This is a genomic window from Streptomyces sp. LE64 (assembly GCF_052606915.1).
Genome location: NZ_CP199708.1, coordinates 3,482,501 through 3,594,170 on the forward strand (window position 1 = coordinate 3,482,501; position 111,670 = coordinate 3,594,170).

Below are 111,670 nucleotides of genomic sequence, written 5' to 3' on the forward strand. Positions count from 1 at the left end.
GGGGAGTCGTCAACCAGGCTTTGATCCGGGGGTTTCCGAATGGGGAAACCCGGCAGTCGTCATGGGCTGTCACCCTTGCCTGAACACATAGGGCATGTGGAGGGAACGCGGGGAAGTGAAACATCTCAGTACCCGCAGGAAGAGAAAACAACCGTGATTCCGGGAGTAGTGGCGAGCGAAACTGGATGAGGCTAAACCTTAGGCGTGTGAGACCCGGCAGGGGTTGCGTCTGGGGGGTTGTGGGAGTGTGCTTGATCAGTCTGCCGGCTGGTCGGTGAGTCAGAAATCGTTGATGTAGGCGAAGGGCATGCGAAAGGCCCGGCGTAGAGGGTAAGACCCCCGTAGTCGAAACGTCAGCGACTTGCTTGTGCATTTCCCAAGTAGCACGGGGCCCGAGAAATCCCGTGTGAATCTGGCGGGACCACCCGCTAAGCCTAAATATTCCCTGGTGACCGATAGCGGATAGTACCGTGAGGGAATGGTGAAAAGTACCCCGGGAGGGGAGTGAAATAGTACCTGAAACCGTGTGCCTACAAGCCGTGGGAGCGTCGCACAAGGAAGCTTGCTTTTTTGTGTCGTGACTGCGTGCCTTTTGAAGAATGAGCCTGCGAGTTTGCGGTGTGTTGCGAGGTTAACCCGTGTGGGGAAGCCGTAGCGAAAGCGAGTCCGAATAGGGCGTTTGAGTAGCATGCCCAAGACCCGAAGCGGAGTGATCTAGCCATGGGCAGGTTGAAGCGGCTGTAAGAGGTCGTGGAGGACCGAACCCACCAGGGTTGAAAACCTGGGGGATGACCTGTGGTTAGGGGTGAAAGGCCAATCAAACTCCGTGATAGCTGGTTCTCCCCGAAATGCATTTAGGTGCAGCGTCGTGTGTTTCTTGCCGGAGGTAGAGCACTGGATAGGCGATGGGCCCTACCGGGTTACTGACCTTAGCCAAACTCCGAATGCCGGTAAGTGAGAGCGCGGCAGTGAGACTGTGGGGGATAAGCTCCATGGTCGAGAGGGAAACAGCCCAGAGCATCGACTAAGGCCCCTAAGCGTACGCTAAGTGGGAAAGGATGTGGAGTCGCAGAGACAACCAGGAGGTTGGCTTAGAAGCAGCCACCCTTGAAAGAGTGCGTAATAGCTCACTGGTCTAGTGATTCCGCGCCGACAATGTAGCGGGGCTCAAGCGTACCGCCGAAGTCGTGTCATTGCAGTATGTACTCCTAACGGGGACTGTGATGGGTAGGGGAGCGTCGTGTGCCGGGTGAAGCTGCACTGGAAGGTAGTGGTGGACGGTTCACGAGTGAGAATGCAGGCATGAGTAGCGATACACACGTGGGAAACGTGTGCGCCGATTGACTAAGGGTTCCTGGGTCAAGCTGATCTGCCCAGGGTAAGTCGGGACCTAAGGCGAGGCCGACAGGCGTAGTCGATGGATAACCGGTTGATATTCCGGTACCCGCTGTAGAGCGTCAAACATTGAATCAGGCGATGCTAAGCCCGTGAAGCCGTTCCGGACCCTTCGGGGAATGGAAAGTGGTGGAGCCGGTGACCCGGACTTGTAGTAGGTGAGTGATGGGGTGACGCAGGAAGGTAGTCCATCCCGGGCGGTGGTTGTCCCGGGGTAAGGGTGTAGGACGTCAGGTAGGTAAATCCGCCTGGCAATAGTCTGAGACCTGATGCCGAGCCGATTGTGGTGAAGTGGATGATCCTATGCTGTCGAGAAAAGCCTCTAGCGAGTTTTATGGCGGCCCGTACCCTAAACCGACTCAGGTGGTCAGGTAGAGAATACCGAGGCGTTCGGGTGAACTATGGTTAAGGAACTCGGCAAAATGCCCCCGTAACTTCGGGAGAAGGGGGGCCATTCCTGGTGATGGGCTTTGCGCCTTGAGCTGGGGGTGGCCGCAGAGACCAGCGAGAAGCGACTGTTTACTAAAAACACAGGTCCGTGCGAAGCCGTAAGGCGATGTATACGGACTGACGCCTGCCCGGTGCTGGAACGTTAAGGGGACCGGTTAGCTGCATTTCGGTGTGGCGAAGCTGAGAACTTAAGCGCCAGTAAACGGCGGTGGTAACTATAACCATCCTAAGGTAGCGAAATTCCTTGTCGGGTAAGTTCCGACCTGCACGAATGGCGTAACGACTTCTCGACTGTCTCAACCATAGGCCCGGTGAAATTGCACTACGAGTAAAGATGCTCGTTTCGCGCAGCAGGACGGAAAGACCCCGGGACCTTTACTACAGTTTGATATTGGTGTTCGGTTCGGCTTGTGTAGGATAGGTGGGAGACTGTGAAGCGGCCACGCCAGTGGTTGTGGAGTCGTTGTTGAAATACCACTCTGGTCGTGCTGGATGTCTAACCTGGGTCCGTGATCCGGATCAGGGACAGTGTCTGATGGGTAGTTTAACTGGGGCGGTTGCCTCCTAAAGAGTAACGGAGGCGCCCAAAGGTTCCCTCAGCCTGGTTGGTAATCAGGTGTTGAGTGTAAGTGCACAAGGGAGCTTGACTGTGAGACCGACGGGTCGAGCAGGGACGAAAGTCGGGACTAGTGATCCGGCGGTGGCTTGTGGAAGCGCCGTCGCTCAACGGATAAAAGGTACCCCGGGGATAACAGGCTGATCTTCCCCAAGAGTCCATATCGACGGGATGGTTTGGCACCTCGATGTCGGCTCGTCGCATCCTGGGGCTGGAGTCGGTCCCAAGGGTTGGGCTGTTCGCCCATTAAAGCGGTACGCGAGCTGGGTTTAGAACGTCGTGAGACAGTTCGGTCCCTATCCGCTGCGCGCGTCGGAGTCTTGAGAAGGGCTGTCCCTAGTACGAGAGGACCGGGACGGACGAACCTCTGGTGTGCCAGTTGTTCTGCCAAGGGCATGGCTGGTTGGCTACGTTCGGGAGGGATAACCGCTGAAAGCATCTAAGCGGGAAGCCTGCTTCGAGATGAGGGCTCCCACCCACTTGATGGGGTAAGGCTCCCAGTAGACGACTGGGTTGATAGGCCAGATATGGAAGCCGGGTGACCGGTGGAGTTGACTGGTACTAATAGGCCGAGGGCTTGTCCTCAGTTGCTCGCGTCCACTGTGTTGGTTCTGAAACCACGAACTTCCAACACGTATCCCGCTGTTGGTGGGTGTGTGTCTGGTGTGTGTTTCGTAGTGTTTCGGTGGTTATAGCGTGAGGGAAACGCCCGGTTACATTCCGAACCCGGAAGCTAAGCCTTTCAGCGCCGATGGTACTGCAGGGGGGACCCTGTGGGAGAGTAGGACGCCGCCGAACTAAATGTGATATGAGTCGTGTGTCCCGGGAGGGTTTCCTCCTGGGACACACGACTTTTTGCGTTTCTGCACCCCTTTCCTGAGGAAGTTCCTCAGGAAAGGGGTGCACGAGTTTCGTGTCGTAGAGGAACGCCCCGGACAGGGCGTTGGCGAAGGCCGCGGGCGTGGTGGCGAGCAGCGCGGCGAACGGGTGTCCGCGGCGCCAGAACAGGGGCACCGTCAGACAGGCGGTCACGGCCAGCAGCAGCCAGCCGGGCTGTCGGGGGTCCAACGCCGTGGTGCGCCAACCGCCGCTGCTGTAGTCGACGTGGGCCGCCACGAACCAGCCGGCGGTCACCAGACCGTCCCACAGGTACGGGCGCCGGACGTCGTGGGCGTGGACGAACTGCTGGGCGCGGCCCAGGAGCCGGGCGTGCGGCGGGGCGTCGGCGGCGTCGGGCGGAGGTGTCGGGCGCACCGGACCATCGTCGTACGGGGCCCGCCCGGGCACGTCGGCCCCGGGGACGGGAACGGCGGGCCCGTCGTCGTACCGCGGTACCACGGGCGGGCGGGGTGCGGCGGGGCCCGTGCGGTTCAGATCGGGATCTCCTCGTGGGGCCAGCGGGCGCGGGCCTGTTCGCGGGAGCGCAGCAGGGCCAGGGGCAACAACCCCCGTTCGGCGCCGGCGCCGAGCAGCGCCGGTAGCTGGGGGAGGGGCGCGACGGCGGCCACGTCGTCGAGGACCAGGACGAGTGGTGGGTCGAGCCGACCGGAGGATGACCGTTCGGCCATGCGCCGGCCGCGCTCGACCACGCTGGAGGCCAGAGCCGTGAGGAGGGGCATGGCTCCGGGACGGGGCTTGGGATCTTCGATCGCCTCGCCCACCAGGTAGAGCGTGCCCCCTTCGGCGAGGAAGGAATCCAGTGCGAGGCCATCGGTTCGATGGGGGGTGCACGCCTCCCGCACGTGCACGGTGGAGAGGGCGGCCAGGGCGCGGGCCGTCAACCCTTGGGCCGCGTCCCGGCGTTCCGGGTGGGCGGTCAGGGCGGCTTCGAGTTCGCCGGCGCTGCCGGAGGCGGCCTTGGGATGGGTGCGCAGGGCGCGCACCGCCTCCTGGACCTGGCTGCCCTGGGCCCAGCGGTGGACGTGGCGGAGCGGGCGGCCGTCGACGGCCGCGGCGTGCAGGAAGCAGCGCAGCAGGGTCTCGGCTGTGTCGGCGACCGCGGTGTCCAGCTTGGCGGCCGGGCGGACCGGGGCCAACAGCGCCGTGCTGCGCAGGGCCGCGGTCTCGCGGTCCTCGCAGCCGCCCAGCGGTGACCAGTGCAGTCGGGAGGGGGTGTCGCACAGGTGCAGCGGATCGTAGAGGAGGACGGGTCCCAGCTTGGCGCGGGCGTCCTTGGTCTCCGCCCACAGCGGCGGGTGCGAGGTGACGACGAGGACCGGGCCCTCGGCGTCCCGGACGGCCTGGAGGGCGACCGGGTGCCGGGTGGCCGGCGGGCCCAGCACGACGTGACCGCGCGGAGCCGGCACGGGGCGGGGCGCGGGCTCCGCGGCGGGCGGCGGCTGCGCCGCGGGGGCGGCGTGCGCCGGCGCGCTCGGGGCCTCCTCCCCGGATGGCGGGGCGGTGTCCCGGGACGCGTTCTCGTACCGGTGCGGGAGAGGCTCCGGCCGGTGGTGGTCGCGCGGGGCGTGGCGGGCGTGCTTGCGGGCGCGGGCGCGTTCGGCTCGGGTGAGCCCGGTGCGCAGGCGGGCGACCGCGCCCATGACGAGGACCCCGACGAGGACCAGCACGGCGAGTTGGAGGGCGAACAGGGTCCAGAACAGGCCGTGGCCGGAGAGCTGGTCGGCGGGGGTGGCCGGCCAGGCGCCCGACAGGTCACCGGGACGGGTGATCAGGTGGCGCAGGGCGGTGGGGGTGTGGTCGAAGGTGACCCCGACGGGCCAGGAGCCCCGGGCCAGACGGCCGGCGAGCCCGGTGGCGGACCAGACTAGGAAGGTCGCGCCGAGCAGCGCGGCGAGGCCGCCCACCAGCAGCGAGTCGGGCACGCCGCGTCCGCCCCGCGGGGCGGGCCGGCCCCCGGGGATGTGCCCCGGCATCAGGGCGTCGTCCGGTGGTGCATCGCTCTTCCGTTCGTCCTTCCGTCCGTCACCGCGTTCTCCGTGCGCGGCGGGTCCGGGTCGGTGCGCCGCCCGGGGACGGCGCGTGCCGGGTCATGCGACCGTCGATTGGGAGGCGTCCCCCCACTGCTGCTCCACGAAGGAGGCGGCGCGCTCCTCCGCTTCGAGTTCCGCCGCGTGCAGCGCCTCGTCGAGGGCGGTGGAGGACTCCGTCATGGCGCGGTCGGTGAAGACCAGGGGGCGTTCGGCCTCGGTGACCAGGTGCTTGACGACCTGGACGTTGCCGTTGACGTCCCAGACGGCGATGCCGGGGGTCAGGGTGGGGATGATCTCCACGGCCCAGCGCGGCAGGCCCAGGACGCGCCCGGTGGCGCGGGCCTCGTCGGCCTTCTGGGCGTAGATGGTGCGGGTGGAGGCCATCTTGAGGATGGCGGCGGCCTCCTTCGCGGCGGCCCCGTCGACCACGTCGGACAGGTGGTGGACGACGGCGACGAACGAGAGGCCGAGCCGCCGGCCGAACTTCAGCAGGCGTTGGAAGAGCTGTGCCACGAAGGGGCTGTTGATGATGTGCCAGGCTTCCTCGACCAGGAAGATGCGCTTCTTGCGGTCGGGGCGGATCCAGGTGTGCTCCAGCCAGACGCCGACGATGGCCATGAGGATGGGCATGGCGATCGAGTTGCGGTCGATGTGGGACAGGTCGAAGACGATCAACGGGGCGTCGAGGTCGATGCCGACCGTGGTGGGGCCGTCGAACATGCCCCGCAGGTCGCCGTCGACCAGCCGGTCCAGGACGAGGGCCACGTCCAGGCCCCAGGCGCGGACGTCGTCTATGGCGACGTTCATCGTCTCGGCCGACTCCGGTTCGGGGTGGCGGAGCTGCTCCACGATGTCGGTGAGGACGGGTTGCCGGTCCACGATGGTCTCGTTGACGTAGGCGTGGGCGACCTTGAGGGCGAAGCCCGACCGTTCGTCGAGGCCGCGGCCCATCGCCACCTCGATGATGGTGCGCAGCAGGGCCAGCTGCCCGGTGGTGGTGATCGACGGGTCCAGCGGGTTGAGACGGATGCCCATGTCCAGGGCGGCCGTCGGGTCGAGCCGGATGGGCGTTATCCCCAACTGCTGGGCGACCAGGTTCCACTCGCCGACCCCGTCCTCGCCCTGTGCGTCGAGGACGACGACCTGGCGGTCCCGGAACCGGAGCTGGCGCAGCACGTACGTCTTCTCCAGCGCGGACTTGCCGTTGCCGGACTCGCCGAGGACCAGCCAGTGGGGGGCCGGCAGCTGCTGGCCGTAGAGCTGGAAGGGGTCGTAGATGTACCCCTTGCCGGAGTAGACCTCGCGGCCGATGATCACGCCGGAGTCGCCGAGACCGGGGGCGGCGGTCGGCAGGTAGACGGCCTGGGCCTGGCCCGTGGAGGTGCGCACGGGTGGTCGGGTCGTCTCCACCTTCCCGAAGAGGAAGGCCGTGAACGCGTCCGTCAGGATGGACAGCGGGTCCCGCATCAGCTCATCAGCTCCCGTCCACGCACATCACCCTGTCCCCGCTCTCCGATCGTCCTCGGTGCGTCCGGTTCCCGTTCGTCGGGCCGCCGCGGGTGTGCGACGGTCCGTTCGCCGACCTGGTTCATGTTCGTTGGGCCTGGTTCTCTCCTGGACCCGGTCCACGTGCACGGCCTGGTCGTTCCGTGGTGTGCCCCGCCGCGCCGGCGGTGGCACCCTCCCGGGGCGTCGCGGCTACTTCCGGATGCCGGTGGCGAACGGGAGGGTGTTGACGAAGGCGCGGTGGTGTTCGCGGTCGCACCACTCCAGCTTGAGGTACGACTTGCCCGCGGAGGCGCGGATGGTGCGCTTGTCGCGGGCGAGCGCCTCGGGGGAGCGGGCCGACACGGTGATGTAGCCGACGAGGTTCACCCCGGCGGCGCCCGAGGCCAGGTCCTCGCCCCGCTGGTCGAGCCGGGAGTGCGCGGCCATGTCGCGGGGGTCGACGGTGCGGTTCATCTTGGCGGCGCGGCTCGCCTCGGCCTCGTCGTTGGTCTTCTCGGTGAGCATCCGTTCGATGGCGATCTCGGTGGGTTCGAGGTCCATGGTGACGGCGACGGTGCGGATGACGTCCGGGGTGTGGACGAGGAGGGGAGCGAGGAAGTTCACGCCGACCGGGGTCATCGGCCACTCCTTCACCCAGGCGGTGGCGTGGCACCAGGGGTCGCGGGTGCTGGACTCGCGGGTCTTGGCCTGGAGGTAGGTGGGCTCGACGGCGTCGAGTTCGGCCGGCCAGGCGTTGCGCTTGGACATGGCCTGGATGTGGTCGATGGGGTGGTCCGGGTCGTACATGGAGTGCACCAGGGACGCCAGGCGGCTCTGGCCGAGCGGCTGGCGCAGCCGGATGTCGGCCTCCTGGAGCCGGGAGCAGATGTCGGCGAGTTCGCGGGCCATGACGATGGCGAGGCCGGCGTCCCGGCTCAGCCGCCGGCCGCCCGGTCCCCGGGCCGCCCGGGCCATGGCGGCGGCCTCGGCGCCGAGTTCGCGGCTGTGGTGCATGCAGGCCACCAGGTAGGCGCGGTGCTGCTCGCTGCTGGTGGACACCATGGACTGGAGCTGGTCGTAGGAGTCCTGGAGCCAGCCGGGCGCGTGGTGGTCGCCGCGCTGGGCGACGTCCTTGGCGTGGGCGTCGGGGTCGGCGGGCAGGGTGCGGGCCAGCATCTGGATGCGGGTGACGAAGCCGTCGCCGTTGGCCACGTGCTTGAGGAGGGTGCCGAAGCGGTCGACCAGCGCCTCCTGGTCCTCGGAGTCGCGCAGGCCGACGCCGGGGCCCTCGATCTCGATGGCGGCGGTGATGGTCTTGCGGTCGGCGTGCAGCAGCACGGCGATCTCGTCGGGGCCGAAGGGGGCGGAGAGCCAGGTGATCCGGCCGATGCCGGGCGGCGGCCCGATCTCCACCTCGCGCCCGTCGAGGCCGACGCCCGCCTCGACGGCGCCCGAGCGGTAGGTGGTGCCGCGCTTGAGCTGCCGCTTGTAGCTGCGGTTGATCTCGAACCACTTGTAGAAGGTGCGCCGCTTGTAGGGGACGTACACGGCGGCGAGCGCGAGCAGCGGGAAGCCGACGAGCAGCACGATCCGCAGCGAGAGGACGGGGACCAGGAGTCCGCACATCATGCCGAGGAACGCCCCGGCGATGATGAGTCCGATCTCGCCGCTCTCGCGGTTGCGGCCGACGACGGCGTTGGGCCGGGCGCGGCCGATGAGGTAGGTCCGGCGGGGCGTGCTCGGATGGGACAGCGATTCGGTCGTCAACGCCCATCACCTCCCGTGCGGTTGGTGCTGGTGTGCGGGCTGTTCATGGGGCTGGAGCGGGGTGCGGGGGCGGCCGGCGGGGCCTGGCCGCCGCTGCCGCGGGTGCTGTGGGCGGCGACGCCGCCGCTGACCGGGTTGGCGGGGCGGGCCCCGGCCTGGCCCTGGCCGCCGCCGGTGTTGTCGGCGCGACTGCTGTGGGTCTTGATGCCCTGCGAGACCAGGGCGGCGGGAGAGCTGATGACGGCGGCGGCCCGGTTCTCGGCGCCCCGTTGCAGCCGGTTGTTGCGGGAGTTGGCGAGTTCGTCGCCGAAGCCGGGGACGAAGCGGTAGATCATGGCGCTGGCGAAGATGGCCAACAGGATGATCGCCAGCCCGGAGACGACGGCGGAGAACGCGTCGGGCCCGTCGTCGGAGGCGGAGAGCGCACCGGCGAGCCCCAGGACGATCACGATGATCGGTTTGATCAGGATGACCGCGATCATGATGCCGGCCCAGCGGCGCACGTGGCCCCAGAGGTTCTTGTCGACGAGCCCGGCGTAGACCACGGTGCCCAGGAGGGCGCCCACGTAGAGCAGGGCGGCGCGGATCACGAGCTCCAGCCAGAGCACGCCGGCGGCCAGGATCGACACCAGGGAGACGACGATCAGCATGATCGGTCCGCCGCCGATGTCGTTGCCCTTGGTGAGTGCCTCGGAGAACGAGCCGAAGAAGACGTCCGTCTGCCCGCCGGTGCTCTTGGCGAGGACCTCGGTGACCCCGTCGGTGGCGGAGACCACGGTGTGCAGGATCAGCGGGGTGAACGCGGAGGCGATGACCGTCAGCCACAGGAAGCCGACCGCCTCGGACAGCGCGGTGCCGAGCGGCACGCCGCGAACCGCCCGCTTGGCGACGGCCAGCAGCCACAGCAGCAGGGTGAGCACGGTGGAGGCGGCGAAGACGACGGCGTACTGCTTGAGGAAGGCCGGGTTGGTGTAGTCGACCTCGGCGGTCTCCTTGACCGCCTTGGACAACTGGTCGATCGTCCAGGCCGCCGCGTCGGCGCACCCCTCGGCCAGGGCCTTCAGGGGGTCGAGGGTGCTGGAGAGGGGGTTGTCGCCGCCGTTGCTGCCGCTGCCGTTGCGTTCGCCGCTCTCGCAGCGTTCCCGGACGGGTCCGCTGAGCAGGCCGCAGCCGTTGTCGCGCTCCGAGGGGGACGGTGAGGGCGAGGGCGTGGGTTCCGCCGCCGCCCGGGGGGCGAGGAACAACAGGGCCGCCTGCACGGTGGCCAGCGTCCCGGCCGTGCGGAGGAACCGGTGGCCGGCCCGGGGGGACCGGTGGGTGTTCGACGGCACAGCTGATCGGTTACCGCGCATAGGTGAACCCTCCGTACCCCTCGACTGCCTCGGCCATGTCCTCCGCGGTGGACGCCCGGTTGTCACCGGGAACCGGTGTCGGGCCCTCCCGCTGGGAGTGGGCGGCGATCTTCCAGTCGCCGTCCGTCCACTCCAGGTCCAGGGTGATGGTGAACCAGCTGTTGACCACGGGTCTCGTGGAGTTCTCCCCGGCGAGTCCGAGGAGCCCGCTGCACCACACCTCCACCGTGGCCCGGTCGTTCCCGGTGTCGGTCGCCTTGGTGCCGATCGGGGTGGTGCGGGACACGAAGGTGTATCCCTCGGGCGCGGTCCCGTCGTCGTTGAGGCCGACGGCCTGGTGGAACGTGGGGGAGTACGCCTTGGTCAGCTCGGCCTCGAAACGGGCCACTGTGGACGGGACGAAGATGGTGCGCAGCACCTGGGAGCGCCGCTCCTTGTCGAACATCTCCGCCGACCCCAGCGCCACCGCGAAGTTCGCGGCGGCGGACTGTGCGCCCTGGGCGTCGCGGGCGTGCCCGGTGGCGATGCCGTGGTTCTTGCCGTCCACGGGGCGGGTGCCGGTGGCGGCGGTCGGTGCGGTGTCCGGACGGTCGGCCTCCGGCCGGCCGGAGGGGGCCTCGTCACCGCCCCGGTTGGCGAAGGCGATCGCGGCGAGCAGCAGGACGACGATCCCGACCACGGCGACGGTGGAGCGGGCGGAGGACCGGCCCGGGCGGCGGGGCCCCTCGCCGCGGTCGGGCAACCGGGTGCGGGTCTGGCCGCTGCCGCCCGCGCCGGGGGCGCCGTACGTCTCGTCGTCCGGGCTCATGGTGCGGCAGCCCCCTCCGGGTGGTGGTCGGCGCCGGCGCCACCGCGTCCGGGCGCGGCGGCCGGGGCCGCGGCGGGGCGTGCCGGGGGCCGCGCGGACGGGGTGTGGTGACGTGGCATCAGGGGACGCGACCTCGGGGTGGGTGCGGCGGACGGACGGTCGGGGCGGCCGGAGCGCGCCCGGTGGACGTCCGGTCGGGGCGCACGGGCTGCCGGGCGCGCGGCCACGAGGGGGTGGCCGCGCGGGCAGCCGGCTAGACGGCCATGCCGTACACGATGGTGAAGAGGGTGCCGAGCGAACCGATGATGAACACCCCGGTCAGGCCGGCGACGATGAGTCCCTTGCCCTGCTCGGCGCTGAAGGTGTCGCGCAGTGCCGTGGCGCCGATGCGCTGCTTGGCGGCGCCCCAGATCGCGATGCCCAGGCACAGCAGGATGGCCGCGGCCATCACCACCTGGATCATCACCCTGGCTTCGTTGCCCAAGCTCCCGAAGGGGCCCCAGTCGGGGGCGATCCCGCCGATGATCGTGGTGATATCGCCCTTTTCGGCTGCCATAAGCATGTAACTCACCGCCCCTGTATGGGTAGTTCCCGGCCCCTGCGAGCGCGCAGGGGTCACGCTCATTCTCGCTGACGAATCCGGCTCAGCATGTCGACTTGGCGTCTTTCGCTGGCTGGTTTCGCACAAATTATTGTTCACCGTCGCACGCGGGGACGTGAAGCGGTACACAACGGACCGTCACGTCACTCTGTGTATCACGCGGTGTCACCTCGGGCAACGAGGGCCTTGCGCAACCTCACATGCCCGTGGTCGTTAGGCCCTGTTCTCCTTCGTACCGCGCCCCGCACCTCCCGCACCCGCCGCTCACCGGGTCACCGGGGTGCGTCGGGCGGGCCTCCGGATGCGTGCAAGGGCGCATCGGGGCGTCGCGCACTCCCCCGTTGCGCTCCTGCCGGGGACCCGCGCCCCGCCTACACTGAGCCGCGGCGGACTGGCCGGCACTGAGGAGGGGTTGACGGTGCGTAGGGCACGCGGGGCCTGGGTCCTCGCCGGCGCGGTCGTCAGCGGCGGCATGGGATTCGTGATGCTGCTGGTCATCGGCACCTACCTGGTGGCCGGGAACCTCGCCGGCGGCCGGGCCGGCGGAGCGGTGGGGCTGGCCAAGGGCGCGGTGCCGGCCGCCTACCAGCCGTTGGTGGAGAAGTGGGGCGACCTCTGCCCGGCCATCAACCCGGCGCTGCTCGCCGCCCAGCTGTACCAGGAGTCCGGGTTCAACCCGCGGGCGCAGAGCCCCGCGGCGGCCCAGGGCATCGCCCAGTTCATCCCCGGCACCTGGGCGTCCCACGGGCTCGACGGGGACGGCGACGGGGACCGGGACGTGTGGGACCCGGCCGATGCGATCCCCTCGGCGGCCTCCTACGACTGCAGTCTCGCGAAGTACGTCGAGGACGTGCCGGGCGACCCCACGAAGAACATGCTCGCCGCCTACAACGCCGGCCCCTACGCCGTCATCAAGTACGGCGGGGTGCCCCCGTACCGCGAGACCCAGAACTACGTGAAGATCATCACCAGTCTGGAGGAGAGCTTCGCCCGCCCGGTCGGCCGGGTGGACCCCTCCCGGCAGGCGGCCGGCGCGATCCACTACGCACAGGAGAAGCTCGGCACCGAGTACCTGTGGGGCGGCACGGGCACGGCCGCGCAGGGCGGCCGGTTCGACTGCTCGGGGCTGACCCAGGCCGCGTACCGCAGCGTCGACATCGAGCTGCCCCGGGTCGCCAACGACCAGTACAACGCCGGACCGCACCCCTCCCGGGACGAACTGCTCCCCGGTGACCTGGTGTTCTTCTCCGACGACCTCACCAACTCGCGGGCCATCCGGCACGTGGGGATCTACGTGGGAGGCGGGTTCATGATCGACGCGCCGAGGACCGGTGCCGTGATCCGGTTCAGCCCCATCGACACCAAGGACTACTTCGGGGCGACCCGGGTGACCCAGGACGGCGCGGAGGCCCTGCCCACCCACGCGCCCTCGACGTGAGCCGGCCCGGTCCCGCCGCCGGCGGGCGCTCCGCGCGCCCGGCCCGCGGCCCCGTGCCGGGGCGGTGCCGACGACGTGTGATGATGAAGATCCGCACGCGTCGCGTGGCCGGAACCCCTGTCCGCTGCCCGCTCCTGAGCTGCGATGACGAATCTCTCTTGGGTAACGTCTCAGTGATCTTTCGGTTGAGGGCGGAACGCGCCCCGGGGGGTCGTGCGTTCCTCGGGTACGGCCCCCGTCGGGCCGCCGAGGGCGTCGGAGCGGGCGACCGTTCCCCGCCCCGGGGCCGGGGGTCCACCCGCCGGGCAACCGGCGGACGCCCCTCGCGGAGCGGGGGGTCGGGAGGCGCACAGCCGGGTGCGCCCGTAGGAGCGAGGCACGACGAAGGGGCCGCGGCACGATGGCTGGACTCGACGAATCCGGGTCGAACCCCGATGTCAGTCTGCTCTACGAGATCAACGGCCTGGCCAAGGACGCCCCCACCTGGTTCGACCACACCATGGAGTACGTGGGCGAGTACGGGCTGATGCTCGGGCTGGTCTTCCTCGGGGTGTGGACCTGGTGGAAGCTGCGGGCCCGCGCCGGCTCGCTGGAGGAGGCGGCGCAGTCGGCCGCCGCCGTCATCTGGGTGCCGCTGGCCGCCGCGCTCGCGGTGATCGTCAACATCCCGATCCGCGGCTTCGTGGAGCGCCCCAGACCCTTCCTCGACCACGAGGGCCTGGAGGTGCTGATCCAGGGCAAGACCGACTACTCCTTCGTCAGCGACCACTCCACCCTCGCCATGGCCATGGCGGTCGGCATCTTCCTCGCCCACCGCAAGTACGGCTGGATCGCCATCGCCATGGCCTTCCTCGCCGGGGTGTCCCGCATCTACATGGGCGTCCACTACCCCACCGACGTGATCGGCGGCTTCGCCCTCGGCACCGCCGTCGCCCTGCTGCTGGCCCCGCTGGCCGCCCTGTTGCTCACGCCCCTCACCCGGGCGATCGGCCGCTCCCGGCACGGCTCCTGGCTGATCCGGACCCGCTCCACCCCCGACGTCGCCCGGGACCCCTACGGCCGCGGCTCCCGCACCGAGGAACGCGACCTGGCCGCCTGAGGGCGTCCCGTCCCGGCACCGCACGCGCTGTGGGCCACCCCGGAGGAAGGGGGTGGCCCACAGCGCGTTCCGGGGTCCGGGGCGTTCAGGGCGCGGCGGGGTCCGCGGCGTGTTCCTCGGCGTCCGAGCGGGCCCGGCTGCGGGCCCGGCGGGCGGCGCCCCGCCAGCCGCAGCTACAGCGGGCGCTCAGGAAGCGACCGTGCTCCACGGTGGTGGTGCGGTGCTCCGTGACGACGGCGGGGGGATCGGCGAACTCCAGCTCTCGGGCCACGGGTCCACGGTAGCGGGCGGCGGCACCGGGGGAAGGGGGATGCGTGACGGGTGCCGGAGCGGTTCGTTAGGGGGGACAACACGACGCGGGGCCCTGACTCGCATCGACTCGACAACTACTCCACATCCCTGGGGGTCGGCGATGGTGGTGCGGCAGCAGTACGCGGGCGGCGGCGCGCTGGCCCTGGCCGTCGTCCTGGCCGGGCTGCTGGCCGGGTGCGCGGGGGGCGGTGCCCTCGGGACACCGGTCGACGCGGTTCCCGTGCCCCTCGTGCCGGACGCCCCCGCGGACGCGGTGCACCGGGCCGCCGCACGGCTGGTGCGGGCGGGGACCGCCCGGACCCGCACCGCGATGGACATGGCGACCGGCGGCACCCGGGTCACCATCCGGGGCGAGGGGGTCTACGACTTCGCCCGGCGGCTCGGCGAACTGCGGGTGGTGCTGCCGCAGGACCCCACCGGCGCCTCCCGGCAGCAGCCCATCGTCGAACTCCTCGCCCCCGGGGCGCTGTACATGAAGAACCGGGGCGCCGGGGTGCCCGCCGACAAGTGGGTGCGCGTGGACACCGGGTCCGTCGCGGACGGGAACCTGGTCACCGGCGGTGCCACCGATCCGCTCGCCGCCGCGGAGCTGCTGCGCGGCGCGCGCGGGGTGCGGTACGTGGGCGGGGCCCGGCTCGACGGGGTCCCGGTGCGGCACTACCGGGGGACCACGGACCTGGTGCGGGCGGCGGCGGTGGCCTCCGGGGAGACCCGGCGGGTGCTCGCCGCCGCCGCCCGGGGCTTCTCCACCAGCGAGGTCCCCTTCGACGCCTACCTGGACGAGCAGGGGCTGGTGCGCAAGTTGCGGCACCGGTTCAGCTTCGTCAACGAACGCCACGCCCGGGCGGTGGCCGTGGCCTCGACGGTGGTGCTGTCCGGCTTCGGCGCACCGGTGGACGTGCGCCTGCCGGACGCCGCGGACATCTATGCGGGCAAGATCGCGGAGGGCGCGTGACGACGGCGGCGGACGGAGCCGCCGGGCGGGCGGCCGCGCCTGTGCGCGAGGGGCGCGCACGGCGCGCGAGCCGTGACGGGGCGCGAAGGGACGCACAGGGGCGTAGTCGTCCGGGTGGGGCGGAAATGGTCCGTCCGTGCCATGCGCGGTGCGTAGCGACTGCCTACGCTAGGAAGCCGGTGGCGGCCAGGAAGAGGTGGTGTGGGTGGCTCCGTCCGGTGGCACGGCAGTGCAGGACCATGTCGCCCTCGCGGAGATCGAGCTGTGCGGCGAGTTGATCATCGCGGCCAGCGCCACGGGCGAGGAGCGCTTGAGCGCCGCCCGGATCGACGAGGTGCTGCGGGTGCGGGTCCCCGCCCCGGAGGCGGACCCGACGGCCCCGGCGCGGGCCGGGGTCGGCTGGGCGTACTGGTGAACGTGCGGCGGTCGCGCGGGTGACCGCGGGCCGGGCTCCTGGGCACGGACCCGGGGCCACCCGCGCCGGCGGTCAGGTGCGGAGCATCCGCGCGATCGCCTTCGTCGCCTCCTCGACCTTGTCGTCGATCTCGGCGCCGCCCTTGAGGGCCGCGTCGGCGACACAGTGCCGCAGGTGCTCTTCGAGCAGTTGCAGGGCGAAGGACTGGAGGGCCTTCGTGGACGCGGAGACCTGCGTGAGTATGTCGATGCAGTAGGTGTCCTCGTCCACCATCCGCTGGAGCCCGCGGATCTGGCCCTCGATCCGGCGCAGCCGCTTGAGGTGCTCGCTCTTCTGCTTGTGGTAGCCGTGGATGCCCAGGTCGTGGTCGGTGATCACTTCGGTGGTGCCCTCGGTCGCCGCCGCACCGGGCCCGGAGCAGCAGCCGCCCGCCGCCTTCGGCGCCCCCGTCGTCGCGTCGGTCTCGGTGCTCGTCATGGCGTCGTCCTCCGTATGGTCGCCGTGCGGGACGGCCTACCCTCGTTCTATACCCCTGGTGGGTATATGGTATCGAACTTTTCCCAGTACGGGAGGGTTGTCCGGACCCGGTGCCAGGCCGCACTGTGGATGAGCGACACTGGTGGAACGCCGGTTAGCCGTGACGGGATGATGCGCCTAGCATCAGCCTGACCGAAACCCCGCATCCCGAGGACCCCACGTGCGTTTTCGTCTGACCCCCAGGGAGACGAGCTTCTACGACATGTTCGCCGCATCCGCGGACAACATCGTCACGGGCTCGAAGCTCCTGATGGAACTGCTCGGGGCCGACGCGTCGGACCGTGCGGAGATCGCGGAACGGATGCGGGCGGCCGAGCACGCGGGGGACGATGCCACGCACGCCATCTTCCACCAGCTGAACTCTTCGTTCATCACGCCGTTCGACCGCGAGGACATCTACTCCCTCGCGTCCTCCCTCGACGACATCATGGACTTCATGGAGGAGGCTGTCGACCTGGTCGTCCTGTACCAGGTCGAGAAGCTCCCCAAGGGCGTCGAGCAGCAGATCGAGGTGTTGGCGCGGGCCGCCGAGCTGACCGCCGAGGCCATGCCGCACCTGCGCACCATGGAACGGCTCACCGAGTACTGGATCGAGGTCAACCGCCTGGAGAACCAGGCCGACCAGATCCACCGCAAGCTCCTCGCGCACCTGTTCAACGGCAAGTACGACGCGATGGAGGTGCTCAAGCTGAAGCAGATCGTCGACGTGCTGGAAGAGGCCGCCGACGCCTTCGAGCACGTGGCCAACACGGTGGAGACCATCGCCGTCAAGGAGTCCTGACCTCCGTGGACACCTTCGCGCTGGTCGTGACCGTCGGCGTCGCGCTCTTCTTCACCTACACCAACGGCTTCCACGACTCGGCCAACGCCGTCGCGACCTCCGTGTCCACCCGGGCGCTCACCCCCAAGGCCGCCATCGCCATGGCCGCGGTGATGAACCTGCTCGGCGCCTTCCTCGGCAGCGGGGTGGCCAAGACGGTCAGCGAGGGGCTCATCGCGACGCCGGAGGGCAGCAAGGGGATGGCCATCCTCTTCGCCGCGCTGGTCGGCGCCATCCTGTGGAACCTGGTCACCTGGTACCTGGGGCTGCCCTCGTCCTCCTCGCACGCCCTCTTCGGCGGCATGGTCGGCGCGGCGCTCGCGGGCGGCACGGACGTCATCTGGTCCGGGGTCCTCGACAAGATCATTATTCCGATGTTCGTGTCCCCGCTGGTCGGTCTGGTCGTCGGATACCTGGTGATGTGCGCGATCCTGTGGATGTTCCGCCGGGCCAACCCGCACAAGGCCAAGCGGCACTTCCGCATCGCACAGACCGTCTCCGCCGCCGGCATGGCCCTCGGACACGGCCTCCAGGACGCCCAGAAGACCATGGGCATCGTGGTGATGGCCCTGGTCATCGCCGATGTCCAGGACTCCGGCGACGACATTCCGATCTGGGTCAAGCTGGCCTGCGCGGTCATGCTCTCGCTCGGCACCTACGCCGGCGGCTGGCGGATCATGCGCACCCTCGGGCGGAAGATCATCGAACTCGACCCCCCGCAGGGCTTCGCGGCGGAGACCACCGGGGCGTCCATCATGTTCGGCACCGCCTTCCTGTTCCACGCGCCGATCTCCACCACCCATGTGATCACCTCGGCGATCATGGGCGTGGGTGCCACCAAGCGGATCAACGCGGTGCGCTGGGGGGTCGCCAAGAACATCGTGATCGGCTGGTTCATCACCATGCCCGCGGCGGCGCTGAGCGCGGCGCTGAGCCTGTGGATCGTGCAGCTCGCCTTCAGCTGACCCGCCCGGCCCCGGGTGCAGCGGCCCTAGAACGCCGCCCGCACCGCCCCCACCTCGGCCTCGCCGCCCAGCAGCGGCGCCCGGCCGATCCGTTCCAGCACCTCCCCGTGCAGACCCAGCAGGTGCAGGGCCCGCGCCAGGACCGGTCCCGAGGCCCGGACGCCGCCGTCCTCGATCTTGAACGCCAGGGCGCGGCCGTCGGGCAGCGCCACCGCCTGCACCGCCTCCGCCCCCATCTTCGCCAGCACCCCCGGCACCTCCCGCATCAGCCAGGTGTCCGGCCGCCGGGTGCCCGCCACGTACTCCGGGTGGGCGCGCATCGCCTCGGCCACCCGGCGCTCCGGCGAGCCCTCGGGCGCCCGGACGAACGCGCGGAAGGCCCGCGCCAGCCCGGTGAGGGAGAGCGCGAACAGCGGTGCCCCGCAGCCGTCGACGCCGGTCGCGGCGACCCGTTCCCCGGCGGCCGCCTCGACCGCCTCCCGGGCCAGCACCTGGAGCGGATGGGCCGGGTCGAGGTAGCCGTCCAGCGGCCAGCCGTTGCGCAGACAGGCGGCCAGCATCGCCGCGTGCTTGCCCGAGCAGTTCATGGTGATCCGCTCCCGCACGCCCCCCGCGGCCAGGTACGCCTCCGCCTCGGCGGTGTCCAGGGGCAGGTCGGCCGGGCACTGCAAGCGGTCCTCGGTGAGTCCGTGGGAGGCCAGCAGGGCGCGCACCAGCTCCAGGTGGAACGGTTCGCCGGAGTGACTGGCGGCGGCCAGCGCGAGTTGCCGCCCGGCGAGCGGGACCCCCGCCCGCAGCACCGCCGCGGCCTGCATCGGCTTGTTCGCGGAACGGGGGAACACCGGGGCGTCGACGTCTCCCCACGCCCGTTCCACCGTGCCGTCCGCGCCCAGGACGACGAGGTGCCCGCGGTGCCGGCTCTCCACGAACCCCGAACGGACGACCTCGGCGAGCACCGGCGGCTCGGGCGCGGACGGGTGCGGGGTGCGGGGCGTGCGGGGCTCGGGCATGGCGGGTGGCCTCCGGGGGGCGCTCGACGCTTCGGTCGCCCGGGATCACCGGGCGACCGCCTCAGCCGAGCAGGTCGTCTACGTGTGCTTCGCCCTCACGGTACCTGCGGGTGATCTCCGCTCCGCAGCCGTCCGCGATCCGTTGCAGCGACTGCCGTCGCCCCGACACCTGCTGTTCGTACCGCACCAGCCGCCCGCGGGCGTCCCGGAGCTCCTGGTCGGTGCGGGCGGCCAGGTCGGACAGCTCCACCTCGCCCAGCATGTCGGCGGCGAGCCGCCGGTACTCCTCCCCGTGCGGGGGGCCCAGGGTCACGTGCCGGGCCGAGGAGCGCTGCCGGGCCGGCTGGTCGGCGAGGATCTCGGACAGCCGGTCCACCACCGGTGCCTCGGGGCCGGCCCGCCGCGCCAACTCCGCGCACAGGATGTCGATGCGGCCGTGGAGCAGCCGCCGCACGTAGCTCAGATCGGCCTCGTCGCGTTGGGCGTCCCGGCGCAGCCCGCGCAGTTCGGGCAGGGTCAGCGCGGCCAGGTCCGGTACCGGCAGCCGCTCGAACAGCGGGGCCGCGGCGGTGCGCTGCACCGGTGGTCGGGTGCCCGCCCGGGCCCCGCCCTTCACGGCGGAACGGGTCCGCGGGCTCGTCCGGGTCAGTGACACGGGCACGGGCTGCTGCCGCCCGGTACTCGGTGTGCTCATCGCTCGTTACCGTCCCCTCGACCGGTGCGGCCTACCGCTGGGAGCATCGTGCCACCCCGAGTGGGCGCTATGTGACCGAGTGCCCCCGATCGGCCCCGGATGGGGGGTTCGGGAGCATGCGGGTGCCTCCGGACGGGCGTGGGAACACGCGGCGGCGTGGCGGGGGCACGGACGGGGGCACGGGCGTCCCCGGGCGGTGGGCGGGGAGGGATGATGGCGGGATGCGAGCAGTGGTGCAGCGGGTGGACGGGGCGGCCGTCGTGGTCGGGGACGAGACGGTCGGGGAGATCGCCGGGGAGGGGCTGTGCGTCCTGGTGGGGGTGACCCACCAGGACACCCCGGAGCACGCGGCCCGCCTGGCCCGCAAGCTGTGGACGCTGCGCGTCCTGGCCGGGGAACGCTCCTGCTCGGACACCGGCGCCCCGCTGTTGGTGATCAGCCAGTTCACGCTCTACGGGGACGCCCGCAAGGGCCGCCGGCCCACCTGGAACGCGGCGGCGCCCGGCGAGGTGGCCGAACCGCTGGTGGACGAGGTGGTGGAGCAGTTGCGCCGGTTGGGCGCCGAGGTGGCCACCGGCCGCTTCGGGGCGTCGATGCGGGTGTCCCTGACGAACGACGGGCCGTTCACCGTGCTGCTGGAGGTCTGACGCCCCGGCGGGCTCAGGGCTCGACGACGGTCTCCTGCGCGGCGGAGGTCCCGTCCGCGAGGAGGTCCGCGTCCACCGGCACGTTCCGCTTGACCAGCGCCAACGCGACCGGGCCCAGCTCGTGGTGGCGGACCGAGGTGGTCAGGAAGCCGACGGCGCGGCCCTCCGGCCCGTCCGCGGCGAGCCGCAGCTCGGTGCCCCGGGGCGGCAGGTGCACCTCGCTGCCGTCGAGGTGGAGGAAGACCAGCCGGCGCGGCGGCTTGCCGAGGTTCTGCACCCGGGCGACCGTCTCCTGCCCCCGGTAGCAGCCCTTCTGGAGGTGCACGGCGGTGCCGATCCACCCCAGCTCGTGCGGGATGGTCCGGTGGTCGGTCTCGAAGCCGACCCGCGGCCGGTGCCCCTCGACGCGCAGCGCCTCGTGGGCGAGGAGCCCCGCGGGGGGGCCGTAGGGTCCGTCGGGGGCGAGCCCGGCCAGCTCGGCGCGGGGCAGGAACAGGTCCCGCCCGTGCGGTGCCTCGCGGACGGTCACGCCCTCGGGGACGGTGGCGATGGAGCCGGCGGGCAGGTGCACCACGGCGAACTCGTCGGTGCGGTCGGCCACCTCGACCCGGTAGAAGAACTTCATCGACTCCAGGTAGGCGAGCAGCGCCCCCTGGGTGCCGGGCTCGACGTGCGCCCACACCGTGGTGCCGTCGTCGACGAGGTACAGCGCGTGCTCGATGTGCCCGTTGGCGGAGAGCACCAGCGCCTCGGTCGCCCGGTGCGGTGGCAGGTCGCTGACGTGCTGGGTGACCAGCAGGTGCAGCCAGCTCAGCCGGTCCTCACCGGTGACGGTGAGCACGCCGCGGTGCGAGAGGTCCACGAATCCGGTGCCCTCGGCCAGGGCGCGCTGTTCGAGGTACAGCTCGCCGTAGTGGCCCGCGACGCCTTCGTCCACCCCCTCGGCGGGGACGGCACCGGGCAGCGACAGCAGAGGGCTCTTCATATCCACTCAGGGTACGACCCGGCGCGGGCGCCGTTCATTCCCCGGCCCCGGTCCCGGCCGGCTCGTCGGCGCCCGCACCGGTGTCCCGGGGGGCGCGGCGACAGGCGCCGCAGCGGCCGAAGATCGCGAAGTGCTTCAGGTCGGTGTCGAAGTCGAAGGCGTCCCGCAGCTCGGCGGTGAACCCGTCCGCGACGGAGACGTCCGCCTCGATCACGCCCGAACAGTCCCGGCACACCAGGTGCAGGTGGTGGTGCCGGTCGGCGAGGTGGTACGAGGGCGCCCCGTGGCCCAGGTGGGCGTGGCTGACCAGCCCCAGCTCCTCCAGGAGCTCCAGGGTCCGGTACACGGTGGAGATGTTCACCCCGGACGCCGTACGACGCACCTCGCAGAGGATGTCGTCGGGCGTCCCGTGCTCCAGCGCGTCCACGGCCTCCAGTACCAGCTGCCGCTGCGGCGTCAGCCGGTAGCCGCGCCGGCGCAGGTCGGCCTTCCAGTCGGTGCTCACCACCCGACCAGTGTAGGCAGGAGGGGGCCGGGCCGGGGCGGGGCGACGGATTCCTGCCGTTCCGTGACCGGCCGGGCCGCCGAACGCCGGAAGCCCCCGGCGCGCGTGGGTGCGTCGCGCCGGGGGCCTCGGGGTCGGGCGGGGGTGCGGCCTAGCGGAAGAAGGCGATGCCGTCGTCGGGGAGGTCGCCGAGGTCCTTCGCCCAGTTGGCGACGTCTTCGGGGGTGACGACCTTCTTCAGGTGCGCCGACATGTAGGGGCGCAGCGGGACCTCGGGCGTCTGCTTCTCGCCGACCCACATCAGGTCGCTCTTGACGTAGCCGTACAGCCGCTTGCCGCCGGTGTAGGGGCCGGAGGCTCCGGTGCGCGCCACGGCGTCGGTGACCAGGTCGATCTGCGGCTTCTTGTCGGCCAGCTCGCCGTACCAGACCTCGACGACGCCGTCGTCGCGGACCATGGTCACCTCGACCTTCCGGTCCGCGTCGATGCGCCAGAAGCCGGACTCGGTCTCCAACGGCTTCACCTTGTTGCCGTCGTGGTCGAGGATCCAGGTGCGCGAGTGGTACTCCAGGAAGTCCCGTCCGTCGTGACCGAAGGTGACCTCCTGTCCGAAGTTGGCCTTCTCGGCCCCGGGGAAGTCGGTGACGCCCGCGCCCGCCCAGTTCCCGAGGAGGAAGGCGAGCGGGACGAGGTCCTTGTGCAGGTCGGACGGGATCTCGATCATGAGCGGGAATTCCTAGGTGATCAGCGCTGGCCCTGGTACAGCTTCTTCACGGTGAGCCCCGCGAAGGCGAGGACGCCGACGCAGACGAGGGCGAGAAGAACTTCGAAAAAGATGACCACGGGGTGCTCCTCGATGGGCGGTCGGGCGGTACCGGCGGTACCGGGCCGGGCCCCAGTTTAGTGGGCGGGGGCCCGGCCCTCGCGGTGAGGTCAGCCGAGTAGCTGACTCTGGAGCGTGACGGTCTGGAGGAACGGGACGTCAGGGACCCCGCCCGCGCGGGACTGGACCACCAGTCCGACGAGGTCACCGGCCTCCAGGAAGGCGAGGCGGGTGTGTTCGCGGCCGTGGGGCGCGACCTCCGTGAAGAGGTGTGCGGGGACGTTCTTCACCTGGGCCGCTTTGGGGTAGTCCTGGTCCCACTGCATGGTGGTGACGCCCCGGAGTGGGTGATGGGGACCGGTGTTGCGCCAGCCGTGTTCGAGCCGCCAGGACTCGGCCGCGCCCGCGCTGCGGAACCGCAGCAGGTAAACGTGGGTGCGGGTGCCGTCCGGTGTGGTCCAGCCCCGGGCGGCGATCCGGCGTACCGCGTAGTCGGCGAGGTGTCGTGGTACGGCGTCGCGGGCTTCGGAGCGGGCGAAGAGACGGGCGAAGTCACCGGGGGACACCCAGCCGTCGCGGCTGCGCAGGGTCGGGTCGGGCGCCGAGCCCCGGGGCGCCGGCAGCAGCAGCTTCCGCAGGGCCGCGTGGTGGACGGCGGCCGGGTTGGTTTCCGCGAACGGCCCGGGAGCGCCCTCGGGCAGGGCGGGTCGCCGGATCGTCGGGTACTCCCACCGGCCGTCGGCCGCGGTCGCCAGCCCGGGCAGGTCGGTGCGGTCGGCCCCGAGGAGGGCGAAGCCGCTCCCGGTGGCCGCGGCGGCGAACACCAGGGCCGCCGCCGCCCAGCGGATCAGTGCCGCCCGGCGCTCCCGGGCGGGCGGCCGGTCGTCCTCGGCGGGGACCGCGGTGGTGTCGTCCGCGATCTCGTGGTCGATCGTCATGCGGGCTCCCCCCGTCGGGCGAGGCGGTCGAATTGTTCCCCGAGGAGGGCGAGGTGGAGCTGTTCCACGGGGGCTGCGTACACATCGGCGGTCATCAGCACGTCGCCGACCGGGGCCAGGCACTCCAACTGCTCCACCCGGTTTCGGTCCGGCCCCCGGTCCGGGAGTTCAGGGAGCGACGGGACCCGGTAGCAGCGGATGCCGGGGCGCCCTTCGGGGGTCGGTCCGGGGCGGAGGTCCTTCCGGGCGTCGAGCTGCTCGCCGACGGCCCGGGCCGTGGCGCGGGCGTGCTGTTCGCTCCGCATGCGCATCAGCACCGTCGTGACGACGGTGCCCTGCCCGCCGTGTTCGCGGGCGTAGCTCCGCACAGCCATGGCACGGGGGCCGCCGTGGGCGAAGGCCCGTCCCAGGTCCTCCCGGGAGAGGCCCGAGCCCCCCGCCGTCTCGACGAATCGTTTCTTCAGATCGCTGTCACTGAATTCGCCGTCGTAGTCCCAACCGAGGGCGTCGGGACCGGGTCCGTAGCTGTGGTCGTAATCGTCGTACGGCACGAGGAGTTCGGCGAGTTCGCCGGGGCGCTCGCCGGGTTCCTGGCGGCTCTCCGCGAACGACCAGACGGGCGTGGGCGGGGTGCGCTCGGCAGCGGCCACCACCGTGCCGGTGACTCCGACCACGGCCACGGTCGTGCAGGTCAGGGCGAGGGCGACGAGCCGTCGGGGGCGTCGGCGTCCCGCTGCCGGGTCGGTGCCGTTCACAGTCGTGCCACCTGTCGTCGCGCCAGTTCCGTGATCTCCCGGACGGGGAGCGGGGTGCTGCTCGTCACCACGATGTGCAGGGCCACGTCACCGCGCCATGCGTGGGCCTCGCTGGCGTACACCGGTGGGCCTCCGCCCGGTTCGGGCTCGGTGGCCGCGTGCACGGTGCCGTTGGCCGACCCGGGCAGCGGCGTTCCGACGGTCCCCGTCGCCTGCTCCGTCTCGAAGCGGGCGAAGCCCGTGATCCGGGGCAGCTCGTACCCCGGGCCCTTGTGGTACTGGTCGAGTCGGATGTGGACGGTGCGGTCGTCGAGGTGCCAACTGGTCGCGGCCGACCTGCGGAAGTCGAACCGGACCAGTTCGTCGAGCCGTTCGGCGGGCACGCCGTAGCGGGCCACGTGCTCTTCGAGGGGCAGCCAGCCCCGCTCGGACAAGGTGGGCACGGCCCCCCGCGGCACGGGCAGCAGCAGCTTGCGCAGGTCGCCGTCGGCGCGGTCGGGCGGGTCGGTCGGGGCGTCGGCGCCGGTGGCCGCGGCCGGGACGACCGGCTGGGAGAGCGGGGCGAGCGGGGTGGGGGCGCGGTCGGCCTGGACCAGGTAGCCGACGCAGGTGCCGGCGAGGAGGCCGAGCGCCGCCGCGGTGGCGAGGAGCGGCAGGGCGGTCCTGCCGCGGCGGCGGTCGGGCGGGCCGGAGGGCTCCTCGTCGGGTCTCGGGGGTTCCACGGGGGTGTCTCCTGAAGATCGGTTCGGTGCCAGGGAGACGGCCGGGACCCGTACATGGTTGTGGGGTGCACGATTACGATTCGGGGCATGGCGAAGAAGCTCGTGATCAAGGTGACGGCGGGGGCGGACGCACCCGAACGGTGCTCGCAGGCGTTCACGGTGGCGGCGGTGGCCGTGGCCAGCGGGGTGGAGGTCTCGCTGTGGCTGACCGGGGAGTCGGCGTGGTTCGCGCTGCCCGGCCGGGCCGCCGAGTTCGAGTTGCCGCACGCGGCGCCGCTGCCCGAGCTGATCGAGGGGGTGCTGGCCGGGGGCACGGTCACCCTGTGCACCCAGTGCGCGGCGCGCCGGGACATCACCCAGGACGACGTGCTGGACGGGGTCCGGATCGCGGGGGCGCAGGTGTTCGTGCAGGAGGCGGTGGCGGACGGGGCGCAGGCGCTGGTGTACTGACCGTGTACGGGGGCGGGCTCAGCGCTTGCCGTCGAGCTCGTCCCACCAGTCGTCGGACTTGGGGTCACCGGACGGTGCGTCCCACCAACGGTCTTCGGGGCCGCGGCGGTTGGCGATCACGGCGGCCACCGGCGGGATCACCATGGCGACCAGGCACATGACGACGGCCGCGGGAACCGACCACAGGCGCACCACCGACCAGGCCAGGACGAAGAGCACCACGCACGTGCCCATCATGGCGAAGTACACATGCCGCCTGCGTGCGTACATGCTTCCAGCGTACGTCCGGGGGTCCTGCCCGGCCCGGCCGCGACGCGAAAGCCCGGAGGGCCGTACCCAGGTCCAGTGGCGTCCAACCCCCTGGGGTACGGCCCTCCGGGCCGCTTTCGCGTCGCGCGTCGTCAGAGGGCGATCGCGACCTCGGCGAGGCCGCCGGTCTGGGCGACGACCGTGCGGTCCGCGGTGGCGCCGGGGACCAGGGCGCGGAGGGTCCACGTGCCCTCGGCGGCGTAGAAGCGGAACTGACCGGTGGCCGAGGTGGGGACCTCGGCGGTGAACTCGCCGGTCGAGTCGAGCAGGCGGACGTACCCGGTGACGGGCTCGCCGTCGCGGGTCACCTGGCCCTGGATGGTGGTCTCACCGGGCTTGATCGTCGAGGCGTCGGGGCCGCCGACCTTAGCTCCACACATGTTTGCGTCTCCTGATTGGCCGTGGGGCGGGGTTACTTGGCGGGGCCGAGCTCGATCGGCACGCCGACGAGGGAGCCGTACTCGGTCCACGAGCCGTCGTAGTTCTTGACGTTGGTCACGCCGAGCAGCTCGTGCAGCACGAACCAGGTCAGGGCGGAACGCTCACCGATGCGGCAGTACGCGATGGTGTCCTTGCTGAGGTCCACCTGCTCGTCCTCGTACAGGGCCTTCAGCTCGTCGTCCGACTTGAAGGTGCCGTCGTCGTTGGCGTTCTTCGACCACGGGATGCTGCGGGCGCTCGGCACGTGGCCGGGGCGCTGCGACTGCTCCTGGGGGAGGTGGGCCGGGGCGAGCAGCTTGCCCGAGAACTCGTCGGGGGAGCGCACGTCGACCAGGTTCTGCACGCCGATCGCGGCGACCACGTCGTCGCGGAAGGCACGGATCGAGCTGTCCTGGGCCTTGGCCTGGTACGAGGTGGCCGGGCGCTGCGGGACCTCGGCGACCAGGTCGCGTGCGTCGAGCTCCCACTTCTTGCGGCCGCCGTCGAGCAGCTTGACGGAGTCGTGGCCGTACAGCTTGAAGTACCAGTAGGCGTACGAGGCGAACCAGTTGTTGTTGCCGCCGTAGAGGACGACGGTGTCGTCGTTGGCGATGCCGCGCTCGGAGAGCAGCTTCTCGAAGCCGGCCTGGTCGACGAAGTCGCGGCGGACCGGGTCCTGGAGGTCCTGCTGCCAGTCGATCTTGATGGCGTTCTTGATGTGGTTCGTGTCGTACGCCGAGGCGTCTTCGTCGACCTCGACGATGACGACCTTCGGGTTGTCGAGGTTGGCCTCGACCCAGTCGGCGTCGACCAGGACGTCGCTGCGGCTCATGTTCGTTCTCCTCCGGGGCAGTTGCGGCGGGGCTCACGTGAAGTACGGGCGGCGTGCGGTGCGGTGCCCGGTGGTCCGGGCGGTGCGGGGCGCGCGGCCCGGTGGAACAGGCCGCCTGGGGCGGCCTCGGGAAGCGGGGCGGCGCGGTTCGTCGGGGTCGATGACCGGGGGCCGCGGGTCCGCTCAGACAGCGCGACAGAGCATGGCGGCGACGCGGCACAGGTCGACTGCCCGCCGCTTCGTCAGATCCGCCCGTCCCCGGTGACGGAGACCGCTCGCATAGCACTGCATGAGGACGATCGTAGGTAGCCGCGGCCGACCGTGTCACCGATGTTTCACATGTCGAGACGGGATCATCCGGATTATGGGATGAGCGTGCCCTCGCGGGCCGTCCCGGCGGAGCCCGGTCCGGCTTCCGGGGGGAGCGCATCTGCGGTACGGACTTCGCCGTCTCGCACTGTGGACTCCAGGGGTGGAGTGCCCCGTACGGGCTCCGCAACAGCGCCTACCCGACGAGGCGGACGTTCGAACCCTTCAGGAGGAGGTCCACCCCGTCCTCGGCGGCCTCGACCGCGTCCAGCTCCACCCCGGCGGGCAGATCGCTGATCCGCTGGCGGAAGTCGGTGACCTTGCGGATCGTCTCCTCCGGGATCGGGATGCCGACGTTCGGCAGCTTGTCGGCCTGCACCGCGATCTCGCCGTTGCGCACGACCAGGGAGGCGTTGACGGGCGGGAGCTTGGACTTCACGCCCCCGGCGGTCAGCTCCACGTGCACCGCGACCTTGCCGTCGCCCCCGTCGGACAACTGCACGACCTGCGCGGTCACGCCCGGGATCGGCTCCACCGGCTCGACCTGCGCGGCCTTGAGGAGTTCGGGGTAGGAGACGAGCGCCGTGCCGCTGGCCCGGCCGGCGGTCGCGGAGGCGAAGTCACCGGTGAACTCGACGTCCGACATGGTCGCGGTCAGCTTCTCGATCCGGACCGGCGTGGCGCCCCGCCCGCTGCCGGTGCCCGCATTGGCGTCGTAGTCGTCGATCGTCACCTCCACCTCGTCCAGGGTGCCGCCGGCGAGCTGGGTGAGGAACGGGAAGCCGTTGATCGAGACCTCGGGGGTGCTGGTCAGCCCCTCGCTGGAGCGCACCCGCGCCGCCGCCTCGTCCTCGGCGAGGTACACGGCCACCCGGTCGGCGGCGACGAACAGGCCGCCCAGGACGACGGCGATGATCAGGAGTATTCGCAGAGCGCGCATGACCGGTGGTTTCCCCCCACGGCATCGGACGGCATCGGACGTGGGGCCTCTCGTTCGGGTCCTGCCGGGCTCGCGGGGGCTCCCTGATCCAGCCAGATCCGAACGAAAGACCCTGGACCGCGAGCCTAACCCCGTCCACAGGCTGTGGACGGGGGAGGCGGCGGTAGTCGAACGGGCTTGTGACACACGGCGTCCGGCCGGCCCGGGGGCGGCGGCTCAGCCGAGCGCGTTCCCCAGGAACTGCACCACCGGGGCCGCCGCTGCCAGCGGCAGCGCCACTCCCGCGGTCAGGTGGACGAACCGCGACGGGTAGTCGTAGCTGGCCGCCCGGTGCCCGATCAGGGCCGCGGCCCCGGCGGCGAGCCCGAGCAGGGCGCCGTCCCCGCCGCCCAGGTCCGTCAGCCCGCCGGCGAGCAATCCGCCGCCGGCCGCGGCCACCAGCGCGGCGACCACCGACGCCGGGGTGGGCAGCGGCAGTGCCCGCACCAGGACCGCCCCGGCCACGGCCAGCGCGCCGACGACCGCCGCGTCCGAGGCCGCGGCCAGGTGTCCGGCGGCCACCACCGCGAGCGCGGCCGACACCACCTGCACCATCAGCCCGTACAACCGCTCGTCGGCGTGTGCCCGGCTGCGCAGGGTCAGCACCACCGACAACAGCACCCACACCCCGAGGGTGCCGAGCACCGCGGTGGTCGCGTGCCCGCGCCCCGCCGCGAGCAGGGTCACGTCGGCGACCAGCCCGCCCAGGAAGGCCAGGGCGATGCCCTGCCGGGCGGGCCACATGCCGTTGAGCCGGAACCAGCCCGCCGCGGTCACCGCCTGGAGCAGGGCCACCGGGACGAACAGGGCGTACTCGTGCACGGCTGCCGCGCCGGCGAGCAGCAGGGCGAGCACCGCGGTGAGCGCCGCGGGCTGGAGCCCCGGCTCCAGGATCTGCGGCCGGCCCTCCGCCCGGGCGCGCTCGGCGGCGGTCGCGTACTGCGGCTCCGCGGGCGGCGCGGCCGGGTCGGCGGCACCGTGCGCAGGCCCGCCGGTCGTTCCTCCGGTGGCCGTCCCGCCGGTCGTTCCGTTCGTCGTCCCGTTCGCCGCCCCGGGCGGGACCGCGGTCGGGGCGGGCTGCGGGGCGTGGGTGCCGCGGCCGTAGGTCTGCGGCGGGCCGTACGCCGGGGCGGGCGCGGCGGGGGCGACCGCCGGGGCGGGAGCCGGGGCCGCCGCCTGGATTGGGGGTTGGAGCTGGGTCTCCCAGGTCGGTGCCTGCCACTGCTGGGTCTGCGGGCCCTCGTCCCGCGGCGGCTCCGCGAAGCCCGGGTGGCCCGTGCCCGGGTGACCCGCGCCGGTGGTGTGGTCCGGGGGGCCCGGGTGTCCGGCGTACCCGGGGTGGTTCACCTGGCCCGGGTGGTGCTGGTGGGCGTGCGGGGCCCCGTACTGCTGGGCGGGCTGCTGATACTCCGGGTACTGCTGGTGCGCCTGGTGCTGGGCGTACGGGTCGGGGTGCTGCTGCGGCGCCCCCGGGTACGGCGCGTGCTGCTGGTGCTGGGGGTGCTGCTGCGGGGGCTCGGGGTGCGCGGGGTACTGCGGCGCGTGGTGACCCTCGGGCCCGGGGTGCTCCCGGTACGGCGGGTGGCCGTGGGAGGGGTCGGGGTGGTGGGGTTGCTGGGGCGGGAACGGGCGGCGGTCTGACTGGTCAGGCATCGTGCTGGGGTCACCCTCCTGCGAACGGCGGGAGCACCTCGACCGTGCCGCCCTCGGTCAGTCGGACCGTCTCGTGCCCCCGGGCGCCGACGGATTCGCCGTCGACGAGGAAGGAACTGCGGTCCAGCACCCGTACCAACTCCCCGGGGTGGCGCTGCCGGGCGCCGGCCAGTGCCTCGGCCAGGTTCCCGGCGTCGAACGGTTCCTCCGCCACCCCGGCGGCGGCCTTCGCCGCGGCCCAGTAGCGGATCGTCCCCCTCGCCATGTCTTCTCGCCCTCCGGAGTCCTGTTCGTACAGGTCGTACCCGCCCCATCATGCCGTGCCGGAGGGCTCCTTCCGCTCCCCGGGAGCGCCCCGGCGCGGGTGCTCGCGCCGGGGCGGCCGGGCCGCGGGCGGGCGCGCCGGCCGGCGCGGGGCCGTGAGCAGCGGCACACCACGACCTCCGTCGGCGCCGCCCGGGCGGCGGACGGGTGGGCTATTCTGCTGGGGAAGGACTCGGGCGATGCAGCCTCCGAGTCCTTTTGCGCTTTCCGGGGCGTTGTATACGACTCCGGAACCGGCCGGTGCAGCGGTGCGGCGACGACGCGGCGCGGCGGCACCGGGTCCGGCCGGCGGTGGCACCGCAGACCACCGTCGGAGCCGTGGACGCAGGACGAGTACCAGTCCGAAGCAGTGCCGTGAACGTCCTCGCGGGGACCGAGGAGGAACCGACGTTATGGGCGAGCGAACCGCACAGGAAGAACGAGCGACCCGGGCGGGTGGGGCGCGATGAGTTCCCTGCTGCTCCTGACCAACGCCCTCCAACCGTCCGCGGAGGTCCTGCCGGCGCTGGGCCTGCTGCTGCACAACGTCCGGGTGGCCCCCGCCGAGGGGCCGGCCCTGGTCGACACCCCCGGGGCCGACGTGATCCTGGTGGACGGGCGCCGCGACCTGCCGCAGGTGCGCAGCCTGTGCCAGTTGCTGCGCTCCACCGGTCCCGGCTGTCCGCTGCTGCTGGTGGTCACCGAGGGCGGGCTCGCCGCCGTCACCGCGGACTGGGGGGTGGACGACGTCCTCCTCGACACCGCGGGGCCCGCCGAGGTCGAGGCCCGGCTGCGGCTGGCCCTGGGCCGTCAACAGGGCGGGATCGACGACTCCCCGATGGAGATCCGCAACGGCGACCTCTCGGTGGACGAGGCGACCTACAGCGCCAAGCTCAAGGGGCGGGTGCTGGACCTCACCTTCAAGGAGTTCGAGCTGCTGAAGTACCTGGCGCAGCACCCCGGGCGGGTGTTCACCCGGGCGCAGCTCCTCCAGGAGGTGTGGGGGTACGACTACTTCGGGGGCACCCGGACCGTCGACGTCCACGTGCGGCGGCTGCGCGCCAAGCTGGGGCCCGAGCACGAGTCCCTGATCGGGACCGTCCGGAACGTCGGGTACCGCTTCGTCATCCCGGAGAAGCCCGAACGCCACGAGGGCCGCGACAAGCAGGAGAAGCAGGACGAGCGCGGCGGCGGGACCCGGGGCGGCACGGGCCGGGCGGCCCCGGCGGTCGGTGCCGCGGGCCGTCGGGCGCAGGGGTGACGCCCCGCCCGGCGGTGCGGGTCACCGTCGGGTTGCCCTCGGATAACCGGGGGGTCCCAGAGGGCGGACGGACCTGCTCAAACGGGGCTCTCTCCGCGTAGACTCCGCGCGTGGCCAAGGTGACTCGGGACGATGTGGCGCGACTGGCGGGTACGTCGACCGCGGTCGTCAGCTATGTGATCAACAACGGACCCCGGCCGGTCGCCCCGGCCACCCGGGAACGGGTGCTCGCCGCGATCAAGGAGCTCGGGTACCGCCCGGACCGGGTCGCCCAGGCGATGGCCTCGCGGCGCACGGACCTGATAGGCATGATCGTCCCGGACGCCCGGCAGCCCTTCTTCGCCGAGATGACCCACGCCGTGGAGCAGGCCGCCGCGGAGCGCGGCAAGATGGTCCTCGTCGGCAACTCCGACTACCTCGACGAACGCGAGGTGCACTACCTGCGCGCGTTCCTCGGAATGCGCGTCTCCGGTCTGATCCTGGTCAGCCAGGGCCCCAGCGAGACCGCCGCCGCCGAGATCGACGCCTGGGACGCCCGGGTGGTGCTGCTGCACCGCAGGCCCGAGGCGATCGAGGACGTGGCGGTGGTGATCGACGACGTCGGCGGCGCCCAACTCGTCACCCGGCACCTGTTGGAGCACGGCCACCCGTACGTCGCCTGCCTCGGCGGTGTGGAGGAGACCCCGGTCGTGGGCGACCCGGTCACCGACCACGTCGAGGGGTGGCGCCGGGCCATGGCGGAGGCCGGCCGCTCCATCGAGGGACGGCTCTTCGAGGCCCCCTACAACCGCTACGACGCCTACCGGGTCGCCCTCGACCTGCTGGCCGGCCCCGACCGGCCGCCGGCGATCGTCTGCGCCACCGACGACCAGGCCATCGGGGTGCTGCGGGCCGCGCGGGAGCTGCGCATCGACGTCCCCGGCGAACTGGCCGTCGCCGGGTTCGACGACGTGAAGGAGGCCGCGCTCACCGACCCGCCGCTGACCACCGTCGCCTCCGACCGCCCCGCGATGGCCCGCGCCGCGGTGGACCTGGTCCTCGACGACGCGCTGCGGGTGCCGGGCTCCCGGCGGGAACGACTCAAGCTCTTCCCGTCCCGCCTGGTCGTCCGGCGGTCCTGCGGCTGCCACTGAGCCGCCGGCCCCGCGCCCGCGGGCCCGCTCAGGACTCCGCGCGGTACATCAGGTCCGTCTCGTGGACGGTGAAGCCCAGGCGCTCGTACACCTTCACCGCGGCGGTGTTGTCGGCGTCGACGTAGAGCATCGCGGTCGGCGTCCCGGTGCGCGCCAGGTGGCGCAGCCCGACGGTGGTGAGCGCCTTGCCGAGGCCGCCGCCCTGCGCGTCGGGCGCCACGCCCACCACGTACACCTCGCCGAGGCTCTCCTCGGCATGGACCTTCGTCCAGTGGAAGCCGACGAGTTCGCCCGCGCGCTCGGCGAGGAAGAAGCCGGCCGGGTCGAACCAGGGTTCGGCCTTGCGGGCGTCCAGGTCGCGGGAGGTCAGCGAGCCCTGCTCGGGGTGGTGGGCGAAGGCGGCGGCGTTGACCGCGAGCCAGGCCGCGTCGTCCTGCCCGGGGACGAAGGTCCGCACCGTGACGCCCTCGGGCCACACCGGCTCCGGTAGGTCCAGGTCGGTCAACGGGCGCCGCATCTGGCGCAGTTCGCGGAACAGGCTGAGGCCCAGGACCTGGGCGAGGTGGCGGGCGGCGGCGTGGCCGCCGTGCGCCCAGACCCGCAGCCGCTTGCCGGAGGCGGCGAGCAGGGCGGTGCCCAGGGCCCGCCCGTGGCCCCGGCCGCGGTGCTCGGGGTGCACCAGCAGCTCGGCGGCGGGGGCCTCGACCGGGTCGGTGTCCTCCAACTGCGCGTAGCCGACGAGGGCCTCGCCCACGAGCAGCAGCAGATGGCTCACCCCGTCCCGGGCGCCGCCCCGCAACTGGAGCCGGCCCTGCTCGGACACGGCGGGCTGGCCGTCCTCCCGCGCGGCCCGCGCGATCAGCTCCAGCACGGCGTCCGCCTGCTCGGCGGTGAGCGCGGTCAAGGTCTCGATCCGCCGGAGCGGCCCTCCCACGGGAACAGTCTCACTCGTCATGCCCTCGACCCTACGTCCCGGGCCGGGGAAGGGGTCGGGACCCGGCGGGCGGGGCGGGGGAGGAGTGCCGTCGGGGGCGGTCGGGTCGCCCGGTGTCGCCGCCGGCGGCAACGACCGCCTCCCGCAACCACTCCGTGACCCTCACCCCCTGTTGCGCTACGCGCGTTGACCCTAGAGTTCCCCCGACGTGTCACCGACATCCCGCACCCACCCAGGGGGGCCCGTGCGAACCCAGCCGATCCATTCCAGGCGCACCATCCGCATCCTCGCCGCGGTGGCCGCCGCAGCCACCGCCGGCGCGCTGACCGCGGCCCTTCCCGCCGCCGCCGACTCCGGTCGGGGCGAGAGCGACGACCACCGGGGGCAGGGCCACGGCAGCTCCTCCCGCACCGTCGACGTCCAGTTGCTGTCCTTCAACGACCTGCACGGTCACCTGGAGCCCCCGTCCGGGTCCTCCGGGAGGGTGACGGAGCGTCAGCAGGACGGGACCACCAAGCAGGTCGACGCCGGTGGCGTCGAGTACCTGGCCACCGCCCTGCGCACGGCCCGGAAGGGTCACCCGTACTCGGTGACGACCGCGGCGGGCGACCTGATCGGCGGCAGCCCGATGCTCTCCGGGCTGTTCCACGACGAGCCCACCGTCGAGGCGCTGAACGAGCTGGACCTCGACGTCGCGGGCGTCGGCAACCACGAGTTCGACGAGGGGCTGACGGAACTCCAGCGCATCCAGCGCGGCGGCTGCCACCCCACCGCCGGGTGCTTCGAGCCCAAGCGGAAGTTCGAGGGCGCCGACTTCCCGTACCTCGCGGCGAACGTGACGTACGAGAAGAACGGCCGCCCGGTCCTGCCGCCCTACTGGGTGTGGAAGGAGAAGGGCGTCAAGATCGGGTTCATCGGGCTCACCCTGGAGGGCACCCCGGACGTCGTCTCGGCGGACGGCATCAAGGGCCTGAAGTTCCACGACGAGGTCGAGACCATCAACAAGTACACCAAGGCGCTGGAGCGCCAGGGCGTGAAGTCGATCGTCGCGGTGATCCACGAGGGCGGCTACCCGGCCTCCACCTCGTACAACTACGACTGCGACTCGCCGGGGGCGGGCGACGGCATCTCCGGCCCGATCGTGGACATCGCCAAGGCCGTCTCCCCGCAGGTGGACGCGCTGGTGACGGGCCACACCCACCAGCCGTACGCCTGCTCCATCCCGGACCCCTCGGGCAAGCCGCGCACGGTGACCTCGGCGGCCTCCTTCGGACGGCTCTACACCGAGACCACGCTCACCTACGACCGGCGCACCAAGGACATCGTGCGCACCAGCGTGAAGTCGGCCAACCACGTGGTGCGGCGGGACCGGCCGAAGGCCCCCGACATGACGCGGCTGATCGACCGGTGGAACAAGCTGGCCGCCCCGATCGCCAACCGCCCCGTCGGCCACATCTCGGGCGACCTGCCGGGCCGCGGTTCGACGGCGCTCGAAACCCCGCTCGGCGACCTGATCGCGGACGCCCAGCTCGCCCAGGGCAAGTCCCTGGACCCGAAGGCCGTGGTGGCGCTGATGAACCCGGGCGGCATCCGTTCGGACCTCACGTACGCGGCGAGCGGCGCCGAGGGCGACGGGGTCGTCACCTACGGCGAGGCGTTCACGGTGCAGCCGTTCGGCAACACGGTGAACCTGGTCGACCTGACCGGCGCCCAGCTGGTCACCGCGCTGAAGCAGCAGGTCAGCGGCTCCAACACGGCCTCGCCCCGCATCCTCCAGGTGTCCGCGGGCCTCACCTACACGCTGGACCTGACGAAGGCCGGCGCGGACCGCGTCCCCGCCGACTCGATCCGCTTGAACGGGGCCCCGCTGGACCCGAACGCCACCTACCGGGTGGTGCTGAACAACTTCCTCACCGGCGGCGGCGACGGCTTCACGGAGCTGGGCAAGGGCCGGAACATGCTGGTCGGCGGTGACGACCTGAAGGCCCTGACCGACTACTTCGCGGCCAACTCCTCGGCCACCGCCCCGCTGGCCCCGCCGGCGGCCGACCGCATCACCGTGGTGAAGTAACCGCAGGTCACTCCCGGGAGGGGGTGGCGCGGGACAGGCCCAGCCTGTTCCGTGCCACCCCCTTTCCGCAGGTCAGCCCTCGCCGGTGAGTCCCTGCGGGGGCGGGGTGGGGGCGCCCGGCAGCCGGACGGTGACCAGGGTGCCGCCGCCGTCCGCGCGGCACAGGCGCACGGCGCCGCCGGACTGCTCGACGGTGCGGGCCACGATCGACAGCCCCAGTCCGGAGCCGGGCAGCGAGCGGGCGGACGGGGAGCGCCAGAACCGGTCGAAGACGTACGGGAGGTCCTCGGCCTCGATGCCCGGTCCGTGGTCCCGGACCGAGAGCTCGCCCGCGCGCAGGACCACCGTGATCTCCCCGGCGGGCGGCGAGAACTTCACCGCGTTGTCCAGGACGTTGACGACCGCCCGTTCCAGGGCGGCCGGCTCCCCGCGCACGTACCAGGGAGTGAGGTCGGAGGTGATCGTCAGCTCCGGGCCGCGCAACCGGGCCCGGCGCAGGGCCAGTTCGACCAGGTCGTGCAGGGCGAGCACCTGGACGCGGCGTCCGCCGTCCGGGCGGGACAGTTCCTGGAGGTCGCCGATGAGCGCCGCGAGTTCCGTCATCTGGGCCTTCACCGAGGCGAGCAGCGCCGCCCGGTCGGCCGGGGGCAGGGCGCGGCCGGTCTCCTCGCTGCGGGCGAGCAGTTCGATGTTGGTGCGCAGCGAGGTCAGCGGGGTGCGCAGTTCGTGGCCCGCGTCGGCGATGAGCTGTTGCTGGAGTTCCCGGGAGGAGGCGAGGGCGGCGGTCATCGCGTTGAACGACCGGGACAGCCGGGCGATCTCGTCGTCGCCCTCCACCGGGATGCGCACCGTCAGGTCCTCGGTGCGGGCCACGTGCTCCACGGTCCGGGTGAGCTGGTCGACCGGGCGCAGCCCGGTGCGGGCCACCAGGGTTCCGGTGACGCCGGAGACGATGACCCCGACCGCGGCGGTGAGGAACAGGACGAGGGTGAGGTGGGAGAGGGTGTCGTCGATCTCGGAGAGCGGGCGGGCGATGGTCGCCGCGTAGGGCTCGCCAGGGATCCGGTAGGTGAGGACGCGGTACTCGCGGCCTTCGGAGTCGCTGACGGTGTGGAAGACCTGGCTCAGGGCGCCCTGGGCGACCTCCCGGTCCGAGGCGGTCGCGGAGAGCGGGGACTCGCCGAAGATCAGGCAGGTGGAGCCGTCCACGTAGACGATCTGGAGGACCGCCCCCGGCCAACTGGGCCCGGTCCCCGGCGGGTACGGGGAGCACCGGTTGGTGGGCTGGCTCTGCACCAGGTTCGCCATGTCCACCGTGTTGCGCACGGACTGGGCCGCGGGCCGGTTGGCGACCAGCGACTTCTCCATGGAGACGATGAGCGTGCTGCGCACCACGAACCAACTGGCGACCGCGACGGCGGCGACGGCCAGCGCCACCGTGGCGGCGACCAGCAGCGCGAGGCGGGAGCGCAGCGGGAGCCGGCGCAGTCGTCCCGCCGCGCGCGGGCGCGCGCCGTCCCCCGCGCCGGCGGGTGGGGTCGGGGGCGGTGCTGGGTGGTCCGCGCTCACGCGGTGCCTTCCGGGCCGTGGGACCGCAGGACGTACCCCACGCCGCGCACGGTGTGCACCAGCCGGGGCTCCCCGGCCGCCTCGGTCTTGCGACGCAGGTACATCACGTACACGTCGAGGGAGTTGGAGGTCGGCTCGAAGTCGAAGCCCCACACGGCCTTGAGGATCTGTTCGCGGGTGAGGACCTGGCGCGGGTGGGTGAGGAACATCTCCAGCAGGGTGAACTCGGTGCGGGTGAGCACCACCGCCCGCCCGCCCCGGGTGACCTCGCGGGTGGCGAGGTCCATGCGCAGGTCGCCGAAGGAGAGGACGTCGTCCTGCGGGGCCTGTCCGGTGGCGGTGGCGTAGGAACTGCGCCGCAGCAGGGCCCGGACGCGGGCGAAGAGTTCGTCCAGCTCGAAGGGTTTCACGAGGTAGTCGTCGGCGCCCGCGTCGAGTCCGGTGACCCGGTCGCCGACGGTGTCGCGCGCGGTCAGCATCAGGATCGGCACCAGGTTGCCGGCGGCCCGGATGCGGCGGGCCGCGGTCAGGCCGTCCATGCGCGGCATCTGGACGTCCAGGACGATCAGGTGGGGCCGGGTCGCCGCCACCCGGTCCAGGGCGTCCGCCCCGTCGACGGCGACCTCCGTCGCGTACCCCTCGAAGACGAGGCTGCGCTGGAGGGCTTCGCGTACGGCTGGGTCGTCGTCGACGATCAGGACGCGCTGCGGCTCGCCTTCGGGGGCGGGGTTCATCGGTGCGGCTCCGGGAGGGTGCGGGGTCGGGGTTCGGGTGGCGCTCGCTGCGGGGCGGGGTCCGTGGCTCACGGTACGGGGCGGGTCAGCCCTTCGTCCCGGCGCGCAGGGCAGGCAGGTCGTCCTTCACCGTGCCGATCGGGACGGCGAAGCCGAGGCCCACGCTGCCGGCCGCGCCGCCGCTGGCGGCGCTCGCGCTGTACATCGCCGAGTTGATGCCGATGACCCGCCCGTTCATGTCGATCAGCGCGCCGCCGGAGTTGCCGGGGTTGAGGGAGGCGTCGGTCTGGATCGCCTTGTAGGTGGTGGTGGCGGTGCCGGTGTCCCCGTTGAACTCCTGGCCGCCGAACTCGAACGGCCAGTTGCCGCCGGGCTGCCGGGGCCGGTCCTGGTCGCTGCCGACGGTGACGTCCCGGTTGAGGGCGGAGACGATGCCGCTGGTCACGGTCCCGGTGAGGCCCTCGGGCGAGCCGATCGCGACGACTTCCTGGCCGACCTCGACCCGGTCGGAGTCGCCGAGGGCGGCGGCCTTGAGCCCGGCGGCGTCGCGGAGCTTGATCAGGGCGAGGTCCTTCCTGCTGTCGGTGCCGATGACGTCGGCGGTGTGCTGCTCGCCGTCGCTGGTCTTCACCTGGACGGCGGAGGCGCCGGAGACCACGTGGTTGTTGGTGACGATCTCGCCGTCCGAGGTGATGATCACGCCCGAGCCGGTGGAGCCGCCCGAGCCGGTGGACGCCTTGATCTCGACGGTGCTGGGGGTGACGGCCGCGGCCACGCCGGCGACGGTGCCCTTGTCGCCGGAGGCGACCGGGCTGGCCGGGACGGAGGGGGAGGCGGTCTGCCGCTCGGTCAGTTCCTGGATGCCGAAGGCCGTGCCGCCGCCCACGGCCGCGGCGACGATGGCGACGGCGGCGAGCAGGGCGATCGGCCGCCTGGCCCGCCGCTCGCGGCCCGTTCCGGCGGGCACCGTGGCGACCGGGGCGGGGGCGCCGCCCTCCTGGACGGTGCCGTAGGGGGCGCCGCCGGGGGGCTCGGGCGGCCGGGCCGGGTACGGGGCCTGCGGGTGCCCGGGGTGCCCGGGGTGCCCGGGGTGCTCGTGGGCGGCGGGGGCCCCGTACCCGCTGTCGGGCGGGACGTAGGAGGGGGCGTGCGGGTGCTCGTGGGAGGCCGGGGGCGTGGGCGCCGGGTGGGCGGCGCCGCCCGGGTGGACGTGGTACCGCTGCTCGTCGTCGCGCTGGGGGTGACCGCCGTCGCGGCGGGGGCTCTCGGTCATGTCCATGAGCGTGTCGACGGTGCATGAGAGCGGTCTGAGGACGAGCTGAGAAGCCCGACAGAACCGCGTATGCCCGATATAAAGGCGCCGCGCGCAGGTGCGTGAGGCGTCGGGGTGAAGCTCATCGGCCGAGCGTTCGTGCAGGTCAGGCGGGTGGTCGGAGGTTCGGCTTGACGCGGGTGAGATCTTGCAACACCCTTTCACTACTCAATTAGTGAAAGGGTGGTTGTCCCGAGTGGTCGAGTACCGGATCGACCGGCGCAGCGGCGTCGCCACCTACGTCCAGATCGTCCAGCAGACCAAACAGGCGCTCCGCCTCGGACTCCTGGAGCCGGGCGACCGGCTGCCCACGGCCCGCGAGGTGGTCGCCGCCACCGCCATCAACCCCAACACCGTGCTCAAGGCGTACCGGGAGCTGGAACGGGAGGGTCTGGTCGAGGCGCGGCGCGGGCTCGGCACCTTCGTGCGCCGCACGCTCGGCGCCGGCGCCACCGACACGCCCCTACGCGCCGAACTCGACGCCTGGGCGCGGCGCGCCCGCGCCGCCGGGCTCGACCGGGAGGACGCCGCGGCCCTGTTCGCCGCGGTGCTGGACGCGCACTTCGTCGCCGGCGAGGGGCCGACGACGCCACCATCGACCGGGCCGTCCGACCAGGCACGGCCGCACGAGGGGGACACCGCATGACCGAGACCGCCATCGAGGCGGCCGACCTCGGCAAACGCTACGGCGGACGCCGGGCCCGCACCGCCGGGGCCGCCACCGGTTGGGCCCTACGGAACTGCACCTTCCGGCTGCCCGCGGGGCGGGTGTGCGCCGTCGTCGGGCCCAACGGCGCCGGCAAGTCGACCCTGCTCACGCTCGCCGCCGGGCTCGGCCACCCCACCGAGGGCGCCCTGAGTGTGCTGGGTGCCACCCCGGCCGCCGCCCGCCCCCGCATCGCCTACGTCGCCCAGGAGAAGCCGCTGTACCCGCGGCTGACCGTGGACGAGACGCTGCGCCTGGGGGCCGAGCTGAACCCGGGCCGCTGGGACGGGCCGCTCGCCCGCCGCGTGATCGGGGAAGGCGCCCTGCCGTCCGGGGCCCGCGTCCGGTCCCTCTCCGGCGGCCAGCGCACCCGGGTCGCCCTGGCCCTGGCCCTCGCCACCAGCCCCGACCTGCTGCTCCTGGACGAGCCGATGGCCGACCTCGACCCGCTCGCCCGCCACCAGCTCATGGGCACCCTGCTGGCCGAGGCCACCGAGCACGGCACCACCGTGGTGATGTCCTCGCACATCCTGGGCGAGCTGGCCACCGCCTGCGACTTCCTCCTCCTCGTCAGCGAGGGCCGCGTCCGGCTCGGCGGCGGCATCGACGACCTGGTCGCCGCGCACGTCCACGTCACCGGCCGCGGCGCGGCCGGGGAACTGGCCGCCCACACCGTCGTGGAGTCCCGGGCCACCGGCCGCGGCACCAGCGCCCTGATCCGCCCCGACGGCCCCCTCCCACCCGGCTGGGAGCCGACGGAACCCACCCTGGAGGACGTCCTCCTCGCCCATCTGCGGTCCCCGGACGCCCCCGCCCTGCTCACCCCGGACGCCCGCACCCGCACGGAGGTGGCCGCGTGAGCGCCGCCGACACCGCCGCCCCGCCCCGCCCGGCGGGCACCGGCCCCGCCACCCCCGCCCCGCCCGCCGGCACCGGCTTCCGCGCCTCGCTGCGCGTCGCCCACCTGGTCCACCGCGGCACCGTCCGCACCACCGGCATCCTGCTGCTGCTCGCCTCCGCGGTCGTCCTCGGGCTGTACCTGTGGCAGCGGCTGGCGCCGGACCGGGAACGGTGCCGGGGCTTCTACCGGGACGGGTTCGCCCCGGACCAGCTCGACGAATACCGGGCCTGCTGGGAGGCGACCTTCGGTTACCAAGAAGCCTCGTCCTGGTACAACCTGCTCGGCGGTGACCCGGGCCTCTGGTTCTTCGTCCCGGTGCTGTTGGCCGCGGTCCTCGCCGCCGGCCCGCTGGTCGCCCGGGAACTGGAGTCCGGCACCTTCCGGCTGGCCTGGACCCAGGCCGAGACCCCGCGCCGCTGGCTGACCGGCCGGCTCGCCCTGTTCGCCGCGGTGGCCGTGGTGACGGGCGCGGTGCTGGTGGGCCTCTTCCGGTTCGCCCGGACGACCGGTGAACAGTGGCCGGCGCCGTGGGACAGAGTGGGCACCTTCCACGCGATCGGCCCCGTCATGGTCGCCTACCTGCTGCTGGCCCTCGCGGTCGGCGTGCTGGCCGGGCTGCTGCTGCGTCGGGTGCTGCCGGCCATGGCCCTCGCCGCGCTCGCCACCGGGGCGCTCCTCGCCTTGTTCCACCGGGTCCGCATGGACCTGTGGCCCACCAAGAGCGCCGAGTGGCAGTTCGGACAGCCGTGGGCCGCACCGCGGGACGCGTCCTGGACCGAACGGGGGCTGCTCACCTCCGCCGGGGAGCGCATGCCGCAGCCGGGCAACCTGTGCACGCGCGACTGGGACGAGCGCCATGCGTGCCTGCGCGAGAACGGATACGTCGGCCAGTGGGTCGAGTACCACCCGGCGTCCCACCTCTGGCCGCTCCAGCTGGTCGAGACGGCCCTGGTGCTCGGCGTCACCGCGGTGCTCGTCCTGCTCGCCCTCCGGGCCCTGCGCCGACTCGCACTCTGAGGCCGCGCGGCCGCGGAACCACCGGCGCACCGGCCGCACGGCCGGGCCCCGGCACGGGGGGCGGGCCGTGCGGGGCGGCACCCGCACGGCCCGCACCGGAAAGGCCCTGACCAGGCCGAGGCCCCCGGGCCCGCCCGGTGACCCGTTTTCCCCTCGGGAAGCGGGTCACGGGCGGCACCCGGGGGCCGCTCCGTACGTTCCCGTCATGTCCTCGTAACCGGGCATTCAGATGCTCTTGTCAGGCTCGCGGAATGCAGCCCGCCGTACCCGCACCGCAAGTGAACGGGAGGCCCGTTCGAATTCCCACCTGCTCCGACGCGCCGCGCGGACCGGTGAGGCGGAACAATGGGGACATGAGTCAGCCAGACGCCCAGGCACAGGTCCAGCACGCCCAGCCCTCCGTGGGGTCGATCGCGGCGCACCGTCCGCACACCGTTTCCGCGGCCGTTTCCGATCTGGAACCGGACATCGACTCCGACCTCGACGACTACGAGGACGACGACGCGGAAGGCGCCCGGCTCCCCCAGGGCAGGTTCCTCGACCGGGAACGCAGCTGGCTCGCCTTCAACGAGCGCGTGCTCGAACTCGCCGAGGACCCCCACACGCCGCTGCTGGAGCGTGCCAACTTCCTCGCGATCTTCGCCAGCAACCTGGACGAGTTCTTCATGGTCCGGGTCGCCGGTCTGAAGCGCCGCATCGCCACCGGGGTCGCCACCCGGTCCGCCTCCGGCCTCCAGCCGCGCGAGGTGCTGGACATGATCTGGGCCCGCTCCCGCGAGCTGATGGCCCGTCATGCCGCCTGCTACCAGGAGGACGTGGCGCCCGCCCTCGCCGAACAGGACATCCACCTGGTCCGCTGGGGCGAGCTGACCGACAAGGAGCAGGCCCGCCTGTTCACCCTGTTCCGGCACCAGATCTTCCCGGTGCTCACGCCGCTGGCGGTCGACCCGGCGCACCCCTTCCCGTACATCTCGGGCCTCTCGCTGAACCTCGCGGTCGTGGTCCGCAACCCGGTCAGCGGCCACCGCCACTTCGCCCGGGTGAAGGTGCCGCCGCTGCTCTCCCGCTTCCTGGAGGCATCGCCCTCGCGGTACGTGCCGATCGAGGACGTCATCGCCGCGCACCTGGAGGAACTCTTCCCGGGCATGGAGGTGCTGGAGCACCACATGTTCCGGCTCACCCGCAACGAGGACCTGGAGGTCGAGGAGGACGACGCGGAGAACCTCCTCCAGGCCCTGGAGAAGGAACTGATGCGGCGCCGCTTCGGCCCCCCGGTGCGGTTGGAGGTCGAGGAGTCCATCGACCGCTACGTCCTCGACCTGCTGGTGCGCGAGCTGAAGATCAGCGAGGCCGAGGTGTACCCGCTGCCCGGCCCGCTGGACCTCACCGGCCTCTTCGGCATCTCCTCGCTTGACCGGCCCGAACTCAAGTACCCCAAGTTCATCGCCGGCACCCACCGCGACCTCTCCGAGGCGGAGACCGCCTCCGCGCCCGACATCTTCGCCGCGCTGCGGGAACGGGACGTGCTGCTGCACCACCCCTACGACAGCTTCTCCACCTCGGTTCAGGCGTTCCTGGAGCAGGCCGCCGCCGACCCCGGCGTCCTCGCCATCAAGCAGACGCTGTACCGCACCTCCGGCGACTCCCCGATCGTCGACGCGCTGATAGACGCGGCCGAGTCCGGCAAGCAGGTGCTCGTCCTGGTGGAGATCAAGGCCCGCTTCGACGAGCAGGCCAACATCAAGTGGGCCCGCAAGCTGGAGGAGGCCGGCTGTCACGTCGTGTACGGGCTGGTGGGGCTGAAGACCCACTGCAAGCTGTCCCTGGTGGTCCGCCAGGAGGGCGACACGCTCCGCCGCTACTCGCACGTCGGCACCGGCAACTACCACCCCAAGACGGCCCGCCTCTACGAGGACCTCGGCGTGCTCACCGCCGACTCCCAGGTCGGCGCCGACCTGTCCGACCTGTTCAACCGGCTCTCCGGGTACTCCCGCCGGGAGACCTACCGCCGGCTGCTGGTCGCCCCCAAGTCGCTCCGCGACGGCCTGGTCTCCCGCGTCAACAAGGAGGTCCAGCATCACCGTTCCGGGCGACCCGCCTACGTCCGCATCAAGGTCAACTCGATGGTGGACGAAGCCCTGATCGACGCCTGCTACCGGGCGTCCCAGGCGGGCGTGCCGGTCGACATCTGGGTGCGCGGCATCTGCGCCGTGCGCCCCGGCGTGCCGGGTCTCTCCGAGAACATCCGGGTACGGTCGGTACTCGGCCGCTTCCTGGAGCACTCGCGGGTCTTCGCCTTCGGCAACGGGGGAGAGCCCGAGGTGTGGCTGGGCAGCGCCGACATGATGCACCGCAACCTCGACCGTCGCATCGAAGCGCTGATCCGGGTCACCGACCCCGCGCACCGGGCCTCCCTGAACCGGCTGCTGGAGACCGGGATGTCCGACGCCACCAGCTCCTGGCACCTGGGGCCGGACGGCGAGTGGACCCGGCACGCCACCGATGCGGACGGCCAACCGCTGCGGAACGTCCAGGAGATGCTCATCGACGCCCGGAGGCGCAGGCGTGGCACACCGAAACCCTGACCTCGCGGTGCAGCCCTCGGCGGGGGACGTCCTCGCGGCCCATCTCCGGGGCCGCGCGACGGACTTCCTCCGCTCGCTGAGGCTGCACCGCGAGGCCGGTGCCGGGGCGGGCGGGACCACCGCCCCGGCCCGGGCGGCAGCGGTGCACCTGCGCCGCTCCGCCCGCCGCATCGGCGGCACCCTGCACACCTTCCGCCCGCTGCTGGACCACGACTGGTCCGACGAGCTGCGCACCGAACTCGCCTGGCTCTCCGGCACCCTGGCCTGCGAGCACGCCCACGGCGACCGCCTGGAACGGCTGCTCGGCGCCCTGGCCCGGCTCTCCGGCGAGGCTGCCGTCCCGGCCGCGGCCCCCGGCGCCGCGGCCGCCCGGACCGTCGCCGGCGCCCGGCGGGCCACCCGCACTGCCGCGGCGACCGTCCCGCCCCCGGCCTCCGCCGCCGACCCGACCAGGGGCCTCGCCCTCGGCGCCGCCCGGGCCGCCGCGCTGCTGGAACGCCAACTCACCCTGGCCCGGACCCGCGCCCACTCGGCCGGCCTGGACGCCTTCGGCTCCGCCCGCTTCCACGCCCTCGCTGACAACGTTGCCGTCCTCGCCAGCGACGTGCCCCTCACCCCGGCCGCCCGCGTCCCCGTCGACCTGTTGCACCCGCTCGCCGCCGAGGCCGAGGCCCGGCTGCTGGACGCTGTCCGGGCGCTCCCGCTGCTCACCGCGGGCCATCCGTACAACGCGCAGGGCCTCGCCGCCGCCCCCTCGCCCCGCGCCCAGGACGATCCCTGGCACCGGGTCCGGCAGTTGCTGCGGCTGCACCGCTACGCTCGCGAGGTGCTGGCCCGACAGGACGGCGCGGGCCACCCGGCCGAGGACACCCGGCTGCTGCACGCCGGCGAGGCCCTGGACCGGCACCGGGACGCGTCCGAGGCCGCCGAGGCCGCGGCGACGGCGGCGGGCACCCCGAGGATCGCCCCGGCCACCGCCTACGTCCTCGGCGTGCTCCACGCCGACCAGCGCCACGAAGTGGAGGCGGCCCGCTACGCGTTCCAGCGGGCCTGGACCCGGGAGGTGACCGGAGGATGAGCGGCGACCCCACGGACCGCACGGTCCGCGCGGCCGGCTGCGTGCTGTGGCGGCGGGCCCCGGGCGGGGACGGCATCGAACTGTGCCTCGTCCACCGCCCCCGCTACGACGACTACAGCCACCCCAAGGGCAAGCTGAAGCGCGGTGAGGACCCCCTGACCGGCGCGCTGCGCGAGGTCGCCGAGGAGACCGGCCACACCTGTCTGCCCGGCGTGGTGCTGCCCACGGTCCGCTACGAGGTGGCAGGCCGCCCCAAGGAGGTCCACTACTGGGCGGCCGAGGCCACGGACGGCGAGTTCGTCCCCAACGACGAGGTCGACCACCTGCTGTGGCTCGCCCCCGACGCGGCCCGCGCCCGTCTCACCCACGCCCACGACCGCACCCTGGTCGACGCCCTGTTGGCCGCCCGGCGCCCCGTCTGATCCCCCGGGCGGACGCGACCCCCGCCGGTCGTACCGTCCGACTAGGCGACGGTCACCCCGGCGTCGCACCCCCGCACCTCCGAGGGGCAACACCCCTACCCCACAAGGGCCTTGGCGGCCCGACCGGGCGGGTTCGACCCGCCCGGTCATCGGCTACGGAGCGTGGGCGATGACCGGTATGGCGGCCCGTGCGTAACCTCCGGAAGCAGGAAGGAGTTTCCAAACCGCCCGAAAAGCACTGGAGTTGAACATATGACTGAAAGGTCGGGTGCACCCGCGGACGGTTTGGAGTGGTTCGGCCGCGAGATCTCCGAAGCGCTCCTCCACAAGGGGGTGACCCCCCAGGAACTCGCCGACGCGACGGGGTACGAAGTGCCCTACGTGCTGAAGGTCAGCAGTGGCACCGCACTGCCCTCGACGGCCTTCGCGAAGGGCTGCGACCGCTACTTCGGCACCTCCGGCTGGTTCACCCGCCTCCTGAACCGGCTCAACGAACGCGGCCACCCCGGCTGGTTCGTCCCGTACCTGAAGCTGGAACGGGAAGCCGCCCGCATCGAGGACTACAGCAACACCTTCGTCATGGGCATGCTGCAAGTGCCCAGCTACGCCGAAGCCGCCTTCCGCGCCTCGCATCCGCGCGAGAGCGACGACCAGATCCGGGCCAGGGTCGACGCCCGGATGCGCCGCCGCGAAGTGATGGACACCACCACGCCCCCGCTGCTGTGGATCATCCTGCACGAGTCCGTGCTCTGCACGGTGGTCGGCAGCCGCGCCATCATGACCAGCCAACTCCGCCACCTGGTCCGTCAGGCGGCCAGCCCCCACATCACCCTCCAGGTGCTCCGGTTCGCCGCCGGCGCCCCGGCCTCCTCCGCCGCCTTCACCTTGCTGAAGCCGAACGACGGGCCCACCGTCGTGTACTCGGAAGCACGGGAACTGGGTCACGTGAACGATTCGGCAGCGGCCGTGGGCAACGCCCGCACCGCCTACGAACGCCTCCGCGCCTCCGCCCTCTCGCCCGACCTGTCGGTGTCCTTCATCCGCGAGATCGCCGAGGAGCACTCCCGGTGACCACGCCGGTGCCCGGAGCGGTGCGCGGCACCGACCCGACCTGGGTCAAGAGCAGTCACAGCGGCGGCGAGGGCGGCCAGTGCCTGGAGTGGGCGCCGGGGCCCGCCCCCGGTCTGGTCCGCCTCCGTGACGGCAAGGCGCCGGCCGGCCCCCACCTCGTCCTCCCCGCGCGGGCGTTCGCCGGACTGGTGGCCTGGGTCGGAACGTACGGCCCCGCCGAACGTTCCGACACGCCACGGATGGTGATACAAGGGTCGCGTTGAGTGACGGGATCGATCGGGACCCCGCCCCCACCACGCGACCGTAGGACGACGATGAACCCACGCATCCACCGGCCGGGCCCCGCCCGCCGCGCCCTGACCGCACTGATCGGCCTGCTCGCCGCGCTCATGGCCTGGAGCGCCCTGCCGGCAACCACCGCGAGCGCCCAGGAGGGCCGGCTGAAGGGCTGGGGCGCCAACGACAACTACCAGCTCGGCGGCACCCTCACCGGCGCCAAGTACAAGCCGGTGACCATCCCCGGAGCCACCGGCAGCGACATCGACGCCCTCGCCGCCGGCTACTACCACAGCCTCTCCCTCCTCTCCAACGGCACCGTCGAGAGCTGGGGCCGCAACGCCGAGGGGCAGTTGGGCATCGGCAACACCGCCGCCCAGGAACAGGCGTCCACCGTCACGGGCCTGCGCGGCGTCGTCGCCGTCGCGGCCGGCAACTACCACAGCCTGGCCCTGCTCTCCGACGGCACGGTCCGCGCCTGGGGCCGCAACTCCGAAGGCCAACTCGGCGACAACAGCACCGCCCAGCGCAACAACCCGGTGACCGTCTCCGGCCTCACCAACGTCGAGGCCATCGCCGCCGGCGCCCTGCACAGCGTCGCCGTCCTCGCCGACGGCACCGTCAAGACCTGGGGCTACAACGCCAACGGCCAACTGGGCGACGGCTCCACCACCAACCGCACCACCCCCGTCACCGTCAGCGGCATCACCAACGCCCGCAGCGCGGCCGGCGGCAGCGCCCACACCCTCGCCCGCCGCGCCGACGGCACGGTCTGGGCCTGGGGCCGCGGCTCCGAGGGCCAGCTCGGCGACAACGCCAGCACCCAGCGGCTCACCCCGGTGAAGGTCGACGACATCACCACCGCCCGTGAGATCAGCGCCGGCGTCTACCACAGCGTCGCCCGCCTCGCCGACGGCACCGTCAAGACCTGGGGCTACAACGTCCAGGGCCAGCAGGGCGACGGCACCACCACCAACCGCCCCGCCCCCATCACCCTCGACGGCGCCACCAACATCCGCGCCGTCTCCGCGGGCGGATACCACACCCTGGTCCTCGACCGGGACGGCAAGGTCAGCACCGTCGGCTACAACAACAACGGCCAGCTCGGCGACGGCAGCGCCACCAACCGCACCGCCCTGACCACCCCGGTCAACAGCCTCAGCAGCGTCTCCCTGATCGCGGCCGGCGGAGAGTTCAGCCTCGCGGGCTGACGCCCGTCCCCCGCAGCCCCCGGTGGACGGCGTGCTTCCGTTCCGTCCACCGGGGGCTTCATGCCGTGCGGCGCCCGCGGCTGTGGGCGATGCGGAGGGTGTCGTGGAGGGCTTCGGCGTGACGGGCGAGGAGGAAGCGGAGTTCGGGGTTGGTGAGCCGGGGTTCGTCGAGCAGGGCGTGGGTGTGGGCGAGGAGGTCCTCGGCCATGGTGAGTTGGGTGGCCTCGACGCCGTCGGCGAGCCGGGTGAGGTAACCGCCGCCGTCCTCGTGTTCGGTGTCGGGGGCGAGGTAGCAGGGTTTGCCCTCCGGGGACGACCAGGGAAGGAGACGCGGCCCGGCGGAGGCGGCGGGGGAGTGGGGCCGGCCACCGAACCGGAAGCGGTCCGCCCGGGTCACCGGATCCGCGACGGTGACCACACGGGCGGGTTCCGCCTCCCATTCCCGTCCGCCGCCGAGCGGGCGCAGCAGCCACCGTCCGCCGACCTCGCCCATGTAGGTGCCCAGGGTGTCCCGTTGGGCGTCCCGGACGAAGGCGCCGGGCTCCGGCGGGGGTGGGTTGGTCATGTGGCTTCTCCTTTGAAGCAGATGGGTGCACTGATGACCCGATCCGTCGTTAGTGTGACGGTGAGTCACGAGAAGACCACAGCCGTGAGATTGCGGGCGAGTTCCGATGCGTGATGTGCATGCACGCATGCGGAGGGCGCATGTCGGGGTTGCGCGACGGGTGCAGTGAGGAAGTAGGTAGACGTGAACTGGTCAGGCCGGGCGGTCCGGGAGGCAGCGCGTCGTGGTGACTACGGGCGCGTGATTCAGCTGGTGCGGAGGGATGCCCGGGTATCGCAGAGACAACTGGGAGACTTCTGCGGACTGTCGCAGTCGGCAGTCTCGCGCATTGAGCAGAGAGGATCGGGCGCGTACGACATGAAGACCCTTGCCAGGGTCGCCGAGTATCTGTCCATTCCGCCTTCACTGGTTGGTCTGGCGGAAACTGGATCTCGGCCTTCGCCGCCGACGGAGGACCGCGAGTCGTTGGGTTCTCGATCGCGTCTGGCTGCTGTGCATGAAGATGCGACGGTTTCAGAACTGCATGGCTCGCTTCCCCGGATCTCCGGCGCTGGGCCTGACCAAGCCCATGTGCTGAGTATCGCAACCCATTCCTTTCGGAAGGTGGAGGCCACCGTGGCGGCGTCCCAGCTGTTGGACGCGGTTCAAGGGCACATGCGATTGGTGCGTGCTGTTACAGCACAGGAAACCGACCGTGAAGGTCGAGCCCGGATGGCGGCGGTGGGTAGCGAAGTGGCCAGCTTTGCTGGGTGGCTCTGCTGGGACATGTCGGACCAAGGGTCTGCTCGGAGTTGGTACGGAGCTGCGATCAAGGCCGCGAAGCGCTCCCATCGTCCGCTCTTGACCGCATACCAGCAAGGGAGCCTTGCTCAATTCGAGGTGGAGTTGGGAAACGTGGCCCAAGGGCTCCAACTCATCAGCGCGGCCCGTGAACAACTCAGCGGCGACTACCCGGCGATTTCGGCCGCCTGGCTCTCGTCCTTGGAAGCCGTGGCCCATGCCACGGCAGGGAACTCGCGTGAGGCGGACCGTGCTCTCCTGGACAGCGAGATTCGGACAAGGGAAGTCTCTCGGGACGAGATGCCGCCTTGGCCCTGGATCTTCACTTTCGATCAACGTAAGGTCGCTGCCGCAAGGGTAACCTGTGGTGCTCGGTTGGCACGTGCCCGATGGGTCGAGGAATCCTTGGACGATGCGCGGGCCGCTCTGACCGCTGGTCATCAGAAGCAACGCGCATTGCTGGGTTTGGACGTGGCGAGCGGCTATCTGAGTTCGGGGCAGCTTGACAGCGCGTTCGCGCTTGCCCTCCGTTCCCTCGACGTCGGTGTCAGGCTTCGCTCCGGTCGTATCGTTGAGCGCGCCAGAGCGTTTCGCCGCGCCTACGCGTCTACATCGCCCCCGTCAGTGGTGCGTGAATTCGATGCGCAATTGCATGACGTGTACCTGTAGCACTCTGATTGCCATCATCGGAAGGAAAATCACATGCGAGTGGGTATCACTGGACACCGCGGACTGTCGAGTGTGGTCGAGGTGCAGACGCGAGCCCTTCTGGCCGAGGCCGTCGCGTTGTACGAGCCTGGTGAACTCGTCGCTGTGAGCTGCATCGCGGATGGTCCTGACACCTGGTTCGCGCTGGCAGTGCTCGAACGCGGTGGCGGGCTCGAAGTGGTGCTGCCTGCACAGGATTACAGGGCCGATCTGCCCGAGTGGCACCACAGCACGTATGACGAGCTCCTGAGGAGGGCTGCCGCCGTGCACCGCACCGGGCTCGTCGCATCCGGCTCGCACGCGCACATGGCCGGTGGCGAGCTGTTGGCCGAATCGGTCGAGGTGCTGATCGCTGTCTGGGACGGTCAGCCGGCACGCGGCCTCGGCGGGACCGCGGATGTGGTGGCCCATGCCGAGCGCAACGGGGTGCCGGTGAGGGTGCTCTGGCCTGAAGGGGCCGTGCGGGACTGACGAGCTGAAAAGGAGGGAGAAGAGCGACATGGTTCCCACCCGCAGGGGGGTCGTCAACGCGAGCCTGTTCAGCGTCGCGCTCACGATCCCCGGTTGGCCGGACGTGGTGGGCAGGATGGAGCGGGTGCGTCAGGAGACGGCCCCCCGGGTCGGCATGCCGGACGTGGACATGGTGATCTCCATGACGGAACAACTGTCCGAACTGGACGACAGGTTCGGGGGTCGTCACGCCCGTCCGATGGCGGCTGCGTTCCTGGTCAACACGGTCGTCCCCTTCCTGCGGGCCCAGGCACCCGACGCCGTGCGGAAGGCGATGATGTCCGCCGCCTCGGACCTCTGCTACCTCACCGGGTACATGGCCGTGGACGAAAGCCTGGAGGGGCTCGGCCAGCGGTACTACCTGAAGGCCCTGGAACTGGCCGGGGCCTCGGAGGACCACCTGACGTACTGCACGACCTTGCGCGGGATGAGCGTGCAGGCCGTGGAACTGGGTCACAGCGCCACGTCTTTGCGCCTTGCCGACGCCGCCGCGTCCGCATCCCCTCAGGCCGGGCCGCGGATGCGGGCCTTCCTCGCGGGACAACAGGCCCACGCCGCCGCGCAGTCCGGTGACGTCAGCAAGGCGATGACACATCTACGGGAGGCTGAGCGGGCCATGGACAAGGCGGAGTCCAGGGAGAAGGCGTTCGGTTCCTACGACCCGGCGGCGTTGTACTACCACATCAGCCATGTTCGTCATGAGCTCGGCGACCTGCCGGGTGCCATCAGCGCGATGGAGGAGTCCGACCGGCTCACGTACACGGTCTACCGGCGTTCCCGCGTCAAGGAACGGGCCACGCTGGGAGAGTTCCAGATGCAGCACGGCCACCTGGAAGCCGCGTGCGTCACCTGGAACAAGGTGCTGGACGAGTTGCCCCTGGTGCAGAGCGGTCGGGTGGACCGCAGGGTCACCCGCATGTTCGGAATGATCAAGCCGCATCTCGGCAACCGGTACGCCCGGGCGCTCTACGAACGGGCCCGTACGGAGACGCCGGCGGCCCTGCACGCGTGAGGGCGCTTCTGCCCGAAGGGGGCAGACGGCACGCGAGGAACCGGCCCCGGACCAAGCGCGGTACGTTCGTTGTTCGGGCGAACGTGTGCCATGCGTTCACCGCACCCGTGGTTGAGGTTCCGGTGGAGACACCGGAGCACGTTCTCAGGGAGGTTGTCCGTGCTCTTGGACGGTGAGGAGTGGCGTAGGTTCTTCGACGCCTTCGGGCGCGAGGCGTGGCGGTTCGAGGCACAGCCCGCCTACACCATGCCCAAGGAGCAGGAGAACGTCGCCCGCTTCCTACGGGGCGAGGGCAAGCCCGAGGACCACAATGCTCGCTGGCACGAGCGGGTACGCGGGTACGTCGGGTCCGGCAAGCGCATCGGTCGGGTGCGCATCGTGCGCCGGCCGCTCACCGACTACCAGCGGTACCAGTTCGCGTGGGGCATCCCCGGCAACGTCGCGGCCGGGGAGGACATCCGCGTCCTGGACGTGACGCGGGAGGACTACGGGTTGCCGCTCTCCGGGCGTGACTGGTGGATGTTCGACGAGGTCCGCATCGCCCACCTGAACTTCCGGCCGGACGGTACCCAGATCAATCGCGAGGAGTACGAGGGGGACCCCGCCCCCTATCAGGAGTGGAAGCGGATCGCCCTGGAGAACTCCGTCCCCTTCGGGGAGTACGTGAAGGCCCTGGACGCCTGATCCCGGGCAACCGACCGGTCGGAGATCGACCCGACCGAACGCCCCGCCGGGCCGGTCGAGTCGACCCGTGCCACCGGGGCTGAGCCCCCCGGAGCTTTGTCGGTTGCACCGGTGATCTTCCGCTGCGTACTGTCCCGGGGAATCGGGCAGCCGTTCGTGTTGCCCCCGATCGGAACTCCGCGTGCGGACGGACGGCACCCCTGACCGGGGAGACCGTCGCGGCGGCCGGCACAGGACGCGGGGCGGGCCGGGACAGTTGCCCCACCGCCGTCCGCACGGCGTGCCCCGCCGGGCCGCGGAGCCAGAGAGTTGAGTGAGCACATGCAGCAACCCACGTTCGTCCTGGTGCACGGAGCGTTCGCGAACTCCTTCTCCTTCGCGCCGCTGCAAGCCGAACTCGGGCTGCTCGGGCACCGTTCCGTCGCCGTGGACCTGCCCGGGCACGGCTTCGGGGCGACCTACACCCGGGCCTACCAGGCACCGCAGGACCTTGCCGGGCTCGCCACCGCGCCCGGGGCGATCAAGGGCGTGACCCTCGCCGACAACGCCGCCCACCTCATAGGAGTGTTGGAACGGGCCAAGGAGAACGGCCCGGTGATCCTGGTCTCGCACAGCCGGGGCGGGGTCACCGCCACGGCCGCGGCCAACGCGCGGCCCGACCTGATCGACCGGCTCGTCTACGTCGCGGCCTGGTGCCCGGTCGAGCTGGACGTGAACGACTACTACGCCGAGCCGGAGATGGCCTCGGTCGACCTGGCCTCGGTGGGCGCGGTCGTGGCGGGCGACCCGGCCGAACTGGGGCTGCTGCGCGTCAACTTCCGCACCGCCGACCCGGACGCCCTCGCCGGGCTGAAGGCGGCCTTCCTCGCCGACGGCACCGACGAGGAGTTCCTGACCTTCCTCAACACCTTCCAGCCGGACGAGAACCTCGACGTCGGCACCTCCGCCGACCGGGCGCAGGCGGCCGCCTGGGGGCGCGTCCCGAAGACCTTCGTCCGGCTGGCCGACGACGCCAGCCTGCCGCTCGCGGCCCAGGACCGGCTGATCCGGGAGGGCGACGCGCTGACCCCGGAGAACCCGTACGACGTCCGCACCCTCTCCGGCAGCCACCTGAAGTGGCTGGTGGACCCGGCGCCGGCGGCCCGGGTGCTCGGCGAACTCGCCGCGCTCACGGCTCCGTCGGCCTGACGGACGGGATCGTGGACGCGGGTCGCACGAGGGGCGACGGGCGGCAGGCGCTGGCCGACGCCCTGGACGAGGAGGCGCGGCGGCACCTGCTGCCGCCCGCCGCGGTGGACGCGATCGGGGTGTGGCTCGCCGGCCCCGGCGCCCGCTACGCGGCCGAGGGCGTGGGCGCGCACGCGGTGGCGTACGTGCCGGCGCACTGGTCCGGTGCGGAGCCCTGGCCCCGGGGTTTCGCCGGCCGGGAGCAGACCGGGACCGTACGGGTCAGCCGGGCGCGGGTCACCGAGGCGGTGCGGGACGCCGTGGGCCGCGGGGCCTGGGCCGAGGCGCTGGTGGCCTCGTACGTGTGGGGCCAGGGCAGGACGGGCTACGGGCCGCACCGGCTGGAGGCGGTCCTGGCCGAGCCGGGGGCGGAGGAGGCGCTGGGCGCGGCGGTGGCGGAGCTGCGGGAGCGGGGTGCCGTGGCGGCGTACCGCGGGCTGCGAGGAACGGTCCGGGGCCTGGGGCCGGCGTTCTTCACCAAGTTCCTGTACTTCCTGGACCTGGCGGAGCCCGCCCCGGTCGGGCCGCGGGCGCTGGTCCTGGACCAGCGGGTGGCCCGGGTGGTGCGGGCCTGGGCGCAGCGGGTCGGGGCCGCGGCGGGGGTGGCCTCCGCCGCGGGGACGGCCGCGTGGACCTGGTCGGACGGGGGGTGGACCGCCCATCGGTACGCGGTCTACCTGGAGTTGATGTCCGCGGCCCGGGCCCAGCTCGCCGATGCGGGCGTCGGCGCCCCCGCGGCCGGCGTGGACCTGGTGGAGCTGGCCTTCTTCCAGGGTGTCTGGGATCCGCTGCTCGGGACGGAGGGCCCTGGGCGCCGCGCTTGAGGTGGTGCCGCACCGGGCAGGAAGCGGCCAGTCGAGAGCGCGCGGGGGCTGACCGGGATGTGGTTGACCGGCGAGGGACGCTTCGTGATCTGGTGGCTGCTGGCCTACGCGGCGGTCAACCTCGTGCTGGGGTGCTGGACGGCGGTCCGGGGGCGGCCCGACCGGGCGGTCATCCGGCGCGTGATGCGGGAGGGCATCGGGCCGACGGAGGCCGCCTGGCGTGCGACGCACCGGTGGGACGGCCCTTCGGCCGCGGCGAGGACGGCCGCGTACCTCCTGGTGGACACGGGGGCGGTCGGGGTCTCGCCGGCGGGGGTCCGCGGGAGCCCGGATCGGCGAAGCACTGGACCACGCGGACTTCGCTCCCTACCGGAGCCTCCTCGCCGAGCGCGTGCCGAGGGTGCGGCGGCAGGCGGAGTCCTGCCGCACGGGGGCGTCCGCGCCTATCCGTGGACGGGCCGCCCGGCGCCCAGCGGCACCAGGTCATGGGGCGCCGCCCGCCACTGCTCCCCGGTGGCCGGGCAGCGCAGCGCCCAGTGGCCGTCCGCCGGGCCGAGGAACTCGCCGGGGCGGCTGCGGTCGGTGTCGAAGAGGAGCGCGCCGCGCGGCGGCGGGATCAGGGCGGTGCCGTTCGCGGCCTCGTGCAGGCCGTGGCGACGGGCGCGTGCGGCGACCGTGCGGCGGGTCGTCATGGGGGAGTCCCTGGGCGAGGAGCGTCGAGGAGCGGCGTGTGCGCGGACGGCGCCGACGGCATGACCTTGGGTGAGTTCGTCGGTGCGGTGGGTGAGTTCGCGGTGGTCGGAGTCCTTCCGTACCCGCGCGGGTACCTGCTCACGCGTGCCGGGCGGAGCCGGTGGGGGAGGGCGCGCCGTACCGGGGGCGGTGGAACGGGAGGGTCCGCGGCGGCGGAAACCGGGAGCCGGGGCGGATACCGGCATGTGGTCGGTCCTTTCCGGACAGGAGTCATTGCCCTCGCGCGTAGCAGCGCGTGATCGGCGCTCGGGCGGGTTGCGCGCCCCGTGCGGGCTTCTGTGCATCGATCCGTTCACCCGAACGGAGGGGGAGCCGGACGCGCGCGCACCCCGTTCGGCGGCACCATCGGCGGGGACGCGCACCGTACGACGTGGCAGTTCGGTCCCCGGCCGGCCCCGCCGGGGTGCCACGGGCGCGGCCCGGCGCCGTCTTCCGGCCGGTCGCCGGGCCGGGTCGGACACTCCGCGTGAGCGGGTCGTGACCTCACCGCACCGACCGCGCGGGTTCACCGACCGTTCACCTGTGGCCGTGGGTGGCTTCACCTGCCCTGCCTAATTTCGGCCGTACCAGGTGCGAAAACCGGGGCCACTTCCGGCAACCGCACCGGGTGCACGTGTACGACCCGGACACCCTCCGGGCCGCCCCGGTACCGCCGAACGGTGCCGTCACGGGGAGGCCCGACCGACACCCGCACGCCGCCGAACAGCACCCCGGGCGGCTCCTGGAAGGAACTCCCGAACAGTGAAGCTTCAGCGCAAGAACCGGCTGCGCGCCCTCTCCCTCGGCGCGGTCGCCGTCTCCGGCGCCCTGGCCCTCACGGCGTGCGGCTCCGACGAGACGGGCGCCGGTGCGAGCGGCGCCACCGGGGGGACGCAGAGCGCCGCCACCGGTTCCATCGCCTGCGACGACGCCCGGGGCGAGATCCTCGCCGCGGGATCCTCCGCGCAGAAGAACGCGATCGACGTCTGGGTGAAGAACTACCAGGCGGCCTGCAAGGACGTCCGGATCAACTACAACCCCAAGGGGTCCGGCGCCGGCATCACCAACTTCCTCCAGGGCCAGACCGCGTTCGCCGGTTCCGACTCCGCGCTCAAGCCGGAGGAGATCGCCGAGTCCGCGAAGGTCTGCAAGGACAGCCAGGCCATCGACCTGCCGATGGTCGGCGGGCCGATCGCGGTCGGCTTCAACGTCCCCGGCGTGGACACCCTGGTCCTGGACGCCGCCACCCTGGCGAAGATCTTCGACGACCAGATCAAGACCTGGGACGACGAGGCCATCAAGAAGCTGAACCCGGGCGTCGACCTCCCGGACACCAAGGTCCAGGCGTTCCACCGGTCCGACGAGTCCGGCACCACCGACAACTTCACCCAGTACCTGAAGGCCGCCGCCCCCGAGGCGTGGAAGTACGAGGGCGGCAAGGCGTGGCAGGCCAAGGGCGGCCAGTCCGCGCAGGGCTCCTCCGGGGTGGCCCAGCAGGTCAAGGAGACCGCGGGCGCCATCTCCTACTTCGAGCTCTCGTACGCCAAGGGCGGCATCAAGACCGTCGACATCAAGACGGACGCCACCGAGCCGGTCAAGGCGACCACGGAGAACGCCTCCAAGGCCATCGCCGCGGCGAAGGTCGTCGGCAAGGGCAAGGACCTCGCCCTGGAGCTGGACTACAAGCCGACCGCCGAGGGTGCCTACCCGATCACCCTGGTCACCTACGAGATCCTCTGCGAGAAGGGCAACGACCCCGAGACGCTGCCGGCCGTCAAGTCCTTCTTCACCTACATCGCCAGCGAGGACGGCCAGAGCCTGCTGTCCGACGCCGGCTACGCCCCGCTGCCCACCGAGATCGCCACCAAGGTCCGCGAGACCATCGCGTCGCTCAGCTGAACCGAGCCGAACCGACCTGCCTGAAGCGTGCGGGCGGACGCCCCGCCTCCCCGCTCCCGCCGCCGGCCCGACCCCCTTCCGGGTGGGCGGCGGGGAGCACGGGCCCCCGCCCGCACCCGTCCGGTGCACCGCCGCCCGGAGCCGCACTCCCCGTACGGCTCCGCAGACCGGAGAACTCCCATGGACATTGCTACGAAGGACCACCCAGACAACCCGCCCCCGCCCGCCCCGTCGACCGCCGCGGTCGACGGGGGACGGGCCGCGCGGGGCGCCACCCGCCCGGGTGACCGGATCTTCCTCGGTCTGACCCGTGGTTCGGGCATCCTGCTGCTGGCGGTCATGGCCGCCATCGCGGGCTTCCTGACCTACCGGGCCGCGCTGGTGCTCACCAAGAACGAGGGCAACTTCTTCACCACGTTCGAGTGGAACACCGGGGTCAACCCGCCGGTGTTCGGCATCGCCGTGCTCGCCTTCGGCACCGTCGTCTCCGCGCTGATCGCCATGGTCATCGCGGTGCCGATCGCCGTGGGCATCGCCCTGTTCATCACCCACTACGCGCCGCGCCGGCTCAGCGGCCCCGTCGCGTACGTGATCGACCTGCTCGCCGCGGTGCCCTCGATCGTCTACGGCCTCTGGGGCGCGCTGGTGCTCGTCCCGCATCTGACCGGGCTGTTCGGCTGGCTGGACACCTACTTCGGCTGGACCGGCGTCTTCGAGTGGCAGGGCGGCGCCCCGCGCTCGATGCTGACCGTAGGCATTCTGTTGGCCATCATGATCCTGCCGATCGTGACCAACGTGTCGCGCGAGGTGTTCAAGCAGGTTCCGAAGATGCACGAAGAGGCCGCGCTCGCCCTCGGCGCCACCCGCTGGGAGGTCATCCGGATGGCGGTCCTGCCGTTCGGGCGCTCCGGCGTGATCTCCGCGTCGATGCTGGGCCTGGGCCGTGCGCTCGGCGAGACCATGGCGGTCGCCACCGTCCTGTCGCCGACCTTCGACATCAACGCCAGCCTGCTCGACCCGGGCGGCGGCACCTTCGCCCAGAACATCGCCAGCAAGTTCGGCGAGGCCAACACCGTCGGGCAGGACGCGCTGATCGCCTCCGGCCTGGTGCTGTTCGTCATCACCCTGCTGGTCAACGGTGCGGCCCGGGGCATCATCGCCCGCCGCAAGGAGTACTCGGGGGCCAACGGATGAACCAGTCGACCACCACCCGGCGTCCCGAGCGCCCGGCCCCCTCCCGGATTCAGGGCGCGAGCCTGCCGCGGTGGACCCCGTGGGCGCTCGCCGGGGCCTCCGTCGCCCTCTCGGTGGGCATCGGCCTCCTGTTCGACCTGCACAGCCGGGTGCAGTGGGGCCTGATCGCCGCGCTGCTGTTCGTGCTGCTGAGCTACGTCGTGGCGGCCCGGGTCGAGGGCCGGCGCCAGGCCCGCGACCGGGTCGCGACCAGCATCGTGTGGGTCGCGTTCCTGATGGCCGTGATCCCGTTGGCGTCCCTCATCTGGGAGACCGTCAAGCGGGGCGTGAAGGTCCTCGACGGCTACTTCCTCAGCCACTCCATGGGCGTGGTCGCCGACACCGAAAGCGGCGGCGGCATCTACCACGCCCTGATCGGCACCCTGGAACAGGTCGGCATCGCCACCGTGATCGCCGTGCCGGTGGGCGTGCTCACCGCGATCTACCTGGTCGAGTACGGCCGGGGCAAACTGGCCGCGGCCGTCACCTTCTTCGTCGACGTGATGACGGGCATCCCGTCGATCGTCGCGGGCCTGTTCGTGCTCAGCTTCTGGATCCTCATCCTCGACCTGGGCCCGTCCGGCTTCGCCGGCGCGCTGGCCCTGGCCATCCTGATGATGCCGGTCGTGGTCCGCTCCACCGAGGAGATGCTCAAGCTCGTCCCCAACGAGCTGCGCGAGGCGTCCCTCGCGCTGGGCGTGCCGAAGTGGCGGACCATCCTCAAGGTGGTGCTGCCGACCTCCATCGGCGGCATCACCACCGGGGTGATGCTCGCGGTCGCGCGCATCACCGGGGAGACGGCACCCGTGCTGCTCCTGGTGTGGGGCACCAACTTCATCAACAACAACCCCTTCGAAGGGGCGCAGGCGTCGCTGCCGCTGTACATCTACCAGCAGTACGCGAACAGCGCGGGCTCGGGCGCGGCGTACGACCGCGCCTGGGCCGCGGCGCTCACCCTGATCGCCTTCGTCATGATCCTGAACCTGGTGGCCCGCGGCATCGCCCGCTGGAAGGCACCGAAGACCGGTCGCTGACGCGTCCCGACGAAAGAAAGCGTGATTCCCATGGCCAAGCGGATCGACGTCAGCGGCCTCACCGCGTACTACGGTTCCCACAAGGCGATCGAGGACATCTCGATGTCCGTCGAGCCGAAGAGCGTGACGGCGTTCATCGGCCCCTCGGGCTGCGGCAAGTCGACCTTCCTGCGCACCCTCAACCGCATGCACGAGGTCACCTCCGGCGGCCGGGTCGAGGGCAAGGTGCTCCTGGACGGCGAGGACCTGTACGGCAACGGGGTCGACCCGGTCGCGGTGCGGCGCACGGTCGGCATGGTGTTCCAGCGGCCCAACCCGTTCCCCACCATGTCGATCTTCGACAACGTGGCGGCGGGCCTCAAGCTCAACGGCTCGTACAAGAAGTCCGAGTTGGACGACGTGGTCGAGAAGTCGCTGAAGGGCGCCAACCTCTGGAACGAGGTGAAGGACCGGCTGAACAAGCCCGGTTCGGGGCTCTCCGGCGGTCAGCAGCAGCGGCTGTGCATCGCCCGGGCCATCGCCGTCGAACCGGACGTGCTGTTGATGGACGAGCCGTGCTCGGCGCTCGACCCGATCTCCACCCTCGCCATCGAGGACCTGATCGGGGAGCTGAAGGAGCGGTTCACCATCGTCATCGTCACCCACAACATGCAGCAGGCCGCCCGGGTCTCCGACCGGACCGCGTTCTTCAACCTGGCCGCGGTCGGCCAGCCCGGCCGGCTCATCGAGATCGACGACACCGAGCGGATCTTCGCCAACCCGGCGGTGCAGGCCACCGAGGACTACATCTCCGGCCGCTTCGGCTGAGCCCTCGCCCCGGCCGCCCGAGCGGCGGCCGACCGTCTCCCCCCGTCCGCACCCGGTGCTCCGGTGGACGGGGGACCCTCCCCGCGGTGCTGCATGGCGGTGCCGCCGCGGGGACCCGGGCCCGCCCCCGCCCCCGGGGGCGGGCCCTCGCCGTGCGCGGAAACACGGACGACAGACGGGCCGCCGCCCCCCTAGCGTGGGGGGCATGGGTGTACAGCGAACCGACCTCGACGTGCGTCCCCTTGGGGACGGAGAACTGCCGGACTGGATCCGGGCGATGCGCACCGGATTCCTCCGGACGCCCACCCCCACCCCGAGGGAGGTGGAGATCCGTTCCGGGGCCCCGGGCCGGCTGTACGGGGCCTTCGACGCGGGCCGCTGCGTCGCCACCTACCGCTCCTTCGACCAGCGGGTGACGGCGGTCGGCGGCGCCCCCGTGGCCGCGAACGCGGTCAGCAACGTCACCGTCAGCCCCACACACCGCCGCCGCGGACTGCTGACCCGGATGATCGACGCCGACCTGCGCGCCGCCCGGGACCGCGGCGACCTGGTCGCCACGTTGATCGCCGCCGAGTACCGCATCTACGGCCGCTACGGCTTCGGGCCCGCCGCCGGCGCCACCGAGTGGGAGATCGACGTGGCCCGCACCGGGCTGGACCCCCGCCGCCCGGTCCCCGAGGAGCCGGGCGCCCGGCTCGACCTGGTCGACCCGGACGGGGTCCGTGCCCTGGGCCCCGCCCTGTACGAGCGGGTGCACCGGGGCCAGCCGGGCGCGGTGGACCGGGACGCGCGCTGGTGGCAGCGGGCCACCGGGTTGTTCGCCACCGGGGACGAGCCGTGGAAGGAGCCCTTCTGCGTGGTGCACCGGTCGACGGACGGCACCGTGGACGGGCTGCTCGTGTACCGCACCGACGAGAAGTGGGGCGAGGGCAAGCGGCCCCTGAACACCGCCGCCGTCGAGGAGTTGTCGGCCGCGACCCCGGCCGCGGAACGCGCCCTGTGGCGGTACCTGTGCGCCGTCGACTGGATCGCCACCGTGCGCACCGGCCCGCGCGCCCCCGACTCGCTGGTGGCCGACCTGTTCCCGGACGCCCGCGCGGCCCGGGTCACCACCGCCGCGGACTGGCTGTGGGTGCGACTGCTGGACGTGCCCGGGGCGTTGACCGCCCGGAGCTACGAGGCCGCCGGCTCGGTGGTGATCGAGGTGGTGGACGAGCCCCTCGCCGCCGGCGGCCCCTCGGGCGGCCGGTTCCGGCTGGACGCCGGCCCGCAGGGCAGCAGTTGCACGCCCACCACCGGCTCCGCCGAACTCGTCCTGCCGCTCGGTGCGTTGGCCCGGCTGTGGCTGGGCGACGCCTCGGTGCGGCGACTGGTGGACCTGGGCCTGGTGGAGGAGGAGCGTCCGGGCGCCGCCGCCCGCGCCGACGCCCTGTTCCGCACCGGCCGGCGGCCCTGGTGCCCGGACCTCTTCTGAGGCGGGTGGCGCCGGGCCCGCCGCCCGCGCGGGGTGGCAAGCTCGTCGGCATGAGCGAGGGTGAGATGGGGCTCCGGGAGCGCAAGCGGCTGCTGACCTACCGGACGGTGTCCGACACGGCGATCGCGCTGTTCCTGGAGCGGGGGTTCGACGAGGTGTCGGTGGTCGAGGTGGCGGCGGCGGCCGGGATCTCCAAGCCGACGCTGTTCCGGTACTTCCCGGCCAAGGAGGACCTGGTCCTGCACCGGTTGGCCGACCACGAGGGCGAGGCGGCCCGGGCGGTGGTCGCCGGCCGGGCCGCGGGCCGCGCCCCGCTGGTGGCCCTGCACCGGGACGTCCGGGACGGTCTGGACCGCCGCGAGCCGGTGACCGGGCTCAACGACGAGCCGGCGGTGCTGGCCTTCCACGGGCTGCTGTACGGGACGCCGGCCCTGGTCGCCCGGTTGTCCGGCCATCTGGAGCGGGCCGAGGAGCACCTGGCGCGGGCGCTGGCCCCGGGCGTCCCGGCGGACCGGCCGGTGCCGGTGGCGGCGCGGTTGGCCGCGGCGCAGGTGATCGCGGTGCGGCGGGTGTTGGCCCTGGAGAACCGGCGCCGGATCGTGGCGGGGGCGCGTGCGGCGGAGGTGGCGCAGGGGGCGCACGCCCGGGCGGACGCGGCGTTCGCGGACCTGTGCGCCGGGTTGCCGCGGTACGCGCGGGTCGAGCGAGGCGAGGTAACCGAGTAAAGAATGTAACTCGGTTAAGTTTTTGGGCTAGGGTCGCCCCATGTCGCCCTCCCCCGCCCCGGAGCCCCGTCCCGTCGAGCCCGCGACCGACCCCGCGACCGCCGCGCTGCGCGCGGAACGCGCCCACCACGACCGCTGCCGGGCCGCCGTGGACGCCATGACCGCCGATGCCGCACGGCAGGTCGTCACCGGGGCGGACGTCTCCGCCTCCGGAGCCGACGCCGAGGTCCTCGGCCGGGCGCTGCGCACCCGGGCCCGCGCCTTCGCCGAACTCCCGCCGGGCCCCCTCTTCTTCGGCCGCGTCGACTTCGCCGCCGGGCCCCCGGGCGACGGCCGGTCGGACCCCGACCACGCCGGGCAGCGCTACCACATCGGCCGGATGCGGATCACCGAGGAGCCCACCGCCCCGCCCCTGGTGGTCGACTGGCGGGCACCGGTCGCCCGGGCCTTCTACCAGGCCGCCCCGCACGACCCGCACGGCCTCGCCGTCCGCCGCCGGTTCGGCTGGGCCCCGGGCGGCGAGGGCGCCGCCGAGGACCTCACCGGGTACGAGGACGAGACCTTCGACGCACCGGGGGACGGCGCCCGGCCCGACCCCGGCGCCCCGGCGCCGGACGGCCTGCTCGCCGCCGAGATCCGCCGTCCCCGCACCGGGCCCATGCGCGACATCGCCGCCACCATCCAGCCCGACCAGGACGACCTGGTCCGCGCGGACCTCACCGAATCGCTCTGCGTCCAGGGCGCCCCCGGCACCGGGAAGACCGCGGTCGGCCTGCACCGGGCCGCGTACCTGCTCTACACCCACCCCCGGCGACTGCACCGCTCCGGGCTGCTGGTCCTCGGCCCCGGCCCCGCCTTCCTGCGGTACATCGCCCGGGTGCTGCCCTCCCTCGGCGAGGACGGCGTCCGCCGGTCCACGGTGGCGGAGCTCCTCGCCCGGCAGCCGGTGCGCGCCCACGACGCCCCGGACGCCGCCCGCGTCAAGCACGACCCCCGGATGGCCGAGGTGCTCCGCCGCGCCCTGTACGCACGGGTGCGCCCCGGGGCCGTCACGGACGCCGGTCTCACCGTCCCGGACGGCGCCCACCGCTGGCGACTGCCCGCCGCCGACCTCCGGGAGTTGGTCGCCGCCGTCCGCGCCGAGCGGCCCCCGTACGCCACCGGCCGCGCCCGGGTCGCGGCCCGGGTCGCCGCCCGGCTGCGGGAGGGGGCCGAACGCGGTGCGGGCCCGCGCGGCGAGGGATGGCTGCGCCGCACCGAGCGGTCCCGCCCCGTCACGGCCCTGCTGGACGCGGTGTGGCCCCGGGTGACGCCCGAGGAGGTCCTGGCCGAGCTGCTCGCCGATTCCGCCGCCCTGGACCGGGCTGCCGAAGGGTTGCTCGACCCGGCCGAACGGGCGGTGCTGCGCTGGGACCCGGCACGGACCCCGCGCTCGTGCCGGTCGGCGCGGTGGACGACGGCCGACCTGGTGCTGCTGGACGAACTCGCCGGACTCATCGCCCCGCCCGACGGATACGGGCACATCGTGGTGGACGAGGCGCAGGACCTCTCCCCGATGGAGTGCCGGGCGATCGCCCGCCGCGTCCCGCACGGCGCGCTGACCGTCCTGGGCGACCTGGCCCAGGCCACCACCCCGTGGGCGCCCCGCTCCTGGTCCGAACTCCTGGGCCACCTGGGGCGGCCCGGGGCCCGCCGGGCGGCCCTGAGCGCCGGGTTCCGGCTGCCGGCACCGGTGGCCGAGCTGGCGAACCGGCTGCTGGCCGGACTGGACGTCGAGGTGCCGCTGATCCGCTCGCTGCGCCACGACGGCGAGGTGACGATCCGTCAGGTGACGGACACCGTCGCGGCCGCGGTGTCGGCGGCCCAGGCCGCCCGGGCCGCCGACACCGGCTCGCTCGCGGTGATCGCGGCGGACGCGGAGGTGCCCCGGCTGCGCGCCGCGCTGACGGCGGCCGGGCTCGACCCCCGCGATCCGACGGACCCCGGTGCGGACGGCCCGCTGACGCTGCTGCCCGCCACCGTGGCCAAGGGGCTGGAGTTCGACCACGTCGTCCTCGTCGAACCCGCCGCCGTGCAGGAGGCGGAGCCGCGCGGGGCGCACCGGCTGTACGTGGTGCTGACCCGGGCGGTCACCCGGTTGGAGATCCTCCACCGCCGCCCGCTGCCGTTCGGGTGAGCCGCCCCGGCCGCACCCCGGAACCCGGAGCCGGACTCAGAGGTTGATCATGTGCCCGGCGAGTCCGTGCACGGCCTCCTTGACCGCCTCGCCGAGCGTCGGGTGGGCGTGCACGTTCCGCGCGACCTCGTGCACCGTGAGGTCCCACTGCTGGGCCAACGTCAACTCGGGGAGCAACTCGGTGACGTCGGGGCCGATCAGGTGACCGCCGATCAGCTCCCCGTGGGTGGCGTCGCTGATCAGCTTCACGAAGCCCGCGGTGTCGCCGAGCCCGTGCGACTTGCCGTTCGCGGTGAACGGGAACTTCGCCACCTTCACGTCGTAGCCCAGATCCCGGGCCTGCGCCTCGGTGTAGCCGAAGCTCGCGATCTGCGGCTGGCAGTAGGTGGCCCGCGGGATCATCGCGTAGTCGAGCTCCATCGTCTCGGCGTCGGCGAGGGTCTCCGCGGCGATGACGCCCATCGACTCGGCCGCGTGCGCCAGCATCAGCTTCGCGGTGACGTCCCCGATCGCGAAGATGTGCGGCACGGAGGTGCGGCAGCGACCGTCCACGTCGATCGCCCCGCGCTCGGTGACCCGCACCCCGGCCGCCTCCAGGCCGTACCCGGTGACGTTGGGCTGGAAGCCGATCGCCTGGAGCACCTTGTCGGCGGTCAGCACCTGCTGCGCCCCGTCCTTGCCGGTCACCGTCACCCGCACCTGCGGCCCGGACTCGTCGATGGAGTCCACCCGGGTCGAGGTCAGCACGTCGATGCCGAGCTTGCGGTAGCGGCGGGCCAGCTCCGTGGAGACCTCCACGTCCTCCAGGGGGGCGATCCGGTCGAGGAACTCGACGACCGTCACCTTCACCCCGTAGTTGTGCAGCACGTAAGCGAACTCCACGCCGATCGCGCCCGCCCCGGCGATCACCACGGACTGCGGCAGGTCCTCGGCGAGGATCTGCTCCTCGTAGGTGACGACCCGTTCGGTGCGCCGGGTGCCGGGCAGCAGCTTCGGGGTGGCGCCGGTGGCGATGATGCAGTGCTCGAAGGCGACGGTGCGGGTGCTGCCGTCGGCGGCGGCCACCCGCAGGGTGTGTGCGTCGACGAAGGTGCCCCGGCCGTCGATCTCGGTGATCGCGTTCTTCTTCATCAGGTAGTGGACGCCCTTGACCCGGCCGTCCGCGACCCGTCGACTGCGGCGGAACGCCTCCCCGTAGTCGAAGGACACCGTGCCCTCCACCCGGATGCCGAAGGTCTTGGCCTCGTGGGTGAAGATGTGCGCCAGCTCCGCGTTGCGCAGCAGGGCCTTGGTGGGGATGCAGCCGACGTTCAGACAGACGCCGCCCCAGTACTTCTCCTCGACGACCGCCACCTTCTTGCCCAGCTGGGCGGCGCGTACGGCGGCGACGTACCCGCCCGGTCCCGCGCCCAGGACGACGACGTCGAAGCGGTCTACATCCGTGGTCATGCGTCTGCTCCCTGCCCTCTGGTGGGGGTGTACCCCTCGATGGTGCCACCCGGGCGGACTCCCGCGGAGCGGGGCCGTCCGGTCGGGCGGCGCCCGGGCCGGGCCTCCCCGGCGTCCGGTCGGGGGGAACCTCCGCCGGTCAGCCGGTGACGTCGAGCGCGGTCCCGTACAGCCGCTCGACCCGCAGTCGCAGCACCACCCGCCGCTCGGCGACGGCGGTCGCGAGGAAGGCCGCCTCCTCCGCCGGGTCCTCGAAGCCCGGGGTGAGGGCGAGCAGCTCCCGCCCGACCGGGTCGCCCGGCACCGCGGTCGGCTCGGACACCTCGACGGTGCCCTCCGCCACCGCGAACGACCACACGTCGGGCCCCGGCACGTGCAGCGCCGCCCGCGGACTCCTGCGCAGCAGCCGGGTCTTGAGCCGCTCGACGGTGCTGGACACCCGGACGGTGCGCTCGTCCGGGTCCCACCCGTACAGCACCGTCGACAGGTGCGGGTGCCCGGTGGAGCGGACCGCGGCGAGCGTCCCGAACCGCCCCGCGGCCAGCAGCGCGGCGAGCGCGCCTGCGTCCAGCACCCGGGGCGGCGGGCCGGACCGCTCCCCGGTCGCGGGGGCGTCTCCGGTCGCGGGGGCGGTGCGGTCGTGGGCTGCGGCGGACATGTCGGACCTCCTGGTGGGGACGGTGCGGGGCGTGACGACATGAACGACCGTAGCAGATGGTTTTGTTGCAGACTATTTGTTTCGGTCTCCCCGGGGGTGGGGTTTCAGTGGGACCGGCGGGCCCGCCGGGCCGGGCGGGGCGCGGCGACCGGGGTGGCCAGCGGGCCCCCGGCGAGGAGGTCCAGGGCGCGCAGCAGCGCCTCGCGGTCCTCGCCGGGCAGCGCGGCCAGCACCTCCCGGTGGACCCGGTCGGCGATCTCCTGGCTGCGTCCGGCCGCCGCCGCGCCGGCCTCGGTGACCGCGACGATCCGGGCCCGCCGGTCCGTCCGGGCGGGGCGGCGCTCGGCGAGGCCGGCCGCTTCCAGGGCGTCGACCGTGACCACCATCGTGGTCTTGTCCATGCCGCCGAGTTCGGCGAGTTGGATCTGGGTGCGCTCCGCCTCCAGGGCGTGCACCAGGACGCAGTGCATCCGGGCGGTGAGTCCGACCTCGGCCAGCGCGGCGGCCATCCGGGTGCGCAGTACGTGACCGGTGTGGTCGAGGAGGAACGAGAGGTCGGGCGCGGTGCGCCGCGGGGCCGGGTGGGTCATGGGCGCCAGGGTAACCACATCCGTCCGGCACGGGACGATCCCGTGGCGGATCGTCCCGTACCCTCTCCGCCGGTCAGCGGTCAGCGGGCGGCGTCGGCGATCAGCTTCAGGGCCAGGGCCCGGGTGGCCACGTCGGCCTTCTCGGGGCTGCCGGAGTCGAAGGGGGGCTCGGGGTCGTACTCCACCGCCAGTTGGACCGCCCGGGCCACCTGCTCGCCGGAGAGCGTGGCGGCCAGGTGCAGGGCCATGTCGATGCCGGCGGAGACCCCGGCCGCGGTGATGACCTTGCCGGCCGTCACGAACCGGCCCGGTGCGTACACCGCGCCGACCTCCTTCAGGTAGTCGCGGGAGGCCCAGTACGTGGTGGCGGGCAGCCCGCGCAGCAGGCCGGCCGCGCCGAGGATCAGCGATCCGGTGCAGACGGAGGTCGTCCACCGGCTGTGCCGGTGCACCCCGCGGATCCACTCCAGGACGCGGGCGTCCCGCATGGTCGCGACGGTCCCGCGTTCGCCCCCGCCGGGCACCACCAGCACGTCGGCGCGCGGCAGTTCGCGCAGTGACCGTTCAGCGACCAGGCCGAGCTGCCCGGTGTCGGTGCGCACCGGCCCGCGCCGTGCGGCCACCGTCGTCACCCGGACGCCCGGGAGTCGGCACAGCGTCTCGTAGGGCCCGACCGCGTCCAGCGCGGTGAACCCGTCGTACAGCAGCACCGCCACGTCGAGGGACTCCCGCGGCGGGGGAGCGGCGGCGGATTCGGCCCGGGCCGCGGTGGCCGTGGCGGTGGAGGCGAGTCCGGTGGTCAGGGTCACGGCGGCGGCGGTGCGCAGCACCCCGCGTCGGCCCCGTGCGGGCGGGTGGTTCATGGGCGGCTCCTCGCTGTCGTCCGGTCGTCCCAGTGGTCGGGGCGGGGCGGCCGGAGGTTCCCGGGCGCACGGGGAGGGCCCGGGTGGTGGGCTCCCCCCTGTGGGGCCCACCACCCGGGCTCGTCGGGTGCCCTCAGCGCTTGGTGGTGCCGTTGAACAGCGAGCGCGACCAGAAGTAGCCGATCATGGCCACGCCGACGCACCAGGCGAGGGAGATCCAGCCGCTGTTGCCGATCGCGCTGCCGGTCAGCAGCCCGCGCAGGGTCTCGGTCATCGGGGTGAAGGGCTGGTGCTCGGCGAACCAGCGCAGCCCCGGGGACATCGACTCGGCCGGCGCGAACGCGGAGCCGAGGAAGGGCAGGAACTGGACCAGCAGCGGCTTGTTGCTCGCGGACTCCACGGTCTTGGAGATCAGGCCCAGCGCCGCCGACAGCCAGGTGATCGCGAAGGCGATGCCCGAGACCAGACCGGCCGCGGCGAGCCACTCCAGCGCGCTCGCGTCGGACCGGAAGCCGAGGGCGAGGGCGACGCCCACCACCAGCACCAGGCTCACCAGCGTCTGGATCATGCTGCCGAGGACGTGGCCCGTCATGAACGAGGAGCGGACGATGTTCATGGTGCGGAAGCGGTTGATGATGCCCTCGGTCATGTCGGAGCAGACCGCGATCGAGGTCGACATCGAGCCGGACGCCACCCCCATGATGAGGATGCCGGGGGTCAGGTAGTCGAGGTAGGCGTCCCGGCCGCCCATGCTGCTGCCCATCGACTCGCCGAAGGCGTATACGAAAAGGAGGAGCATGGAGATCGGCATCATGGCGCTGCCGAACGAGACCGCCGGGTAGCGGACGGCGTGCTTGAGGTTGCGCCGCAGCATCGTCGTCGAGTCCTGCACGGTGTGGGCGAGGGTGCTCATCGCTGGGTCTCCTTGACGTGCAGGGGGGCGGCGGCGGTGCCCTGGCCGGTCAGGGCGAGGAAGACGTCGTCCAGGTCGGGGGTGTGCACGGAGAGGTCGGCCGCCCGGACGTCGGCGGCGTCGAGCCGGTCGATCAGGGCGCGCAGGGCGTCCAGGCCGCCGTCGCCCGCGATGCGCAGGGCGAGTTCCTCGTCGTCCCGGGCCGCCCCGGCGAAGGCCGAAGCGGCCCGCTCGTACGCGGCGGGCTCGCTGAACCGCAGCCGGACGTGGCTGCCGGGGATGCGTCCCTTGAGCTCGTCGGCGGTGCCCTCGGCGACGATCCGGCCGCCGTCGAGCACGGCGATCCGGTCGGCCAACTGGTCCGCCTCCTCCAGGTACTGGGTGGTGAGGAAGACCGTGGTGCCGCCCGCGACCAGCGAGCGCACCGTGTCCCACATGGTGCGACGGCTACGGGGGTCGAGTCCGGTGGTCGGCTCGTCCAGGAAGATCACCCGGGGGTCGCCGACCAGGGTCATGGCGAGGTCCAGTCGGCGCCGCATGCCGCCGGAGAAGGTCGCCGCCCGCTGGTGGGCGACGTCCGCGATGTCGAAGCGTCGGAGCAACTCCCGCGTGCGGGCGCGCCCTTCGCGCTTGCCCAGCCGCAGCAGGTCGGCCATGAGGAGCAGATTCTCCTCGGCGGTCAGCAGGTCGTCCAGGGCGGCGAACTGTCCGGTGACGCCGATCGCGGAGCGCACCCCCGCCGGCGCGGTGGCGATGTCGTGGCCGGCGACCTGGGCCCGTCCGCCGTCCGCGGCGACGAGGGTGGAGAGGATCTGCACGGTGGTGGTCTTGCCGGCGCCGTTGGGGCCGAGCAGCGCGAACACGGAACCGGCCGGGATGTGCAGGTCGATGCCGTCGAGCACGGTCTTGTCGCCGTAGGACTTGCGCAGGCCGAGGGCGGAGACCGCGGCGGGTGCCGGTGCGCGCTCCGTACGTCTTGTTGTGGGCATGACAGAAGAAGGCATGGGGCCCTCCCGTTCGGGGCTGGGGTGACGGAGGGAGACGGAGCCGGTGAGGGGGTGTCCGGGGGTCAGGCCCGGGCGCGCCGCACCTCGATGTTGCCGAAGCGGGTCCGGGCGCGGACCTCGACGGTGTCCTCGCTCTTGCCGGGCCCCTCGGAGCCGGTGAGCGCGTTGTGCACCTGCCCCATCTCGGAGCTGACGTCCAGCCAGGCGGCGGTGCCCTCGCTGACGCCGACCGCGATGGAGCCGAAGGCGGTCTCCAGCCGCACCTGTCCACTGGTGACCGCGTCGACCCGCAGGGCGCCGTGCGCGGTGGTGGCGGCCACCGACCCCCCGGCGTGACCGATGACGATGTCCCCGTTGGCGCCGCGCACCCGCAGCTCGCCGAGCGCGGTGCCGACGGTGGTGCTGCCGTGCGAGTTCTTCAGCACGGCGTCCCCTTCGATGGTGCCGACGTGCAGCCGGCCGGAGCTGGTGGAGATCTCGGCGGCGCCCGTCACCCGGTCGATGTCGATCTCGCCGTGCGCGGCGGCCAGTCGCAGCCGACCGGTCGTGTCGAGGCGGACGTCACCGGTGGAGGTCTTCACGCGCACCTCGCCGAGTCGCCCCTCGCCGACCACCCGGGTCCAGGAGCCGGTCGCGTGCACGGCGGAGCCGGCGGGCAGCTCGACCGTCACGTCCACGGTGCCGATGCGGCCGAGCATGCCGGCCTTGGGCGTGCGGACGGTCAGTTCGCCGTCCTCGAAGGTGACCGCGGTCTGCCCGGCCGTCCGCACGTCCCGGTCCTTCTGCGGGTCGCGGGGCCGCACCTCGACGACGGTGTCGAGGCGGTCGCCCGCGGCGAACCGGACGGAACCGCCCTCCACGTGCGCGGTGACGGAGATCGGCTGGGGGGTGTCGAAAGAAGGCATGGCGGTACCGTCCTCGTGGGTCTCGGGATCGTCCCTCGCGGGACGCACTGGGGTGAACGGGACGTGCAGGGAAAGCAGGGGTACGGGGGGCGCGGTCAGCGCACCCAGCCCGTGAAGCTCTGACCGACGGCGCGGGACGTCTCCACCGTGCGCGGCTGCGCGCTGCCGACCGCCGCAGACACGGCCCGCACCAACCACGCGTTGACCGACAGGCCCTCGCGGCTTGCGGCCTCCTCGGCGCGCGCCTTGAGGTGCGCCGGCAGGCGCAGGTTGACCCGGGCGGTGCCGCCCTCCTCGCCGCCGGCGGGTGCCGCGAGCGGTTCCACGGGCGGCGCGGCGTCCGCGGCACCGCTGTCGGCGGGCGGCGGGGTCACCACGAAGTCGGGGTCCACCCCGCGCAGTCGGACGTCGACCGAGCCGGGCGCCAGTTCGCGGGTGATCTCGTCCATCGCGGCGGAGAGCACGTTGAGCATGACCAGACGGGTCGCCGACTCCAGCGGGGCGGTGAGCCGCTCGGCCAGCTCGCGGGCGTCCTCCCCGCCGGCCTCGGCGGCCACGGCGAGTTCGCGTCGCAGGGTGTCGACATACGGTGTGAGGTCCATGACGCAATAGTGGCATCACGATGGCGCATGCGCAAGCCTGAGTGGTGCCATAGTGGCTTTGACGGTGGCGCCATGGGGTTTGAGCTGCGGAAATGTTCAGAGAATCGAGCCGGTTTCGATGCTCGACGGGCGCTCGCAGAGTGCAATGGGTGCAGGTTTGGCGCTGAAATGGCACCGATTGGCGCTGAATAGCGCCAATCGGTGCCAGGTGGTGCCAGGTGATGCCAAGCCAGGCCGGGCCCGGCCTCAGCCGGCGGTTCCACCGGCCTCCCGAGCGGCCCGCTCGACCCGCTCGCGGTGGCGCCGCCACCAGGTCGCGTCGCCCTCCGCCATGCTGGCGTTGCCCTCGTTCATGCCCACCGCGCCGTCGATCAGCTCACGGAGGATGTCGGCGTGGCCGGCGTGCCGGTGGGTGTCGGCGATGACGCGCACCACCGCGTGGTGCAGGGTCACCTCGTCCCGTCCGGCCGGCCACCACGGCACCCGGCCGACCGCGTCCAGGGGCAGGGCCTCGATCGTCGCGTCGGCGTGCGCCCACGCCCGGTGGTACAGCGCCACCAACTCCTCGCGGGTCTCCTCCGCGGTGGCCCACATGTCCGCGTTGGGCTCGGCTTCCTCCGTCACCCACGGCTGCGGTTCCCCGGACGGCCGGCCGAAGGTGTCGCCCAGGTAGCCCAGTTCCACCCCGGCCGCGTGCTTCACCAGCCCCAGCAGATTGGTGCCGGTCGGGGTCAGGGGTCGGCGGACGTCGTACTCCGGGAGCCCGTCGAGCTTCCACAGCAGGGCGTCACGGGCGGACTGGAGGTAGAAGCGCAGATCGGCCTTGGCGTCAGGGATGGTCATGGCGGTCATTCTGCGGGCCGGTGCGGTGCCGGGGCACGGGAATTGCCCACCGGAGCGGGTCCGTCCCCGGCGGGGGACGGACCGCACGGCCTCACCGGTCGGTGGAGGCCCCCACGGTGCTCTGCTCGTCCGGGGCGGGCGGCGGCACCGTGGCGTCGGCCCGGCGCCCCCGCTCGCCCGGCCACCACACCCGGTCGCCCAGCAGCGAGGTGACCGCCGGCACCAGCAACAGCGCCATGACGAACGCGGTCAGCAGGATGCCGAAGGCCACCGCGAAGCCCATCTGCTGCAACATGGTGCTCTCGGCCAACAACAGCACCCCGAACGTACCGGCCAGGATGATCGCGGCGGCACCGATGGTGGGCGCGGACCGGGCCACCGCACGGTGCACGGCCTCCCGCGGGTCGACGCCGCTGCGGGTCTCCTCCCGCAACCGGGCCACCATCAGGATGTTGTAGTCGGTGCCGATCGCCACCACGAACAGGTAGACGATCACCGGCAGGGTGAACAGCAGTCCGCTCTCGCCCTTGAGGTCCTGGAACAGCCACACGGTCGAGCCCAGGGTGGCCCCGAAGCCGAGCGCCACCGCGAGCATCAGGAACCAGGGGGCGACGGCGCTGCGCAGCAGCAACCCCAGGATGACCATGATGGCCAGGCCGGCGGCGGGGAAGACCAGTGAGTAGTCCCGGTTCACCGCGGCCTGGATGTCCGCCAACACCCCGGTGGGGCCGCCGACCAGTGCCCTGGTGCCCTCGGGCGCCGCCGCGTGGGCGGTGTCCCGCAGCTGCCCGCCGACCAGTTCGATGGCCTGCTCGCTGGTGGGCGGGTGGGTGAGCACCACCGCGATCTGGGCGACGTCGCCCGACGCGTTGGTCACCGCGGGCGCCACCTGGCCCACCCCCTCGACCCCGCGCAGCTCCTCCGCGTAGGCGGTGAGCGCCCCCGTCGACAGGGTGCCGCCGTCCTCCTCCTCGACCAGCACCCACACCGGGTCGGTCTGGCCGGCCGCGAAGCCGCGCTGCATCTCCTTCGAGGCGCGCACCGACTCCAGGTCGTCGGGCAGCGAACTCCCGCTGTCGAAGACCGGGTTGAAGGAGAGCACGCCCAGCGCCAGGGCGGCGAGCACGGCACCCGAGGCGGCGGCGACCGTCCCCGGGCGGCGGGCGATCACCGTACCGGTGCGGTCCGCCAACTCGTTGCGCGGCGCGGTGCGCCACGCCTTCGACGGCCAGAACGCCCGGGTGCCGAGCAGCGAGAAGACGGCCGGGACCAGGGTGAGCGCGGCGACCAGGGTCACCGCGACGGAGATGGCCAGCGCGGGGCCCATGGCCCGCAGCATGCCCAGGCTGGACAGCAGCAGCGCGAGGAAGGCGACGATCACCGCACCGGCGGCCGAGGCGACGGTCTCACCGACCCGGGCCACCGCCTCCTCCATCGCGGCCTTCGGCTCCTGCCCGGCGCGCAACTGCTCCCGCCAGCGGAACACCAGGAAGAGGATGTAGTCGGTGCCGACCCCGAACAGCACCACGATGAGGATCGAGCTGACGGAGGAGTCCGCGGTGAGGCCGACCAGTTCGGCGGCGGTGGCGATCAATCCGCTGGCCACCACGAAGACCACGGAGATGATCAGCACCGGCAGCAGGGCGATCAACGGACTGCGGAAGATCACCAGCAGCAGGATCACGATGAGGGCCAGCGTCGCCATGGTGATCATGGCGTCGGTGTCGCCGGAGGACTCCTGGGTGTCCAGGGCGCTGGCCGCCGCCCCGGTGAGCCCCACGTGCAGGTCGGTGCCGGCGACCAAGGGCCCGACCCGTTCCCGCAGCTCCTTGACGGCGTCGAGCAGCTCCGGGTCCTGGTGGTCGTCCACCGTCGACACGATGCTGGCCAGGGCGATCTTCCCGTTGGGGGAGACGGCCTGCGGGCTGGTCTTCACGCTCTCGATCAGCTCCACCCCCGCCCGGTCGAGCCCGTCCGTCACCCGCACCACGTCGGCCTTGTCCCCGGCGGTCAGCACGCCGCCGTCCTCGCGCCGGAACACGGCGGTGGCGGCGGGTCGTTCCTGTTGCGGGAAGGACCGCTCCTGGAGGTCGGCCACCTGCAGGGACTCGTAGTGGCCCGGAAGGAAGTCGGCCTGGTCGGCGCTGGACTTGAACTGGGGGGCGAACACGGTCAGGGCGACCGCGGCGACCAGCCAACCGAGGATGGTCAGCCACGGGTGCCTGACGGAGGACCGCCCGATCCCTGCGAACATGGAGCTCCTTCGGTACGTCTCGTCTCTTCTCTGCGGACCCGGCCGGCGGGCGGGCCGACGTCGTGCCCGGCCCGCTCCTCCTCCGGGTCGGCTGGTGCGTCGGGCCGTCGCAAGGCGCCGGGCGTCGGACACCTGTGACGAGGCTGTCAGGAAAAGACGATCCGTAAACGGGGGCACGGAACGCGCACGCCGTTTCGCGCCCCCGCCGCGCGCGAGCGCGGGTGAACGAGCGCCTCCGCCGGGCCTCCCACCAGCGAGGACGTGACCCCCGCCCGGCCCCGGGGCCCCGACTCGGGCAGATGTGCGGGGGGTGACGCGTCACGGATTCGGCTGAGTACCGCCCCGTTCCCGGCCGGTTCGGGCCGCGGCCGCCGGACGGGCCGGGGGCCGCGGGGGAGGTCGTCGGGACGCCGAGCCGGTGCCCGCCGCGCCGGTGGCGGCGGACCGGGTGCCCGGCTTGTCGCCGTGCGGTGCGGAACACCCCCTTCCGGGCGGACCCGTGGACGTCCACCCGATCGGCGGTCGGCCGGACGTGCTCGCTGACGCGGGCGCCGTCGCGCACGCTGCCGAGGCGCGCCGGCGGTCCGCTCAGCCCGTACCGGCGAGCTCCGCGAGGACCGCCCGCAGCCGGGCCCGGCACTCGGCGACGAACGCGGGCAGCACGTCCCAGTAGTACGGGATGCCGCTGACGCCGACCGCGACGGCCCAGGCGCGGGCCCGGGCCCAGGTGACGTCGTCCAACTCCAGGGCTTCCCGGTACGCCAGCCGGGCGGCCGGCGGCAGGTCCCACAGGGCGGCGTGTTCGGCGTCGGGGAAGCCGACCGACAGCCCCCCGAAGTCGATCACTGCGTGCAGTCCGCCGTCCCGGACCAGCAGGTTGCTCGGCTTCAGATCGCCGTGCAGCCACCCGTGGGGGCCGTCGGGCCCGGGCAGGGCCAGACCCGCCCGCCACACCTCCTCCAACGCGTCCACGTCCAACTCCGCACCCACCAGGCGGCGGCAGTCCGCCAGGCATCCGCCGACCCACTCGTCGCACGGCCGCGGGGAGCCCCCGCGGTACCAGTCGAGGCCCTCCGCCCGGACGGCGCCCATGAGGTCGGTCCGGTGCAACTCCCTCACGAAGGCGGCGAGTTCCGTCCCGAACGCGGCCCAGTCCCGCACCGTTCCCGGCCCCGCCACCTCGCCGTCGATCCAGCGGTGCACCGACCAGGCCAGTGGGAAGGCGTCCGTGGGCGTCCCGGCGTGGACGACCGCGGGAACCGGGAGGGGCAGCAGGGGCGCCAACCGGGGCAGCCACTCCTGCTCCTTGCGCACGGCCCGCGCGTTCCCGGCGGTCCGGGGGACCCGCACCAGCAACTCGTCCCCCAGGCGGTACATCGTGTTGTCGGTGCCCGCGCCGGCCGGTGACAGCGGCAGCCCGGCCCACTGCGGCAACTGGTCCGCCACCAGGGACCGCACCAGCGACTCGTCGACGGGGATCTCGTGCGGGTGGAGGACCATGCGGGTCAGTCTCCCCGGCGACGGAACGGGACGCGAACGACTTACCACGCGTCTGGTCGGCGCCCTGGTGATGATGCACGGGGACGACGACGGCCTGCGCGTCCCGCCCCGGCTGGCCCCCGTCCAAGTGGTCGTCCTCGCCGTCAAGGACGACGGGACGGTCCTGCCCAGGGTGCGGGAGATCGCCGCAGGACTGACCGCGGCCGGCGTCCGCACCGAGGTCGACGACCGCACCGACGTCCCGTTCGGCCGCCGCGCGGTCGACTGGGAACTCAAGGGGGTCCCGGTCCGCGTCGAGGTCGGACCGCGCGACCTGGCGAACGACACCGCCGTGCTGGTGCGCCGCATCCCGGGCAGCAAGGCGCCCACCCCGATCGGCGCCCTCCCCGGGATCCTGCCCGGGGTGTTGGAGGACGACCAGGCGCTGCTGCTCGCACAGGCCCGCGGACGGCGGACGGCACGCACCGTCGAGGTCAGCACGGTGGAGGAGGCCGCCGAGGCGGCGGCCACCGGCTGGGCCCGCGTCCCGTGGGCCGCCCTGGGGCCGGAGGGCGAGGCGCGCCTCGCCGAACGCGGGCTGACCGTGCGCTGTCTGGTCGCCGCGGACGGTTCGGTGCCCGAGCACGACGACCAGCCGGGCAACGCGGCCGTCGTGGCCCGGGCCTACTGACCCGCCGCCGAGCGGTCGTCGGCGGCCTCCCCGGACGGTCCCGCCCGGTCGACCTCACCGGTGCGGGACGCCGGGCGGGGCAGCCGGGGCCGCGGCGGGAAGGCGGTCCCGCCCCTACCGCCGGGGCTCCGGCTGCGGGAGGTCCACGACATCGGCGACGACGCAGCTGACGTTGTCGGGTCCGCCCGCGCCGTTGGCGAGGGCGATCAGTTCGCGGACCGCCCGCTCGGGTTCGTCGACGTCGGAGAGCACCCGGCGGACCTCTTCGGCCGACACCACGGTCGACAGGCCGTCGGAGCAGAGCAGGTACCGGTCCCCCCGCCGGGCGTCGTGCAGACGCAGGTCGGGGGTGGCGTCGGCGCCCCGGCCCAGGGCGCGGGCCAACAGGGACCGCTGGGGATGGGTGGCGGCCTCCTCCGGGGCGAGGCGGCCCTCGTCGACCATCGCCTGCACCACGGTGTGGTCGTGGGTGATCTGGAACAGCTCTCCGTCGCGCAGGAGGTGGACGCGGGAGTCGCCGATGTGGACGAGGGCCAGTCGTGATCCGGTCCAGAGCATCGCGGTGAGCGTGGTGCCGGCGTCCTCCGGGGCCGCGCCGGCGACGCCGTGCACCGCGTGCTCGGCCCGCTCCACGGCGTCGTGGAGCAGGTTGAGGAGGTCGTCCGTCGGGAGGTCCTCGGCCTCCAGGGGCTTGAGCGCGTCGACGGCCACCATGCTGGCCAGGGCCCCGCGGCTGCCGTAGCCGTCGGCGACGGCGAGCAGCCGGGGACCGGCGTGGGCGGTGTCCTGGTTGCTCCCGCGCACCCGGCCGGTGTCGGACCGGGCGGCGTAGCGGATTCCGAGGGACGGGTCGGGCGGGGACATGGCGGGGTCCTTCCGGGACAGGTGGTCGACGAGGAAGGCGGCCAGATCACGCCGTGCGGCGGTGTCCGCTTCGACCCGGGCCCAGAACGCGCGCACCTCCCGGGCCGCCGCCTCCGCCTCCAGCGTGCGGACGTGCCGGATGCGGGCCAGCGGCATGCCCAGCCGCCGGAGCCAGGCGACCAGTCGGGCCTGGTCCACCTGTTCCGGTGCGTAGTGGCGGTAGCCGGTGACCGGGTCGACCCGAGCCGGGGTCAGCAGACCGAGCTCGTCGTAGAGGCGCAGTGCCTTCGGCGACAGCCGGGACGCCTTCGCGAACGCCCCGATGGTCAACAACCCCATGCCCGTCCCTCCTCGCGCCGAGCACCTCGCCCGGCCTCACCGATGCTCGGGGCTCCCCCGGGGTGAAGGTCAACCGGGCGGTGCTCGGCCGGGCAGATCGCTCCGGTCGGGCGGCGGGGTCGCCTCCTTGACCCCGAGCCAGGGGAGAGCCGGCGATGATCCCGGTGGCCGGCGCGACCGGGAACGTGGGAAGCGCTCGCCGTGGCACCCACCGGCGGATGGAACGAGGCGGAACACCGGCGCCGATCCGTTCGGGCCCGTCCGCCCCGGACGCCCCCGGCACACTCCTGCTAGCGAATTGCTTGCAATTGTTAGCGCTACGGTGCACGGTAGGGGCATGGCATCGCTCAACGTCGGCAACCTCGGGGAGTACCTGCGCGAGCAGCGGCGCGGCGCGCGGCTCTCGCTGCGCCAGCTCGCCGAGGCCGCCGGAGTCTCCAATCCGTACCTCAGCCAGATCGAGCGCGGGCTGCGCAAGCCCTCCGCGGAGGTGCTTCAGCAGGTCGCCAAGGCGCTGCGTATCTCCGCGGAGACCCTGTACGTCCGGGCCGGGATCCTCGACGAGCGGGAGCGGAGCGAGCTGGAGACGCGGGCCGTCCTCCTCGGCGATCCCTCCCTCACCGAGCAGCAGAAGCAGGTGCTGCTCCAGATCTACGAGTCGTTCCGCAAGGAGAACGGCACCGACGGCCCGCCGGTCGCGTCCGCGGCACCCACGACGGCGGACGGTGCGACACCAGGGTCGGAGCCGGAGCCGGAGCCGGAGCCCGGGGGGATCGGGGAGGACGAGCGGGACCGCCGACCCGACTGAGGCGCTGCCACCGGCCGACCGAGTCCCGGCCGGCCGATCGACCCGACGCACGATGTGATCCGAAGTGATCCAGGAGGACCGCTGACCATGGCCATCACCGACGAACTGCGCAAGACCCTCTCCGACCCGACCCCCCTCTACTTCGCCGCCGGCACCGCTGACCTGGCGTTCCAGCAGGCCAAGAAGGTGCCCGGCCTCGTGGAGCAGCTCCGCGCCGAGGCGCCCGGCCGCATCGAGGCGGTGCGCAACGCCGACCCGAAGGCGGTGCAGGACAAGGCTGCTGCGCGGGCCCGGGAGGTCCAGGAGACCGTCCAGGTCAAGATGAACGAGTTCCTCACCGCTCTGGACGGGGACTTCAAGAAGCTCGGAGACTCGGCGCAGGACCTCGCCCTGCGGGGGGTCGGGGTCGCCGCCGAGTACGCCGTCAAGGCCAGGGAGACGTACGAGAAGGTCGCCGAGCACGGCGAGCGCACCGTGCGGACCTGGCGCGGTGAGCCCGTCGACGAGGACCTCGCCCCGGTCCGGGCCGTGGCGCCGGCCCCGGAGCCGACGCCCGCGCGCCCCGACGTGACCGACGAGGCGCCCGTGACCGATGAGGTGTCCGGGACGGAGGGGGCGGACGGGGTCGCACCGAAGGCCCGTCGTGCCCGACCGGCGTCGACGACCGCCGCGTCGACGGCCCGCACCGTGCCGGCGCAGGAGTCCCCCCTGGGGGAGGCCCCCGCGGCGGCGCCGAAGAAGCCCGCGGCCAGGAAGGCGCCCGCCCGCAAGCCGGCGGCCAAGAAGGACACTCCGCCCGCCGCCGAGTGACGGCCCGGCGCGGCGAGGGACGGGAACGACCCGCGTGCCCGTCCCGTCGAGCGGGTACGGTGGCGGCGTAGGACGAATCGACACGGGTGGTGGAAGCTGTGCTGCGAGCAGGATTCAACGACGTGCTCGGCTGGCTCTTCGTGGCCATCACGGTCATGTCCGTGGTGGCCCTGGTGATGGCGGCCTTCGCCCGCGAGGACGCCTACCGAGCGGCTGACAAGCAGAACAAGATGTTCTGGCTGATCATCCTGGGGGTCACGGTGGCCGTGAACCTGTTGATTCCCATGCTGTTCCTCCAGGTCATCGGGTTGATCGCGACGATCGTCTTCTTCGTGGACGTGCGTCCCGCGCTGCGCGGGGTCACCGGCGGTGGCCGCCGGGGCGGCAGCAGCAGCGACGGCCCGTACGGTCCCTACAACGGCGGCCGGTAGCGCCGCCGTCGCGGGTTGCGCGCCGCGTGCGCCGTCCCGTGCCGGACCGATCCGACCCGACCGTGCCCGGTCACACCTGGTGTGACCGGGCACGGGGCGTTCTCCGGCGGGTGTCGTTCCCGGCGTCCGGCTAGTGTCCGGGCTCCCGGTCCAGGAGGACCACCGCCACGTCGTCGGTGAGGTCCCCGCCGTTGAGCGTGCGGGCCTCGTTCACGGTCGCTTCCAGCAGTTCCTCGCCGTGCCGGCCGGCGGCGAGCTGGCGGCGGACCAGTTCCACCATGCCGTCCTGGCCGAGCCGCTGGTTGCCCTCGCCCACCCGGCCCTCGATCAGGCCGTCCGTGTAGAGCATCAGGCTCCACGTCCCGCCCAGTTCCACCTGCCGCCTGGGCCAGCGGGCCTGCGGCAGCAGTCCGAGTGCGGGGCCGCCGCTCTCGTACGGGAGCAGTTCCGCGAGCCGGCCGGGTCGGACCACCAGGGGCGTCGGGTGGCCGGCGAGGGACAGCCCCGCCCGCCGTCCGTCCGGGGCGATGTCGACCGTGCAGAGCGTCGCGAAGATCTCCTCGTCGGACCGTTCGTGCTCCAGGACCTGCTGGAGGGTGGAGAGGAGTTCGTCCCCGCACAACCCGGCCAGGGTCAGTGCCCGCCAGGCGATGCGCAGTTCGACGCCGAGGGCCGCCTCGTCCGGTCCGTGCCCGCAGACGTCGCCGATCATCGCGTGCACCGTGCCGTCCGGCATGCGCACCACGTCGTAGAAGTCGCCGCCGAGCAGGGCGCGGGAGCGGCCGGGGAGGTAGCTGGCCGCGAAACTCAGCCGGGCGCCGTCCAGCAGCGGTTTGGGGAGCAGTCCGCGTTCCAGCCGGGCGTTCTCCTGGGCCCGTAGCCGGGACTCGGTCAGCTTCTGCTGTGCGGCGTCGGCCCGCTTGCGTTCCACCGCGTACCGGATCGCGCGGCTGAGCAGTCGGGCGTCGAGTTCGTCGCGGAACAGGTAGTCCTGGGCGCCGACCCGCACCGCCTCGGCTCCGCGTTCGGCGTCTCCGGAGGTGGTCAGGGCGAGGACGGCGTGCCCGGGGGCCAGGCGCAGTACGTGCTTGAGCGAGGCGAGTTCATCGGCTTCGCCGGTTCCGTCGGCCTTGGGGGTTTGGGTGTTCTCGGGCCGGTTCGTCCGGTCGGTGGCGGGGCGGGCTTCGCCCGCCGCCGGGGTGCGTGACCGCGCGCCGGGCGGGAGGGTCAGGGCGAGGTCCAACAGGATGCAGTGGACGTCGTCGGTGAGCAGGCGCTCGGCTTCGGTGAGGTTGCGGGCGGTGCGGATGCGTATGGGCTTGCCGGCGGCGTCCAGGAGGTCCGGGATGCCCAGGGAACCCGCGGGGTCGTCCTCGATCACCAGCAGGCTCAGGCCGCTGCCGGGCGTGGCGGCGGACCCCGCCCGGTCGGTGGCCGTCGGGGCCTGTGCGGGGGCGTCCGACGTCAGGACGGGCGCTGCGGCGCTGTGGGCCGGATCGTTCTCGACTGCTGGTATCGCTCGTGGCCGCGGTACGGGTGCGGGCATCGTCTTGATTCCTTCCCTCCCCCCGAGGGCGCGCGACGGGGCGTCGAACGACGCACCGCCAGACCGGGACCATAGCGGTATGCGGCGGTGCGGGGGAACGAGGTGCCCCGAGCTGCCGGGCAATCGGCTCGTGTCATATGCCGCATCCCCTCCCGCAATTGGACAGTCGAGCGCCATGGGGGTGTCTGTACGGGATGACGAACGTCACGCCGTGCGGGTTGAGCGACGGCCCCCGTGCGTGCCGTAGGTCACGTGCCCCGAGGTGGGCGCGTCGGTGCGTCCCGGGGTTCAGCCGCCCGGCCTGACCACGCCCAGTATCGGCATGGAACCCGCGCCCGCCACGGTGACCGTGCGACCCGGCCGCGGGGCGTGGATGATCGATCCCTTCCCCGTGTACAGCCCGACGTGGCTGGCGTCGGCGTGGTAGATGATCAGGTCGCCCGGCCGTAGCTCCGCCTCGGACACCCGGCGCAGGGTGCGCCACTGCTCCTGCGAGGTGCGGGGGACGGTGACCCCGGCCGCCGCCCACGCCTGCTGGGTGAGGCCGGAGCAGTCGAAGGAGCGCGGGCCCTCGGCACCCCACTCGTAGGGGAGGCCGAGCTGTTCGGTGGCGTAGGCGATGGCCGCCGCGGCCTGGTCACCCGGTCGGGCGCCGCCGTCCTCGGGGGCCCGGGAGCCGAGCCAGGCCTCCTGGGCGTCCCGCTGGCTGCCCTCCTCCAACTCGCGGAGACGGGCTCGTTCCTCGGCGGCGAGGGACTCCTCCAACTCCTCGGCTGCGGCGAGCTTGCGCCGTATCTCCTTGCGCGCGGCGTCCTTCTCGGCGCGGGCCTCCGTCAGCTCCTCCTGGTGGGAGACGGCGTTCGCGGCGTGGGTCCGCAGGGTCTCCTGGGTGCGGCCGAGCCGGGTGATCAGCGTGTGCAGGGCGCGTTGGCCGGTCATGGTCCGCTCGACCCCGTCCAGGAAGTTCGCCGGGTCGTCGCTCAGCGTCAGCCGTATCCCGGGCGGCAACCCGCCGCTGCGGTAGTGGGCCCGGGCGGCGGCGCCGGCCCGGTCCTTGAGCCGCTCCAGCCGCCGTTGTCCGAGCTCGATCCGCTCGTGGAGGTCGGCGATGGTCGCCGCCTGGGTGGTGACGACCTGCTCGGCCGCATTGAAGGCGTCGGTGGCCCGCGCCGCCTCGCGGTAGAGCCCGTCGAGCCGTAGGCGCACGTCTTCCAGGCGTGCGACGTCCGCCGGCGCGCCGTCCCCCGCGGTGGCACCGCCGCGGGCACCGTTGTCGTCCACGGCACCCGGCGACGGGGGAGGCGGCGCGGGCGCCGCCACGGCGGTGCCGGGTGCCGACAGCAGGAGCCCGAGACAGACCGCCACCGCCGGCCCGGCCCCTCGCGCCCGCGGTGCCGTCCGGGCCCGTCGTATCGACCGGTCGCGCCGGCTCGCCGCTGCCGAACGCCTCGACCGCCACCACCGGGCCGCCCCGGTCCACCGCCCGGGTCGCCCCACCCGTGTCCGCCGCACCACCTGCACTGTTCGTCCCCTCCCTGTGCCCCGCGCTGTCGCTCGCCGCCCCGGGACCGTCACCTGGTCGTCCCGCCGGCCCGGCGCTTCCCTCCCCGTCCCTCCGTCCCCTCCGTCCGCCATCTCCCCTTCCGCCGCCCCGTCCGTCGCCTCAGCGCCGCCCGTCCGCCCGGCTGCCCGCCGCCCCTCGCAACCGGTCCGCGGTCCCGGCCGGTCCGCTCCGAATGACGACCGGACGCCGGTGTTCGTTCCCGTTCGAGGCCGGTCGCACGGATGTTCACCCGCAGGTGTGAGAGCCGCTTCACCGGCTGACGGAACCGGCGGCGGGGTCGCGGCGCACCGCCCTCCCGCACCCGGTGCCACGGGCGCCCCGGCAGTCCCACCCGCTCAGCCGACCGGGGCCAACGCCTCCCACGCCATGGTCACTTCGCCCTGTCGCCACCGCACCGGGCGGTCCAGCACCGGCCAGCCTCCCGCCCTCAGCTCCCCGACCGCCCGCATCCACCGCTGCCGGGCGCCGTACGAGGCGTAGGGCGCGGCGCTCGCCCACGCCCGGTCGAAGTCACGGAGGAACGCGTGCACGGGCTCACCCGGCACATTGCGGTGGATCAACGCCTTCGGCAGCCGTTCCGCGAGGTCCGAGGGGCGCTCCAGGGTGGCGAGCCGGGCTGCGAAGGTCACCGTGCGGGGGCCTTCCGGGCCCAGCGCGACCCAGACGTGCCGGCGTCCGACCTCGTCGCAGGTGCCCTCCACCAACAGGCCCTCCGGGGCGAGCCGGGCGCACAGCCGTCGCCACACCGCGGCCACCTCGGACTCGTCGTACTGGCGCAACACGTTCGCCGCCCGGATCAACACCGGACGGCCCGGCAACGGCACCTCGAAACCGCCGTGCCGGAACGCGAGTCCCTCGCACGCGTACGGCGCCGCCGCGGCCACCCGGGCCGGATCGATCTCCACCCCGACCACCCGCGCGCGGGGCGCGACGGTGCGCAGCCGGTGGAGCAGCTCCACCGCGGTCCAGGGGGCGGCGCCGTAACCGAGGTCCACGGCCACGGGGTCGTCGGCGCGGCGCAGCACGGGGGCGTGGACGGCGGCGATCCAGCGGTCCATGCGGCGCAGTCGGTTCGGGTTGGTGGTCCCGCGGGTCACCGACCCCACGGGGCGAGACGACATGCCCACGAGGGTAACCATCCCGCTGCGCCGCGCGTGTAATCACCGTACGGGCCGTCACGGAGCGTATGTGACGGCCTCTGACCTGCATGGTTGATGAGCGCAACGTAATAGTTGTGCAAAATGGGAAGGGAACGACACCGTATGGCGTTGCAGCGCTGCGGAGGGTTGGCCGCGACCCTCCGGGGGTTCCTCGTACACCTCGCACCCCTTTTGGGGGCGGGGCGTCACGCGCGGCCGGAGGGAAAACGGACCGCGGGCCCTTGGGCCCGCACCGGCAAGGGAGCCGGGCGGCGCCGCCCCCGCAGGACGACCGGAAGCAGCCACGAGGAGGACCGCTTCGTGAGCCACTACGTCAGCAGGCTCGGGCGACGATCCACCGCTTCCCCTCCCCGTTCCCCCTCCCGGCTGAGACTGCCGGGCACCCTCCGCCGCCCGCGCCGCATCGCCATGCTCAGCGTGCACACCTCCCCCCTGCACCAGCCGGGCACCGGCGACGCCGGCGGCATGAACGTCTACATCGTGGAGTTGGCCAGGCGACTCGCCGAGCTGAACATCGAGGTGGAGGTGTTCACCCGCGCCACCACCGGCGGACTGCCGCCCACCGTGGAGCTGGCCCCCGGCGTCCTGGTGCGCCACGTCGACGCGGGCCCCTACGAAGGGCTCGCCAAGGAGGACCTACCCGCCCAGTTGTGCGCGTTCACCCACGGCACCATGCAGGCCTGGGCGCGGCACCGCCCCGGCCACTACGACCTGGTCCACTCGCACTACTGGCTCTCCGGTCACGTCGGCTGGCTCGCCGCCGAGCGCTGGGGCGTCCCCCTGGTGCACGCCATGCACACCATGGCCAAGGTCAAGAACGCGGCCCTCGCCGAGGGCGACACCCCCGAACCGGCCGCCCGGGTCATCGGCGAGACCCAGATCGTGGGCGCCGCCGACCGGCTCATCGCCAACACCGCAGAGGAGGCCGACGACCTCGTCGGCCACTACGAGGCCCACCCCGACAAGGTCGCCGTGGTCCACCCCGGCGTCAACCTGGAACGCTTCCGCCCGGCCGACGGACGGCTCGCCGCCCGCGCCCGCCTCGGACTGCCGCCGGACGCCCTGGTCCCGCTCTTCGCGGGCCGCATCCAGCCGCTGAAGGCACCCGACGTGCTGCTCCACGCCGTCGCCGTCCTCCTGGCCGAGCGCCCCGGGCTCCGCAGCCGCCTGGTCGTCCCCGTGGTCGGCGGCCCCAGCGGCTCCGGGCTGGCGAAACCGGAGGGCCTCCAGAAGCTGGCCGCCCGCCTGGGCATAGCCGACGTCGTGCGCTTCCGGCCGCCGGTGCGCCAGGAGGAGTTGGCCGACTGGTTCCGGGCCGCCTCGGTCCTGGTGATGCCCTCGCACAGCGAGTCGTTCGGCTTGGTGGCGATCGAGGCGCAAGCCGCCGGCACCCCGGTGCTCGCCGCCCGGGTCGGGGGGCTGCCGGTCGCGGTGCAGGACGGGGTCACCGGCCATCTGATACCCGGTCACGACCCGGTGGCCTACGCGCGCGTACTCGGTGCCTACGCCGAGGACCCGGCCATGTCGTTCCGGATGGGCGCGGCGGCGGCCCGCCACGCCGAGTCCTTCGGCTGGGGCGCGGCGGCAGCGGCCACGGCCGACGTGTACACGGCAGCCCTGCACGAGTACCGCCGCGGCCCGGCCAAGGTCCACGGTTGAGCGGGAGCGCGCAGGTGCTCCCGGCGCCTCCGCCGGGAGCCGGTCCCGTAGGCTCACCGCATGGCTGACGCGGCGGCGATCATCGAGCGGGCACTGACCGAGGCGGACGTCGAGTGGGAGAGCCCGGAGACGGGCACCTACGTGGCGAAGCTGCCCGGTACCCGCAAGCTCTTCACGACCGTGTCCCTGGTCGTCGGCGAGCACACGCTGTCCCTGCACGCCTTCGTGGTGCGCCGCCCCGACGAGAACGCCGAGCAGGTCCACCGCTGGATCCTGGAACGGAACCTCAGGTTGTTCGGGGTCGCGTTCGCCCTCGACCACCTGGGGGACGTGTACCTGGTCGGGCGGTTGCCGCTGGCCGCGGTCAGCTCCGAGGAGGTCGACCGGATCCTCGGGTCCGTCCTCGAAGTCGCGGACGGTTCCTTCAACACCCTGCTGGAACTCGGCTTCGCCACCTCGATCCGCCGCGAGTACGCCTGGCGGGTGTCCCGCGGCGAGTCCACCCGCAACCTGGACGCCTTCACCCACCTCACCCGCGACGCCGCGCCCGACACCCCGTCACCGGAGACGAGCCGCTGACCGTACGGCCGGTGGTGCGGCCCCGGCGCCGGCCGCACCACGGAACGACAGGAGGTACGCACCGCAGACGACGGCCCGCCGTCCTACTCCCCGGCCGAGGCGATCCGCCGGGCGATCTCCCCGGCCCGCTCGGTGTCCTTCGTCCGGGTGTCGAGGAGGATGGCGACCACCAGGTCGCGCCCACCGGCCCGGGCCGACACCAGGGACCAACTGGCTGACGCGGAGGGAACCCAGGCGTCGACCGAGTCCCCCACCACCGACCGCAGTTGGTCCGCGGTCCGCCGGTCGATCGCCCGCCCCGCGGGACGGTCCGCCGTCCGGCCGGCGATCAGACGGGGGTGGAGCCCGTTGCCCCCGTTGCCGATCACGGCCATCATCTGCGCCAGGTGCAGCGGGCTGACCTTGATCCCGGAGAGTCCGTTGGCGGCGTCCGAGGACCCCGTCGACCACCCGCCCCCTCCGGCCACCCGTACCGGCAGGAGCCCGTCACCCCCGTTGGAGGCGAACCCGAACGCCTCGCCCGCGAAACCCAGGGCCTCCGGCCCCAGGTCGGACGCGAGGCGGGCGAAGACATTGGCGCAGTCCTGCCGCCACGCATCCCGCAGCGTGGTGTCCACGCACCGGTCCGGGTCGCCGCCGATCCGCTTCTTGCTGTCCGGGACGACGTACACCGCCGGGGCCCGCACGGGGGAGTCCACCGAGTCGAGCACGCCCTTCTCCAAGGCGGCCGTGGCCACGACGAGGTGGGCGGCGGCACCGGGGTTCCGGACGTCCCGCAGGGCCCGGTTGAAGAGGGGCAGGGCCTTCTCGTCGTTCACCCGCTGCCATGCCTGCGCGTCGTCGCGCGAGTTGCCGCTGAAGGCCGCGGGGTCGAAGCCCGGGGCGCTCACCAGGGCGACGAGGTCGCCCGTCCCGGCGTCCAGGGCGATCGCGGCTCCGTGCCGCCCCCGCAGCCCCTCGAAGGCCGCGCGCCGGACCTCGGGGTCGATGGTCGTCGCCACGTCCCGGCCCGCCTCGATGTCGGCCTTCATCGCCCCCTCAAGGCCGCCCGCACCGAAGCCGGTCGACCGGTAGCCCGTGACGGACCCGTACAACTCCCCGTCGGTGTACGTGCGTCGGAAAGGAACCGGGCCCGGGACGTCCGACTTCTGCGAACCGGTCACCGGACGGCCGTCCACCAGGATGTCGCCGAGACCCTTCGCGGGGACGGGTGGTGGTGCGGTCGTCTCCGCCCGTCCCGGGTCGGACCGACCGGCGGGGGCCTTCGACTTCTCCCCCTCGGCGGACCCGTCCTCGGAGCAGCCCGCCAGCGGGACGACGAGCAGGACGGCCAGTGCGGCGAGGAAGGCGGCGCGGTGCGGTGCGGAAGGGGATCCGGACTCATCCTAAGAACCCTCGCCGCCAAGCGAGTTGACGGCAGCCGGTCGGAGGCGCACGCCTCATGCCCGTCGTCGCCTCCGGTGGCGACGGACGTCGTCCCGCAGGTCCTTGGCCCCGCTGTACAGATTCAGGAGGTCCAGGGCGATCCAGATGCCGCGACCGATCCACTGCGCCGCCCCCACCAGGAGCTCTGACACCGTGCTTCCCCCACGCTTCACCACCGGCTTTCCTTCGGGGACGTCGCCCGGATCCGAACGGTTGCCCGGCGTCGTCCGCCGGGTCCGCGCCCGGGTGCGCCCGGCAACGGCGCGAACCCGACGCCGCCCGCGCCGCCGTCCCCTAAGCTCTGCTGCCCATGACCGCCACACCGGACCACCTGGCCGCCACCGCCGACGCGTACGACGGCATCGCCGTCCTGTACGAGGAACTCGTCAGGGACTCGCTGGACGCCCTTCCCCTGGATCGCGCCATGCTCGCCGCCTTCGCGGACTCGGTGCGGGCCCCGGGCGCCGGCCCGGTGGCCGAGCTGGGCTGCGGGCCGGGCTACCTGACCGCCCACCTGAGGGACCTCGGAGTGGACGTCTTCGGCGTCGACCTGTCGCCGGTGATGGTGCGACTGGCCCGGACCGCCTACCCGGAACTGCGGTTCGAGCTCGCCTCCATGGACGCCCTGGACCTCCCGGACGGTGAACTGGGGGGCGTCGTGTCCTGGTACTCGCTCATCCACCTACCGCCGCGGGAAGTGCCCGCCTACCTTGCGGAGTTCCACCGGATCACCGCACCCGGGGGGCACCTCCTGCTCGGGTTCTTCGAGTCGGAGGGCGGGCCCGTCGCCCCGTTCGACCACAAGGTGGTCACCGCCTACCGCTGGCCGGTCGACCGACTCGCCGGCCTCGCGCACGCGGCCGGGTTCACCGAGGTCGGCCGGATGCTGCGGGAACCGCAGGAGGGGGAGCGGTTCCGCCGGGGGCACCTGCTGATGCGGAAGGAGTGAGACGGCCCCGCGGTTGCGGGCGCCGGGCGGGCAGTGGCATAACGGAAGGGACACCCCGCGCCCCCGGACCCGGGCCCGACCCGGGCGCCGTCCGCAGACGAGGCACCACATGGACATCGAGCTGACGTACGCGAGGGGACTGCTACGCAGCATCGGCGACGTGCCGGTCTCCTACCGCCGGAGGGAATGGCTGGACAGCACGCCGCGCGCGCTGGGGCCGTGGCCGCTGGCGTACCAGCGGTTCGGCACGACGCTGCGTTCCGTGGGCGACGTCGAGATCACCTACCGGAAGTGGTCCACCCGGCCGCGCACGGTCGGGCAGTGGAGTTGCGAGTGCAGCAGGTTCGGCGCCCGTCTCCTGCGCATCGGCCCCTATGAACTCCGGCACGACGGAGGCGGGAACCGGGTTCGCGGCATCGGCCCGCTGGAGGTCTTCTACGACCGTCTCGGCACCCGTCCGATTCGGGTGCGGCTGCACGACGGGAGCCGGACGCTCCCCGACGACCTCCTCCTCGTGCTCTTCCTGACGCTGTTCTGGCAGCGCCAGGAGTGGGAGGCGGCCCGCCGGTCCGACGACTGACCGGCGCTACCACCGCCACGGGACCGAGCACGGCCCGGCAGCGACCGGTGTCAGCTGCTCCGGGCGCCCTCGACGAGTGCCGCCCGCAACTCCGGGTCGGTGCAGCCGTAGCCCTTGCCCTCGGGCCAGACGAAGGCGTGGCCCGCGGTGGCGGCGAGGGCCCGGAGGTCCTTCCGCGGCTCGCTCGGGACCAGGATCGCCCGGTGCCGTGCCGCCACGAACCGGCCGAGGTGGGCGACCGTGCCGCGGGCGCCCTGGAACACCCGGGGGGCACAGCCCTCGGCGACGTGGTTCAGGATGCTGGCGTTGCCGGAATCCGGGCTGGTCGCCGTACGGCTCCTCGCCGCTGTGGTGGAACAGCCCGTCGGGCATCCGTCAAGAAGCCCCCGACCCGCGAAGAAATCGCAGGTCGGGGGCGTTCAGGCAGTGCGTGCGCTACTTCTTCTTGCCCTGGTTCCTGACCGCCTCGATGGCTGCCGCGGCGGCGTCCGGGTCGAGGTAGGTGCCGCCCGGGTCGAGGGGCTTGAACGCGGCGTCCAGCTCGTAGGAGAGGGGGATGCCGGTCGGGATGTTGAGGCCCGCGATGTCGGCGTCCGAGACGCCGTCGAGGTGCTTGACGAGGGCGCGCAGGCTGTTGCCGTGGGCGGCGACGAGCACCGTGCGGCCGGTCAGCAGGTCCGGGACGATGCCGTCGTACCAGTACGGCAGCATCCGGGCGACGACGTCCTTGAGGCACTCGGTGCGGGGGCGGACCTCCGGCGGGATCGTCGCGTAGCGCGGGTCGTCGCTCTGCGAGAACTCGGTGCCGTCCTCCAGCGGGGGCGGCGGGACGTCGTACGAGCGGCGCCACAGCATGAACTGCTCCTCGCCGAACTCGGCGAGGGTCTGGGCCTTGTCCTTGCCCTGGAGGGCGCCGTAGTGACGCTCGTTCAGGCGCCAGCTGCGGTGCACCGGGATCCAGTGGCGGTCGGCCGCCTCCAGCGCCAGCTGGGCGGTGCGGATCGCGCGCTTCTGGAGCGAGGTGTGCACGACGTCGGGGAGCAGGCCGGCGTCCTTCAGCAGCTCACCGCCGCGGACCGCCTCCTTCTCGCCCTTCTCGTTCAGGTTGACGTCCACCCAGCCGGTGAACAGGTTCTTCGCGTTCCACTCGCTCTCGCCGTGGCGGAGGAGGATCAGCTTGTACGGTGCGTCGGCCATGCCCCGAGCGTAATCGAACCCCTGCCCAGGCCGCGCGGCCGGTCCGGCCCCTGATACGTGTCCGCTCCCCGGCCGGACGCGCCCGCGGCGGCCCCGCCGTGACCTGGACGATTGACGATCCCCGTCAATTCAGTGGTGATCTTCCGTCCGTGCGGCGTAACTTCCGGTCACACGATTCACTACTTACATACCTGGCACGTGGTGCCCTGGGGGAGGTCCGCATGTCGGGTAGGGACACCAAGCGCACCGCGGCGGCGGGCGGCGGCGTCCGACGCGCGCTACGGGAGACCGTCTCGGGGCTGCCGCCGGCCTTCTGGTGGCTGTGGACCAGCACCCTGGTCAACCGGCTCGGCGGTTTCGTCGCCACCTTCATGGCCCTGTACCTGACCCTGGAACGGGGCTACTCCGCCTCCTTCGCGGGGCTCGTGGCCGCGCTGTACGGGCTGGGCGGCGTCGTCTCGGCGCTAGGCGCCGGGGTGATGGCGGACCGGCTGGGCCGGCGCCCCACCCTGTTGATCGCCCAGACCTCCACCGCGCTGTCGGTCGCCGTGCTCGGCCTGGTCCAGCACCCGGCGGCCATCGCCGCCGTCGCCTTCCTGGTCGGTGCGGCCACCAACGCCTCGCGCCCCGCCGTTCAGGCGATGCTCGCGGACATCGTCCCGCCCGAGGACCGGGTGCGGGCCTTCTCCCTGAACTACTGGGCGATCAACCTGGGGTACGCGATCTCCGCCGCCGCCGCGGGATTCATCGCCGAGTACAGCTATCTCGCCGGGTTCCTGGGCGAGGCGGTGATGACCCTGGCCTGTGCCGTCGTGGTCTTCGTCAAGCTGCCGGAGTCCCGGCCGGTGCGCAGCGAGCAGGAGCGGTCCGCGGAGCCGGACGTCGGCTTGGGGACGGTGCTGCGCGACACCCGGTTCATGGGGGTGGTCGGGCTGTCGTTCCTGGTCTCGCTGGTCTTCATGCAGAGTTCGGTGGGCCTGCCGATCGCGATGGGCGACGTCGGGCTGAGCCCCGCCGAGTTCGGCCTGGCCATGTCGGTGAACGGCGTGCTGATCGTCGTCCTCCAGATCCCCGTGACCCGGTTCATCCAGCACCGGGACCCGCGCTCGCTGCTGATCGCCTCCTCCCTGGTGCTGGGCATCGGCTTCGGCCTCACCGCCTTCGCCGACTCGGTCCTGGTGCTGATGCTGACGATCGCGGTGTGGACCCTCGGCGAGATCGTGAACGCCCCCACCCAGACCAGCCTGGTGGTCCGCCTCTCGCCGGTCCACGGCCGGGGGCGCTACCAGGGCATGTACACGATGTCCTGGGCGGTCGCCAGCCTCGGCGCCCCGCTGGTGGCCGGCTTCGTGATCGACCGTCTGGGCGCGGTCTGGCTCTGGGTGAGCTGCGCCGCGCTCGGCGCCGCCGCCGCGCTCGGTTACTGGGCGCTGATGCGCGGACTGCCGCCGGTGGAGGGGACGACGAAGGAGGTCGAGCCGGCACCCATCACCTCCTCGACGCCGCCGACCGCCCCGGAGGCCCCGGCCGCCGCGCAGGCCCGGGAGTGACCCGCGCCGGGGCGGAGCCGGCGGCCGACGCCGACGGGAGGACCGAGGGGCGGGCGAGTTGCCCGCGGGGCGGTGTCAGAGCAGGGCGCGGGCCTCGTCCGCGGAGGGCACCCGGCCGAGGGTCCCCTCGTGCAGGTCGCCGAAGACCTCGATGCGGAGGGACTGGTCGAGGCCGCCCACCGGCACCGGGTCGAAGCCGGCCGCCCGGATCAGTCGGGCGGCCTCCTCCCCGGCGGCCGGGTCGTCGGCCGCGTAGAAGCCCACCGCCCGCTCCGGCTCGCGGCGCGCCTCGTGCTCCAGCGAGGCGGCCAGCAGCGTGCCGAACGCCTTGACCGGGCGGGCCCCGGCCGGTAGCAGACCGGCGATGACCACCCCGGCCGACTGGTCCTCGGGGAGGGTCTTGGTGAAGGTGCCCCGCTCGTCGACGGCGATCGGGTTCGACGGGTCCACCACCACCTTGCCGGAGAGCCGGTCCCCGTACCGGGCGATCAGTTCCTTGATGGTGTCGAACCAGACGGCGAGGATCAGCACGTCGGCCATGTCCACCGCCTGGTCGACGGTGGTGGCGGTGGCCCGGTCGCCGAGCCGGTCGGCCAGTTCCCGGGTGCGTTCGAGGTCGCGGGAGGCGAGGAGCACCGACTCGCCGCCCGTCGTGAGGTCGGCGGCCAGCCGCGAGCCGATCGCCCCGGTGCCGATGATCGCTGTGGTCACGTCGTCCCGCTCCCTGGCCGGGGCCGGTGCGGCCCGCTGTCCGTTGGTCCCGGCCAGTACAGCAGCGCCGGGCGCCGGCGGCACGGCGTGCGGCACCGCTCGGGTGACCCGGGACGACCGAGCGGTCAGCGACCGGGGAGCAGCAGCGCACGGGCCCGTTCGAGCCCGGCCCCGAACCCGGCGCCGTCGCCCAGGTCGACGAAGGGGGCGCCGGCCGCCAGGCAGGCGTCCCGCAGGGCCGTGCTGCGGTCGCGCACCCAGGCGGCGGTGTCCCGGTACACGGCGTCCGGGGCGCCCTCCAGCCACTGCGGGTCCAGGCGCAGTCGCTCGGCGGTGAGCGTGGTGTCGCCGAGGAACACCGGGGCCACCGGGAGGCCCGCCGCGCGGGCCGCGGCAACCGCGTCGAGGGTGATGACGTCACCTTCGACGACGTAGCCGTCGAGCGGGTCGTCGTGGTCGACCCCGTCGGCGATCGCGCGCAGGAACTCCACCAGGAACGGCAGGGCCGCGGCGGCCTTCGAGGCGTGCTCCCCGTGCCGGACGCCGAGCGCGGGGGCGGCGTGCTGGAGCATCGAGACCAGTGCGTCCGTCGGGCAGTGGGGGAGCCCGTCCCGTTCCAGCAGCAGGGCGGCGAGGGTGCTCTTGCCCACCCGGGGCGGGCCTCCGACCAGAAGGATCATCCGCAGCACGGTAGGGCCGCCGTCCCCGTGGGGCCACCGGATTTCCCGTCGACCCGGGGGCGCACGCACCGCGCGCACCGGACGCGGTGCGCGCCGCCCTTACGCGGCCCCGGGGCGGGGGCGTCCGGTGGGCCGGGAGGGGCTCCGGGCCGGCGCCGCCGGCCCGGAACCGCATCGGCGCGCCCCCGTGCGACCCCCGACGAGGACCGGCGACGGGCTCCGTGGCGAGGGCGCTCCGGAACCGCAGCGCGCCCCGGCCGCGGGACCGGTACCGCGTGCGGCACCGGGCCCCGCGGCCGGGGCGGAGGGCTCAGAACAGCAGGTCGTACTGGTTGAAGCCGCTGCCCAGCGAGGTGCGCGTACCGAAGATCGACGAGGACGCCTTGCCGGTGCCGGGGTACAGCCACAGCTTGCCGCCGGAGTCGCGGGCGAGGACGTCCGCGATGCCGTCGCCGGTCATGTCGCCGTTGCCGACCAGTGCGGTGAACGACCAGTTGCTGCGGACCTTGACCTTGGCCGCGAACGGCGCCGACGCCTTGCCGGTGCCCCGGTACAGCCACACGGTGTTCGCGCGGTCCCGGACCAGCAGGTCCGTCTTGCCGTCCTTGGTGAAGTCGCCCCGGCCGAAGAGCTTGCCGCCCTTCCACGCCTGGTTGACGACCTTCTTCTTGGTGCCGAACTGGCCGTTGCCCTTGCCCGGGTACAGGTAGACGCTGCCCGCCGAGTCCAGGGCCGCCAGGTCCGGCCAACCGTCGCCGGTGAGGTCACCGGGCACCGCGTACGACTTCGAGCCGCCGCCCACCGAGGTGATCGCGGACCGCGCCCAGACCCACCGGTTGCCCGAGAGCTTCTGGTAGTCGCGGTACAGCTTCCCGTCCTGCTTGTTGCGGATCAGGATGTCCGTGGTGCCCTCGCGGTCCAGGTCGGCCTGGAGGCCCCAGCTGGCGACGCCCCAACCGGTCTGGGCACCCGTGCGGCCGGCCAGTGACCGCCCGCGGCTGGTCTGCGAGTACAGCGTGCCGCCCGGGGTGCGCACCAGCAGGTCGGCGCGGCCGTCGTAGGACAGGTCGCTGTCGTCGATGCGGGCCGTGGCGTCGGCCACGTAGGTGCGGACCTTGGTGAACACCGGGTACGCGCCCTTGGCGATGCAGCGCTCGACGCCCCAGGAGACGATGCCCACGATCTTGCCCCGGACGACCAGCGGGCCGCCCGAGTCGCCGTGGCAGGGGCTGTTGGTGCCCGTGTCGCGGCCGGTGGCCGGCTTGCCCGCGCAGAGCATCTCGCCGGCGACGAAGTAGTCCCGGCCGATGACGCGGCGCATCGCGCTGTCGCAGGTGCCGTCCGCGACCATGGGCAGGCTGACCTTGCGCAGCTTCGGCGCGAGTTGCGCGTTGGTGCGGCCCGAGGTCAGGCCCCAGCCGTAGGCGGTGCCGACGGTGCCCCGCGCGTACAGCGCGCTGTCGCCGGTCTGGGCGAGGGGCAGCGGCTTCTGCTTGAAGGTGCGGTCGAGGGTGAGCACCGCGACGTCGTTGCGCAGCTTGGAGTGGTCGTACTTGGGGTGCTTCCACACCCGGTGCACCCGGGCGATGGTCCCCGCGGCCTGGTCGCCGAGGTTGGTGGCGCCGGCCTGGGCGAGGCCCCAGCGGCGCCAGTCGAGCCCCTGGACGCAGTGCGCGGCGGTGAGCACCTTGTTGGGGGCGACCAGCGAGCCCCCGCAGAACGAGCCCTTGCCGGCGTTCTCGTCGTAGTACCAGAGCTGGACCATCCACGGGGCGCTGCCGATCGTGGTCGCGGACCCGCCCACGATGAACGGCCGGATGCGCGCGTCGGTCCCGTTGCGGGCGGCCTCCCCGGCGGAGCCGGCGGCACCGGCCTTCGCCGGCGCGCCCACGGGGCGCGAGCCGCGCGAGTCGGTGGCGCGGACCGCGTCGTCGAGCCGTTCGCGCAGCTCGGCACCGTCGGCGCGGGGCGCCGCGGCGGCGCTGCCCGGGGCCGGCGGCAGCCCGCCGCGGTCCGGGGTGGGCGTGGCCGCGGCGGCGGGCAGCGCGGAGCCGCCGGCCACCAGGGCGAGCGAGAGCGCGGCCGTCGCCGCGGCCCGGACGGCGCCGGGTCTGCGGTAGAGGCTGCGGGCGTGAGTCATGCGGTGTACCCCCCACGGGTGCGTTCGGACGAACGCCGACGGAGGGCGGCACGTTCCGCGGGACGTCAGCTCCCCGCGACGTCCCCGTGATCCCCCCCACGGCCGCCCGAAGTCTATGGCCCCGGCCCGCACGGGGCGAGCGATGACCCCGGAACGCCGGTCCGGTCAACTCCTGCTCCACCGGTCACGGCTGAGTCGCCGTCGAACCGGCCGGCGCGGACGCCGGGGGCGGGGCGGGGCCCCGCGCGACCCGCCGGAATTGGGTCGCGCGGCCCGCGACCCCCGCCGTCTCCCGCGCCCGCGGCCCCGCACACCGCCCGCCGCGCCGGCGCGCGGCCCGGCGAGGACGCACGGGTGCGCCGCTGATGCGCCGTTGATGCGCCGCACCGCGCGCGCTTCCCTCGGTGGGGAACAGACACCGTGCCAACGCGCCCCCAAGGAGGGAACCCCGTGGCCGAGTCCCGAGTCACCGACACCGTCGACGAGCCCCCGAGCCTGGCCGCTCCGCGCCCAGCACTGCCCCGCCTCGCCCTGCTGGGCGCCTGCGGCTGCGGGCCGGGGTGCTCCTGCGGCTGCCAGTCCGGCAGCGGTTGCCAGTGCGGCGGCGGTTGCGGCTGAGCCCGCCGCGCCGTAACGGACCGTCCGTGCCCCGTGCCCCGTACGCGACGACGCCGTACGGGGCACGGCCACGCTCCGGAGCGGTCAGATCCCGCCGTCCACGCCGGCCGGGCCCGGCGTCAGCTCGTCCGCGTACTCCCCGGTGACCAGGTACACGACCCGCTTGGCGACGGACACCGCGTGGTCGGCGAACCGCTCGTAGTAGCGACCGAGCAGCGTCACGTCCACCGCGGTCTCGATGCCGTGCTTCCAGCGCTCGTCGATCAGGTGCTGGAACAGCGTCCGGTGCAGCAGGTCCATCGCGTCGTCGTCCTGCTCCAGCTGCATCGCCAGGTCGACGTCCTTGGTGATGATGACCTCGGCGGACTTCGCCATCAGCCGCTGCGCGAGCTGGCCCATCTCCAGGATGGTGGCGGCCAGGTCCTGCGGCACGGCGCGCTCGGGGAACCGCAGCCGCGCCAGCTTGGCGACGTGCTGCGCCAGGTCGCCGGAGCGCTCCAGGTCCGCGCTCATCCGCAGCGAGGTGACCACGATCCGTAGGTCGGTCGCCACCGGCTGCTGCCGGGCGAGCAGGGCGATCGCCCGGGCCTCCAGGTCGTGCTGGAGGTCGTCGACCTTCTGGTCGCCGGCTATCACCGACTCCGCCAACTTCAGGTCCGCGTCCAGGATCGCCGTGGTGGCGCGTCCTATCGCCGAACCGACGAGTCGGGCCATCTCGACCAGGTCGTCGCCGATCGAGTCCAGTTCTTCGTGGTACGCATCACGCATCCTGGGCCGTCCTTCTTTCTGCCTGAGAGACTGGGCACTCGGCGCTCGTGTACCCACGCTCCCACGTTCTGGCACGTACGCGTCCTATTCCGGCACCCGGAGTGAATCGGCCCTTTCCCCTCGGTGAACTCTGGGCGACGAGTGTCGCAGCAGACACCGCCACCCCTGGGGCGGTGTCCCCGGAGGTGCCTAACCTGGAGGCATGGACGTGAACGCGGCGGTCGCCGCAGCAGCAGCGATCGCCGGGTTGCTCACCGGCGTCATCGCCATGCTGGCGTTCCGCTGGAGCGAACGCGACCTGAAGCACCCTCCCCGCTCCTCCCTGCACACCGAGCCCGTGCTGCCGCCCGGAGTGGACACCGTCCTCTCGGTGCTGCGCTCCTCGGCGGTGGTGCTGGACGAGTCCGACAGCGTCGTGAAGGCCAGCTCGGCCGCGTACGCCCTCGGACTGGTGCGGGGCGGGAAGCTCGCCATCGACCCGATGCTCCAGATGGCCCGGGACACCCGGCGGGACGGCGAGATACGGCAGGCGGAACTGGACCTCCCCCAGCGCGGCGCGGGCCGCGGCGGAGAGGCGCTGGCCGTCTCCGCCCGGGTCGCCCCCCTCGGCTCCCGGCTGGTGCTGCTGCTGGTGGAGGACCTCACCGAGGCCCGACGCATCGAGGCGGTCCGCCGGGACTTCGTGGCCAACGTCAGCCATGAGCTGAAGACCCCGACCGGGGCGCTGTCGCTGCTCTCCGAGGCGGTCATGGACGCGTCCGACGACCCGGAGGCCGTGGAGCGGTTCGCCGGTCGCATGCAGGTCGAGGCCACCCGGCTGACCAACCTGGTGCAGGAGCTGATCGACCTCTCCCGGGTGCAGAACGACGACCCGCTGGAGTACGCCGGACCGGTGCGGGTGGACGAACTGGTGGCCGAGGCGATCGACCGCTGCCGGCACCAGGCGTCCACCAAGCAGATCACCATCGCCGCGGCCGACACCGCCGACCTGCGCATCTGGGGCAACCGCGGCCAGCTCGCGGCGGCCCTCGGCAACCTGGTCGAGAACGCCGTGAACTACAGCGCGGCCCGCACCCGGGTGGGCATCGCCGCCCGCCGGGTGGCCCAGTCCGGCGGCGACCTGATCGAGGTCTCCGTCACCGACCAGGGCATCGGCATCCCCGACCGGGACAAGGAGCGCGTCTTCGAGCGCTTCTACCGGGTCGACCCGGCCCGCTCCCGTGCCACCGGCGGCACGGGCCTGGGTCTGGCCATCGTCAAGCACGTGGCCGCCTCGCACGGCGGGGAGGTCACGGTGTGGAGCACCGAGGGGCAGGGCTCCACGTTCACGCTGCGGCTGCCGGAGGCTAAGTCCTCCGGCGGCCGGCCCCTGCTCGCGCCCGGCTCCGCCGCCGGCACCGGGTTCCCCGGTGCCGGCGGCGGGGGTGACCACCGGCCGACCGGTACGACCCCAACCCCCCCGTTCGCACCACTTCCCTCCCCGGAGGTCCTTCCGTGACCCGAGTGCTCGTCGTCGAGGACGAGGAATCCTTCTCCGACGTCCTGTCGTACATGCTCCGCAAGGAGGGTTTCGAGGTCGCCATCGCGACCACCGGACCCGACGGCCTGGACGAGTTCGAACGCAACGGCGCCGACCTGGTGCTGTTGGACCTGATGCTGCCGGGGTTGCCCGGCACCGAGGTCTGCCGACAGCTGCGCCTCCGCTCCAACGTCCCGGTGATCATGGTGACCGCCAAGGACAGCGAGATCGACAAGGTCGTCGGTCTGGAGATAGGGGCCGACGACTACGTCACCAAGCCGTTCTCCTCGCGGGAGCTGGTCGCCCGCATCCGGGCCGTGCTGCGCCGCCGTGGCGAACCGGAGGAGGCCACCCCGGTCGCCCTCCAGGCCGGCCCGGTCCGCATGGACGTGGACCGGCACGTGGTGACGGTGGCCGGCGCCAAGGTCGACCTGCCGCTCAAGGAGTTCGACCTGCTGGAGATGCTGCTGCGCAACGCGGGCCGGGTGCTGACCCGGATGCAGCTGATCGACCGGGTGTGGGGGGCCGACTACGTGGGCGACACCAAGACCCTGGACGTCCACGTCAAGCGCCTGCGCGCGAAGATCGAGCCGGACCCGGGAGCCCCGCGCTACCTGGTGACGGTGCGCGGCCTGGGCTACAAGTTCGAGCCCTGACGGGCCCGGGCACGACGACGCCGGAGGGCGGGACCCGGACGGACCGGGGTCCCGCCCTCCGGCGGTGTGCGGGCGGTGCGGGCGTCAGCCCTGGCCGGCCGGGGACTCGCCCTCGGCGGGCGCGGAGGCGCCCTCGGCCGGCTCCTCGGCGGGAGCCTCGGAGGACTCGGCGCCGGCGTCCCCGGCCGCCTCGGACGCCTTCGGCGCGGGCGCGGCCGGCGCCTCGGTCGGGCCCCAGTCCTTGAAGTAGCTGGCGGCGGGCACCACGAAGCTGTCGACCTTCACGTCACCCGTCTTGCTGAAGGTGTAGGTGACCGTCTGCGAGTCGCCGTCCTGCACGGCCTCCCGGCCGCTCGGCAGCGTGGCGGACGCGTTGCCCTTGCCGCCGATCACGAGGTGACCGCCGGCCGGGACCGTCACGGTGGAGCCGCCACCGGCGGCCTTCAGCTCGGCCTTGCCCGCGCCGTCGAGGGCGACGGATTCGAGGGTCTGGTCCTCGGTGCCGTTGTTGTAGAGGGTGACGGCGATGGCGGCGGGGCCCGTCGCCTCCAGCTCCGGCTGGGTGATGATGTTCGAGTTCTGGACCTGGATCTTGCCGACGGTGACGGCGGCGTTGTCCGGCTTGATGCCCAGCGTCTGGGCGTTCGTGCCGGCGCCGCAGGCGGCGAGCGTGGCGATCGAGAACGCGATGGCGGTGGCGGCGAGGGCGCCGCGTCGAAGGCTGCTGCTCACGGCGGCGGCAACTCCTAGAACGTGGGCGGTACGGAGGGTCCTGCTGGTGGTGCGGGTCCTGCTGGTCCTGCGGGTGGTGCCGGTGCCGACGGGCACCGGACCCGCCCTCCGGGACCGGGAGGGCCTCGGACGGCGAGCAGGGCGGCCATAAAGCCGCCCTAAGGATGCGTCAGCGGCCTTAGGTTATCGACCCGCTCTCCGGTGACCGCACCCGACCCGCCCCTAGGGGCTCGGGGCCGGGGGGACCGGAGGTCAGGGGCGCGGGGGCGCCCGCCGGCGGGCCGGGAATTCTCCTCTCGTCGACCTTTCCCGCGGGACGCGCGTCGGGGGGCGGCTATCCGGGGAAGGAGTTCCCCGGTCCGCACGGGTTTTCCGATCAATCCCGCACCGCTAACCCGCACCTATCGGGGAACGTCGGGGAACACGCTACGGCGGAATTGATCAACGGGCTCGGGGTGATCAATTCCAGAACGCGGCTCCGGCCGCCGAACGGAGTAGCGGGACCACCGGGAAGTGCGGGAAAGTCATCGGGAGCCGGGGGAAGTCACGCCATCCGAATCCGGCAAACCGGGACGTTCGTCTCCTTGCGTTCCGCCGTTCGGGTTCGTAACGTGCACGTTTCACCCCCTCCGTGCAGCCGCTCCGACCTGCGAATACCCGCCGGTCGGCGGTCGCGCGATCCCGTCCGCAGCACGTTCCCGTTGTTGTTGTCAAGCCCCGAGATATGCTCTGACCTGCGGAAACGCCATTCAGTGGACGCCGTATCCGTGTTACCCTTGATAGTCACGGAAGGGGTACCTGTCACATGACGTTCAAGGTTGGCGACACCGTGGTCTATCCCCATCACGGGGCCGCGCTGATCGAGGCCATCGAAACTCGCCAGATCAAAGGCGTGGACAAGACCTACTTGGTGCTGAAGGTCGCCCAGGGTGACCTGACGGTGCGCGTACCGGCGGACAATGCGGAGTTCGTCGGCGTGCGTGATGTGGTCGGTCAGGACGGGCTGGACCGGGTCTTCGAGGTGCTGCGCGCGCCGTACGCCGAGGAGCCCACGAACTGGTCCCGTCGCTACAAGGCAAACCTGGAGAAGCTCGCCTCCGGCGATGTCATCAAGGTCGCCGAGGTCGTGCGCGACCTGTGGCGCCGCGAGCGCGAGCGCGGGCTCTCCGCCGGCGAGAAGCGCATGCTCGCCAAGGCCCGTCAGATCCTGGTCAGCGAGCTGGCCCTGGCGGAGAACACCAACGAGGACAAGGCCGAAGCGCTGCTCGACGAAGTACTCGCGTCCTGAAGCGACCGACGCCCACCCCGCGCCGCGGTACCGGGCGCGCTCGAACCCGACGCGAACGGCCCTGACGCGGGGAAACGCCGTGGCGCCCGATGACCCCACCAGGTCGCCGGGCGCTGCGGCATGTCCGCGGCCCGTTTCCCGGCTTCCGCCGACCGCGCGGAGAGGGGTGCGGGCGTGCCGCGCATGCGGACGCGGCACGTACGCGCGCACCCGCTGGACTGGTGGAACGCCCGGAAGACCGCCCCCGTGCCCCGCTGGTACCGCCCCTCGTGCGCCGGGCCCGGGCAGCGGCTCGACCAAATGTCACGGAAGGGTTCGGTCGAGGCGTCGCGCCCGGCACACCCCCCGACCGCCGGCCGGGGGTACCCCCAGGCCATACCCATGTCGCCCGAGCACACAAACCTGAACGGAAGCGATGACTGACGATTCGCGCCCAGCGCCACCAGCAGCCACGGCCGCGGCCGTGATCCCCGCGGCCGGCCGCGGGGTCCGCCTCGGCCCCGGCGCCCCCAAGGCCCTCCGCCCCCTCGGCGGCATCCCCCTGCTCGTCCACGCCGTCCGCGCCATGGCCGCCTCCCGCGCCGTGGCCCTGGTCGTCGTCGTCGCCCCGCCCGAGGGCACCGCCGAGGTCCGGGCCCTGCTCGACACCCACGCCCTCCCCGAGCGCACCGACTTCCTGGTGGTGCCCGGCGGCGACACCCGGCAGGAGTCGGTCCGCCTCGGCCTCGACGCCCTGCCGCCGCACGTCGACACCGTCCTCGTCCACGACGCGGCCCGCCCGCTGGTGCCCGTCGACACGGTGGACGCCGTGGTCGCCGCGGTGCACGCCGGCGCCCCCGCCGTGGTGCCGGCGCTGCCGCTCGCCGACACCGTCAAGGAGGTCGAGCCGCGCGACCCGGCCCGCCCCGACGCCCCCGAACCCGTGGTCGCCACCCCCGCCCGGGCGCGGCTGCGCGCGGTGCAGACCCCGCAGGGCTTCGACCGCGCCACCCTCGTCCACGCGCACGCCACCGTCCCCGTCGACGGTGAGGGCGCCACCGACTGCGCCGGGATGGTGGAACGCACCGGCCGGCCGGTGGTGCTCGTCCCCGGCCACGAGGAGGCGTTCAAGGTGACCCGGCCGCTGGACCTGGTGCTCGCCGAAGCGGTGCTCGCCCGCAGGAGGGCCACCGATGGCTACTGAGCCGATCGTCCCCCGGGTGGGGGTCGGCACCGACGTGCACGCCTTCGAAGCCGGTCGCGAACTGTGGTGCGGCGGGCTGCGCTGGGACGAGGCGGAGAGCGGCGGGTACGGACTCGCCGGCCACTCGGACGGGGACGTCGCCGCCCACGCCGCCTGTGACGCCCTGTTCTCCGCCGCCGGGGTGGGTGACCTCGGCGCCCACTTCGGCACCTCCCGACCCGAATGGGCCGGGGCCTCCGGAGTGACCCTGCTGGCCGAGGCGGCCCGGATCGTCCGCGCCGCCGGTTTCGCGATCGGGAACGTCTCGGTGCAGGTGATCGGGGTGCGGCCGAAGGTCGGCAAGCGCAGGGCCGAGGCCGAACGGACCCTCTCCGAAGCCGTGGGCGCACCGGTCTCCCTCTCCGGCACCACCACCGACGGCCTGGGCCTGACCGGCCGGGCGGAGGGCCTCGCCGCGATCGCCACCGCTCTGGTCTACCCGCACCCCTGACCGGCGACCGGTCCCCGTCGCCCACCGCGGGACGGGGACCGGAAGGTTCCCGGCGAACGGGCGGACCCGGTTCGAAACCGGGCTCCACGGGGTAGCGCTAGGGCTCGAACGCCCCGGCGACAGCCCCCCGCCGGCCGGCCGGACGACCCGAAGGGAAACCCATGTCCGCCCAGCTCTCCGACGACCTCAAGAGCCTGCTCGACACCCCCGTCTTCGTCTCCGTCGCGACCGTCCAGCCCGACGGCAGCCCCCAGGTCTCACCGGTGTGGGTCAAGCGCGACGGCGACGACCTGTTGGTCTCGACCACCGTCGGCCGCCGCAAGGAGAAGAACCTCCGCCGCGACCCCCGGGTCACCGTGCTGCTCCAGCCCTTCGACGCCCCCTACACCTACGCCGAGATCCGCGGCAGCGCGCAGCTCACCACCGAGGGCGGCCCCGAGCTGATCGACGAGCTGTCCCTCAAGTACACCGGCAAGTCGTACGCCGAGTTCAACCCCGCCGCCGCCGAGGACGCCCAGCGGGTCGTCGTCCGGATCACCCCGCGCAAGGTCGTTGGCCGGATCTGATCCCCGCTGCGGTGCGGGAGCCGTGTTCCCCCAACCCGTTCCAATGTCGTGAAAACGGCGTTTCAGCCACCGCGGGTGCCCCAGGGGTCGCGGGGCACTGCCCTGCGACCACTACCCTGGGGGGGTGACTATTCGCCTGTACGACACCAGCGCCCGGCAGGTCCGTGACTTCGCCCCCCTCACCCCGGGCTGTGTCTCGATCTACCTGTGTGGCGCGACCGTGCAGGCCGCCCCGCACATCGGGCACATCCGCTCGGGCCTGAACTTCGACATCATGCGCCGCTGGTTCGCCCACCGCGGCTACCGGGTGACGTTCGTCCGCAACGTCACCGACATCGACGACAAGATCATCCAGAAGTCCGCCGAGCAGGGCCGCCCCTGGTGGTCCATCGGCTACGAGAACGAGCGCGCCTTCAACGACGGCTACGCGGCGCTCGGTTGCCTGCCGCCCACCTACGAGCCCCGCGCCACCGGCCACGTCACCGAGATGGTCGAGATGATGCAGGGCCTGATCGAGCGCGGCCACGCCTACGAGTCCGGGGGCAACGTCTACTTCGACGTGCGCTCCTTCCCCGAGTACCTGGCGCTCTCCAACCAGGACCTCGACGAGCTGCGCCAGCCCGACGAGGGCGCCTCCGGCAAGCGGGACCCCCGCGACTTCGCGATGTGGAAGGCCGCCAAGCCCGGCGAACCCGACTGGGAGACCCCCTGGGGCCGCGGCCGACCCGGCTGGCACCTGGAGTGCTCGGCGATGGCCCACAAGTACCTGGGCAGCGCCTTCGACATCCACGGCGGCGGCATCGACCTGATCTTCCCGCACCACGAGAACGAGATCGCCCAGGCCAAGGCGTACGGCGACGAGTTCGCCCGCTACTGGGTCCACAACTCGTGGGTCACCATGAGCGGCGAGAAGATGTCGAAGTCCCTCGGCAACTCCGTCCTGGTCAGCGAGATGGTCAAGCAGTGGCGGCCCATCGTGCTCCGCTACTACCTCGGCACCCCGCACTACCGCTCCACCATCGAGTACAGCCCCGAGGCGCTGCGCGAGGCCGAGTCGGCGTTCGCCCGTATCGAGGGCTTCGTCCAGCGGGTGGTGGAGAAGGCCGGCGGCCCCGTCGAGCCGGCCGTCGAGGTGCCGCCCGCGTTCGCCGAGGCGATGGACGACGACCTGGGCGTGCCGCAGGCCCTCGCCATCGTCCACACCACCGTCCGCCAGGGCAACAGCGCGCTGGCCGCCGACGACAAGGAAGCCGCCGTCGCCCGCCTCGCCGAGGTGCGCGCCATGCTCGGCGTCCTCGGGCTCGACCCCCTCGACCCGCACTGGTCCGGCGAGAACGACCGCGGCGAGGACCTGCACGGCGTCGTCGACACCCTGGTCCGCCTGGTGCTGCAACAGCGCGAGTCCGCCCGGGCCCGCAAGGACTGGGCCACCGCGGACGCCATCCGCGACCAGCTCAACCAGTCCGGACTCGTCATCGAGGACGGCGCCCAGGGCCCGCGCTGGACCCTCGGACCCCGCTGATCCCTCCGACGCGACGTGCCGCCCGCCCCCGCGGGCGGCACACTCGTCCACAGACCCACCCGCGTCCGCCCGGACGCGACCCCGATGCACCCGAGAGACACCCGAGGAACGGATACGTCATGGCCGCAAACAACCGCCGCATGTCCGGAAAGAAGGGCGCGCAGGTCGGCAGTGGCGGCCAGCGGCGCAAGGGCCTGGAGGGCAAGGGCCCCACCCCGCCCGCCGAGATGCGCAAGGGCCACGCCAAGCAGCGCGCCGCCAACGCCAAGGCCCGCCGCTCCCAGGGCCGCACCGCCACCCCGCGCGGCCGCGGCGGCAAGGGGACCTCCGAACTGGTCGTCGGCCGCAACCCGGTCGTCGAGGCGCTGCGCGGCGGCGTCCCCGCCTCCACCCTGTACGTCCAGCAGTTCATCGACAACGACGAGCGGGTCCGCGAGGCGCTCCAACTCGCCGCCGAGCGCGGCGGCATCCACCTGATGGAGGCCCCCCGCCCCGAACTGGACCGGATGACGGACGGGCTCAACCACCAGGGACTCGTCCTCCAGGTGCCGCCCTACGAGTACGCGCACCCCGAGGACCTGGTCGCCGCCGCCCACGACGAGGGCGGCGACCCGCTGATCGTGGCGCTCGACGGGGTCACCGACCCCCGCAACCTCGGCGCCGTCGTCCGCTCCGCCTCCGCCTTCGGCGGGCACGGCGTGGTGGTGCCCGAGCGCCGCGCGGCCGGGATGACCGCGGGGGCCTGGAAGACCTCCGCGGGCGCCGCCGCCCGCACCCCGGTGGCCCGCGCCACCAACCTCACCCGGACCCTGGAGGCGTACAAGAAGGCCGGCCTCACGGTGGTCGGCCTGGCCGCCGACGGGGAGGCCGAGGTCGGGGACCTCGCCGCCCTGGCCGGCCCGGTGGTCATCGTGGTCGGCAGCGAGGGCAAGGGGCTCTCCCGGCTGGTGGGGGAGACCTGCGACGTGCGGGTGCGCATCCCGATGCCGGGCGGCGCCGAGTCGCTGAACGCGGGCGTCGCCGCCGGCGTGGTGCTCTACGAGGCCGCCCGGCAGCGCCGTCGCTGACCCCCGCGGCGGGTTTGTCGGGGGCCGGACATCTTCGGCCGGGTCAAGGCAGTGTCCTAACCGAGCGTCACTCGGTTAGATGAGTGTGGACACCAGAACACCCCGCACACTCACGGGGGCCCGCTCGTCGGGATTCGACGACGCTCCCGCGCTGAGCATGGTGAAGGTGCCGAGCGATCCGGCGCAGGTCATCGTCAATCATGCGAGCTTCCGCGTGCAGCTCAACGTGCCGACGCGCTCCCCGCGCATCACCCGGGGAGCCGACCCGGGACGCGCCCCCGCAGCAGCCGGCGCGCGCCGGCGCGCACCCGTGGTCTGGAGCGGCCGGTCCGCCCCCGGCGACGGTGCCACCGGACTGCTCCAGGCGGTGCGGGAGAGCGGCGTGCGCCGGCCCGCCCTCGCCCCCGACGAGGGCGGCGCCACCCGGGTCGTCCCCCGGCTGACGCCCCGCACCGCGCTCGACGACACCGTCGAGACCACCGGTGTCGAGGACACCGGCACCCGGCTGCTGCCCGTCCAACCCCGCGCCGCCGGCAGCGCCTACGAGGACACCGCCGGCCTGCCCCTCGTCGCCGACGGACCCGCCGGCTCCGACCCGCACGGCCACTACGCCTACGACCTCGACGACTACGGCGACGCCCGGCACCACGACGAGGACGGGGACGGCGTCCGGGAACGGCGCGACGAGGACGCCCGCGGCCACCACGCCTACTACCCCGGCCGCCGGCTGAACCTCGGCGTGGTCCTGCTGCCGCTGCGGGTCTTCCTCGGCTTCATCTCCATCTACGCGGGCCTGGGCAAGCTGAGCGACCCCGTCTACTTCGACGGCGGGGAACGCGGCTCCATGGTGAAGTGGCTCAACTCGCTGCACCCCTGGGGGCTGGCCGAGCCGCTGCGGGACTTCGCCCTCCAACACCCGGTGGGCGCCGGGCTCACCATCGCCTTCCTTCAGGTCATCGTGGGCGTGCTGACCGTCCTCGGACTCTGGCAGCGGGTGGCCGCGGTGGTCGGGGCCCTGCTGTCGGCGGCGCTGCTGGTGACCGTCAGCTGGCACACCGTCCCCGCCTACGACGCGCCCGACATCATCTACCTGGCCGCCTGGTCGCCGTTGATCATCGCCGGCGCCCCGGTGTACTCGGTGGACGGCCGGCTCGGCTCCGAGGCGTACCGCACCCTGGGACCGCGCGCCGGGCTCTGGGAACTGCGTGCCCGGGTGCTGCGCCGTGGCGTGGTCGTGGCCTCCGTCGCGGTGGGGCTGACGCTGCTGCTCGGCTCCGTCCTCGGCGGCGCGGTCCGCGACGCCGACCGGGTCACCGTGCCCGGACCGGGCCAGGCCCCGCGCAACGAACTGCCCGGATCCCCGCTGCCCCGGGAGTCCACCGAGCGCCGTCCCAGCAGCACCCCCACCCCCTCCGGCACCCCGACCCGCAGCGAGCCCCGGTCGTCCGCCGGGCCCTCGCAGCCCGCCGTCACCCCCGGCACCGTCACCGACGCCCCGCAGGACACGGGGGCCACCACCGCCGGCACGCCCAGCGCCACCCAGGGCACCGTCCAGCAGCCCCCGGCCCGGCAGCCGGCCCCGACCCGGGCCCCGGCCACCAGCGCCGGCCCCTCCTCGGGCGGCAGCGCCTCGACGGGCGCCAGCACCGGAACCACCGGCGGCGGCGCCACCGGCGCCAGCACCGGCACCAGCGGCGAGGGCGCCTCGTCCGGCGGCGCCGAAGAGGGCACCGGCCTCGTCGGCGGCCTGATCGGCTAGACCCGCGGCAACGGGTGGGGCCGGCCTCAGGGGGCGAGGGCGGCGAGTTCCTTCGACGCCTCCGTCAGGTCCTTCGCCGTGTCGATGGCGCGCCAGTACGCGCCCTGCGGGATCGGGAAGCCGGCCAGGCGCTTGGCGCGGGCCAGCCGGGGGAAGGTGGTGCGCTCGTGGTCGCCGCGCTCCGGGAGCAGTTCGGTGAACGCGGCGGAGAACACGTACACGCCCGCGTTGATCAGGAACGGGGACGGCGGGGCCTCGACGAAGTCGGTGATGTGCCCGAAGCGGTCCGTCTCCACGGCGCCCCAGGGGATCCGGGGCCGGGCCAGCGCCAGCGTCGCGGTGGCGTCCCGCTCGGCGTGGAAGGAAGCCATCTCGCGCAGCGAGAAACGCGTCCAGATGTCGCCATTGGTGGCGTACCAGGGCTCATCGGCGTGCGGCAGGTGCGCCGCCGCGTACTTGAGCCCGCCGCCGCGCCCCAGCGGCTCCTTCTCCACGACCGTGGTCACCCGCAGCGGGAGGTCCGCCTTCTCCAACCACTCCTGGAGGACCTCCGCCAGGTGCCCGCACGAGACGACGGCGTCGGTCACCCCCTCCTCGGCCAACCAGGCCAGCTGGTGCCCGATGATCGGGGTGCCGGTGCCGGGGATCTCCACCATCGGCTTGGGCCGGTCGTCGGTGTAGGGGCGCAGCCGCGACCCCTGGCCCCCGGCCAGGACGACGGCTTGTGTCGGACGCGCGTGGGCGTGCGGATCGGTCATGCCGAAACTGTACGTGCCGAGGCCGCACACCTCGCGGGGCGCACCACCACGGGGCGGGGGCGGCACGCGTCACGGGGTGCGCGGCGTCGGCGGGCCCGCCGTGGGGCGGGCGCGGGGGTCGGACCGGACGGTCAGAGCGTGGCGGCCACGCCCGAGGCGAAGGCCGTGTCACAGACCGGTCGGGCGTAGGACTGGGCACGGGCCGGACCGTAGGCGCGCACGGCGGCCTTGCCGAGGGAACGGGCGATCGACGCGCAGTGCTTGGCCAACGAGGGCCTGCGGTCGACCTCCTGTTGGAGGTGGGTCAGGGCGGCGCTCGGGTCCTTCTCCTGGAGCTCCCGCAGCAGTCGGTGGCGCAGTACCTCGTGGGCGGCGGGGGCCTTGGCCTCGGTGCGGCTGGGCACGCTCTCCGCGGACGCGGTGAGCACCGACTCCTGGGAACCCGACCAGTTGACCGAGGTGACCGCGAGGGTGCCGGACAGCACCAGCACGACAGGCAGGACGAAGGCGAGCGAGCGGCCGATGCGGCGGGCAGGGCCACGCCTCCGGCGCTGCTTGTAGATGTGGGAAAGCGTCACGCAGGGCAGCGTAGCGGTCGGTAGTCGGGTGAAGACCTTTAGTCACTCTCTTGAGGGAGGTTTATCCCGGTCATCACTGGCCCCGTGTTGACGAACGCTGCTCGAAAAGCTGCCTGACGTGCGATATGACCGGCTCGGTCACCGTGCCGGTCGGCCTCCGTGCCCGCGCGAATCGCCCGGATCACCCGGATCACGCGGGAGCCCCGCGCACCAGGAAGGGCTCCTGGTGCGCGGGGCTCCGGGGTCGATCGTGGGTCGGGCGGCGGTCCGAGGACGCCAGGCCGACCGCGGGGCGGTGCGTCAGTCGGTGAGGCGCTCGCCGGTGGAGGTCGCGAACACGTGGCTCTCGCCCGGCCGCGGCACCACGTGGATCTCGGTGCCCTTCTCCGGCACCCGGCGACCGTTCACGCGGACGACCAGTTCCTTGGTCTCGCCGCCGACCTCGGCGGTGCCGTACACGTAACCGTCGGCGCCGGTCTCCTCGACGACGTTGACCCGGACCGCGAGACCGGCCGGGGCGTCCTTGCTGAGGGTCTTGGCGGCGGAGGCGCCCTCGTGCTCGATCACCTCGAAGTGCTCGGGGCGGATGCCGACGGTGACGGTGCGGTCGCCCTTGTCCGCGGCGGCCGTCACGGCGTCGCGGCTGACCGGCACCACGGAGTTGCCGAACTTCACGCCGCCGTCGGTGATCGGGACCTCGATCAGGTTCATGGCCGGGGAGCCGATGAAGCCGGCGACGAACAGGTTGGCCGGACGGTCGTACATGTCGCGCGGCGAGGCCACCTGCTGGAGCAGGCCGTCCTTCAGCACGGCCACCCGGTCGCCCATGGTGAGCGCTTCGACCTGGTCGTGGGTCACGTACACGGTGGTGATGCCCAGGCGCCGCTGGAGCGAGGCGATCTGCGTACGGGTGGACACGCGGAGCTTGGCGTCGAGGTTCGACAGCGGCTCGTCCATGAGGAACACCTGCGGCTCGCGGACGATGGCACGGCCCATCGCCACGCGCTGGCGCTGACCACCGGAGAGCGCCTTCGGCTTGCGGTCCAGGTACTGGGTGAGGTCGAGGATCTTCGCGGCTTCCTCGACCTTGGCGCGGATGTCCGTCTTGTTGACGCCGGCGATCTTCAGGGCGAAGCCCATGTTGTCGGCGACGGTCATGTGCGGGTACAGCGCGTAGTTCTGGAACACCATGGCGATGTCCCGGTCCTTCGGCGGCAGGTGCGTGACGTCGCGGTCACCGATGCGGATGGCGCCGCCGTTGACCTCCTCCAGACCCGCGAGCATGCGCAGGGAGGTCGACTTGCCACAGCCGGAGGGGCCGACGAGGACGAGGAACTCACCGTCCGCGATGTCGATCTCCAGGCTGTCGACGGCGGGCTTGGTGCCGCCCGGGTACATCCGGGTCGCCTTGTCGAACGTGACAGATGCCATGGCTGTGAAGCCCCCTTCACCGGCAGGAACGTGCCGGACGATCCGAGTGGAAGAAGGTGATCCGTCCCGGGAGCCCCGAAGCGGATGACTCAGTGGTGTAGTCCATTCGAGTGAACTGCTTCTGGACGCTACCTGGCCCCCACCCGATCTGTCATCCGTTACGAGGGTGTGAACTTCATCGTGATTCCCCTCCGGAGCGGCCCCCTACTCTGGGTACACTGCACCGACACGCCTCCTTAGCTCAGCTGGTCAGAGCGCCGCTCTTGTAAAGCGAAGGTCGTCGGTTCGAATCCGACAGGGGGCTCTCCGTATGACCTGGCACGATGCCCCCGCGATGTCGAATCGCGGGGGCATCGTCGTCCCGTGAGCAGGCGCGTCAACCGGGAGCTTCGGGCTGGCAGGGGCCTGCGCGGGCCCTAGAGCGGAACGGTGAGGACCAGTGCTCCGGACCGTTGCGTGCTGTTCACGGATGAACCACGAGGCCGAGGTCGGCGTAGAAGTCGCGGCAGGCGTCGAGTCGGTCGGTGTAGATCACC

The 111,670-nt window shown here is 72.8% G+C and carries 107 protein-coding genes, 1 tRNA gene, 2 rRNA genes and 1 pseudogene (1 of these 111 only partly in view); 55 read left to right on the plus strand and 56 right to left on the minus strand.

From position 1 onward, the window contains the following. A 23S ribosomal RNA gene (locus ACSMX9_RS15765) occupies nt 1-3,046 on the plus strand; it begins 79 nt to the left of the window's first position. A 96-nt stretch (nt 3,047-3,142) separates the two neighbouring features. Further along, a 5S ribosomal RNA gene (rrf, locus tag ACSMX9_RS15770) occupies nt 3,143-3,259 on the plus strand. A gap of 572 nt (nt 3,260-3,831) precedes the next feature. On the opposite strand, the gene ACSMX9_RS15775 is transcribed toward rrf, so the two are convergent. The 6 genes from ACSMX9_RS15775 to ACSMX9_RS15800 form a co-directional block, all read right to left on the minus strand. Then, nucleotides 3,832-5,334, minus strand: coding sequence for a type VI secretion protein (locus ACSMX9_RS15775; protein ID WP_445394760.1), 1,503 nt, complete (start codon nt 5,332-5,334; stop codon nt 3,832-3,834). Between the two features lie 114 nt (nt 5,335-5,448). Further along, entirely contained in the window at nt 5,449-6,858 is a 1,410-nt protein-coding gene (locus ACSMX9_RS15780; protein ID WP_445394761.1) for an ATP-binding protein, read from the minus strand. A gap of 231 nt (nt 6,859-7,089) precedes the next feature. After that, nucleotides 7,090-8,646: an SCO6880 family protein gene (locus ACSMX9_RS15785; RefSeq protein ID WP_445394762.1), complete on the minus strand. Its 1,557-nt coding sequence runs from the start codon at nt 8,644-8,646 to the stop codon at nt 7,090-7,092. Continuing rightward, nucleotides 8,643-9,998 (minus strand): hypothetical protein, encoded by a 1,356-nt coding sequence (locus ACSMX9_RS15790; RefSeq protein ID WP_445394763.1) that lies wholly within the window; start codon nt 9,996-9,998, stop codon nt 8,643-8,645. The genes ACSMX9_RS15785 and ACSMX9_RS15790 overlap by 4 nt, the downstream gene beginning before the upstream one ends. Beyond that, a complete protein-coding gene (locus ACSMX9_RS15795) occupies nt 9,988-10,806 on the minus strand; it encodes a hypothetical protein (protein WP_445394764.1) in 819 nt (272 codons plus the stop codon). Before ACSMX9_RS15795 ends, ACSMX9_RS15790 begins: the two co-directional genes overlap by 11 nt. Nucleotides 10,807-11,059: 253 nt before the next feature. Further along, nucleotides 11,060-11,368 carry a hypothetical protein gene (locus ACSMX9_RS15800; protein WP_351246404.1) on the minus strand — a complete coding sequence of 103 codons (309 nt, stop codon included), beginning with the start codon at nt 11,366-11,368 and terminating at the stop codon, nt 11,060-11,062. A gap of 451 nt (nt 11,369-11,819) precedes the next feature. On the opposite strand from ACSMX9_RS15800, the gene ACSMX9_RS15805 reads away from it, so the two are divergent. Further along, a complete protein-coding gene (locus ACSMX9_RS15805; RefSeq protein WP_445394765.1) occupies nt 11,820-12,845 on the plus strand; it encodes a C40 family peptidase in 1,026 nt (341 codons plus the stop codon). Between the two features lie 400 nt (nt 12,846-13,245). Next, on the plus strand, nt 13,246-13,944 hold the full coding sequence (locus tag ACSMX9_RS15810) for a phosphatase PAP2 family protein (RefSeq protein ID WP_351246387.1): 699 nt from the start codon (nt 13,246-13,248) through the stop codon (nt 13,942-13,944). A gap of 85 nt (nt 13,945-14,029) precedes the next feature. On the opposite strand, the gene ACSMX9_RS15815 is transcribed toward ACSMX9_RS15810, so the two are convergent. After that, nucleotides 14,030-14,215, minus strand: a complete 186-nt coding sequence (locus ACSMX9_RS15815) for a hypothetical protein (RefSeq protein WP_351246385.1) — start codon at nt 14,213-14,215, stop codon at nt 14,030-14,032. A gap of 141 nt (nt 14,216-14,356) precedes the next feature. Between ACSMX9_RS15815 and ACSMX9_RS15820 the strand changes: the two genes are divergently transcribed. Both ACSMX9_RS15820 and ACSMX9_RS15825 read left to right on the plus strand, forming a co-directional pair. Further along, a complete protein-coding gene (locus tag ACSMX9_RS15820; RefSeq protein ID WP_445394766.1) occupies nt 14,357-15,211 on the plus strand; it encodes a hypothetical protein in 855 nt (284 codons plus the stop codon). Between the two features lie 199 nt (nt 15,212-15,410). Then, nucleotides 15,411-15,626, plus strand: a complete 216-nt coding sequence (locus ACSMX9_RS15825; RefSeq protein WP_445394767.1) for a hypothetical protein — start codon at nt 15,411-15,413, stop codon at nt 15,624-15,626. A gap of 72 nt (nt 15,627-15,698) precedes the next feature. On the opposite strand, the gene ACSMX9_RS15830 is transcribed toward ACSMX9_RS15825, so the two are convergent. Continuing rightward, the gene (locus tag ACSMX9_RS15830; RefSeq protein ID WP_351246379.1) at nt 15,699-16,103 is read right to left on the minus strand and encodes a metal-sensitive transcriptional regulator; all 405 of its coding nucleotides are present in this window, start codon (nt 16,101-16,103) and stop codon (nt 15,699-15,701) included. A gap of 220 nt (nt 16,104-16,323) precedes the next feature. Here ACSMX9_RS15830 and ACSMX9_RS15835 point away from each other — a divergent pair, with 220 nt between their 5' ends. Continuing rightward, nucleotides 16,324-16,944, plus strand: a complete 621-nt coding sequence (locus ACSMX9_RS15835; RefSeq protein ID WP_351246377.1) for a DUF47 domain-containing protein — start codon at nt 16,324-16,326, stop codon at nt 16,942-16,944. 5 nt (nt 16,945-16,949) lie between these two features. After that, on the plus strand, nt 16,950-17,948 hold the full coding sequence (locus tag ACSMX9_RS15840; RefSeq protein WP_351246375.1) for an inorganic phosphate transporter: 999 nt from the start codon (nt 16,950-16,952) through the stop codon (nt 17,946-17,948). A 26-nt stretch (nt 17,949-17,974) separates the two neighbouring features. Here the strand turns inward: ACSMX9_RS15840 and ACSMX9_RS15845 are convergent, their stop codons facing one another. Next, the gene (locus ACSMX9_RS15845) at nt 17,975-18,958 is read right to left on the minus strand and encodes an asparaginase (RefSeq protein ID WP_445394768.1); all 984 of its coding nucleotides are present in this window, start codon (nt 18,956-18,958) and stop codon (nt 17,975-17,977) included. 61 nt (nt 18,959-19,019) lie between these two features. Continuing rightward, a complete protein-coding gene (locus ACSMX9_RS15850; RefSeq protein WP_351246372.1) occupies nt 19,020-19,652 on the minus strand; it encodes an RsiG family protein in 633 nt (210 codons plus the stop codon). 221 nt (nt 19,653-19,873) lie between these two features. On the opposite strand from ACSMX9_RS15850, the gene dtd reads away from it, so the two are divergent. After that, a complete protein-coding gene (gene dtd / locus ACSMX9_RS15855) occupies nt 19,874-20,299 on the plus strand; it encodes a D-aminoacyl-tRNA deacylase (RefSeq protein ID WP_351246370.1) in 426 nt (141 codons plus the stop codon). A 13-nt stretch (nt 20,300-20,312) separates the two neighbouring features. Here dtd and ygfZ read toward each other — a convergent pair whose 3' ends face one another. From ygfZ to ACSMX9_RS15885, 6 genes are all read right to left on the minus strand, one after another. After that, nucleotides 20,313-21,284, minus strand: a complete 972-nt coding sequence (gene ygfZ / locus ACSMX9_RS15860; RefSeq protein ID WP_445394769.1) for a CAF17-like 4Fe-4S cluster assembly/insertion protein YgfZ — start codon at nt 21,282-21,284, stop codon at nt 20,313-20,315. 34 nt (nt 21,285-21,318) lie between these two features. Then, nucleotides 21,319-21,792, minus strand: coding sequence for a Fur family transcriptional regulator (locus ACSMX9_RS15865; RefSeq protein ID WP_445394770.1), 474 nt, complete (start codon nt 21,790-21,792; stop codon nt 21,319-21,321). A gap of 148 nt (nt 21,793-21,940) precedes the next feature. After that, complete coding sequence (locus tag ACSMX9_RS15870; RefSeq protein ID WP_445394771.1) at nt 21,941-22,513, minus strand: FABP family protein; 573 nt, start codon at nt 22,511-22,513, stop codon at nt 21,941-21,943. 209 nt (nt 22,514-22,722) lie between these two features. After that, nucleotides 22,723-23,550 (minus strand): hypothetical protein, encoded by an 828-nt coding sequence (locus ACSMX9_RS15875; RefSeq protein ID WP_445394772.1) that lies wholly within the window; start codon nt 23,548-23,550, stop codon nt 22,723-22,725. Continuing rightward, the gene (locus tag ACSMX9_RS15880; RefSeq protein WP_445394773.1) at nt 23,547-24,305 is read right to left on the minus strand and encodes a hypothetical protein; all 759 of its coding nucleotides are present in this window, start codon (nt 24,303-24,305) and stop codon (nt 23,547-23,549) included. Before ACSMX9_RS15880 ends, ACSMX9_RS15875 begins: the two co-directional genes overlap by 4 nt. Next, the gene (locus ACSMX9_RS15885) at nt 24,302-25,027 is read right to left on the minus strand and encodes a hypothetical protein (RefSeq protein WP_445394774.1); all 726 of its coding nucleotides are present in this window, start codon (nt 25,025-25,027) and stop codon (nt 24,302-24,304) included. Before ACSMX9_RS15885 ends, ACSMX9_RS15880 begins: the two co-directional genes overlap by 4 nt. Before the next feature lie 87 nt (nt 25,028-25,114). On the opposite strand from ACSMX9_RS15885, the gene ACSMX9_RS15890 reads away from it, so the two are divergent. Next, a complete protein-coding gene (locus ACSMX9_RS15890; RefSeq protein WP_445394775.1) occupies nt 25,115-25,477 on the plus strand; it encodes a DsrE family protein in 363 nt (120 codons plus the stop codon). 18 nt (nt 25,478-25,495) lie between these two features. Here ACSMX9_RS15890 and ACSMX9_RS15895 read toward each other — a convergent pair whose 3' ends face one another. The 7 genes from ACSMX9_RS15895 to ACSMX9_RS15925 all read right to left on the minus strand — a co-directional run bounded on the left by ACSMX9_RS15895 (nt 25,496) and on the right by ACSMX9_RS15925 (nt 30,244). Then, the gene (locus ACSMX9_RS15895; RefSeq protein WP_445394776.1) at nt 25,496-25,747 is read right to left on the minus strand and encodes a DUF3099 domain-containing protein; all 252 of its coding nucleotides are present in this window, start codon (nt 25,745-25,747) and stop codon (nt 25,496-25,498) included. A gap of 131 nt (nt 25,748-25,878) precedes the next feature. Next, nucleotides 25,879-26,166, minus strand: coding sequence for a DUF1416 domain-containing protein (locus ACSMX9_RS15900; RefSeq protein ID WP_351246345.1), 288 nt, complete (start codon nt 26,164-26,166; stop codon nt 25,879-25,881). A 32-nt stretch (nt 26,167-26,198) separates the two neighbouring features. Next, on the minus strand, nt 26,199-27,038 hold the full coding sequence (locus tag ACSMX9_RS15905; protein WP_445394777.1) for a sulfurtransferase: 840 nt from the start codon (nt 27,036-27,038) through the stop codon (nt 26,199-26,201). 183 nt (nt 27,039-27,221) lie between these two features. Next, entirely contained in the window at nt 27,222-27,329 is a 108-nt protein-coding gene (locus ACSMX9_RS15910; protein WP_351246341.1) for a putative leader peptide, read from the minus strand. A gap of 214 nt (nt 27,330-27,543) precedes the next feature. Continuing rightward, nucleotides 27,544-28,287 (minus strand): LmeA family phospholipid-binding protein, encoded by a 744-nt coding sequence (locus ACSMX9_RS15915; RefSeq protein WP_445394778.1) that lies wholly within the window; start codon nt 28,285-28,287, stop codon nt 27,544-27,546. A gap of 216 nt (nt 28,288-28,503) precedes the next feature. After that, nucleotides 28,504-29,979, minus strand: coding sequence for a hypothetical protein (locus ACSMX9_RS15920; RefSeq protein WP_445394779.1), 1,476 nt, complete (start codon nt 29,977-29,979; stop codon nt 28,504-28,506). 10 nt (nt 29,980-29,989) lie between these two features. Further along, nucleotides 29,990-30,244 (minus strand): MoaD/ThiS family protein, encoded by a 255-nt coding sequence (locus ACSMX9_RS15925; protein ID WP_366114261.1) that lies wholly within the window; start codon nt 30,242-30,244, stop codon nt 29,990-29,992. A 504-nt stretch (nt 30,245-30,748) separates the two neighbouring features. On the opposite strand from ACSMX9_RS15925, the gene ACSMX9_RS15930 reads away from it, so the two are divergent. Then, nucleotides 30,749-31,543 carry a response regulator transcription factor gene (locus ACSMX9_RS15930; protein ID WP_351246333.1) on the plus strand — a complete coding sequence of 265 codons (795 nt, stop codon included), beginning with the start codon at nt 30,749-30,751 and terminating at the stop codon, nt 31,541-31,543. Nucleotides 31,544-31,653: 110 nt separating this feature from the next. Then, nucleotides 31,654-32,676: a LacI family DNA-binding transcriptional regulator gene (locus ACSMX9_RS15935; protein ID WP_351246331.1), complete on the plus strand. Its 1,023-nt coding sequence runs from the start codon at nt 31,654-31,656 to the stop codon at nt 32,674-32,676. A 28-nt stretch (nt 32,677-32,704) separates the two neighbouring features. Here ACSMX9_RS15935 and mshD read toward each other — a convergent pair whose 3' ends face one another. After that, complete coding sequence (gene mshD, locus ACSMX9_RS15940; RefSeq protein ID WP_445394780.1) at nt 32,705-33,631, minus strand: mycothiol synthase; 927 nt, start codon at nt 33,629-33,631, stop codon at nt 32,705-32,707. Between the two features lie 223 nt (nt 33,632-33,854). Here mshD and ACSMX9_RS15945 point away from each other — a divergent pair, with 223 nt between their 5' ends. Beyond that, nucleotides 33,855-35,681, plus strand: a complete 1,827-nt coding sequence (locus ACSMX9_RS15945; protein ID WP_445394781.1) for a bifunctional metallophosphatase/5'-nucleotidase — start codon at nt 33,855-33,857, stop codon at nt 35,679-35,681. A gap of 72 nt (nt 35,682-35,753) precedes the next feature. On the opposite strand, the gene ACSMX9_RS15950 is transcribed toward ACSMX9_RS15945, so the two are convergent. From ACSMX9_RS15950 to ACSMX9_RS15960, 3 genes are all read right to left on the minus strand, one after another. Beyond that, nucleotides 35,754-37,169 (minus strand): sensor histidine kinase, encoded by a 1,416-nt coding sequence (locus ACSMX9_RS15950; protein ID WP_445403002.1) that lies wholly within the window; start codon nt 37,167-37,169, stop codon nt 35,754-35,756. Nucleotides 37,170-37,246: 77 nt separating this feature from the next. Next, nucleotides 37,247-37,984 carry a response regulator transcription factor gene (locus tag ACSMX9_RS15955; protein WP_445394782.1) on the minus strand — a complete coding sequence of 246 codons (738 nt, stop codon included), beginning with the start codon at nt 37,982-37,984 and terminating at the stop codon, nt 37,247-37,249. A gap of 85 nt (nt 37,985-38,069) precedes the next feature. Then, nucleotides 38,070-39,257 (minus strand): S1C family serine protease, encoded by a 1,188-nt coding sequence (locus tag ACSMX9_RS15960; RefSeq protein WP_445394783.1) that lies wholly within the window; start codon nt 39,255-39,257, stop codon nt 38,070-38,072. A 235-nt stretch (nt 39,258-39,492) separates the two neighbouring features. On the opposite strand from ACSMX9_RS15960, the gene ACSMX9_RS15965 reads away from it, so the two are divergent. The 9 genes from ACSMX9_RS15965 (at nt 39,493) to ACSMX9_RS16005 (ending at nt 48,563) form a co-directional block, all read left to right on the plus strand. Beyond that, on the plus strand, nt 39,493-39,942 hold the full coding sequence (locus ACSMX9_RS15965; protein ID WP_445403003.1) for a GntR family transcriptional regulator: 450 nt from the start codon (nt 39,493-39,495) through the stop codon (nt 39,940-39,942). Continuing rightward, nucleotides 39,939-40,862, plus strand: coding sequence for an ABC transporter ATP-binding protein (locus tag ACSMX9_RS15970; RefSeq protein ID WP_445394784.1), 924 nt, complete (start codon nt 39,939-39,941; stop codon nt 40,860-40,862). The genes ACSMX9_RS15965 and ACSMX9_RS15970 overlap by 4 nt, the downstream gene beginning before the upstream one ends. Further along, complete coding sequence (locus ACSMX9_RS15975) at nt 40,859-41,920, plus strand: hypothetical protein (RefSeq protein WP_445394785.1); 1,062 nt, start codon at nt 40,859-40,861, stop codon at nt 41,918-41,920. The genes ACSMX9_RS15970 and ACSMX9_RS15975 overlap by 4 nt, the downstream gene beginning before the upstream one ends. Before the next feature lie 353 nt (nt 41,921-42,273). After that, on the plus strand, nt 42,274-44,505 hold the full coding sequence (locus tag ACSMX9_RS15980; protein WP_445394786.1) for an RNA degradosome polyphosphate kinase: 2,232 nt from the start codon (nt 42,274-42,276) through the stop codon (nt 44,503-44,505). Further along, nucleotides 44,486-45,583, plus strand: a complete 1,098-nt coding sequence (locus ACSMX9_RS15985) for a CHAD domain-containing protein (protein ID WP_445394787.1) — start codon at nt 44,486-44,488, stop codon at nt 45,581-45,583. Before ACSMX9_RS15980 ends, ACSMX9_RS15985 begins: the two co-directional genes overlap by 20 nt. Next, on the plus strand, nt 45,580-46,005 hold the full coding sequence (locus ACSMX9_RS15990; RefSeq protein ID WP_445394788.1) for an NUDIX hydrolase: 426 nt from the start codon (nt 45,580-45,582) through the stop codon (nt 46,003-46,005). The genes ACSMX9_RS15985 and ACSMX9_RS15990 overlap by 4 nt, the downstream gene beginning before the upstream one ends. Nucleotides 46,006-46,257: 252 nt before the next feature. After that, a complete protein-coding gene (locus tag ACSMX9_RS15995; RefSeq protein WP_445394789.1) occupies nt 46,258-47,076 on the plus strand; it encodes a helix-turn-helix domain-containing protein in 819 nt (272 codons plus the stop codon). Then, on the plus strand, nt 47,073-47,339 hold the full coding sequence (locus ACSMX9_RS16000; protein ID WP_445394790.1) for a DUF397 domain-containing protein: 267 nt from the start codon (nt 47,073-47,075) through the stop codon (nt 47,337-47,339). Before ACSMX9_RS15995 ends, ACSMX9_RS16000 begins: the two co-directional genes overlap by 4 nt. 51 nt (nt 47,340-47,390) lie before the next feature. Beyond that, the gene (locus ACSMX9_RS16005; RefSeq protein WP_445394791.1) at nt 47,391-48,563 is read left to right on the plus strand and encodes an RCC1 domain-containing protein; all 1,173 of its coding nucleotides are present in this window, start codon (nt 47,391-47,393) and stop codon (nt 48,561-48,563) included. Nucleotides 48,564-48,621: 58 nt separating this feature from the next. Here the strand turns inward: ACSMX9_RS16005 and ACSMX9_RS16010 are convergent, their stop codons facing one another. Further along, nucleotides 48,622-49,128, minus strand: coding sequence for a hypothetical protein (locus tag ACSMX9_RS16010; protein WP_445394792.1), 507 nt, complete (start codon nt 49,126-49,128; stop codon nt 48,622-48,624). Nucleotides 49,129-49,368: 240 nt separating this feature from the next. On the opposite strand from ACSMX9_RS16010, the gene ACSMX9_RS16015 reads away from it, so the two are divergent. The 6 genes from ACSMX9_RS16015 to ACSMX9_RS16040 all read left to right on the plus strand — a co-directional run bounded on the left by ACSMX9_RS16015 (nt 49,369) and on the right by ACSMX9_RS16040 (nt 54,873). Continuing rightward, nucleotides 49,369-50,577 (plus strand): helix-turn-helix domain-containing protein, encoded by a 1,209-nt coding sequence (locus tag ACSMX9_RS16015; RefSeq protein WP_445394793.1) that lies wholly within the window; start codon nt 49,369-49,371, stop codon nt 50,575-50,577. A gap of 33 nt (nt 50,578-50,610) precedes the next feature. Beyond that, a complete protein-coding gene (locus ACSMX9_RS16020; protein WP_445394794.1) occupies nt 50,611-51,087 on the plus strand; it encodes a hypothetical protein in 477 nt (158 codons plus the stop codon). 28 nt (nt 51,088-51,115) lie between these two features. After that, nucleotides 51,116-52,138: a transcriptional regulator gene (locus ACSMX9_RS16025; protein WP_445394795.1), complete on the plus strand. Its 1,023-nt coding sequence runs from the start codon at nt 51,116-51,118 to the stop codon at nt 52,136-52,138. Between the two features lie 159 nt (nt 52,139-52,297). Beyond that, nucleotides 52,298-52,822 (plus strand): DUF6879 family protein, encoded by a 525-nt coding sequence (locus tag ACSMX9_RS16030; protein WP_445394796.1) that lies wholly within the window; start codon nt 52,298-52,300, stop codon nt 52,820-52,822. Nucleotides 52,823-53,143: 321 nt separating this feature from the next. Beyond that, nucleotides 53,144-54,010, plus strand: a complete 867-nt coding sequence (locus ACSMX9_RS16035; RefSeq protein WP_445394797.1) for an alpha/beta hydrolase — start codon at nt 53,144-53,146, stop codon at nt 54,008-54,010. 11 nt (nt 54,011-54,021) lie between these two features. After that, entirely contained in the window at nt 54,022-54,873 is an 852-nt protein-coding gene (locus tag ACSMX9_RS16040) for an 8-oxoguanine DNA glycosylase OGG fold protein (protein ID WP_445394798.1), read from the plus strand. Between the two features lie 443 nt (nt 54,874-55,316). On the opposite strand, the gene ACSMX9_RS16045 is transcribed toward ACSMX9_RS16040, so the two are convergent. Continuing rightward, entirely contained in the window at nt 55,317-55,565 is a 249-nt protein-coding gene (locus ACSMX9_RS16045) for a hypothetical protein (RefSeq protein ID WP_445394799.1), read from the minus strand. Nucleotides 55,566-56,367: 802 nt separating this feature from the next. On the opposite strand from ACSMX9_RS16045, the gene pstS reads away from it, so the two are divergent. The 7 genes from pstS to ACSMX9_RS16080 all read left to right on the plus strand — a co-directional run bounded on the left by pstS (nt 56,368) and on the right by ACSMX9_RS16080 (nt 64,953). Continuing rightward, complete coding sequence (pstS, locus tag ACSMX9_RS16050; protein WP_445394800.1) at nt 56,368-57,504, plus strand: phosphate ABC transporter substrate-binding protein PstS; 1,137 nt, start codon at nt 56,368-56,370, stop codon at nt 57,502-57,504. 180 nt (nt 57,505-57,684) lie between these two features. After that, nucleotides 57,685-58,698, plus strand: a complete 1,014-nt coding sequence (gene pstC / locus ACSMX9_RS16055; RefSeq protein WP_351246271.1) for a phosphate ABC transporter permease subunit PstC — start codon at nt 57,685-57,687, stop codon at nt 58,696-58,698. Further along, nucleotides 58,695-59,771, plus strand: a complete 1,077-nt coding sequence (pstA, locus tag ACSMX9_RS16060) for a phosphate ABC transporter permease PstA (protein WP_445394801.1) — start codon at nt 58,695-58,697, stop codon at nt 59,769-59,771. The genes pstC and pstA overlap by 4 nt, the downstream gene beginning before the upstream one ends. 30 nt (nt 59,772-59,801) lie before the next feature. Then, nucleotides 59,802-60,578: a phosphate ABC transporter ATP-binding protein PstB gene (gene pstB, locus ACSMX9_RS16065; protein WP_445394802.1), complete on the plus strand. Its 777-nt coding sequence runs from the start codon at nt 59,802-59,804 to the stop codon at nt 60,576-60,578. A 205-nt stretch (nt 60,579-60,783) separates the two neighbouring features. Then, nucleotides 60,784-62,052: a GNAT family N-acetyltransferase gene (locus ACSMX9_RS16070; RefSeq protein ID WP_445394803.1), complete on the plus strand. Its 1,269-nt coding sequence runs from the start codon at nt 60,784-60,786 to the stop codon at nt 62,050-62,052. Between the two features lie 50 nt (nt 62,053-62,102). Further along, the gene (locus tag ACSMX9_RS16075) at nt 62,103-62,777 is read left to right on the plus strand and encodes a TetR family transcriptional regulator (RefSeq protein ID WP_445394804.1); all 675 of its coding nucleotides are present in this window, start codon (nt 62,103-62,105) and stop codon (nt 62,775-62,777) included. A 40-nt stretch (nt 62,778-62,817) separates the two neighbouring features. After that, nucleotides 62,818-64,953 (plus strand): HelD family protein, encoded by a 2,136-nt coding sequence (locus tag ACSMX9_RS16080; RefSeq protein WP_445394805.1) that lies wholly within the window; start codon nt 62,818-62,820, stop codon nt 64,951-64,953. Between the two features lie 36 nt (nt 64,954-64,989). Here ACSMX9_RS16080 and lpdA read toward each other — a convergent pair whose 3' ends face one another. The 11 genes from lpdA to ACSMX9_RS16135 all read right to left on the minus strand — a co-directional run bounded on the left by lpdA (nt 64,990) and on the right by ACSMX9_RS16135 (nt 76,537). Beyond that, nucleotides 64,990-66,402: a dihydrolipoyl dehydrogenase gene (gene lpdA / locus ACSMX9_RS16085; protein WP_445394806.1), complete on the minus strand. Its 1,413-nt coding sequence runs from the start codon at nt 66,400-66,402 to the stop codon at nt 64,990-64,992. 139 nt (nt 66,403-66,541) lie between these two features. Then, the gene (locus ACSMX9_RS16090) at nt 66,542-67,060 is read right to left on the minus strand and encodes a TIGR03618 family F420-dependent PPOX class oxidoreductase (RefSeq protein ID WP_445394807.1); all 519 of its coding nucleotides are present in this window, start codon (nt 67,058-67,060) and stop codon (nt 66,542-66,544) included. A 104-nt stretch (nt 67,061-67,164) separates the two neighbouring features. Next, nucleotides 67,165-67,650, minus strand: a complete 486-nt coding sequence (locus tag ACSMX9_RS16095; protein ID WP_445394808.1) for a MarR family winged helix-turn-helix transcriptional regulator — start codon at nt 67,648-67,650, stop codon at nt 67,165-67,167. A gap of 80 nt (nt 67,651-67,730) precedes the next feature. Continuing rightward, entirely contained in the window at nt 67,731-68,513 is a 783-nt protein-coding gene (locus tag ACSMX9_RS16100; protein ID WP_445394809.1) for a DJ-1/PfpI family protein, read from the minus strand. Between the two features lie 133 nt (nt 68,514-68,646). Next, entirely contained in the window at nt 68,647-69,426 is a 780-nt protein-coding gene (locus ACSMX9_RS16105; RefSeq protein WP_445394810.1) for an ABC transporter permease, read from the minus strand. Then, complete coding sequence (locus tag ACSMX9_RS16110; protein WP_445403004.1) at nt 69,423-70,415, minus strand: ATP-binding cassette domain-containing protein; 993 nt, start codon at nt 70,413-70,415, stop codon at nt 69,423-69,425. Before ACSMX9_RS16110 ends, ACSMX9_RS16105 begins: the two co-directional genes overlap by 4 nt. An 80-nt stretch (nt 70,416-70,495) precedes the next feature. Then, nucleotides 70,496-71,338, minus strand: a complete 843-nt coding sequence (locus ACSMX9_RS16115; protein WP_445394811.1) for a DUF4097 family beta strand repeat-containing protein — start codon at nt 71,336-71,338, stop codon at nt 70,496-70,498. Nucleotides 71,339-71,433: 95 nt separating this feature from the next. Further along, nucleotides 71,434-71,940 (minus strand): hypothetical protein, encoded by a 507-nt coding sequence (locus tag ACSMX9_RS16120; protein ID WP_445394812.1) that lies wholly within the window; start codon nt 71,938-71,940, stop codon nt 71,434-71,436. A 246-nt stretch (nt 71,941-72,186) separates the two neighbouring features. Further along, the gene (locus ACSMX9_RS16125) at nt 72,187-72,783 is read right to left on the minus strand and encodes a DinB family protein (RefSeq protein ID WP_445394813.1); all 597 of its coding nucleotides are present in this window, start codon (nt 72,781-72,783) and stop codon (nt 72,187-72,189) included. Between the two features lie 91 nt (nt 72,784-72,874). Continuing rightward, complete coding sequence (locus ACSMX9_RS16130) at nt 72,875-75,037, minus strand: MMPL family transporter (protein WP_445394814.1); 2,163 nt, start codon at nt 75,035-75,037, stop codon at nt 72,875-72,877. A gap of 588 nt (nt 75,038-75,625) precedes the next feature. Further along, nucleotides 75,626-76,537, minus strand: coding sequence for a phosphotransferase (locus ACSMX9_RS16135; protein WP_445394815.1), 912 nt, complete (start codon nt 76,535-76,537; stop codon nt 75,626-75,628). 43 nt (nt 76,538-76,580) lie between these two features. Here ACSMX9_RS16135 and ACSMX9_RS16140 point away from each other — a divergent pair. After that, nucleotides 76,581-77,207 (plus strand): annotated as a pseudogene (locus ACSMX9_RS16140) (His/Gly/Thr/Pro-type tRNA ligase C-terminal domain-containing protein); the annotation flags it as partial. Nucleotides 77,208-77,321: 114 nt separating this feature from the next. Here the strand turns inward: ACSMX9_RS16140 and ACSMX9_RS16145 are convergent. Beyond that, the gene (locus ACSMX9_RS16145; protein ID WP_445394816.1) at nt 77,322-78,410 is read right to left on the minus strand and encodes a MerR family transcriptional regulator; all 1,089 of its coding nucleotides are present in this window, start codon (nt 78,408-78,410) and stop codon (nt 77,322-77,324) included. A 337-nt stretch (nt 78,411-78,747) separates the two neighbouring features. Between ACSMX9_RS16145 and ACSMX9_RS16150 the strand changes: the two genes are divergently transcribed. The 3 genes from ACSMX9_RS16150 to ACSMX9_RS16160 all read left to right on the plus strand — a co-directional run bounded on the left by ACSMX9_RS16150 (nt 78,748) and on the right by ACSMX9_RS16160 (nt 80,459). Then, entirely contained in the window at nt 78,748-79,218 is a 471-nt protein-coding gene (locus ACSMX9_RS16150) for a helix-turn-helix domain-containing protein (RefSeq protein WP_445394817.1), read from the plus strand. Nucleotides 79,219-79,305: 87 nt separating this feature from the next. Continuing rightward, complete coding sequence (locus ACSMX9_RS16155; RefSeq protein ID WP_445394818.1) at nt 79,306-80,028, plus strand: hypothetical protein; 723 nt, start codon at nt 79,306-79,308, stop codon at nt 80,026-80,028. A gap of 98 nt (nt 80,029-80,126) precedes the next feature. Further along, on the plus strand, nt 80,127-80,459 hold the full coding sequence (locus tag ACSMX9_RS16160) for a DUF2516 family protein (protein ID WP_351243342.1): 333 nt from the start codon (nt 80,127-80,129) through the stop codon (nt 80,457-80,459). Between the two features lie 130 nt (nt 80,460-80,589). Here ACSMX9_RS16160 and ACSMX9_RS16165 read toward each other — a convergent pair whose 3' ends face one another. From ACSMX9_RS16165 to ACSMX9_RS16175, 3 genes are all read right to left on the minus strand, one after another. Beyond that, the gene (locus tag ACSMX9_RS16165; RefSeq protein WP_445394819.1) at nt 80,590-82,005 is read right to left on the minus strand and encodes a PP2C family protein-serine/threonine phosphatase; all 1,416 of its coding nucleotides are present in this window, start codon (nt 82,003-82,005) and stop codon (nt 80,590-80,592) included. Between the two features lie 288 nt (nt 82,006-82,293). After that, nucleotides 82,294-83,370, minus strand: a complete 1,077-nt coding sequence (locus ACSMX9_RS16170; protein WP_445394820.1) for an NlpC/P60 family protein — start codon at nt 83,368-83,370, stop codon at nt 82,294-82,296. A 534-nt stretch (nt 83,371-83,904) separates the two neighbouring features. After that, nucleotides 83,905-84,690: a class I SAM-dependent methyltransferase gene (locus tag ACSMX9_RS16175; protein WP_445394821.1), complete on the minus strand. Its 786-nt coding sequence runs from the start codon at nt 84,688-84,690 to the stop codon at nt 83,905-83,907. Between the two features lie 339 nt (nt 84,691-85,029). Here ACSMX9_RS16175 and mshA point away from each other — a divergent pair, with 339 nt between their 5' ends. Continuing rightward, nucleotides 85,030-86,388 (plus strand): D-inositol-3-phosphate glycosyltransferase, encoded by a 1,359-nt coding sequence (gene mshA / locus ACSMX9_RS16180; protein ID WP_445394822.1) that lies wholly within the window; start codon nt 85,030-85,032, stop codon nt 86,386-86,388. Between the two features lie 60 nt (nt 86,389-86,448). Continuing rightward, complete coding sequence (locus ACSMX9_RS16185) at nt 86,449-86,967, plus strand: YbjN domain-containing protein (RefSeq protein WP_445394823.1); 519 nt, start codon at nt 86,449-86,451, stop codon at nt 86,965-86,967. Between the two features lie 83 nt (nt 86,968-87,050). Here ACSMX9_RS16185 and ACSMX9_RS16190 read toward each other — a convergent pair whose 3' ends face one another. Then, entirely contained in the window at nt 87,051-88,145 is a 1,095-nt protein-coding gene (locus ACSMX9_RS16190; protein ID WP_445394824.1) for a penicillin-binding transpeptidase domain-containing protein, read from the minus strand. 261 nt (nt 88,146-88,406) lie between these two features. Beyond that, nucleotides 88,407-88,544 (minus strand): hypothetical protein, encoded by a 138-nt coding sequence (locus tag ACSMX9_RS16195; protein WP_445394825.1) that lies wholly within the window; start codon nt 88,542-88,544, stop codon nt 88,407-88,409. A gap of 158 nt (nt 88,545-88,702) precedes the next feature. Between ACSMX9_RS16195 and ACSMX9_RS16200 the strand changes: the two genes are divergently transcribed. Next, nucleotides 88,703-89,341: a class I SAM-dependent methyltransferase gene (locus ACSMX9_RS16200; protein ID WP_445394826.1), complete on the plus strand. Its 639-nt coding sequence runs from the start codon at nt 88,703-88,705 to the stop codon at nt 89,339-89,341. Nucleotides 89,342-89,450: 109 nt separating this feature from the next. Beyond that, nucleotides 89,451-89,921, plus strand: a complete 471-nt coding sequence (locus tag ACSMX9_RS16205) for a hypothetical protein (protein WP_445394827.1) — start codon at nt 89,451-89,453, stop codon at nt 89,919-89,921. A 50-nt stretch (nt 89,922-89,971) separates the two neighbouring features. On the opposite strand, the gene ACSMX9_RS16210 is transcribed toward ACSMX9_RS16205, so the two are convergent. Then, nucleotides 89,972-90,184: a hypothetical protein gene (locus ACSMX9_RS16210; RefSeq protein WP_445394828.1), complete on the minus strand. Its 213-nt coding sequence runs from the start codon at nt 90,182-90,184 to the stop codon at nt 89,972-89,974. Between the two features lie 172 nt (nt 90,185-90,356). Next, nucleotides 90,357-91,118, minus strand: coding sequence for a phosphoglyceromutase (locus tag ACSMX9_RS16215; RefSeq protein ID WP_445394829.1), 762 nt, complete (start codon nt 91,116-91,118; stop codon nt 90,357-90,359). 221 nt (nt 91,119-91,339) lie between these two features. On the opposite strand from ACSMX9_RS16215, the gene ACSMX9_RS16220 reads away from it, so the two are divergent. Further along, entirely contained in the window at nt 91,340-92,668 is a 1,329-nt protein-coding gene (locus ACSMX9_RS16220; RefSeq protein WP_445394830.1) for an MDR family MFS transporter, read from the plus strand. A 75-nt stretch (nt 92,669-92,743) separates the two neighbouring features. Here ACSMX9_RS16220 and ACSMX9_RS16225 read toward each other — a convergent pair whose 3' ends face one another. The 3 genes from ACSMX9_RS16225 to ACSMX9_RS16235 all read right to left on the minus strand — a co-directional run bounded on the left by ACSMX9_RS16225 (nt 92,744) and on the right by ACSMX9_RS16235 (nt 96,199). Continuing rightward, the gene (locus ACSMX9_RS16225) at nt 92,744-93,379 is read right to left on the minus strand and encodes an NADPH-dependent F420 reductase (protein ID WP_351243367.1); all 636 of its coding nucleotides are present in this window, start codon (nt 93,377-93,379) and stop codon (nt 92,744-92,746) included. A 125-nt stretch (nt 93,380-93,504) separates the two neighbouring features. Next, entirely contained in the window at nt 93,505-94,059 is a 555-nt protein-coding gene (locus ACSMX9_RS16230) for a hypothetical protein (RefSeq protein ID WP_445394831.1), read from the minus strand. A 310-nt stretch (nt 94,060-94,369) separates the two neighbouring features. Continuing rightward, entirely contained in the window at nt 94,370-96,199 is a 1,830-nt protein-coding gene (locus ACSMX9_RS16235) for a trypsin-like serine protease (RefSeq protein WP_445394832.1), read from the minus strand. 450 nt (nt 96,200-96,649) lie between these two features. Between ACSMX9_RS16235 and ACSMX9_RS16240 the strand changes: the two genes are divergently transcribed. Beyond that, nucleotides 96,650-96,817 carry a hypothetical protein gene (locus ACSMX9_RS16240; RefSeq protein WP_351243549.1) on the plus strand — a complete coding sequence of 56 codons (168 nt, stop codon included), beginning with the start codon at nt 96,650-96,652 and terminating at the stop codon, nt 96,815-96,817. Nucleotides 96,818-96,901: 84 nt separating this feature from the next. Here the strand turns inward: ACSMX9_RS16240 and phoU are convergent, their stop codons facing one another. Then, complete coding sequence (gene phoU / locus ACSMX9_RS16245; protein WP_351243373.1) at nt 96,902-97,585, minus strand: phosphate signaling complex protein PhoU; 684 nt, start codon at nt 97,583-97,585, stop codon at nt 96,902-96,904. 202 nt (nt 97,586-97,787) lie between these two features. On the opposite strand from phoU, the gene ACSMX9_RS16250 reads away from it, so the two are divergent. Then, a complete protein-coding gene (locus tag ACSMX9_RS16250) occupies nt 97,788-99,083 on the plus strand; it encodes a sensor histidine kinase (RefSeq protein WP_351243375.1) in 1,296 nt (431 codons plus the stop codon). Further along, nucleotides 99,080-99,760: a response regulator gene (locus ACSMX9_RS16255; protein ID WP_445394833.1), complete on the plus strand. Its 681-nt coding sequence runs from the start codon at nt 99,080-99,082 to the stop codon at nt 99,758-99,760. Before ACSMX9_RS16250 ends, ACSMX9_RS16255 begins: the two co-directional genes overlap by 4 nt. A gap of 84 nt (nt 99,761-99,844) precedes the next feature. Here ACSMX9_RS16255 and ACSMX9_RS16260 read toward each other — a convergent pair whose 3' ends face one another. Further along, nucleotides 99,845-100,492: a DUF461 domain-containing protein gene (locus ACSMX9_RS16260; RefSeq protein ID WP_351243379.1), complete on the minus strand. Its 648-nt coding sequence runs from the start codon at nt 100,490-100,492 to the stop codon at nt 99,845-99,847. A gap of 805 nt (nt 100,493-101,297) precedes the next feature. On the opposite strand from ACSMX9_RS16260, the gene ACSMX9_RS16265 reads away from it, so the two are divergent. From ACSMX9_RS16265 to ACSMX9_RS16295, 7 genes are all read left to right on the plus strand, one after another. Then, nucleotides 101,298-101,780, plus strand: a complete 483-nt coding sequence (locus tag ACSMX9_RS16265) for a CarD family transcriptional regulator (protein ID WP_003953493.1) — start codon at nt 101,298-101,300, stop codon at nt 101,778-101,780. A gap of 415 nt (nt 101,781-102,195) precedes the next feature. Further along, nucleotides 102,196-102,963, plus strand: a complete 768-nt coding sequence (gene ispD, locus ACSMX9_RS16270; RefSeq protein WP_445394834.1) for a 2-C-methyl-D-erythritol 4-phosphate cytidylyltransferase — start codon at nt 102,196-102,198, stop codon at nt 102,961-102,963. Next, nucleotides 102,953-103,453: a 2-C-methyl-D-erythritol 2,4-cyclodiphosphate synthase gene (ispF, locus tag ACSMX9_RS16275; protein WP_445394835.1), complete on the plus strand. Its 501-nt coding sequence runs from the start codon at nt 102,953-102,955 to the stop codon at nt 103,451-103,453. Before ispD ends, ispF begins: the two co-directional genes overlap by 11 nt. Nucleotides 103,454-103,614: 161 nt before the next feature. Further along, the gene (locus ACSMX9_RS16280; protein WP_445394836.1) at nt 103,615-104,019 is read left to right on the plus strand and encodes a PPOX class F420-dependent oxidoreductase; all 405 of its coding nucleotides are present in this window, start codon (nt 103,615-103,617) and stop codon (nt 104,017-104,019) included. A 124-nt stretch (nt 104,020-104,143) separates the two neighbouring features. Further along, nucleotides 104,144-105,541, plus strand: coding sequence for a cysteine--tRNA ligase (cysS, locus tag ACSMX9_RS16285; RefSeq protein WP_445394837.1), 1,398 nt, complete (start codon nt 104,144-104,146; stop codon nt 105,539-105,541). Nucleotides 105,542-105,660: 119 nt separating this feature from the next. Next, the gene (gene rlmB, locus ACSMX9_RS16290) at nt 105,661-106,608 is read left to right on the plus strand and encodes a 23S rRNA (guanosine(2251)-2'-O)-methyltransferase RlmB (RefSeq protein WP_351243389.1); all 948 of its coding nucleotides are present in this window, start codon (nt 105,661-105,663) and stop codon (nt 106,606-106,608) included. An 85-nt stretch (nt 106,609-106,693) separates the two neighbouring features. Next, the gene (locus ACSMX9_RS16295; protein ID WP_445403005.1) at nt 106,694-108,367 is read left to right on the plus strand and encodes a DoxX family membrane protein; all 1,674 of its coding nucleotides are present in this window, start codon (nt 106,694-106,696) and stop codon (nt 108,365-108,367) included. 26 nt (nt 108,368-108,393) lie between these two features. On the opposite strand, the gene ACSMX9_RS16300 is transcribed toward ACSMX9_RS16295, so the two are convergent. The 3 genes from ACSMX9_RS16300 to ACSMX9_RS16310 all read right to left on the minus strand — a co-directional run bounded on the left by ACSMX9_RS16300 (nt 108,394) and on the right by ACSMX9_RS16310 (nt 111,134). Further along, nucleotides 108,394-109,125 carry a nucleotidyltransferase family protein gene (locus tag ACSMX9_RS16300; protein ID WP_351243391.1) on the minus strand — a complete coding sequence of 244 codons (732 nt, stop codon included), beginning with the start codon at nt 109,123-109,125 and terminating at the stop codon, nt 108,394-108,396. Nucleotides 109,126-109,256: 131 nt separating this feature from the next. Next, on the minus strand, nt 109,257-109,703 hold the full coding sequence (locus ACSMX9_RS16305; RefSeq protein ID WP_445394838.1) for a hypothetical protein: 447 nt from the start codon (nt 109,701-109,703) through the stop codon (nt 109,257-109,259). Between the two features lie 300 nt (nt 109,704-110,003). After that, complete coding sequence (locus tag ACSMX9_RS16310) at nt 110,004-111,134, minus strand: ABC transporter ATP-binding protein (protein WP_445394839.1); 1,131 nt, start codon at nt 111,132-111,134, stop codon at nt 110,004-110,006. Nucleotides 111,135-111,364: 230 nt separating this feature from the next. On the opposite strand from ACSMX9_RS16310, the gene ACSMX9_RS16315 reads away from it, so the two are divergent. Then, a tRNA-Thr gene (locus tag ACSMX9_RS16315) sits at nt 111,365-111,438 on the plus strand. The last annotated feature ends 232 nt before the right edge of the window (nt 111,439-111,670 follow it).

What these genes read in the sequence shown, in the direction of transcription:
- ACSMX9_RS15890 (WP_445394775.1), top strand. Translation starts at nt 25,115, where the DNA reads ATGGCGAAGAAGCTCGTGATCAAGGTGACGGCGGGGGCGGACGCACCC.
- ACSMX9_RS15955 (WP_445394782.1), bottom strand. Translation starts at nt 37,984, where the DNA reads ATGAACCCCGCCCCCGAAGGCGAGCCGCAGCGCGTCCTGATCGTCGAC.
- ACSMX9_RS16150 (WP_445394817.1), top strand. Translation starts at nt 78,748, where the DNA reads ATGGCATCGCTCAACGTCGGCAACCTCGGGGAGTACCTGCGCGAGCAG.
- ACSMX9_RS15930 (WP_351246333.1), top strand. Translation starts at nt 30,749, where the DNA reads ATGAGTTCCCTGCTGCTCCTGACCAACGCCCTCCAACCGTCCGCGGAG.
- ACSMX9_RS15850 (WP_351246372.1), bottom strand. Translation starts at nt 19,652, where the DNA reads ATGAGCACACCGAGTACCGGGCGGCAGCAGCCCGTGCCCGTGTCACTG.
- ACSMX9_RS15810 (WP_351246387.1), top strand. Translation starts at nt 13,246, where the DNA reads ATGGCTGGACTCGACGAATCCGGGTCGAACCCCGATGTCAGTCTGCTC.
- ACSMX9_RS16155 (WP_445394818.1), top strand. Translation starts at nt 79,306, where the DNA reads ATGGCCATCACCGACGAACTGCGCAAGACCCTCTCCGACCCGACCCCC.
- ACSMX9_RS16100 (WP_445394809.1), bottom strand. Translation starts at nt 68,513, where the DNA reads ATGAACCACCCGCCCGCACGGGGCCGACGCGGGGTGCTGCGCACCGCC.
- ACSMX9_RS16090 (WP_445394807.1), bottom strand. Translation starts at nt 67,060, where the DNA reads ATGTCCGCCGCAGCCCACGACCGCACCGCCCCCGCGACCGGAGACGCC.
- ACSMX9_RS16095 (WP_445394808.1), bottom strand. Translation starts at nt 67,650, where the DNA reads ATGACCCACCCGGCCCCGCGGCGCACCGCGCCCGACCTCTCGTTCCTC.
- ACSMX9_RS16075 (WP_445394804.1), top strand. Translation starts at nt 62,103, where the DNA reads ATGAGCGAGGGTGAGATGGGGCTCCGGGAGCGCAAGCGGCTGCTGACC.
- ACSMX9_RS16145 (WP_445394816.1), bottom strand. Translation starts at nt 78,410, where the DNA reads ATGGGGTTGTTGACCATCGGGGCGTTCGCGAAGGCGTCCCGGCTGTCG.
- ACSMX9_RS15875 (WP_445394772.1), bottom strand. Translation starts at nt 23,550, where the DNA reads ATGACGATCGACCACGAGATCGCGGACGACACCACCGCGGTCCCCGCC.
- ACSMX9_RS16035 (WP_445394797.1), top strand. Translation starts at nt 53,144, where the DNA reads ATGCAGCAACCCACGTTCGTCCTGGTGCACGGAGCGTTCGCGAACTCC.
- ACSMX9_RS15790 (WP_445394763.1), bottom strand. Translation starts at nt 9,998, where the DNA reads ATGCGCGGTAACCGATCAGCTGTGCCGTCGAACACCCACCGGTCCCCC.
- ACSMX9_RS16230 (WP_445394831.1), bottom strand. Translation starts at nt 94,059, where the DNA reads ATGATCCTTCTGGTCGGAGGCCCGCCCCGGGTGGGCAAGAGCACCCTC.
- ispD (WP_445394834.1), top strand. Translation starts at nt 102,196, where the DNA reads ATGACTGACGATTCGCGCCCAGCGCCACCAGCAGCCACGGCCGCGGCC.
- ACSMX9_RS15970 (WP_445394784.1), top strand. Translation starts at nt 39,939, where the DNA reads ATGACCGAGACCGCCATCGAGGCGGCCGACCTCGGCAAACGCTACGGC.
- ACSMX9_RS15915 (WP_445394778.1), bottom strand. Translation starts at nt 28,287, where the DNA reads ATGCGCGCTCTGCGAATACTCCTGATCATCGCCGTCGTCCTGGGCGGC.
- ACSMX9_RS15775 (WP_445394760.1), bottom strand. Translation starts at nt 5,334, where the DNA reads ATGCCGGGGCACATCCCCGGGGGCCGGCCCGCCCCGCGGGGCGGACGC.
- ACSMX9_RS15990 (WP_445394788.1), top strand. Translation starts at nt 45,580, where the DNA reads ATGAGCGGCGACCCCACGGACCGCACGGTCCGCGCGGCCGGCTGCGTG.
- ACSMX9_RS16105 (WP_445394810.1), bottom strand. Translation starts at nt 69,426, where the DNA reads ATGAGCACCCTCGCCCACACCGTGCAGGACTCGACGACGATGCTGCGG.
- ACSMX9_RS15795 (WP_445394764.1), bottom strand. Translation starts at nt 10,806, where the DNA reads ATGAGCCCGGACGACGAGACGTACGGCGCCCCCGGCGCGGGCGGCAGC.
- ispF (WP_445394835.1), top strand. Translation starts at nt 102,953, where the DNA reads ATGGCTACTGAGCCGATCGTCCCCCGGGTGGGGGTCGGCACCGACGTG.
- ACSMX9_RS16280 (WP_445394836.1), top strand. Translation starts at nt 103,615, where the DNA reads ATGTCCGCCCAGCTCTCCGACGACCTCAAGAGCCTGCTCGACACCCCC.
- ACSMX9_RS16115 (WP_445394811.1), bottom strand. Translation starts at nt 71,338, where the DNA reads ATGCCTTCTTTCGACACCCCCCAGCCGATCTCCGTCACCGCGCACGTG.
- ACSMX9_RS15900 (WP_351246345.1), bottom strand. Translation starts at nt 26,166, where the DNA reads ATGTGTGGAGCTAAGGTCGGCGGCCCCGACGCCTCGACGATCAAGCCC.
- rlmB (WP_351243389.1), top strand. Translation starts at nt 105,661, where the DNA reads ATGGCCGCAAACAACCGCCGCATGTCCGGAAAGAAGGGCGCGCAGGTC.
- ACSMX9_RS15905 (WP_445394777.1), bottom strand. Translation starts at nt 27,038, where the DNA reads ATGAGCCGCAGCGACGTCCTGGTCGACGCCGACTGGGTCGAGGCCAAC.
- ACSMX9_RS16300 (WP_351243391.1), bottom strand. Translation starts at nt 109,125, where the DNA reads ATGACCGATCCGCACGCCCACGCGCGTCCGACACAAGCCGTCGTCCTG.
- ACSMX9_RS16265 (WP_003953493.1), top strand. Translation starts at nt 101,298, where the DNA reads ATGACGTTCAAGGTTGGCGACACCGTGGTCTATCCCCATCACGGGGCC.
- ACSMX9_RS16175 (WP_445394821.1), bottom strand. Translation starts at nt 84,690, where the DNA reads ATGTCGTCTCGCCCCGTGGGGTCGGTGACCCGCGGGACCACCAACCCG.
- ACSMX9_RS16080 (WP_445394805.1), top strand. Translation starts at nt 62,818, where the DNA reads ATGTCGCCCTCCCCCGCCCCGGAGCCCCGTCCCGTCGAGCCCGCGACC.
- ACSMX9_RS16045 (WP_445394799.1), bottom strand. Translation starts at nt 55,565, where the DNA reads ATGACGACCCGCCGCACGGTCGCCGCACGCGCCCGTCGCCACGGCCTG.
- pstA (WP_445394801.1), top strand. Translation starts at nt 58,695, where the DNA reads ATGAACCAGTCGACCACCACCCGGCGTCCCGAGCGCCCGGCCCCCTCC.
- ACSMX9_RS16005 (WP_445394791.1), top strand. Translation starts at nt 47,391, where the DNA reads ATGAACCCACGCATCCACCGGCCGGGCCCCGCCCGCCGCGCCCTGACC.
- ACSMX9_RS15845 (WP_445394768.1), bottom strand. Translation starts at nt 18,958, where the DNA reads ATGCCCGAGCCCCGCACGCCCCGCACCCCGCACCCGTCCGCGCCCGAG.
- pstB (WP_445394802.1), top strand. Translation starts at nt 59,802, where the DNA reads ATGGCCAAGCGGATCGACGTCAGCGGCCTCACCGCGTACTACGGTTCC.
- ACSMX9_RS16025 (WP_445394795.1), top strand. Translation starts at nt 51,116, where the DNA reads ATGGTTCCCACCCGCAGGGGGGTCGTCAACGCGAGCCTGTTCAGCGTC.
- ygfZ (WP_445394769.1), bottom strand. Translation starts at nt 21,284, where the DNA reads ATGAAGAGCCCTCTGCTGTCGCTGCCCGGTGCCGTCCCCGCCGAGGGG.
- ACSMX9_RS16215 (WP_445394829.1), bottom strand. Translation starts at nt 91,118, where the DNA reads ATGGCCGACGCACCGTACAAGCTGATCCTCCTCCGCCACGGCGAGAGC.
- ACSMX9_RS16070 (WP_445394803.1), top strand. Translation starts at nt 60,784, where the DNA reads ATGGGTGTACAGCGAACCGACCTCGACGTGCGTCCCCTTGGGGACGGA.
- ACSMX9_RS16205 (WP_445394827.1), top strand. Translation starts at nt 89,451, where the DNA reads ATGGACATCGAGCTGACGTACGCGAGGGGACTGCTACGCAGCATCGGC.
- ACSMX9_RS16010 (WP_445394792.1), bottom strand. Translation starts at nt 49,128, where the DNA reads ATGACCAACCCACCCCCGCCGGAGCCCGGCGCCTTCGTCCGGGACGCC.
- ACSMX9_RS16120 (WP_445394812.1), bottom strand. Translation starts at nt 71,940, where the DNA reads ATGGACCTCACACCGTATGTCGACACCCTGCGACGCGAACTCGCCGTG.
- ACSMX9_RS15980 (WP_445394786.1), top strand. Translation starts at nt 42,274, where the DNA reads ATGAGTCAGCCAGACGCCCAGGCACAGGTCCAGCACGCCCAGCCCTCC.
- ACSMX9_RS16220 (WP_445394830.1), top strand. Translation starts at nt 91,340, where the DNA reads ATGTCGGGTAGGGACACCAAGCGCACCGCGGCGGCGGGCGGCGGCGTC.
- ACSMX9_RS15910 (WP_351246341.1), bottom strand. Translation starts at nt 27,329, where the DNA reads ATGCAGTGCTATGCGAGCGGTCTCCGTCACCGGGGACGGGCGGATCTG.
- ACSMX9_RS15830 (WP_351246379.1), bottom strand. Translation starts at nt 16,103, where the DNA reads ATGACGAGCACCGAGACCGACGCGACGACGGGGGCGCCGAAGGCGGCG.
- ACSMX9_RS16200 (WP_445394826.1), top strand. Translation starts at nt 88,703, where the DNA reads ATGACCGCCACACCGGACCACCTGGCCGCCACCGCCGACGCGTACGAC.
- ACSMX9_RS16185 (WP_445394823.1), top strand. Translation starts at nt 86,449, where the DNA reads ATGGCTGACGCGGCGGCGATCATCGAGCGGGCACTGACCGAGGCGGAC.
- pstC (WP_351246271.1), top strand. Translation starts at nt 57,685, where the DNA reads ATGGACATTGCTACGAAGGACCACCCAGACAACCCGCCCCCGCCCGCC.
- ACSMX9_RS16020 (WP_445394794.1), top strand. Translation starts at nt 50,611, where the DNA reads ATGCGAGTGGGTATCACTGGACACCGCGGACTGTCGAGTGTGGTCGAG.
- ACSMX9_RS16310 (WP_445394839.1), bottom strand. Translation starts at nt 111,134, where the DNA reads ATGGCATCTGTCACGTTCGACAAGGCGACCCGGATGTACCCGGGCGGC.
- ACSMX9_RS15895 (WP_445394776.1), bottom strand. Translation starts at nt 25,747, where the DNA reads ATGTACGCACGCAGGCGGCATGTGTACTTCGCCATGATGGGCACGTGC.
- ACSMX9_RS15925 (WP_366114261.1), bottom strand. Translation starts at nt 30,244, where the DNA reads ATGGCGAGGGGGACGATCCGCTACTGGGCCGCGGCGAAGGCCGCCGCC.
- ACSMX9_RS15870 (WP_445394771.1), bottom strand. Translation starts at nt 22,513, where the DNA reads ATGATCGAGATCCCGTCCGACCTGCACAAGGACCTCGTCCCGCTCGCC.
- ACSMX9_RS15780 (WP_445394761.1), bottom strand. Translation starts at nt 6,858, where the DNA reads ATGCGGGACCCGCTGTCCATCCTGACGGACGCGTTCACGGCCTTCCTC.
- ACSMX9_RS16125 (WP_445394813.1), bottom strand. Translation starts at nt 72,783, where the DNA reads ATGACCATCCCTGACGCCAAGGCCGATCTGCGCTTCTACCTCCAGTCC.
- ACSMX9_RS16165 (WP_445394819.1), bottom strand. Translation starts at nt 82,005, where the DNA reads ATGCCCGCACCCGTACCGCGGCCACGAGCGATACCAGCAGTCGAGAAC.
- mshD (WP_445394780.1), bottom strand. Translation starts at nt 33,631, where the DNA reads ATGACGAGTGAGACTGTTCCCGTGGGAGGGCCGCTCCGGCGGATCGAG.
- ACSMX9_RS15820 (WP_445394766.1), top strand. Translation starts at nt 14,357, where the DNA reads ATGGTGGTGCGGCAGCAGTACGCGGGCGGCGGCGCGCTGGCCCTGGCC.
- ACSMX9_RS16135 (WP_445394815.1), bottom strand. Translation starts at nt 76,537, where the DNA reads ATGGTCCTCCACCCGCACGAGATCCCCGTCGACGAGTCGCTGGTGCGG.
- lpdA (WP_445394806.1), bottom strand. Translation starts at nt 66,402, where the DNA reads ATGACCACGGATGTAGACCGCTTCGACGTCGTCGTCCTGGGCGCGGGA.
- ACSMX9_RS16235 (WP_445394832.1), bottom strand. Translation starts at nt 96,199, where the DNA reads ATGACTCACGCCCGCAGCCTCTACCGCAGACCCGGCGCCGTCCGGGCC.
- phoU (WP_351243373.1), bottom strand. Translation starts at nt 97,585, where the DNA reads ATGCGTGATGCGTACCACGAAGAACTGGACTCGATCGGCGACGACCTG.
- ACSMX9_RS16110 (WP_445403004.1), bottom strand. Translation starts at nt 70,415, where the DNA reads ATGCCCACAACAAGACGTACGGAGCGCGCACCGGCACCCGCCGCGGTC.
- ACSMX9_RS15995 (WP_445394789.1), top strand. Translation starts at nt 46,258, where the DNA reads ATGACTGAAAGGTCGGGTGCACCCGCGGACGGTTTGGAGTGGTTCGGC.
- ACSMX9_RS15800 (WP_351246404.1), bottom strand. Translation starts at nt 11,368, where the DNA reads ATGCTTATGGCAGCCGAAAAGGGCGATATCACCACGATCATCGGCGGG.
- ACSMX9_RS15920 (WP_445394779.1), bottom strand. Translation starts at nt 29,979, where the DNA reads ATGCCTGACCAGTCAGACCGCCGCCCGTTCCCGCCCCAGCAACCCCAC.
- ACSMX9_RS16130 (WP_445394814.1), bottom strand. Translation starts at nt 75,037, where the DNA reads ATGTTCGCAGGGATCGGGCGGTCCTCCGTCAGGCACCCGTGGCTGACC.
- ACSMX9_RS15960 (WP_445394783.1), bottom strand. Translation starts at nt 39,257, where the DNA reads ATGACCGAGAGCCCCCGCCGCGACGGCGGTCACCCCCAGCGCGACGAC.
- ACSMX9_RS16250 (WP_351243375.1), top strand. Translation starts at nt 97,788, where the DNA reads ATGGACGTGAACGCGGCGGTCGCCGCAGCAGCAGCGATCGCCGGGTTG.
- dtd (WP_351246370.1), top strand. Translation starts at nt 19,874, where the DNA reads ATGCGAGCAGTGGTGCAGCGGGTGGACGGGGCGGCCGTCGTGGTCGGG.